Raw genomic sequence first — 97,019 nt, 5'->3', positions numbered from 1 at the left:
GCTCGTACTCGGCCGTACTCGCGCGGTCCGACAACGCGGCGAGGTGCCGTGCCAGGCGGCGCGGGCCCGCGAAGATCGCCCGGACAGGGCCTAGTGCTGTGGCCGGAAAGGTTCACCGGGTCGCGCCGCCCGGCACGGCACTAGCGGGCGAGGGTACGCAGGTGGGTGCGGATGACGCGGACGGCGTTCTCGGCGTCGTCCACGGTGACGGTGAACCGCTTGCCGTCGTCGAGCCTCAGTTCCAGGCCCTCGCCGCGCCGGACGATGATCGCGGTGCCCTTCTCGGGCCGCCAGCGGTGGCCCCAGCCGCCCCACTGCTGCGGGGTGATCCTGGGGAGGAACTCGGCGGAGGTGACCTGCGCCAGGCGGATCTTTCGGCGGGGCAGCCCGATGTGGCCGCAGCGCACCTCCAGGGCCTCGGCGTCGACGGTGACGGCGACGTACACGAAGGTGATGGTTCCGTAGAGGATGAGCAGCCCGGCCGCGAGGCAGCCGACCACGGCCATCAGCAGCGGGATGATGCCGGCGGTCCAGGCGCTGTCGACGGCGAGTTGGATGCCCAGCGCCAGACAGGCCGCACCGGCCGCTGCGAGCAGCCACTGCGCACGGTTCGAGGCCCGGCCCGTCCAGAGCGGACCCGGGGGGTGACCGGTCATGAGTAGCAGCGTACTCACGTTCCGCATGCCCGCCACCGCCTCTCGACCAGTCGGTGCAGCGCGGCTCACGCATCCGCGCCTGCCCGCTCTTGACCTGAACCAAACTTGAGGTTTTACGGTCGTCACATGACCACTCACGAGGCAGTACAGAGCACTCCCGAGCGCTACCGCACGGCGGTGGTGCCGCACATCATGGTGTCCGACGCGGCCGCCGCGATCACCTTCTACCAGCAGGCCTTCGGGGCGGTCGAGGAGTTCCGGCTCGCGGCTCCGGAGGGCGGGGTGCTCCACGCCGAGATCCGCGTCGGCGAGGCCGTGCTGATGCTCGGCGACACCTCCGAAGGCCCCTTCGTCGCACCCTCGGCCCTGGGCGGGACCTCGGTCGCGCTGCACGTGTTCGTGCCGGACGTGGACGCGCTCGCGCGGACGGCCGTGGCGGCCGGCGCGGAACTGATCCATGAGCCGGCGGACCAGTTCCACGGCGACCGGACCGCCATCCTCCGCGACCCGTTCGGCCACCTGTGGGTCTTCTTGACCCACCTGGAGGAGCTGTCGGAGGAGGAGCTGAAGCGCCGCTTCGCGGACACCCCTCAGTAACGACATCCCTTGGTGCGGACACCCCTTGGTCGGGGTGTGCCTTTCGGATGCGGCCGGGCCCCCTGGTGCCCGATCACCCGCCGCCTGGCTCAGGCGGCGGGCTCGGCGCCGCCGCTCGGCAGGAGGCCGACGAGGGCGTCGCGCAGCGCCGGGCGGCGGGCGGTCATGAGGCGGTGCAGGTTCCGCGAGCCGAAGGCCACGCGCTGGGCGCTGCGGCGGCGCTCGGCGTCGTAGGCGCGCAGGGCGGCCGGCAGCCGGGCCGGGCCGGCCTCCGCCACGGCGCGGGTCAGGGCCTCCGCGTCGAGCAGGGCGGTGCAGGCGCCCTGGCCGAGGTTGGGGGTCATGGCGTGGGCCGCGTCCCCGACCAGGGCGACCCGGCCGGCCGCGGTGAAGGAGGGGAGCGCCGGGTACAGGTGGCGCATCTCGTACCGGATCCAGGTGGCGGGGTCGGTCTCGGCCAGGACGCGCGGGATCGGGTCGTGCCACCCGGCGAAGGCGGCCCGCAGCTGTTCGGCGGGGCCACCGGGTCCGGCGGCGGTGACGGGTCCGGCGGCTTTGGCGGACCCCGCGGCTGTGGCGGACCCCGCGGCTGTGGCGGACCCCGCGGCTGTGGCGGATCCGGCGGCAGCGGTGCCCGCGGGGACGGTCGCGTACCAGTTGGTGCGTCCCGGCTCGATGGGCGTCATGCCGAAGAAGCGGCCGTCGCCCCAGGTCTCCCCGTACCGCCCGGTCTCGAATCCGGCGATGCCGATCCAGGCGACGGTGCCGACCTCGCACGGGCGGCTGCGCCCGCCGAAGTGCGCGGTGCGGACGGTGCTGTTGATGCCGTCGGCGCCGACGACGAGGTCGGCACCGAGGGCCGCCGGGTCGGTGAGGTGCTGCCCGTACGCGATCTCCACGCCACCGAGCCCGTCGAGTCCGGCCAGCAGGGCGTCCATCAAGTAGGGGCGCGATATCAGCAGTTCGGGACGGCCCGCCTTGCGCTCGATCCGTTCGAGCGGGAGCGCGGCCAACACCCTGCCGTCGGGGCGCCGGATCGAGGCCCCGCGGTACGGGACCGCACGCGCCCGGAGCGCGTCGCCGAGGCCGAGCCGGTCGAGCGCGGCCTGGGCGGTGGGGTGGATCCCGAAGGCCGTTCCGTAGCGTTCGAGCGTGGTGCGGCGTTCCAGGACGGTCACCTCCCAGCCCGCGCGGCGCAGGCCGACGGCGGTGGCCAGCCCGCCGACCCCCGCTCCGACGACGACGGCTGTGCCCCCGGCTCGTGCCCCCATGACGGACCCCTTCGCTCTCGTGACCACTCCGACCCACGACCACGACCACCACATCCGTGGTACTACACCTGTGGTACCACGGATGTGGTTAAGCTGGCAACGTGAATCAGGACCGGAGGGACCGGCTGCGGGACGCGGCCATCGGCGTACTGGCCGAATCGGGCGGGCGCGGGCTGACGCACCGGGCCGTCGACGCGGCCGCGGCCGTGCCCGCGGGCACGGCCAAGAACTACTTCCCCACCCGCGACGCGCTGTTGCGGGCCGTGGCCGAACGCTGCCTGGAGCAGTACCTGGCCATGGCCGCGGCCCTCGCGGGGGCCGGGCCCGGACCCGCCGGCGCCCGGGAGCTGGCGGCGCTCCTCGCCGGGATGCTGCGCGACGTGGCCGGGCCCGGGCGCCCGCGCGTACTGGCCTATCTGGAGCTCCAGACGGAGGCGGCGCGGCGGCCCTGGCTGGCCGATCTGCTGGACCCGATCGGCGCGGCGGACTTCGCCGCGTACGCGCACCTGCTGCGCTCCGCCGGGCTGCCGGCCGGACCGGAGCGGGTCCGCGCCCTCACCCTGGCCCTGCACGGCGCGCTCCTCCACCTGCTGGCCGGAGCCCCCGGCACGCTGGCCGCGGCCGGCCTCGACGACCTGGAGGCCTTCACCCGCGGCCTGTTGGCCGCCGTCCACCCCGGGGAGGCGCCGTGACCACACGGATCGACCGGGCCGTGGGCGCCGTGCTCGGCTCGGCGGCGGGCGACGCCCTGGGGGGCCCCTACGAGTTCGGGCCCGCCGGTCAGCTGACCGCGCGCGGGCAGGAGATGCGCGGGGGCGGCGGCTGGGACCCAGGCGAGGCCACCGACGACACGCAGATGGCGGTCCTGGTCGGCGAATCCCTGCTGGAGTGCGGCGGCCTCGAACTCCCCGACGTCTTCCGGCGGTTCCAGCGGTGGGCAGCCGGAGAGCCCAAGGACATCGGGCTCCAGACCGAGGACGTACTGACGAACGGCGCCGCCTGGGATCTGGCCGCCGCCCTGCACTTCCAGGTCAATACCCGGGCCGCGGGCAACGGTTCGCTGATGCGCGCCGCCACCTCGGCGGTGTACTTCGCCGCCGCCGGACGTGAGCGGACGATGGACGCGGCCCGGCGGATCGCCGCCCTGACGCACGGCGACCGGGCCGCCTGGGAGGGCACGGCCCTGCTGCACGAGCTCGTACGGGTGGCCCTGGACGGAGCCGATCCGCTGGCCGCCCTCCCCGGCGCGCTGGCCGCGGTGCATCCGGACCACCGCGAACGGTACGGCCGGGTCCTCGCCCCCGACTGGCACCCGGACCTGGCCACCGAGTTCAACGGGGCCGTCTGGCCGTGCCTGGGCTCGGCGGTGTGGGCGCTGCGGACGACCACCGGGTTCGCGGAGGCCGTGCGGGCCGCCGTGGACCTGGGCGGGGACACCGACACGGTGGCGGCGGTGACGGGAACACTGGCCGGGGCCCGGTACGGCCAGGGGGCGGTGCCGCGACACTGGACCGACCCGCTGCACGTGCCGCTGCCCGGCTTCGGGGACCAGGTCCTGGACGCGGACGACCTGCGCGAACTGGCTCAGCGGCTCGCGGCGGCCGGCGCCCGGGCCGCTTCCACTTCCGGATCCGGCTCCGGTTCCGGTCCCGGCTCTGGCACCGAGGCCGAGGTCGACGCCGACGCCGACGCCGCTTCAGGTTCCGGCTGACGCCCGGGGGCGAGCTCCAGACGGCGGCCCCGGAAGGCCGCGCGCAGCCGCCGGTCGTGGGTGACCAGGACCAGGGTGCCCTCGAAGCGGGCCAGGGCCGCCTCCAGTTCCTCCACCACGGCCGGGGCCAGGTGGTTGGTCGGCTCGTCCAGCAACAGCAGGTCGAGCGGCCCCGCCACCAGCCGGGCCAGCTCGAGCTTGCGGCGCTGGCCGGCCGAGAGGGCGCGTACCGGCTTGCCGAGATCGCCGGGTTCGAGCAGCCCGAGAGCGGCGACCCGGTCGGCGTACTCCTCGCCGAACACCTCGACAGTGTCGCGCCGTTCGCGGGCCCACAGGTCGTCCTGCCGCAGGATCCCCACCCGCGGTGAGGTGCGTACGAGGCCCTGGGCGGGCTCGTCGAGTTCACCGGCGAGAAGCCGCAACAGGGTTGACTTCCCCGCCCCGTTGGGACCGGTGACCAGGAGCCGCTCGCCCGGTTCGAGGCGCAGGGAGAGCGGCGCGAGGCGTCCCGGCACGGCGGCCGCGGCCAGCTCCACCACCGCGGCGGAGCCCGAGGTGAACCGCCCGGTGAAGGTGAGCGGGCGCGGCGGCGGCGGAACGGGGTGCTCGGTCAGCCGGTGCAGCCGCTCCCGGGCCGTGCGGATCCGGCCGGCCGCGCCGTGGGTGCGGGAACGGGCCCGGAAGGCGCCCGCCCCGCTGAAGCCGCGGGGCAGTTTCCGCGGGATCCCGGCGAACCGCGCGATGTTGGTGTCGGCGAGCCGCTCGGCGTCACGGACCTGCTCCAGCCACTCCTCGTACTCCCGCTCCCAGCGGGCCCGTTCGGCGGCCTTGGCGGTGCGGAAGCCGGCGTAGCCGTTGCCGTAGCGGCGTACCGTACGGCGGTCCCCGTCCACCTCCAGGATCGCGGTCGTGACCCGGTCGAGGAAGATCCGGTCGTGGGTGACGGCGACGACGGTGCCACGGTGGGTGCGCAGCCTCTCCTCCAGCCAGCCGACGGCTTTGTCGTCGAGGTCGTTGGTGGGTTCGTCGAGGAGCAGCAGTTCGGGTTCGGCGGCGAGGGTGGCCGCGAGGGCGAGCCGGGAGCGCTGCCCGCCGGACAGGGTGCCGAGGAGGCGGTCCGGGTCGAGCGGGGCGCGTTCGCCGAGGCGGCGCAGGGTGGTCGCGACCCGGCGTTCGGCGTCGGGGCCGCCGCGCGCCTCGTAGGCGGCGACGAGGTCCCCGTACGCGGCGAGTCCCTCGGGACCGGCCTCGCGCAGGCGGGCTTCGGCGTCCCGGATCCGGCGTTCCAGGGCGCGCAGACCGGCGAGCGCGAGGTCGATCGCCTCGCCGACGCGGGCGGTCGGCGGGAGGTCGAGGGTCTGGGCGAGGTGGCCGAGGCCGCCGGGCGCGGTGACGGTGATCTCGCCGTGGTCGGGGCGTTCCCGTCCGGCGAGGAGGCGGAGCAGGGTGGATTTTCCGCAGCCGTTGTCGCCGACGATTCCGACCCGCTCGCCGGGCCGGACCGTGAAGCTGACGCGGTCCAGGACGACACGGGTGTCGTAGCTCTTGGCCACCTCGGACAGGACGATCTGGCGGGAGGCGAGTGGAGCATGCAAGGGCGGTTCCTCAGGTCGGCAGAGATCGAAGCGAGACGATACGCTCCGTCTCGCGATCTCGACAGTAGCCGACCGGGATGAGTCCCGCAAGACGTTACGTCTCGCCAGTGGGGGTCAGGTGGGATCAGCGGTCAGACGGTCAGACTCAGACGGTCAGGTGCTACGCGACGACCGCGCCCTGTCCAGCGAGCAGTCGGCCCTCCGCATAGCCGAGGGCGGCGGCGGGGAGCTCCTCGTGCCGGCCGCTGCGCAGGACGGTCAGCGTGCCGGTGACGGGCAGGCCGGGCCCGGGCGCCGCGCCGATGCGGCGCAGCGCCTGTACGGCGACGGCCTCGGCGGACCCGTGGAACACGAGGTCCGCGCCCCCGGTCCGCGCGGCCAGGGCGGCGCGGATGGGGTCCTCGACCAGCTCGTAGTGCGTGCAGCCGAGCACCACGTCGGTGACGTCGGCGGGAGTCAGCGCGGCGGCCGCGGCCACGGCGGTGGCGACGGCGGTCTCGTCCGCGGCCTCCACGGCCTCGGCGAGGCCGGGGCAGGGCACCTCGGTGACCGGGACCCCGGCGGCGAAGTCACGGATCAGCCCGCGCTGGTAGGGACTGCCGGTGGTCGCGGGGGTGGCCCAGATGGCCACGCGGCCGCCGGCGGCCGCGGCGGGCTTGATCGCCGGGACGGTGCCGATGACCGGGATCGCGGGCTCCAGCTCGGCCCGCAGGGCCGGCAGGGCGTGCACGGTGGCGGTGTTGCAGGCCACGATCAGCGCGTCCGGCCGGTGCGGTGCGGCGGCCTTGGCGACGGCGAGCGCCCGCTCGGTCAGCGAAGCGGGGGTCCGCGGGCCCCACGGCATCCCGTCGGGGTCGGAGGAGAGGAGCAGATCGGCGTCCGGCCGCAGCCGCCGCATCGCGGCGGCCGCCGCGAGGAGGCCGATTCCGGAGTCCATGAGCGCGATCTTCACCCGGCCACCTTAGTCGAAGCCCCCGCCGAACCCGCCCGGCCCCCGCCCCCCGGCGGGTCCACGGGCCCCGCCGAAACCCCCACCCGCAGGCAGGCCCACGCCCCGGCAGACCCCACCACCCCGGCAACCCCACCGCGCCGCGCGCCCACGATCCGGACCGGACTCCCCCGCGGTACCCAGGCCCCGCCAGGACACCACCACCCACCGGCGGTGCGGCGGGACAGAGGCGGACGAAACCGCACCCAGGGCCCGGCCACCGCGTCCACGCACCGAAGCCGACGCCTCCACACCCGCCCGGCCAACCCGCCACACCCAGGACCCGGGTGAGCGGCCTCCTGGAGCCCGACCCCGCCCGCCAGTGCACTGCCACCCAGGCACCGTGGCCTCGTGCCGATGCCGGCAGCTGCCCGCACCCGCCCGGTCAACCCGGCGCGTCCAGGGCTCGGGTGACCGGCCTCCCGGGACCCGTCCCCGCCCGCCAGTGCACCGGCACCCGCCCGACTGAGCCGCACCCAGAGCCCGGGGCGCCATAGCCGCGCGCAGGTGCCCGCAGACACCGCGCACCCGCGGTCAACCCGCCGCACCCGGGACCCGGGTGAGTAGCCTCCTGGAGCCCGACCCCGCCCGGCAGGGCCGCACCCAGGGCCCCCGGGGCGCCATGGCTGCGCGTCGGCGCCGGCAGTCACCACGCACCCGCCCGGCCACCCCCGCACCCGGAACCCGGGCGAGCGGTCGCCCGGGGACCGCCCCTGCCCGCCAGGACACCGCCACCCACCCGACGAAGCCCCACCCAGGGCCCAAGCTCCGGTGGCCCCGCGCCGAAGCCGACACCCCCGCACACCCTGCCGGTCAACCCGCCGCAGCCGGGGCCCGGGTGAGCGGTCGCCCGGGGCGGCCCTGCCCGCCCGGCAAAGCCTCCCCGACGCGGGCCCGGGGCGCAGCCCGGCCTGGCCGGGCAAGGCACAGCCCGCACCGCACGGCTCCGCACCGCGCGGCTCCGCACATCCTCCCGACAGGGCCCGGTCCGGCGGGGTGCGCGACACGCGTCGTCGGGCCCGGCACACTGCCGCCATGGGCCCCCTCCTCGCCGCCTGTGCGGCCTACGCCTCCCTCGCCGCCTGGCTCTGGCTCACCCTCGCCCAGGGCATGTTCTGGCGCACCGACGTCCGCCTGCCGCCCCGTACCGCCCCGGCCCGCTGGCCGTCCGTCGCGATCGTCGTCCCCGCCCGGGACGAGGCCGCGGTGCTCCCGTACAGCCTGCCCTCCCTCCTCGCCCAGGACTATCCCGGCGAGGCGGAGGTGATCCTGGTCGACGACGGCAGTTCGGACGGCACCGGCGACCTGGCGCTGCGGCTGTCCCGCGAGCACCCCGGGCTGCCCCTGACCGTGGTCTCCCCCGGCGACCCCGGCCCCGGCTGGACCGGGAAGCTCTGGGCGCTGCGCCACGGCATCGCCCTCGCCCGCACCGCGCACGCCGACGAGCCCGACTACCTCCTCCTCACCGACGCCGACATCGCGCACGAGCCCGACAGCCTCCGCGAACTGGTGGCCGCCGCCACCTCCGCCGACCTCGACCTCGTCTCCCAGATGGCCCGGCTCCGCGCGGTCAGCCCGTGGGAACGGCTCGTCGTACCGGCCTTCGTCTACTTCTTCGCCCAGCTGTACCCCTTCCGCCGGATCAACCGCCCCCGCTCCCGCACGGCGGCGGCCGCCGGCGGCTGCGTCCTGCTGCGCACCGCGGCGGCCGTCCGGGCGGGCGTGCCCGATTCCATCCGCCAGGCCGTCATCGACGACGTCTCGCTCGCCCGCGCGGTCCAGCGCTCGGGCGGCCGGATCTGGCTGGGGCTGGCGGAGCGGGTGGACAGCGTGCGCCCGTACCCCGCGCTCGCGGACCTGTGGCGGATGGTCTCGCGCAGCGCGTACGCCCAACTGCGCCACCAGCCGCTCCTGCTGGCGGGGACGGTGGCCGGGCTGGTGCTGGTCTATCTCGTGCCCCCGGTGGCGCTCCTCGCAGGACTGGCGGCCGGCCGCCCGGACGTAGCCTGGGCCGGGGGGCTGGCCTGGCTGCTGATGGCCGGCACCTACCTGCCGATGGTGCGCCACTACCGGCAGCCCGCCGCGCTCGCGCCGCTGCTTCCGTTCACCGCCCTGCTGTACCTGCTGATGACGGTCGATTCGGCCGTCCAGCACTACCGGGGCCGCGGCGCGGCCTGGAAGGGCCGTACCTATGCCCGCCCCAGCGACGCCTGAAACGGTGAACTACTGCACGAAACAGCGTCATCCGAGGTCACCGCATTGTGACGCTGCGTCAGCAAGAAGTCGGTGCACCACGCAACCGATGAGTACGAGTACGAACAAGCTGGGGTGGAAGTGGCGAAATCGTGCACGTGAACGTCAAGTGAAAGCTGGGGTCCTGACCTGCGAATATGCAGGTCAGGGGGGTGTTGACGACACCTCGCTATGGACCCGGTGAAGTCGTGGGCTTAACTTAGGTCCCATGACCTCCCCCCGCTCCACTTATGGCGGCGGTTACTACTCCGCGCCCTCCTTCCCGGACACCCCCATCTACGACTCCCTCGTCGCCGAACGCGGCACTCCGCAGATCGCCCCGATCCGCGTCCCCGCCGCGTACGACTCCCCGAGTGCCGGGTATTCGAGCGGTGGGTACCTGCCGGCCCTCGCCTCGGCCATGCCCGCGCTGCCCCCGGCCATGCCGCAGCAGCAGGCCCCGGCGTACGGCTACCCGTACCAGCAGCAGGCCGCGCCGATGCCGCTGCAGCACGCGCCCGCGCCGTACATCCCGCAGCAGCAGCCGCTCGCGGCCCGTGCGGGATACGCGCCGCAGCCCCATCCGCAGCAGCCCCGTCCGGTGCCCGCGAGCACCGGGTACGAGGCCATGCGCCCGGCCGCTCCGCGTCCGATGCAGGCCCCGGCCCAGGTCCCGGCCGCCTCGTACGAGGACCCGTACGGCCGCCCGTACCAGGGGCGCGGCTACTGACGGATCCGCTGGGACCGACTGGGGAGGTCACGGGGGCGGCTGGCACTATGCCCCCATGGCGAACTTGTATGTCCGGGCGCTCCACGTGCATCCCGTCAAATCGGTAGCGGGAACCGCTCCCGACGAGGTGGCCGTGGAGCCCTGGGGCCTGTCCGGGGACCGGCGGTGGGCGCTGGTCGACGCCGGGGGCGCGGTCATCACGCAGCGCCAGCAGCCGCGCCTGGCACTGGCGGCGGCCCGGCCGACGGGGGACGGCGGGATCGCGGTGTCCGCGCCGGGCATGGCCGGACTGGTCGTGGAGGTGCCCGGGCCGGGGCCGCTGGAGCCGGTCCTGCTGTTCGGCAAGAAGGTCGAGACGGTGGCCGCGGCGAGCGCCGCGGCCGACTGGTTCAGTGACTACCTCGGGGTGCCGGCGCGGCTCGTGCACCTGGACGACCCGGCCGTGCGCCGGCCCGTGGACCCGGCCTACGCGCTGCCGGGCGAGACGGTGAGCCTGGCCGACGGCTATCCGCTGCTGCTCACCACCGACGCCTCGCTGGACGCGCTCAACTCGCTGATCGCGCAGGGGGACCACCCCGAGGAGGGGCCCGTGCCCATGAACCGGTTCCGGCCCAATGTGGTGGTCTCCGGCGCCGAGGCCTGGGCGGAGGACGGCTGGGGCCGCCTCGCGATCGGCGACGCCGTCTTCCGCGGCGCCCGCGAGTGCAGCCGGTGCATCGTCACCACCACCGACCAGAGCACCGCGCGGCGGGGCAAGGAGCCGCTGGCGACGCTCGCCCGGCACCGGCGGATCGGCAAGTCGCTGGCGTTCGGACGGCAGCTGGTGCCGGTGCGGCTGGGCACGGTGCGCGTGGGGGACGAAGTCCGCGTCCTGGGATGACTCACCCCGGACCGCCCTGCTGGAATGACACCTTCGAGGGTCTCTCGAGTACTGCTGGAACCAACGTGCACGACGCGGCCGTTGGATCATCCGAGACGGGTGCACACTCATGACGCGTCATGGGAGTGCACGCCGGGAAGGTGCGGGGACCACGCGCCGGACCGGATGACCACAGAGGCAGACGGGGGCGAGGGGGAGCCGGACCGTGCGGACAGCAATGGGTGTGTGGCGTTGGCGGCGCAATCCGCTGCGCCGACCGACCGATCTTTTCGAGGCGTGGGTGGCGTTCGCCGCTCTTGTGTGCGTCCTGGTGGTGGCCCCGGCCGTGGGCTGCCTGGCGGGACTTCAGGTGGACGGGACCTTGCAGCGGGCCGCGCGCGAGCAGCGGCAGGAGCGCTACCTCGTCCCGGCGACGGTGGTCCGCCAGGCCCCGGGGGCGGCCGGGGAGGCGTCCGCCGATCCTTCGGCGCGGCAGCAGGCCCCGCAGCGCACGCAGATCGTGGCCGCCTGGACCGCGCCCGACGGCAGCAGCCACGAGGGCACGGTGCCGGCCGCGGAGGAACCGCCGCGTCCGGGCGACCGGTTCCGGATATGGACCGACACCAACGGCCAGGTGGTGGGGCAGCCGCTCGACCCGGCCGCCGCCTCCCTCCACGCCGGGATGGCGGGCGCGGCCGCCGCGATCTGCGCGGCCGCGCTGGTGGAGACGGTCCGGCGGCTGGTCGTACGCCGGCTCATGCATCAGCGGTACATATGTCTGGACCGCGCGTGGGCGGCGGCCGGGCCGGACTGGGGCCGGGCGGGCGCGGGCAGCTGACCTGGCAACTCACCGGCCCCGCGCGCGCTACGGTGGGACGGCCAGATCAGTCGGCTTCGGGCGGCTCCGGTGGCTTCGACAGCGCGAGTACGAGGGTGGGGGCACGACAGCACCATGGCTCAGGGCACGGTCCAGGTGACGCACGGCGGGACGTCGCGGTGGCGGCGCCGCTCCGGTGAGTATCCGACGCTGACCGCCGCGCTGGCCGTCGCGGGCGACGGGGACGTCCTGTCGATCGCCCCCGGCACCTACCGGGAGAACCTGGTGCTGCATCATGCCGTCACCCTGCGCGGCCCCGAGGGCGGGCTCGGGTCGGTGCGCATCGCCCCGCTCGACGGGGTCCCGCTGACCGTGCGCGCCTCGGCCGTGGTGCAGGACCTGCACCTGGAGGGCCAGGACCGGGCGGCGCCCGCGCTGCTCGTCGAGGACGGCGCTCCGGAACTGACCGATCTGCGGGTGCACACCCGCTCGTCGGCCGGGATCGAGGTCCGCGGCAGCGGGGCCCGGCCCCTGGTGCGGCGGTGCACGGTGGAGAACCCGACCGGGGTCGGCATCGCCGTACTGGACGGCGGCGGCGGGGTGTTCGAGGAGTGCGAGGTGGTGGCCGCCGGGCAGGCCGGGGTCTCGGTCCGCGGCGGCGGGCACCCGCGGCTGGAGCGCTGCCGGGTCCACCACGCCACGGGCACGGGCATCGGCATCACCGGTGAGGGCTCAGGCCTGGAGGCGCTGGGCTGCGAGGTGTACGAGATCAAGGGCACCGGCGTGCAGGTCGCGGCGCGGGCCACGGCCCGGCTGACGGACTGCGCGGTGCACCGCACCTCGACGGACGGGGTCACCCTCGACACGGACGCGGTGCTGATGCTGGCGGGCTGCGACATCCACGACATCCCGGAGAACGCGGTGGATCTGCGCTCCCGTTCGGTGCTGACGCTCAGCCGCACCACGGTGCGCCGGTTCGGCCGCAACGGCCTGTCGGTGTGGGACCCGGGCACCCGGGTCGATGCCGACTCCTGCGAGATCCACGACAGTACGGGCGACTATCCGGCGGTGTGGATCAGCGACGGGGCCACCGCCTCGCTGAACTCCTGCCGGGTCCACGACGTGCCGGACGCGGTGTTCGTCCTGGACCGCGGTTCGCGGGCCGACGTGGTCGACAGCGACCTGTCCCAAGTGCGCAACACGGCCGTCTCGGTGAGCGACGGGGCCACCGCGCAGCTCGACGACTGCCGGATCCGGGAAGCGGCCACGGGCGCCTGGTTCCGCGACCACGGCAGCGGCGGCACCCTCGCCAACTGCACCATCGACGCCGTCCAGACCGGCGTGATCGTGACCAAGGGCGCCGATCCGTCCCTGGAGCGGTGCACGGTCACCTCCCCCGCCGAGGCCGGGTTCTACGTGTCGGCGGGCGGCCGCGGCACCTTCACCTCCTGCCGGGTCACGGGCAGTTCCGGTTTCGGCTTCCACGTGCTCGACGGCTGCCGCACCACGCTGACGCGCTGCCACACCGAGCGCTGTGCGCGCGGGGGCTACGAGTTCGCCGAGGACGGGCCCCTCGCGCAGGAGTGCACCAGCGACGAGTCCGGCCCGCGGCTGGCGGCCCAGGCGTCCTCGGGCGGCGCGTTCGCCGGGGCGCAGACGGCGATCCGTACGGTCACCGCGGCACAGGGCCCCGTACCTGGGGCGGCGGACATGCCCGCGCCGCGGCCCGCGGACCTGCCGGACGGCCCGGCGGCGGCAGGGGCCGCGCGCGGCTCGGGCGAGGTGCTGGGCCAGCTCGACGCACTGGTCGGCCTGGAGAGCGTGAAGCGCGAGGTGCGCGCGCTGACCGACATGATCGAGGTGGGCCGGCGCAGGCAGCAGGCGGGACTCAAGGCGGCCTCGGTGCGCCGCCACCTGGTCTTCACGGGCTCCCCCGGCACCGGCAAGACCACGGTCGCCCGGCTGTACGGGGAGATTCTCGCCTCCCTCGGGGTGCTGGAGCGCGGGCACCTGGTCGAGGTCTCCCGGGTGGACCTGGTCGGCGAGCACATCGGGTCCACGGCGATCCGCACGCAGGAGGCCTTCGAGCGGGCACGCGGCGGGGTGCTGTTCATCGACGAGGCGTACGCGCTGGCCCCGGAGGACTCGGGCCGGGACTTCGGGCGCGAGGCGATCGACACGCTGGTGAAGCTGATGGAGGACCACCGGGACGCCGTGGTGGTGATCGTCGCCGGGTACACGGCGGAGATGGACCGCTTCCTGACCGTCAACCCGGGTGTGGCCTCGCGTTTCTCCCGGACCATCACCTTCGGCGACTACGGGCCGCAGGAGTTGCTGCGGATCGTGGAGCAGCAGGCGGAGGAGCACGAGTACCGGCTCGGTGACGGCACGGCCGAGGCGCTGCTGGAGTACTTCACGGAGCTGCCCAAGGGCCCGGCCTTCGGTAACGGCCGCACCGCGCGCCAGACCTTCGAATCGATGGTCGAGCGGCACGCGGGACGGGTGGCGCAGCTGTCGGAGCCGGGCACGGACGAGCTCACCCTGCTGTTCCCGGCGGATCTGCCGGCGCTGCCCGCCCTGCCGGCTCCTTGCTGACGCCGACACCGACGCCGACGCCGAGCCGCTGACCCGGTACCTCCGGTACTCCCGGCATCCCCGGTACGCCGGCCCGTGCGGCCGCGTCCAACCGGGCGAGCAGGGCGTCGCGTTCGGCGGCGAAGGCGGGATCCGCCTGGTAATCGGAGTGGCCGAGGATCGGGGCGGGCAGCGGGTGGCGGGCGCTGCGCCCGTAGGCGACCGGGTCGGCCAGCGGGCCGCGGTCCACGCCCTCGGGGGTGCCGGGGAGCACCGGGCCGCCGATGGGGTCGGTGGCCCGCCACAGGTTGCGCCAGCAGTCGACCTCCCGATGGAGCACGGCGAGCGGCCCGGGGCCGAAGTGGGCGGGGAACCAGCGTCCGTAGAGCCGGCTGAGCGGGGAGCCGTAGGTGAGCAGGGCGACCCTGCGGCGGACGGGCGGCGGCAGTTGCCAGACGGCGGCCGCCGCGAGCACGCTTCCCTGGGAGTGGCCGGAGATCACCAGGCGGCCGCCGGTGCGGCCGGTCCAGCCGGTCATCCGCCAGGTCAGGTCGGGGACGGCCCGCTCGGCGTAGCAGGGCGGCGCGAAGGGGTGCGCGGCGCGCGGCCAGAAGGTGCCGACGTCCCACAGGATGCCGATGGTGCGGCGGGCCGCGGGGTCCCGGTAGGCGCGCCGGCCCCAGGCGACGAACAGGACGAACCCGAGGCCGATGAGCCAGGACCCGGCTTCCTGCGCGGCGCGGGCGGCGGCTTCCAGCAGCGGGTGGGCGCCGCGGGCGGCCTCCCCCGGGACCTGCCCGCTGAGCCATGCCCCGGCGAGGGCGCCCGTGCCGAGCAGCAGGGTGATCCCGGAGACGGCCCCTGCGAACCAGGGCGCGGAATCGGTGAGCGCGGCGGCGGCCCGGGCTCCGGCGATCCGCCGGCTGCGGGCCGCGTCCGGCCGCTCACCCGGGTACTCGGCGGCCACGCCCGCGGCCAGCCGGCGCCGGACGCGGGCGCCGCGCACCACGAACCAGACGGCGAGCAGGGCCAGTACGAGGAGCAGCGGGGGCAGTACGGCGGCCTGCCAGGACAGCAGCACGGGCGGCCCGGGCAGCGGGGCTCCGGCCATCCCGGGGGTGGCGCCCCCGTCGAGCCAGTCGGCGACGCGCTGGGCGACCCCGCCGGACATCACCCCGCCGAGCGCGCAGCCCAGCATGGCGATGGCGGGCCCGCCGAGGCCGCGCAGGGCGGCGGCCGGGTCGGGTGCCCGGCGGTGCAGGTGTGCCGCGACGGCGGCGAGGGCGAGCACGCCGAGGCCCTGGCCGAGCATGAGCGCGCCGAAGGCGAAGTCCCCGGGGAGCCGCCCGGCGGAGGTCCAGCCGGGGCGCGACCAGCCGGCGTACAGCAGGACGGCGACGAGGAGGCCGAGGGCGGCGCCGGGCAGCAGGGTGACGGCGGCCCGGTCGCGGTGGTGGTCGGCCCGGGCTTCGGTACGGCCGCGGCGGCAGACGACCCAGACCACCGCGAGGGCCCCGGCGGCGAGCAGCGCCTCCACCGTCCAGCCGAGGGCTTCGAGTACGGGGGCGCCGGCCCGGCGGTCGTAGCGGGCGGTGGGTACGGCGACGGCTGCGGCGACGGTGAGCAGCCCGGCGGCGGTGTGCGCGGCGCGCAGCCGGGCCACGAGCCTGCGCCCGTACCAGAATCCGGGGCGGCCGAGCGCGGGCACGCCGTCGCGGGCGCTGCCGGGAGCGGTGTCCGGGCCGGCGGCGAGGGGGCCGGTGGTGAGGGGGCCGGTGGTGAGGGGGCCGGTGGTGAGGGGGCCGGCGGTGACCGGATCGGTGGTGACCGGGTCGGCGGCGCCCGCGGGGGGCGGCTGGGATTCGTAGGCGTTCCAGGTGCGCTTCGACAGGTACCAGAGCAGTCCGGTCAGGGCCGCCGGGACGAGCGCGCCCAGCGCGAGGCGGCGGCCGGGCTGGGACCACCAGCCGCCGTCGGAGAGGAAGGAGAGCCAGGAGCGGGAGCCGGTGCAGCCGCCGGAGCCCGCGCACTGCCAGGCGACCAGGTCGAGCGCGACCTCGCAGGCGGCGCAGACCAGGAGCACGGTGAGGCTGAGGGCGAGGATCCGTACGAGCACCCCGTACGTGCGCACCGCGCGGCGGGCCGGGCGGGCGGCGGGCGTGGCCGGGCGGGCCCAGTGGGCGAGGTTGACGACCATGAAGGGCAGGAGCAGCAGCCACAGCGCGCGGGTGCCGTTGCCGGAGGTGAGCCGGGACCAGCAGTAGGCCTCGGGGACGGGCCGGCCGGCGTACCGCTCGGGGTGGGTCTCGGCGTCGGCGTCGTCGGTGCGGCGGAAGACGGCGGCGGTGGAGTCCCCGGTGACGCGGACGGTGCGGGGGTCGCCGAGCATCTCGCCGGGGGTGGCGCCGCCGACGCCGTGGACCAGGAGTTCGAGGGCGAGGGGCGGGGCCGGACGCCGGGGGGTGGCGTCTTCCGGGCTGCCCAGGGGGTCCGGGCTGTCCGGGGGCCTTCCGGCGCTGCGTTCGGTGCTCGGGCCGTACTCGGTGCTCGGGCTCTGCTCGATGCTCGGGCTCTGCTCGGTGTTCAGGCTCTGCTCAGTGTTCAGGCTGTGCTCGGGGCTGGGGCTGACTTCGGCGCTTGGGCTGTCTGGGGTGTCCGGCACGGCGGGCTCCGCTCGCGGGGCGGTTTCGGCGCGGTTCCAGCATCTCCCGCGACGGACGGCCGAACCAGTCCCCCGGGGCGAATTCAGCCTCCGGAGCGGACATCTGACGGTCAGCCAGTTAGGGTGGCCCGCATTCGCCTTCCGCACCTCACCCGAGGGGGTAAGCCATGGGTCGCCGACTCCGCCCGGTGGGGCTGGACTTCGCCGAGGACGCACCGGTCCGCCTGGTCTTCACTGCCGAGACGAAGGCGTCGCCCGAGGCCGTCTACCAGGCCTTGGCCGAGGAGGTCGAGGGCTGGCCGAGGTGGTTCAGGGCGGTCACCCTGGCCCGGCCCACCCACGGCGGCGCGGGCCGCGCGATCAAGCTGATGGGCGGGGTCCGCTTCCAGGAGACCATCATGGCGGCGGATCCCGAGCAGCGGTACGCCTACCGGGTCGACGAGACCAACGCCCCCGGGGTCCGCGCCCTGTTGGAGGAGTGGCGGCTGACGCCGGCCGGCTCGGGCACGCACGTGCGCTGGACCTTCGCCGCGGACGGGCCGACCCCTTTCCGGCTGGCCCTGACCGCCCTCCGCCCGGGCCTGGGCCACTCGTTCCGCACGGCGGTCCGCACGCTGGACGGGCGGCTGGCCGTACGGCGCCGGGCGGACCAGTAGCCGGGGCCGGTCCGCCCCGTAAGGCGGGACGGCCGGTCAGGCCGCGGGCTCGCGCCAGACCCCGGTCGTCAGGAGCGTGTCGAGGGTGGCGGCGTACGGGGCGATGTCGAGCCCCTGGGCCGCCAGCCACTCGTCGGAGTAGTACTTGTCGAGGTACCGGTCGCCCGGGTCGCACAGCAGGGTGACGACGCTGCCCTTGTGGCCCGCCGCCGCCATCTCCGAGACGATCTTCAGGGCGCTCCACAGGCCGGTGCCGGTCGAACCGCCCGCCTTGCGGCCGATGGCCTGTTCCAGCGCACGGCAGGCGGCGACGCTCGCCGCGTCCGGGACCTTCATCATCCGGTCGATGGCGCCCGGGACGAAGCTCGGCTCCATCCGGGGGCGGCCGATGCCCTCGATGCGCGAGCCGCAGTCGCTGCTCGCGTGCGGGTCGTGGTTGGTCCAGCCGTCGAAGAAGCAGGAGTTCTCCGGGTCCGGGACGCACAGGCGGGTGTCGTGCTGCATGTAGTGCACGTAGCGCGCGATGGTCGCGGAGGTGCCACCGGTGCCGGCGGTCGCCACGATCCAGGAGGGCTCGGGGTAACGCTCCAGGCGCAGCTGCTGATAAATCGATTCTGCGATGTTGTTGTTGCCGCGCCAGTCGGTGGCTCGCTCGGCGTAGGTGAACTGGTCCATGTAGTGGCCCCCGGTGCGGGCCGCGAGCTCCGCCGACTCCTCGTACATCTTCATCGGGTCGTCGACGAAGTGGCATTCGCCGCCGTGGAATTCGATGAGGCGACACTTCTCCGGGCTGGTCGTGCGCGGCATGACGGCGATGAACGGGACGCCGATCAGCTTGGCGAAGTACGCCTCGGAGACGGCGGTGGAACCGGAGGAGGCTTCGATGACCGGGCGGCCGGGGCGGACCCAGCCGTTGCAGAGGGCGTAGAGGAAGAGCGAGCGGGCGAGGCGGTGCTTGAGGGAGCCCGTCGGGTGCGTGGACTCGTCCTTGAGGTAGAGGTCGATGCCCCAGGCCTCGGGGAGAGGGAAACGCAGCAGGTGGGTGTCGGCGGAGCGGTTGGCGTCCGCCTGGACCTTGCGGACGGCCTCCTTGAGCCAGGCGCGGTAGTCCGCGTCGCTGCGGTCTACGTCGACGGTCGTGGCGGTGGTACCGGTCGTGGCAGCCGTGGCGGTCGGACGGGTCGTGCTCATGCGCCGTGCTCCTTAGGTATGTCTCTTCGCCCCCTGCTTTCGAAATGTACCTCCCTCACCTGCACAAACAGTCACTTTGGGTTCCTATGCGAAACGCTTTCGATCGCGTTCGGTTGCACTGCGGCGCACCGTAGGTGACCCTGGTGGAGCATTACCGAGGGTGCAGCACCCGTAACACTCATGTCGGGGAGTCGCAGCCGTGAACAGTCATTCCCGCAGGCACTGCGTCGTCGAACTGCAGGCCTTGCCGTCGCGGATAGGCCAGATCCGCAGAATCGTTTCTGCGCAATTGCGCCACTGGCAGCTCGATCCGCTCATAGACCGGGCGGCGCTCGGTGTGACGGAACTGCTCAGCAACGTCCACCGCCACGCGCAGCCGGACAAGACCTGCACGGTCGAGATCGAGCTCCGCCTCGGGCGGCTCACGGTCTCGGTCTTCGACAGCGATCCCCGGCTCCCCGTCCTGCGCGAGACGCAGCCCGGTTCGCTGGAGACCTGCGGACGCGGGCTCGCGCTCGTCGCGGCGGTCAGCGAGGCGTGGGGCGCGCGGCACCAGGCCGACGGTCCGGGCAAGGTGGTCTGGTTCTCGCTCCGGACCCATCCCGCGTCCTCGGCGCCGCCGCACCCGGTGTCGATCGGGTCCAAGCCCGTACGGGAGCCCGCGCGGGCGGTGCTCGTCGCCGTGGAGCCGGGAACCGCCGCGGCGGGCCTGCCGGTGGCCGCGACGATCGGTGCCAGGCCGGGGTAGGCCGCGGGACCCCTGCGGGCGTCCCGGCCGGCGGCGCCGCGGACCGGCCGGGACGCCCGCGGCCGGCGGCGCTGCGGACCGCCCCTGCCGCCCGGCCCGGCCCCCGGCGTCCGGCCGGCCCGGAGCCCGCCGGTGCGCGGCCGTACGAGGGGACCGGCCCGAGGTCGTGTCCGCTGCCTAGGCCGGCGCCCCCAGGGTCCCCAGCGGGTCGTCGAGCACCGGCTGCCAGGCCAGCTCCGCCGCGCCGACCAGGCTGTTGTGGTCAAGGGTGCACGGCAGGATCGGCACGCCCCCGCTGCGCCCCCACAGGCTCCGGTCCGCGACCACCGCGCGCAGCCGTTCCGGGTCGGCGTGCAGCAGTTCCCGGTGCAGACCGCCCAGGATGATCCGGTCCGGGTTCAGGATGTTCACCAGGCCCGCGAGGCCGAGCCCGAGACGGTCGATGAGCTCCTCGGCAGCTGCCCGTACCGCGGGCTGCGCGTACTCCTCGCGCAGCAGGTCGCGGGCCTGCTGGAGCAGCGACACCTCGGGGCCGGGCGTACGGCCCGCCGCGGTCAGGAAGGCCAGCGGGTCCGCCTCCACGTCCAGGCAGCCGCGGCTGCCGCAGTGGCAGGCGCGCCCCTCCGGGTTCACGGTGAGGTGGCCGACCTCCAGGGCCAGGCCCGAACTCCCGCTGTGCAGACGGCCGTCGAGCACCAGCGCCCCGCCGACGCCGCGGTGCCCGGTGGCCACGCACAGCAAGTGCTGGGCGCTGCGGCCGGCGCCGTGCCGGTGCTCGGCCAGCGCCGCGAGGTTGACGTCGTTCCCGGTCAGGGCGGGGCCGTCGATCCCGGCCGCCTTCACGCACTCGGCGAAGATCGCCCGTACGGGAGAACCGGCCGGCCAGGCCAGGTGCAGCGGGTTCAGCGCCGTGCCGTCCGGTTCGGCGACGGCCGAGGGCACTGCGAGCCCGGCGCCGACGCAGCGGCGCCCGGTCTGTTCGAGCAGCGCCGCACCCGCTTCCACCACCGCGCCGAGTACCTGCGCCGGGTCGGCGGAGACGGTGACCTTGCCGGGTGCGGTGGCCACGATCCGGCCGCCGAGACCGACCAGGGCGGCCCGGAAGCCGTCCGAGTGCACCTGGGCGGCCAGCGCCACCGGGCCGTTCTCGTCCACCGAGAGGCGGTGGGAGGGGCGGCCCTGGGTGCCGCCGCCCGCGCCGCCGGGCCGGGAGTCGACACGGATCAGCCCGAGCGCCTCCAGCTCGGCGGCGACGGCCCCGGCCGTGGCCCGGGTGACGCCGAGCTCGGCCGTCAGGACCGCCCGGGTCGGGGCGCGGCCGGTGTGGACGAGCTCCAGCGCCGGGCCGAGCGCGCCGCGGCCCCGTTCCAGTTTGGTCCTCGCGGAAGCAGTGGACACCGTGGTCACATCCCCCACCCGCGGCGGGGCCCCGTTGCCGTTCATGACAGCGATCCTCGCACGGCCGGAGGCGGCGGGGCGCCGCCGCTCAGCCGAGCCCGCCGACCCGGAGCGTGATGTTCAGCCGCCCGGTCAGCCCGAGCCCTTGGGGCGCCGTGCCCGGCAGGACCTTCGGCACCCCGTGATAGGCCAGTCGGCTCGAACCTCCGAAGACGAAGAGATCACCGCTGCGCAGCTCGACGTCACGGTACGGGCGGCCGCGCGAGACCGTGTTCCCGAAGCGGAAGACGCAGGCATCGCCCAGGCTCAGCGAGACGACCGGCGCCCCGGACTTCTCTTCGGCGTCGCGGTGCATGCCCATCCGGGAGTCGCCGCCGTAGAAGTTGATCAGCGCGATGTCGTACTCCGCCGTGCCCGGCGCCGGGGGTTCCCCGTAGGCGGCGGCCACCCCTTCGCGCCCCAGTTCCGCGAGCCAGAGCGGCATCGGCTTGACCGGTGCGCCGTCGCCGTCCACGGCGGTGCGGGCGTAGCCGTACGGGTACCAGTGCAGGCCGAGGCACACCTGCCGGGCGGTCATCGCCCCGCCGCCGGGGGTGCGTACGGTGCGCAGTCCGGCCGGCGGGCGTGCCCAGGCGCGGCAGGCCGCCAGCAACTCCCGCTGCCGGGCGGCCCCTAGCCAGTCGGGCACGTGCACGGCGCCCGGGGCGATCTCGGTCCGCTCGCGCGCGAAGAGTTCACCGTCCATCTCTCCATTGTCGCGGGCCGGCTGGCAGACTCCCCGCATGGAGATCAACGACTATGTGAAGACCTTGGAGCGGGAAGGCGGGCTGCTCGCGGATCTGGCCGAGCAGGCCGGACCGGACGCCCTGGTTCCCACCTGTCCCCAGTGGCGGATCGCCGACCTGCTGCGGCACACCGGCTCGGTGCACCGCTGGGCCGCGGCGTACGTCGGGGAGGCGCGGCTGGAGCCGGCCCCGTTCCCCGACGCGCCTGAGCTGGCCGGTGCGGAGCTGTTCGCCTGGTTCCGTGCGGGCCACGCCGAGCTGGTGCGCACCCTGCACGAGGCACCGGCCGATGTGCAGTGCTGGACCTTCCTCCCGACGGCCTCGCCCTCGCCGCTGGCCTTCTGGGCGCGGCGCCAGGCTCATGAGACCGCCGTGCACCGGATGGACGCGGAGTCGGCGCTGGGGGTGGTGTACGCGCCGGTGGAGCCCGGGTTCGCGGAGGACGGGGTGGACGAGCTGCTGACCGGCTTCCACGCCCGGCCGCGCAGCCGCGTGCGGACCCCGGAGCCCCGGGTGCTGCGGGTCCGGGCCGCCGACACCGGCGCCGTGTGGACCGTACACCTGTCGCCCGAGCCCGCCCGTACGGTACTGGGCGACGCGGACCCGGCGGACTGCGAAGTGACCGCCGAGGCGGCCTGGCTCTACGCGGCCCTGTGGAACCGGCTGCCGCTGGCGGGCCCGGCGGTGACCGGCGACCTGGCGCTGGCCCGGCTGTGGAGCGAGACGGCGGGGATCTGAGGGCGGGGACCGGCGGTGGGGGTCCGGCGGCTGGGGTGCGACGGCGGGGATCCCGCGGCGCGGATCTGACGGCAGGGATCCGGCGGCGCGGAACTGAAGGCAGGGATCCTGGCGGCAGGGGGTGCCTCACTGACCGGTCCGGGCCGTGGAACATCCCTGGGTGCCGCGTTCGGCGGGCCCTCGGTAGGGTCGGCTGTCTCACGATCGGGGGTAGTCGATGTCCTTCTCCACGGCCCGGAGCGCGGCGGTCCTCGCCGTCGCCCTGGCGGCGTTCACGGTGTCCTGCGACGCGGAGCCGGCCGCGCCGCCCGCCGCGTCCGCCTCCTCCGCCTCCTCCGCCTCCTCCGCCGCCTCCTCTCCTTCGGCCGGTACCGCGCCCTCGCCGACGGCCGCCCTGCCCGATCCCGAGAAACTGCCGCCGGAGAAGGTCCGGGACGCGTTCGCGGGGCTCCAGGCGACGCTGGACGATGCGTGCACCCCGGGCAACTGCGCGTACTTCCTGGGGCGGGTCTACGACGAGCTCCACCGCCTGGACCGCGCGATGAAGGCCGACGCCAAGGGGCCCGGCCACTTCCCGGAGCCGATCGACCTGATCGTCGAGCTCGACAAGCAGCTCGGCGGCGACCGCTCCTTCGAGAACCTGAAGAAGCACCAGACCGTGCTGATCGGCACTCGCGACAAGATCAACACCTGGATGCATGGCCACCCGGACGACTACCGCTGACCGGGCCCGGTCCGGTGCCTTCTCAGCCGAGGGTGGCGGCGTAGGTGGTCTGGGGGTGGTACTTCCATGCCGGGGCCGTGTTCCACGGGTTGGGCATGGCCGCGCCGGTCGCGTAGGCGTAGCCCGCCCCGCGGTCGAAGGCGGTGCGCAGGGTCGTGCGCATCGCCTCGTCGTCGGGGACGCCGTGGACCAGGTGCCAGAACGCCGTGCCGCTCGGGTCGAGTTCGGTTCCGGAGCGGTAGCCGGTGAGCTGGTTGAAGACGTTGCCGCCGAGCCAGCCGCCGGCGGTGTAGGCGGCGTAGGTGTCCTCGTAGGTGACGAAGATGTCGGCGGTCCGGCGGCCCGGCTCCAGGTAGCAGTCGGCGATGGCGGTGCCCGGGTTGTTGACGACCAGGTCGGGGGCGGCGGGGTCGGCGGCGTGCATGGTGTCCTGGACGTAGCGGCGCAGGTCCGCGTAGAGGTCGCGGGTGGCGTTGCCGGGGCCGCAGTCGCGGCTGACCACGTCGAAGAAGATGCCGTCGACGTGGAGGCGGCCGTCGGGTGTCTTGAGGTAGTTGTCGACGGAGGCCCTGACGGCGGCCGGGTCGCGGTTGCCGTGGTCGGTGTGGACGTAGCCGAGGACCTTGGTCTTCTCGCCGGTGGCGGTGGTGCCGCCGCGCAGGGCGTCGGCGCGGGCCTGCCAGGGGGCGTCGAACGGGGAGTCGCCGTTGCCGGGGTTGAGGACGACGACCGAGGCGGCCGGGCCGGTCGCCGTGAGGTCGCTCAGGACGCGGTCGTTGGCCCAGACGTAGGCGGGGACGCCGATCTCCAGCCCCCGCACGCCGGGTATCCGGGGGGTGGGGGGCGCGGTGGGGGCCGGGGCCGGGGCTATGCGTTCGCCCGGGGCCGTCGGCCGTGCGGGGCGTGGTGCGTCGGCGGCCCGCGCCGGTTCCTCGGAACGCGCCGACGCCGTGAGGGCGGGCGCCGGCGCGGCCAGTAAGGCGGTGACCAGGACGGCGTACAGGGCCTTCACGGCGCGGCGCATGAACGTTCCTTCGGCGGCGGCAGGTGGGCGACCCGAGGAACATTAGACGGGCGGCCGTTCGTTCAAGCCGGAACCGCTCGCATTGATATGAGGAACAGCCGTGCTATCCCCCGTCCCGGCGTGTGATCCTCCGTCGGGACCTGGGAGCTCCGTCCGCGAAGTGGCGACCGGAGGTCAGCCTCGGTGGGGTCGTCCGGTGTTGCGTGCGATGGCACGGCGGCGTCCACCCCGGTCGGCAGTTTCCTGGCCGTGTGCGGGTCGGCCTCGGGTGGGGGCCGCCTCCCCCGTGCGGGGGAGACGGCAGGACCGGGGACGGACGCCGGGCTGCGGAAGGGCGCCGGAGGATGGGGACAGCAGCAACTCCCGGGCTTCTCCGGTTCCCCGGGTGTCCCCGCCGAAAGGAACGACGACGATGAGCGTGACCGAGACTCTGCCCAAGGCCGGTGCCACGGCCGGCGCGCACTCCGTGGTGCGCATGCCGCAGGTGTCACGCGCCATCATGTGGGCGGCGTACGCGATCCCGCTCTGCGCACTGCCGTCGGGGCTGTGGCGCATCGCTCTCGTCTCGGGGTGGCCCGACTGGTACGCGGGCCACGCATGGCTGCCGGGCGAGCGGCCCTACGTCGTTTCGCTCTCGCTGATCGCGGAATGCCTGGCGCTGCTCACGCTCGGACTGGTCAAGCCGTCGGGCGAACGGCTCCCCGGCTGGGTCCCGTTCGCCGGCGGACGCACGCTGTCGGTCCGCGCCGTCGTCGTGCCCGCCTCGGTGGGCGCCTTCCTCGCCACGGCGCTGTCCGCCTACGCCACGCTCAACTACTTCTTCCACTTCGTCCCGCCGCTGAACGACAACGGCGAGGCGTTCCCCACGAGCGGACCGGGCGCCTGGGCGCTGTGGGCCTGTTACATCCCGATCCTGGCGTGGGGCCCGCTGCTCGCCGTGGTCACCCGCGCCTACTACCTGCGCCGGACCCGCGGAACGCGGTAGCCGCAGACGCCTGTGGTGCGCTGCGCAACGGGATCCGGCCAGGCGAATGCGTCCGCGGGCCGGGGCGCTTACGGACGGTCCGCGGCGGTGCCGTCGGGCTTCCGGCCGAAGGCGGCCGCGAGAACGGCGGGGAGATCCGCCTCGGGGAGTGCGGCACGCACCTCGGCCAGGACGTGGGGAAAGTCGTCGTCATCGATGACACCCATGTGTTCCTGACGCAGTCGGTGAATGACCTCGACGAGCTCGGGCCTCAGCCGCATCCAGTCGCGGGACACGCTGATCTCCTCATCGACCTGGTCCATGAACCAGCGCATGACCTCGTACGGGACTTCCAGGTGTCGCCCGCGCGGGGCGAAACACACCGTCGGCTCCCGTGCGGGGTCCTCGTCGGGGATGACCGCGGTCACCAGGTGCTCTTGCTCGGCAACGAGTTCAAGTTCCAAGTACCAGGCGTCATCGGGCAGGGAGTACATCGAGGTGATCGCGTAATGGCCGTCGGGGTGCGGGAAGGACATGACCGCATGCTGTCACGCCCGTCGGGGGCGAGCCCCTCCGAGGGTCCGGCGGCGGTCGGCCCACCGGCGCCCCCGGACGGGGTGCCTCGCCGGCGTCATACGGCGGGCAGCCCGACCGCGTGGGCCAGTTGACCGGCGGCGTGGGTGAAGAAGGCCGGGCGGTCCTCGACGACCCGGTCGAACTGGCCGAACAGCTCGAAGGAGACGAGGCCGACCAGCTGCGCCCAGGCGGCGACCAGCGCGGCCGTGACCTCCGGGGGGAGGCCTTCGGCGAAATCGGCGGTCATCCGGAGGGCTTCCGGGCGCAGTGCGGCGGGCAGGGGAGGCAGGGCCAGGCCGCGGCCCTCGTAGGCGGCGCGGAGGACGGCGATGAAGGCGTTGCCGACCCGGGAGGCGGGGCCGACGGTGTCCATGGGTGCGCTGTAGCCGGGAACGGGGGAACCGTAGATGAGGGCGTACTCGTGCGGGTGCTCCAGCGCCCAGTCCCGGACGGCCACGCAGACCGCGATCCAGCGGGCGCGGGGCTGGGCACCGGCGGCGAGGGCGCGGGCGTCGGCCTGCTCGGCGGCGGCGCCGACGCTGTCGTACGCGTCGATGATGAGTGCGGTGAGCAGCTCGTCGCGGCTGGGGAAGTAGCGGTAGAGCGCGGAGGAGACCATGCCCAGTTCGCGGGCGACGGCACGCAGGGAGAGTTTGGCGGCGCCCTCCGCCGCGAGCCTGCGGCGCGCCTCGTCCTTGATAGCGGCGGTGACCTCGATGCGGGCCCGTTCCCTGGCCCCTCGCACGGTGTTCATGCGCGTCAGTCTGCCACGCCTACGGAGCACTGCCCAAGAAACGGATCGCCGCTCTATTTCGAGAGCACTGCTCTTGCTTTGGTGCACTGATCCGTGCACACTGTTCTCAAGCGAGAGCAGTGCTCTCTCAGATTCTCGGGAAACCAGCTTCGGAGGCCACCATGAACGCGCCCACCCCGTACTACGTCCAGGCCAGCCCCTTCGGCGTCCGCTTCAACGCGCTCCTCGGGAAGCTGGCCCGGCTCGGCATCAGCCTGGCCGGCACGGCCGAGCTGTCGGTCCGCGGCCGCAAGTCCGGCGAGATGCAGCGGATCCCGGTCAACCCCCACTCGTACGAGGGATCCCAGTACCTCGTCTCGGCCCGCGGCCACTCCCAGTGGGTCCGCAACATGCGCGTCGCGGGTGGCGGTGAGCTGCGCGTGGGACGCAAGGTGCGCACCTTCACCGCCGTCGAGGTCACCGACCCGGTGCAGCAGGCCGCCATCCTGCGCGCCTACCTGGAGAAGTGGGGCTGGGAGGTCAACCGGTTCTTCCAGGGGGTCACGGCGAAGTCCTCCGACGCGGAGCTCCAGGCGGCCGCCGCCGACCACCCCGTCTTCCGGATCACGGTGGAGCGATGACCCCTCCCGGCCTCACGCCGGGAGGGACCCCGTCCACCCGTTCCTCGTCCGCCGCGTCCGACCCGTTCGACTCGGTCGACTCGTCCGCCGCGCTCTCAGGCCTCGCGGCGCCCGGCCCGGGCCGCCTGCCGGGCGTCCAGCACGTGCAGCGCCTTGCGGGCCAGCGGGTACGTACGCACCAGGTCGGCCAGTGTCGCCCCGCCGCGGGTGATCTGCACGAAGGCCAGCCACGCCGGACGCAGGCCGGTGATCGCCGCGTGCATCATCCCCGGCCGGCCCTCGAAGACCGTCAGCATCCGCTTGCCCACGGCCATCTCCACCCCCAGCCCCGCCTTGACGGCGAAGGCGTAGTTGAGCGCCTGGCGGCGCGCGTCCACCGCGTCCTGCGCCTCGGAGATCTTCACGGCCCACTCCCCCGCGAGCCGCCCGGAGCGCAGCGCGAAGGAGATGCCCTCGCGCGTCCACGGCTCCAGCAGTCCCGCCGCGTCGCCCGCGACGAGCACCCGCCCGCGCGAGAGCGGGGAATCGGGCTTGCGGCAGCGGGTCAGGTGCCCGGAGGAAACGGCCGGTTCGAAGCCGGCGAGGCCCAGCCGGGCGATGAAGTCGTCCAGGTAGCGCTTGGTCGCCGCGCCCTCGCCCTTCGCCGAGATGACCCCGACGGTCAGGGTGTCGCCCTTGGGGAAGACCCAGCCGTAACTGCCGGGCAGCGGGCCCCAGTCGATCAGCACCCGCCCCTTCCAGTCCTCCGCGACCGTAGCCGGAACCGGGATTTCCGCCTCCAGCCCGAGGTCCACCTGGTCCATCTGGACGCCGACGTGCGCGCCGATCCGGCTGGCGCTGCCGTCAGCGCCGACCACCGCGCGGGCCAGGACGGTCTCCCCGTCGGCGAGCACCACGGCGACGGTGCGCCGGTCGGGCACGGCCGCTCCGTGCTGCTCGACCCGGGCCACCGCCGTGCCGGTACGCACGGTCGCGCCGGCCTTCTCGGCCTCGGCGACCAGCCCGGCGTCGAACTCCGCCCGGTTGATGAGCCCGAAGAGCATCTGCTTCGAGCGCCGGGTCCGGGTCAGCTTGCCGTTCAGCGAGAAGCTGACCGCGTGGATGCGGTCCTTCAGGGGCAGCACGAAGCCCGGCGGGAGAGCGTCGCGCGAGGGGCCGATGATGCCGCCGCCGCAGGTCTTGTACCGGGGCAGTGCGGCCTTCTCCAGCAGTAGTACGCGCCGCCCGGCCTTCGCCGCCGCGTGGGCCGCCGAGGCACCGGCCGGCCCGGCCCCGACCACGACCACGTCCCACACCCCGCCGGTTTCCCCGGCCGTCCCGTCGCCCGCACCCTGCTCGGCCCGCCCTGCGTCTGCGCCTGCGTCGCGTCCGTCGTCGCTGCTGCTCACGATGTGCTGCTGCTCCTGATCACCCGTTGCTCCGATGCCGGGGAAATCCTACGCGCGAGTCCGCCTCGTCCTGCTGTGCGAGGATCGGGGCTGACTCCGCCGTACCCGGCATACGCGCACCACGCGGATGCGGGCGGCGTACACATACGACAACGTCGCACCCAAGAGGAGCGTGCCCATGTCCCAGAATCCGATCGCCGAGACCATCGCCTCGCTGATGCCCCGCGCCAAGCAGGAGCTGACCGAGCTGGTGGCTTTCCAGTCGGTCGCGGACTGGGCACAGTTCCCCAAGAGCGAGAGCGAAGCCGCGGCGAACTGGGTGGCCGACGCACTGCGCGTCGAGGGATTCCAGGACGTGGCGCTGCTCGACACCCCTGACGGCACCCAGTCGGTGTACGGCTTCCTGCCCGGCCCGGAGGGCGCGCCGACCGTGCTGCTCTACGCGCACTACGACGTGCAGCCGCCGCTGGACGACGCCGCCTGGATCTCCCCCGCGTTCGAGCTGACGGAGCGCGACGGCCGCTGGTACGGGCGCGGTTCGGCCGACTGCAAGGGCGGGTTCATCATGCACCTGCTGGCGCTGCGCGCGCTGAAGGCCAACGGCGGTGTGCCGGTGAGCGTGAAGGTGATCGTCGAGGGCTCCGAGGAGCAGGGCACCGGAGGTCTCCAGCAGTACGCGGAGGCGCACCCGGAGCTGCTGGCGGCCGACACCATCGTGATCGGCGACGCGGGCAACTTCCGTCTGGGCCTGCCGACGGTGACGGCCACCCTGCGCGGGATGACCCTGCTCAAGGTGAAGATCGACACACTGGGCGGCAACCTCCACTCCGGCATGTTCGGCGGCGTCGCCCCCGACGCGCTGGCCGCGCTGATCCGGGTGCTGGACTCGCTGCGCGCGGCGGACGGGTCCACGACGGTGGACGGGCTGGCCTCGGACGCGGTGTGGGAGGGCCTGCAGTACCCGGAGGAGGACTTCCGCGCCGACGCACGGGTGCTGGAGGGGGTCGAGCTGATCGGCGAGGGCACGGTCGCGGACCGGCTGTGGGCCCGCCCGGCGGTGACCGTGCTGGGCATCGACTGCCCGCCGGTGATAGGTGCCACCCCGTCCGTGCACGCGAGCGCCGGCGCGCTGATCAGCCTGCGCGTGCCGCCGGGCGTGGACACCGCGGAGGCCATCAAGCTGCTGGAGGCGCACCTGGTGGCGCACACCCCGTGGAAGGCTCGGCTGGAGCTCGAGGTCGTGGGCCAGGGCCAGCCCTTCCAGGCGGACACGGCCAGCCCGGCGTACGCGTCGATGGCGGCGGCCATGGAGGTGGCGTACCCCGGCCAGGAGATGCAGGTCAGCGGCATGGGCGGGTCGATCCCGCTGTGCAACACGCTGACGTCGCTGTACCCGGAGGCGGAGATGCTGCTCATCGGGCTGAGCGAGCCGGAGGCGCAGATCCACGCGGTGAACGAGAGCGTGTCCCCGGAGGAGCTGGAGCGCCTTTCGGTGGCGGAGGCCGTCTTCCTCGTCAACTACGCGGAATCCAAGCGCGGCTGACGCTCCGTCGGGCCGCGGTGTTCGCCCGGGGCGCATTGCGCCCCGGGCGTACTTCGCCGACGGTGAAGTCGCCGCCGCGGGGCGGGTGGCGGTGCGTAGGTTCACCGCATGGATCTTGTTGAAGTACTTCCGGACCGGCTGCACATGTTCCGCTTCCCGATCGGCCAGGCGTACCTCTGGCAGGACGGCGAGGCCCTCACCCTGGTCGACGCGGGCAACAGAGGGTCCGCCGCCGAGATCGAGGGGGCGATACGTTCCCTCGGGCTGCGCCCCGAGCGGCTGGAGCGGATCGTCCTGACGCACTGCCACGGCGACCACATCGGCGCGGCCGGTGAACTCGCCGCCCGCTGGGGTGCGCGGGTGCTGGCCCACCGGCTCGACGCACCCGTGATCCGGGGCGAGCGGCCGGTCCCCGAGCCGGTGTTGTGGGACTGGGAACTCCCACTGTGGGAGAAGACCCTCGGCCTGCCCGAGGCCCCGCCCACCCCGGTGGACCGGGAGCTGGAGGACGGCGAGGAACTGGGCTTCGGGGACGGGGCGTACGTGGTCCACGCGCCGGGCCACACGGACGGCAGCATCGGCATCCATCTCCCGCGCCACGGCGTGCTGTTCACGGGCGACTGCGTCGCCGCCGTCGGCCCGGTGATGCTCGGCGTCTTCAACGTGGACCACGGGCGGGCGCTGGAATCGTTCCACCGCCTCGCCGCGCTCGCCCCCTCGGTGGCCTGTTTCGGCCACGGCGACCCCCTCACGGTGGACACCGCGGCCGAACTCACCCGCGCTGCGGCCGGCACCCCGGCCTGATCGGCGAGACATCCCTGACACCCCCTACACCGGGCTGCCCGCCTCCAGGTACAGGGGCCGGCCGGCCTCGCGGGCGCGCAGGGCCCAGCGCAGGCGTTCGTAGCGGTGGCTCGGGAGGAGGGTGGCGGCCTCGGCCTCCGTGACGAAGCGCCAGGCGCGCAGTTCGGGGCCGGGGAGCCGGAGCCGGGCCGCCGCCGCGTCCGGGAGGCGGCCGCCGTCGAAGAGCAGGCGCAGTCCCCCGTAGCCGGGCGGCTGGGGGGCTTCCCAGTCGACCACCAGCAGGTCGGGGGTCCGGTCCAGGACGAGGCCCAGTTCCTCCTCGACCTCCCGTACGCCGGCCCGCGCGGGTGCCTCGCCCGCTTCGACGACCCCGCCCGGGAACTCCCAGTCCGGCTTGTACGTCGGATCCACCAGCAGCACCCGGTCCTGCTCGTCGAAGAGGAGGACCCCGGCCGCCACCGTCTCCCGCGTCGGCTCCGGGGTCTGCACGATGTCGCAGACCCCGGCCCGCTCGGTGCGGACGGCTTCGGCGATCCGCTCCGCCGTCTCGCGCACGGTCAGCTCGCCGTTGTCGATGACGTGCGCGTCGGCGGTGAGCCAGCCGAGCGCCTGCTGGTAGGCCGGGATGTGGTCGTAGGCCCACTGGCGCACCCGGAGGTCCACGTCCTCGGGCGCGCCCGGTTCCTCCCGTGTCGCGATCCGGTGCCGAAGGATCGTTTCCGCCGGGGCCAGCAGCACGTGCCGCACGGCTATCCGACGGGCCGCCAGCCCGCCGAAGATCTCGTCCCGGTACTCCTGCCTGAGCAGGGTCATCGGTACGACGAGCACCCCGCCGACCTCGGCGAGCAGCGCCGCCGCGGTGTCCACCACCAGGCGCCGCCAACTCGGCAGGTCCTGGTAGTCGCCGACCTCAGCGAGCCGTTTGCGCGGAAGCAGCACCCGCAGCGCGTCACCGATGAGCTCCGGGTCGAACAGGGTGCTGTCCGGAATGAGTCCGATCAGTTCGCGGGCCGTGCTGGTCTTCCCGGCGCTGAATGTGCCGTTGATCCAGAGAATCACGTCTACCCCTCTCCCCATGGCTCGTCCGGAGCCCCCAATGGCTTGCCCGCCCCACCCTGCCACGGAAACCCAACTATCAGCCGAGTGCTTATCCTCAAGGTCAGAGCCCGTGTCACGTTATCTCCGGAGGTTTCCCGCCGTGCCTCACAGCCGCCTCCCGTCCGAGCCCCGCTACGGCAACCGGCCGACCATGAAGGACGTGGCGGCCCGGGCCGGTGTCGGCCTGAAGACGGTGTCGCGGGTGGTCAACGGCGAGCCGGGGGTCACTCCCGAGACGGAGAAGCGGGTCCAGGAGGCCATCGAGGCCCTCGGGTTCCGCCGCAACGACAGCGCCCGCGTACTGCGCAAGGGCCGTACCGCCACCGTGGGCCTGGTCCTTGAGGATCTCGCCGACCCCTTCTACGGTCCGCTGAACCGGGCGGTGGAGGAAGTGGCTCGGGCGCACGGGGCGCTGCTCATCAACGGCTCCAGTGCCGAGGACCCGGACCGGGAGCGGGAGTTGGCGCTGGCGCTGTGCGCCCGACGGGTGGACGGGCTGATCGTGATCCCGGCCGGGGACGACCACCGTTACCTGGAGCCGGAGATGAGGGCGGGCGTGGCCACGGTGTTCGTGGACCGCCCGGCAGGCCGGATCGACGCGGACGTGGTGCTGTCGGACAGTTTCGGCGGCGCCCGCGACGGGGTAGCCCACCTGATCGCCGGCGGCCACCGCCGGATCGGCTTCATCGGCGACCACCCCCGCATCCACACGGCGACGGAGCGGCTGCGCGGCTACCGCGCGGCGATGGCGGACGCGGGCCTGCCGGTGGCCGGATCCTGGGTGTCCCTCGGCTCTACGGACCCCGGGCGGGTCTCGGCGGCGGCCGGGGAGATGCTGTCGGGCCCGGAGCCGGTCACGGCGGTCTTCGCGGGCAACAACCGGGTGACGGTCACGGTGGTACGGGTGCTGGCCGCGCGGGAGCGTCCGGTGGCCCTGGTGGGCTTCGACGACTTCGAGCTGGCGGACCTGCTGCGGCCGGGGGTCACGGTGGTCGCCCAGGACGCGGCCGCGCTGGGCCGGGTGGCCACGGACCGGCTCTTCCAGCGGCTCGCGGGAGCCGATCTCCCGCCTTCGCGGATCGAACTGCCGACGCGGCTGATCCCGCGCGGCTCGGGGGAGTTCCCGCCCGCGGGCTGATCCCCCGCTCCCCCTTAGGTCGTGTCGTCAAAGTCGCGTCTGGCCGGCGGGGTCCGGCACGCACGCTCGCCGCGTTGTCGTCGGTCACCGATGCTCCGCATCGACTCCCTCCTCCGCCTTGCGATCGCACGCACCAGACCCCACCAGCACCGCCCTACGGGCGGCCGACGCCACTTTGACGACACTCCCCAGGCCCGGCCGTCCGCTGCGCCAGACGGCCCACCTTCGGGTGCGCGCACGCCGCCCCTCTCACAGGCTGAATCCCGTCCCTCCGGTGCGCGTCCCACGCACGGCCGGGGGCGGCACGGGCCCCACATCACGCGGGGCCCGCCAGTACGAGAAGGGATCCCCCATGTTCAAGCCGGTGCTTCTCACCGGATCGGCGACGGTCCTGCTGGTCACCGCGTTCGCACCGCCGGCCGGAGCCGCCGCTCCGGCTCCCGCGCCTCCCGGACAGATCACGGTGGACGTCGCCACCGTCAACGGCTCGGGCTGCCGGCCCGGCAGCGCGGCCGTCGCCGTCGCACCGGACAACACGGCCTTCACCGTGACCTACAGCGAGTACATCGCCCAGGCCGGCGGCAACGTGCCCTCGGTCGAGGGCCGCAAGAACTGCCTGCTGTCCCTGGTCGTGAACGTCCCGCAGGGCTACACCTACGCGGTCAGCAAGGTCGATTACCGGGGCTTCGGCAGCCTCCAGCCGGGCGCAGTCGGCACGCAGAAGGCCAGCTACTACTTCCAGGGCATGAGCCAGACCGCCTACCGGACGCACCGGTTCCAGGGGGCGCTCGACGACAACTGGCAGGCGACCGACACGACGGGCATCGAGGCCCTGGTCTTCGCACCCTGCGGGGAGAAGCGGAACTTCAACATCAACACCGAGCTGCGCGCGGAGGTCGGGATCTCCGACGCCACGAGGACCAGCTTCATGGCGCTCGACTCGACGGACGGCAGCTTCAGCAGCCTGTACCACTTCACCTGGAAGGAGTGCCCGACGCCCTGACGCGGGCGCGCCGGACCGCCGGACCGCCGCAAGACCGTAGGGCGTACCCCCCGCCGCGTGGCGGGGCGTACGCCCTACGGGTGCGAGAGCGCGGACGCGCGGGGCCGGGCCCCGGCGGGTTACGCGGTGGCCGTCAGCGTGGCCGAGCGGCGCGGGATCGCGAAGGCGTCCAGCTCGGCGCGGGACAGACCGGTCAGGGCGGTGACCTCATCGGCGCCGACCGCGCCGCAGTCCAGGCCGCGGACCAGGTAGCCGGCCAGCGCCTTGGCGGTGGCGGGCTCGTCCATCACGTCGCCCTCGATCTTGGCGACGTACGCCTTCAGGCGCGCGGCGGCGGTTTCGAGGCCCTCGCGGTAGAAGGTGAAGACGGCCGCGTAGCGGGTCGGCAGGTGCGCCGGGTGCATGTCCCAGCCCTGGTAGTACGCGCGGGCCAGGGCACGGCGGGTCAGGCCGTAGTGGAGCTTCCAGGCCTCGTGGACGTGCTCGGTGGTGCCGATGGGCAGGACGTTGGTGGAGCCGTCGGAGACGCGTACGCCGGTGCCCGCGGCCGCGACCTGCATGATCGCCTTGGCGTGGTCGGCGGCGGGGTGGTCGCTCGACTGGTAGGCGGCGGAGACGCCGACGCAGGCGCTGTAGTCGAAGGTCCCGTAGTGCAGGCCGGTGGCACGGCCCTTCGAGGCCTCGATCATGCGGGCGACGGTGGCGGTGCCGTCGGAGGCCACGATGGACTGGCTGGTCTCGATCTGGATCTCGAAGCCGATCCGGCCGGGGCGCAGGCCCCGGGTCGTCTCGAAGGCCTCCAGCAGCTTGACGAAGGCGCTGACCTGCTCGGCGTACGTGACCTTGGGCAGGGTGAGGACGAGGCCCTCGGGCAGGCCCCCGTGCTCCAGCAGGCCGGAGAGGAAGATGTCGGTGGTGCGGATGCCGCGGTCGCGGACGTTGGACTCCATGCACTTCATGCGGATGCCCATGTACGGGGCGTTCGTGCCGTTGGAGAAGGCCTCCGAGACGAGGCGGGCGGCGCGGGCCGCGGTCTGGTCCTCCTCCTCGTCGGAGCGGACGCCGAAGCCGTCCTCGAAGTCGACGCGGAGGTCCTCGACGGGCTCGCTGGCCAGCTTGGCGCGGACGCGGTCGTAGACGGGTACCGCCAGTTCCTCGGAGATGCCGAGCACCTTGGCGAAGGTGGCGGCGTCCGGGGCGTGCTCGTCGAGGGCCGCGAGGGCCTGGTCGCCCCAGGAGCGGATGGTGTCGGCGGCGAAGACGTCACCGGGCACGTAGACCGTGTGGATGGGCTGGCGGGTGCCGGGGTCGCCCGGGTAGTGGCGCGCGAGTTCCGCGTCCACCGGCGCCAGGGAAGCGCTGATGCCCTCGCTGACCGCGCCTGCGAGGCTCGTCGCCACCTTCTCCTGCTGACCCATCGTGCACTCTCCTCTTTTCCGCTTCACGGAAGCTTAGATCCGCATTGCAGAATTTAGTCACGGGGTTCCGCTCAGTCAATGGTCCCCCCGCTCTCGGGGGCAAACGACTCGGGGCCGCGCGGTGAGAATCACCACACGGCCCCGGAGGCACAGAGATGCGCTGGTCAGGCCAGCCGGCGGATCCGCAGGACCCACCGGGAGGCGGACTAGCCCTTGCGCGCCTTGATCTCCTCGGTCAGCTGCGGGACGACCGCGAAGAGGTCGCCGACCACGCCGTAGTCGACCAGGTCGAAGATCGGGGCCTCGGCGTCCTTGTTGACGGCCACGATGGTCTTCGAGGTCTGCATGCCGGCCCGGTGCTGGATGGCGCCCGAGATGCCCGAGGCGATGTACAGCTGCGGGGAGACCGACTTGCCGGTCTGGCCGACCTGGTTGGAGTGCGGGTACCAGCCGGCGTCGACGGCGGCGCGGGAGGCGCCGACGGCGGCACCGAGGGAGTCCGCGAGCTCCTCGATGATGTGGAAGTTCTCGGCACCGTTGACGCCACGGCCACCGGAGACCACGATCGCGGCCTCGGTCAGCTCGGGGCGGCCGGTCGACTCGCGCGGGGTGCGGGAGACGACCTTGGTGCCGGTCGCCAGGGCGCCGAAGGTGACGGCGAGGGCCTCGACGGCACCCGCGGCCGGGGCGGCCTCGACCGGGGCCGAGTTCGGCTTGACGGTGATGACCGGGGTGCCCTTGGAGACACGGGACTTGGTGGTGAAGGACGCGGCGAAGACGGCCTGCGTCGCGACCGGGCCCTCGTCACCCGCCTCGATGTCGGTGGCGTCGGTGATGATGCCGGAGCCGATGCGCAGCGCCAGGCGGGCGGCGATCTCCTTGCCCTCAGCGGAGGAGGGGACGAGCACGGCGGCCGGGGAGACGGCCTCGTAGGCGGCCTGGAGCGCGTCCACCTTCGGTACGACGAGGTACTCGGTGAACTCGGGGGCGTCGGCGGTGAGGACCTTGACCGCGCCGTGCTCGGCGAGCACCGCGGCGGTGTCGGCCGCACCGGCGCCGAGGGCGACGGCGACGGGCTCGCCGATGCGGCGGGCCAGCGTCAGCAGCTCGAGGGTGGGCTTGCGGACGGCGCCGTCCACGTGGTCGACGTAGACGAGAACTTCAGCCATGGGACTGCTCTCCTGCGATTGCGAAGTGTCTGGGGGCTAAGAGGGGAACCGAAGTTCTTAGATGAACTTCTGGCTGGCCAGGAACTCGGCCAGCGCCTTGCCGCCCTCGCCCTCGTCCTTGACGATCGTGCCGGCGGTGCGGGCCGGGCGCTGCGCCGCGGAGTCGACCGCGGTCCAGGAGCCTTCCAGACCGACCTCGTCGGACTCGATCTCCAGCTCTTCCAGATCCCAGGACTGAACCGGCTTCTTCTTGGCGGCCATGATGCCCTTGAAGGACGGGTAGCGGGCCTCGCCCGACTGGTCCGTCACCGAGACGAGCGCGGGAAGGGAGGCCTCCAGCTGCTCGCTCGCGGTGTCGCCGTCGCGGCGGCCGGTCACGGTGCCGTCCTCGACCTTGACCTCGGAGAGCAGGGTGACCTGCGGGACGCCCAGGCGCTCGGCCAGGATCGCCGGGAGCACGCCCATGGTGCCGTCGGTCGAGGCCATGCCGGTGATGACCAGGTCGTAGCCGGCCTTCTCGATCGCCTTGGCGAGCACCAGCGACGTGCCCATGACGTCGGTGCCGTGAAGGTCGTCGTCCTCGACGTGGATGGCCTTGTCGGCGCCCATCGAGAGCGCCTTGCGCAGCGCGTCCTTGGCATCCTCGGGGCCCACCGTCAGGACGGTGATCTCCGCGTCGTCGGCCTCTTCGGCAATCTGCAGCGCCTGCTCGACGGCGTACTCGTCGAGCTCCGACAGCAGGCCGTCGACGTCGTCACGGTTGACGGTCAAGTCCTCGGTGAACTGCCGGTCGCCGGTGGCGTCGGGCACGTACTTCACACAGACAACGATCCTCAGGCTCACGCCGGCTCTCCTACCGCATCGTCTTTTCTGGTACCGCCTTGTGCAGGCAGCATAGGCGCCTTGTCGGGCGGATCCCGGTCGGGGCGGCCCGCGCTCCGAAGGGAATGTTACTCGTCAGTACACCGTGGGTCCCACCGAGGTGCAAGGCCGGTGAACTGTGACCTTGCCAACGCCGGACGAACCCGCCCCAGCAGGCACTATTCAGTCGCGCAACGCGTTGAAGCGCCCCTGGTGGTACAGCAGCGGCCGGCCCTCCCCCGCGGGGTCCCCCGCGACGGCCTCCCCGATGATCACCCGGTGCTCCCCCGCGGGCACCCGCGCCACCGCCCGGCACACCAGCCACGCCAGTACGCCGTCCAGCACCGGGACCCCGTACGGACCGGGGCTCCAGCCGGTGGCCGGCCCGAAGCGGTCGGCGCCGCTGCGGGCGAACAGGCCCGCCAGCTCCTGCTGGTGCTCCCCCAGTATGTGGACGCCGAGGTGGTCGGAGTCGCGGATCGCGGGCCAGCTGGAGGACCCGGTGCCGATGGTGAATGACAGCATCGGAGGGTCGGCGGAGACCGAGTTGAGCGAGGTGGCGGTGAAGCCCACCGGCCGGCCGCCGTCCTGGGCGGTGATCACCGCGACCCCGGCGGCATGCCGGCGGAACACGGAGCGCAGCAGTTCGGGCGTGCCGGGCCGGCCGGCGCTGGATCGGGAGTACTGGGCCGTCGGGGCCGTCATGAGGGTGCTTCCTTCTGCCACGGGGAACGCGGGCACTGGCGGGATCAGGGGTCGGGCCTTCAGCGACCCGGACAGCGCGCGCTCGCGTGTCGGACGAGGTCCACGTGGACCCGTCCGTAGAGCAGGAGTTCATACCGCATGCCGCCAGCCTGGCGATTTCCCGTGTACACAGTCAAGCGAGAAAGGGCAGATGTCAGGTGCGTCACGCTGCGTGCGGGTGTGCGCACGGGCGGACGCCCGTCACAGCGCGGCGCCCAGGGCGGCGATCACGTCCGCCTTGCGCGGCATCCCGGCGGCCCGCCGGACGATCCGGCCCGCCGCGTCCAGGACGAGCACCGTCGGAGTCTTCTCGATCCCCAGCGCCCGCACGAGGCCGAGGTGGCGCTCGGCGTCGATCTCGATGTGCGCGACCCCGTCCACCATCGCGGCGACCTCGGCGAGGATCCGCCGGGTGGCCCGGCAGGGCTGGCAGAAGGCGCTGGAGAACTGCACCAGGCTGGCCCGCTCGCCCGGCTCCGCGCCCAGCTCCGCGGCGCCCAGGCCCAGCTCGGCGGAGCCCAGCAGGACCCGCCCGTCTCCCTGTGCCGGCACCGGCGCTCCCGTCCGCGTCGTCATGTGGATCCCTCGTCCCCCGTACGTGTCCATCACCCGGTCGTCGCCGGGAGGTACCCCTGTTCGGAGCGCCGCGTGGTTGCCCCGCATTCCCTGCGTGACGAGAATCTCCCTGGGCGCGGGCGTCTGGGCTGGCCAGCAGCCCGCGTATGGGGCACGATCCCCATGGTCGCGTACCTACGCTTCCGTAACTTCCGGCCGGGAGCACCTCCCCAGGCAGAAAGCGGGGTCTCCCCAGCATGGCTGAGCTCGTCTACCCCCCGGTGATCGGCGCCGCGCACGGTCTGTTCCGTGCGCTGGACATCCGTATCGACATGAAGGGAACCGACAACATCCCGCGCACGGGCGGCGCGGTCCTGGTGTCGAACCACATCGGCTACCTCGACTTCATCTTCGCCGGGCTGACGGCGCGGCCGCAGAAGCGCCTGGTGCGTTTCATGGCGAAGGAGTCGGTGTTCCGGCACAAGGTGTCCGGCCCGCTGATGCGCGCCATGAAGCACATCCCGGTGGACCGCAAGCAAGGTGAGACGGCGTACCAGCACGCCCTGGACTCGCTGCGGGCCGGCGAGATCATCGGGGTGTTCCCGGAGGCCACGATCTCCCAGTCGTTCACGCTCAAGAGCTTCAAGTCGGGTGCGGCGCGGATGGCGCAGGAGGCCGGCGTCCCGCTGATCCCGGTGGCCGTGTGGGGCACCCAGCGGCTCTGGACCAAGGGCCGCCCCAAGAACCTCAAGCGCAGCCACATCCCGGTGACCATGCGGGTGGGCGAGCCCATGGAGGCCCCGGCGGACCAGTACGCGGGCGCCATCACGCGCCGCCTGCGCGAGCGCGTTCAGGAGCTGCTCGACGCGGCGCAGCGGGCCTACCCGGACAAGCCCAAGGGCGCCGAGGACTCCTGGTGGCTGCCGGCCCACCTGGGCGGTACCGCGCCCACGGCGGCCGAGGTGCGCGAGGCGGGCTGACCCGCCCGCACGGCAGCGGCCCGTGGCCCCTACGACCCTGCCGGGGTCGTACGGGGCCACGGGCCGTCCGCATGCCCTGGACCGGGCCGCCCTCAGTGGGGGTTCTGGGCGTGGGTCAGGGTCTCCCAGGCCTCGAAGTGGTTCTCGGTGCCCGCCGGACGCCGTTCCTCGGTGAGCCTGCGGGTGTTCTCCATGGTGACGCCGAGCCGGGTGTTCAGGGCGTTGTAGCCGACCTCGGTGGCCGGTCCGATGCCCTTGGCCACCGTCCCGCCGCACAGCCAGGAGGGCACGGCCGCGCCGAGCTCGTACTTGGCGTGGAAGCCCAGCGCGTGCCTGAACCGGTCCTTGAACTGCGGGTACAGGTCGCGGCCCTGGATCCGCGAGGTCTCGGCGACGTGCATCGTCGCCGCGATGCCCATGCCGGTGTGCCCGAAGTCCCGGCAGGTCTCCTGGGCGAGCCCGTCCACGAAGGTGCTCTGGCCGTGCCAGTACTCGACCAGCTCGCCACGCGTGTCGATGTCGGAGCGCGGCGGGTACGCGGGCTGCGCCCCGTCCGAGGCCAGGTAGAAGTAGGCGGGGACGCGGCCCAGGTAGACGGCCATCGCCTTGTCGTAGCTCGCGCGGTCGTCGAGGTGGACGGATATGCCGACGGCGGCGTCCATCATGATCAGTTCCCAGTTGCCGTTGCTGTTCGGCCTGCCGTTGATCACCTCGGGCAGGTACACGTCGCGCAGCATGGTCGCGAACCGGCCCTGGTTCGGCCAGCCTCCGGTGTACGTGTGCTTGATGATCTCGGCGGCGCGCGGCCAGGTCGAACCGGCCCAGCCGCTCTGCAGCGGGGCGTTGCTGTTGGTGTGGTCGGTGATCTTCGCGGACCAGGCGTCCATCAGCTCGATGGACTTCCTGGCGTACTTGGCGTCGCGGGTGACGGACCAGGCGAGGGCGTGGGTGTAGGCGGCGATCGCGTCCTCGCGTTCGTCGGTGCAGCCGATGTTGGGGTTCGAGTACGAGCCGCACTCGACGACGGCCCGGGGTTTGGCGGTGCGCGTCAGCGATCCGTACCGGCTGGCGAGCATGGCGTCGAAGGCGCCCTTCCAGGGCTGCTGCCCCGCCTGCACCTTGGTGCGTACGAAGTCCAGCTGGGCGCGGCTGTTGAGGACTCCGGGGTGGGCGAACTGGGCGGGGGCAGCGGCCTGCGGCAGCGGCGGCTGGGCCTGCGCGGGGGGTGTGGGGGTGAGGGAGACGGCCAGTGCGAGGGCGAGGGCGGCAAGCCCGGCGGGGACTCCGTAACGCATGAAGCGCCTTCCGGTCGGAGGTGGGGGGACTTCCTGCGGCCCGAAGATACTCATGCTCATGACAGCCTGACAACGTTATCCGGAAGGAAACTTTCCTGTCTTCCAGCGCCGGCCGGCGGCGGTGGCGGGGCTCACAGGGACGTCGGGAGCTTGCGCCACAGCTCCTGGCGGTCGGCGGATTCCTGGAGGGCCTTGAGCGCGGCCGGGTGCGGGGCGGCGTACAGCTCGGGGTAGTCGACCTCGCCGAGCTCCGGGCGTACGGGGAAGGCCAGTTGCTCGCGGTCGAGGCTGAACTGCGCGTCCACGCCCGGCTTGTTGCCCCGCGGGTCCTGGCGGGACCACCGCGTCCGGCCGGGCAGGCGCAGGGCGATCAGCCCGTGGACGACAGGATCCGATCCCCCGGGGCAAGCCCCGGCTCCGCTGGAGCAGCTGTCGCTGCACGAATGATCCTCGGTGAGCCGCTGGTAGCAGAGGGCCGCCGGGATGCCCTGGGCGCGCAGCAGGGCGGCCAGGGCGTGGGACTTGGCGTAGCAGATGCCGTTGCGGGTGGCGAGTACGTCGGAGGCGCGCCAGGTGACGCGCGGGTCGCCGGAGTCCGCCGAGTGCGGGACGGTGTCGCGCACGAACGCGAAGGCCACCTCGGCGTACGCGCGGGCGTCGGCGCCCGTGGCGGTCCACAGGGCGTCGGCGGTTTCGCGTACGAGCGGGTGGCCGTGGTCGATGACGTCGTCGGCCGCCAGATAGGCGGCGAGGTCGGGCTGCTCCTGGATCAGTTCCATGATCCAGGAGCATACCTATGCGACTTCACACATGACTATCGAATTATGGGAGAGCCGGGGCAGCCGTCCGGGCAGGACGGCCACGCCCTCAGCGCGCCAGTTCTTCCTTCAGCGCCTGGAGGAAGCCGTCCACGTCCTCTTCCCGGGTGTCGAAGGCGCACATCCAGCGGACGTCACCGGCCATCTCGTCCCAGAAGTAGAAGCGGTAGCGCTTCTGCAGCCGCCGCGACACCTCGTGCGGCAGCCGCGCGAACACCGCGTTGGCCTGCACCGGGTAGAGGATCTCCACCCCGTCGGTCTCGCGCACGCCCGCGGCCAGCCGCTGCGCCATGGCGTTGGCGTGCCGGGCGTTGCGCAGCCACAGGTCCTTGGCGAGCAGCGCCTCCAGCTGCACCGACACGAACCGCATCTTGGACGCGAGCTGCATCGACATCTTGCGGATGTGCTTCATCTGCCGGACCGCGTCCGGGTTGAGCACCACCACGGCCTCGCCGAACATCATGCCGTTCTTGGTGCCGCCGTACGACAGCACGTCCACGCCGACCGTGTTGGTGAAGGTCCGCATCGGCACGTCGAGCGAGGCCGCGGCGTTGGCTATGCGGGCCCCGTCCAGGTGGACCTTCATGCCCTTGCCGTGCGCGTGCTCGCAGATGGCCCGGATCTCGTCCGGGGTGTACACGGTGCCCAGCTCGGTGTTCTGGGTGATCGAGACGACCTGGGGCATCGCCCGGTGCTCGTCCTCCCAGCCCCAGGCCTGGCGGTCGATGAGCTCCGGGGTGAGCTTGCCGTCCGGGGTCGGGACGGTGAGCAGCTTCAGGCCCGCCATCCGCTCCGGCGCACCGCCCTCGTCGACGTTGATGTGCGCCGACTCGGCGCAGATCACGGCGCCCCAGCGGTCGGTCAGGGCCTGGAGGGCCGTGACGTTGGCGCCGGTTCCGTTGAAGACCGGGAAGGCCTGCGCGTACGGTCCGAAGTGGCTGCGGAAGACCCTTTGCAGGTGCTCGGTGTACTCGTCGTCGCCGTAGGCGACCTGGTGGCCGCCGTTGGCGAGCGCGACGGCCTCCAGGATCTCCGGATGCACCCCCGCGTAGTTGTCGCTCGCAAAACCGCGTACCGCCGGGTCGTGGTGGCGGCGCGCATCGGTTCTCACGGTTGCGGAGTGAGCCACAGACGCTTTCCGTTCACATCGGTGGCGGGCCGCTCCCAGACTCCGGCGATGGCCTCGGCCAGCTCCTTGACGTCGGTGAAGCCCGCGAACTTCGCATTGGGACGCTCGGCGCGCATCGCGTCGTGCACCAGTGCCTTGATGACCAGGATCGCAGCTGCGGCGCCCGGACCGTCATCGCCCCCCACCTTGCGGAAGGAGTCGGCGAGGGCCAGCGTCCAGGCCTCGGCCGCCGCCTTGCCCGCGTTGTACGCGGCGTTGTTGGCGACCGGCTTGTGCGCGCCGGACTGGCTCACCAGGACGTAGCGGCCGCGGTCGCTGCGCAGCAGGCTGTCGTGGAAGGCGAGGGACGTGTGCTGGACGGTGCGGATGAGGAGCTTCTCCAGGAAGTCCCAGTCCGCGAGGTCGGTGTCGGTGAAGGTGCTGCTTCCGCGCCAGCCGCCGACGAGGTGGACGAGGCCGTCCACGTGCCCGAACTCCTTCTCGGTCTGCTCGGCCCAGGCCTTGGTGGCGTCCAGGTCGAGCAGGTCCACGGTGTCACCGGTGATGGTGGCGCCGCCGTGGGCGTAGCGTGCCGCGTCCACGGCTTCCGCGAGCCGTGCCGGGTCGGCGTCGGAGGCCACGACCACCGCACCCGCCTCGGCGAGGCGGAGCAGGGTGGCGCGGCCGGCGGGCCCGCCCGCCCCGGCCACCGCGACCACCGCTCCCTGGAGCTTCCCGTTGCCGTTGCCGTTCCCGGAGCCGTTCATCTGTGCAGCCTCCTGAGGGCGAGTGCTCACGCGGCGACCCGCGCAGCGTTCTCGGCGTGTTCCGCGTTGCGGGCGGTGATGCCCTTCGTAGAGGCGATCACGCCCTTGAGCTTCTTGGCGAGGGCCTCATAGAACATGCTGAGCGGAAACTCGTCCGGAAGCACGTCGTCCACGAGCTTGCGCGGAGGCTGCGTCATGTCGAGCGCGTCGGGGCCCTTGGCCCACTTCGAGCCCGGGTGCGGGGCGAGGTAGGTGGAGACCAGCTCGTAGGCCTTGAACCAGTGGACGAGCTTCGGGCGGTCGATGCCGGCCCGGTAGAGGTCCTCGATCTCGCCGCACAGCTGGTTGGTGACCTGCGGGGCACGCATCCAGTCGATCTTCAGCTTGTTGTCCGTCCACCGCACGACGTCGTGCTTGTGGAGGTACGCGAAGAGGAGCTGGCCGCCGAGACCGTCGTAGTTGCGGTTACGGTCACCGGAGACGGGGAAGCGGAACATCCGGTCGAAGAGGACCGCGTACTGCACGTCGCGGCCGTGCTCGTTGCCCTCGGACTCGAGCTTCACCGCCTCCTTGAAGGCGGTGAGGTCGCAGCGCAGCTCCTCCAGTCCGTACATCCAGAACGGCTGGCGCTGCTTGATCATGAAGGGGTCGAACGGCAGGTCGCCGTGGCTGTGGGTGCGGTCGTGGACCATGTCCCACAGGACGAAGGCCTTCTCGCAGCGCCCCTGGTCCTGGACCATGGCGGCGATGTCCTCGGGCAGCTCGATGCCCAGGATGTCCACGGCGGCCTCGGTGACCTTGCGGTAGCGGGCGGCCTCGCGGTCGCAGAAGATGCCGCCCCAGGTGAAGCGCTCGGGGGCCTCGCGCACGGCGATGGTCTCCGGGAAGAGCACGGCGGAGTTGGTGTCGTAGCCCGGGGTGAAGTCCTCGAAGGTGATGCCGAGGAACAGCGGGTTGTCGTACCGGGTGCGCTCCAGCTCGGCGAGCCACTCGGGCCACACCATCCTGAGCGCGACGGCCTCCAGATTGCGGTCCGGGTTGCCGTTCTGCGTGTACATGGGGAAGACCACGAGGTGCTGGAGACCGTCGGCGCGCTCGGCGGCCGGCTGGAAGGCCAGCAGGGAGTCGAGGAAGTCCGGCACCTTGAAACCGTCCGCGGCCCACTTGCGCAGGTCGCCGACGAGGGCCTGGTGGTAGGCCGTGGCGTGCGGGATCAGCGGGGAGAGCGCCTGGACGGCGCTGACCACGCGCTCGACGCCGGCCTCGACGGTGGCCGGGGCGGGGGCGCCCTCCGCCTCGAAGTCGATGGAGCCGTCCTTGGCCTGCCAGGGGCGGATCTCCTCCACGGCGGCCTTGAGCTCGGGCCACGCCGGGTGGTCGACCACCCGCGCATCGGCGGCTATCGCGGTACCGCCGGGACCCGGCACAAGAGTTTCCGTCATGTCACTTCCTCCACAGGAGAACCTCACGTTAAGACAGCGTATGCACGCGAGGCTCTCCTGCTCAAGAGGTAAAGCGGGAAATTATCCTGCGTCACCCCCTCCTTCACCGAAAGTCTTCCCGTGCTTAAGGGTGGAATCGATGACTCCGCCCAGTCGCCGCATGGCCTCCCGGGCCTGCGGGAGGACGCCGGACAGCGCGAGGAAGCCGTGGAACATCCCGGGATGGCTGTCCAGGGTCGAGCCGATCCCGTTCGCGGCCAGCAGGCGGTGGTACGCCACCCCGTCGTCCCGCAGCGGATCGCACCCCGCGACCACCACGTGGGCGGGCGGCAGCCCGGCCGGGTCCGCGCGCAGCGGGGAGGCCAGCGGATGACCGGGGTCCGCCGGGCCGAGGTACTGCTCCCAGAACCAGCGCAGGTGCGCGGCGGTCAGGAAGTACCCCCGCGCGTTGGTCCGGTACGACGGGCTGTCCTGGGCGGCGTCCAGGGCCGGGTAGACGAGCACCTGGAGCGCGACGGCCGGTCCCCCGCGCTCCCGGGCCAGCAGCAGCGAGGCCACGGCCAGGTTGGCTCCGGCACTGTCCCCCGCCACGACCAGGGCGGCCGCATCGCCGCCCAGCTCGTCGAGGTGGCCGCCGGCCCAGCACAGGGCGGCGTACGCATCGAGGGCGGCCGCGGGGAACCGGGCCTCGGGGGCGCGCCGGTAGTCCACGGAGACGAGTACGGCGCCGGAGGCCCGGCAGAGCGCGCGGACGGTGGCGTCGTGGGTGTCGAGATCGCACAGCACCCAGCCCCCGCCGTGGCAGAACACCACGGTCGGGCGGGGCCCGGGCGACTGCTCCGGGTCGGGGTAGTAGACCCGGACGCCCAGCGGCGGCGCCCCGGGCGGGCCCGGGATCTCCCGGTCCTCGACCGAGCCGACGGGAGGCGGCCCGGCGGGTGACGCGGGCGCGGCGGCGAGGATCCGGCGGGCCTCGGCGGCGTCGGTGACGCTGCCGCCGACATCGGGGAAGGCGGCGGCGAGGGCATCCACGAAGGGCCGGGCGGCCGGGTCGAGACGGTCGGCGGGGTCGGCGGGGTCGCCCGGACCAAGAGGATCGGCGGGCTCGGCAGAGGAGAGGCAGTCGGCGGGACCGGTCATCGCCGCGGCCCCTCAGCCCTTCCGGCCGGATGCGACCGCGCCGGGCCCCTCGGTGAAGTGCGGGATGACCTTCTCGCCCCACTGCCGCAGGGTCTCCAGGCAGGCCTCCTGCTCCACGGTGCCCATCTGGATCAGGCACATGATCTCGTCGGCCCCCGCCTCCTTGAGCCGCTGCACGTAGGCGATGGCGTCATCGGCGCTGCCGTAGGCGTGGTCGGCGTGGAAGGTGGCCGTGGAGCTCGGCCGCACCGGGATGTCCTGCTCGTGCAGCCTCGCCACCACCTGCTCGGCGGCCCTGCGCATCTCCGCGGCCTCGTCGGCGCCCTCGACCACCGCCTCGTCCGGGATGCCGGCCCCGCCGTACCAGTGGCCGATGGACTGGGCGAAGAACCGCTGGCCCCGGATCCCGATCCGGCGGGCCTCCTCCGGGTCGTCGAGCACGATCGTCGGGCAGAGCACCGAGAAGTGGTCGTTGACGACGGAGGAGACGAACCGGCTGCCGTCCCTCCGGGCGACCGCGGCGTCGTACACCGAGCGCATCCGGGCTGTCGACTCCGGCCCGGCGAAGCCCATCACCAGGGCCCCGATCCCCAGCTCGGCGGCCTGCACCAGGGTCTCCTCCCGGCTGCACGCCAGGAACAGCGGTGGGTGCGGGGTCTGCGCGGGCCGCGGCAGGATCGGGTGGGGGTCGATGTCGATCAGCTCCCCGTGGTACTCCAGCTCCTCCTCCTGCCAGGCCTTGCCGATGATCCGCAGCGCCTCCTCGACCTCTGCCGTGGTGCGCTCCTTGTCCACCCCGCACAGCGAGGTCTCCTGCACGGTGCCTCCGCGGCCGGCCCCCAGGTCGAGCCGCCCTCCCGAGAGCAGGTCGAGCATGGCGGCCCGTTCGGCGACGCGCACCGGGTGGTTGAAGTTGAAGGGCATGCACACGACGCCGTGCCCGATGCGTATGGTGTTCGTCCTGGCCGCGACCCAGGTCAGGAAGATCTCAGGGGCGGACATGTGTGCGTACCACTTCAGCGAGTGGTGCTCCACGGCCCAGATCCGGTCGAATCCCATCCGCTCGGCGAGCACGGCCTGCTCGACGCAGTCGCGGATGACCTGGTGTTCCCGTTCCACCGTCGGGTCGGCGAGCTGAGCTTCGAAGATCACGGAGAATTTCACGGTGCCTCCACGGTTGCGTCCTGAGCCCCGGCTTACTTCAATTAGGAATATGACTAGTAGTCAGAAGCTAAAGAAGCAAGAGCTGCCGCCGACCGCGTGGGCCGTTCTCGGTCTGCTCTCCTTCCCCGGGGAGCGGACCGGTTACGAACTGAAGAAGTGGGCGGACTCCTCGCTCCGCTTCTTCTACTGGTCACCGGCGATCAGCCAGATCTACGCGGAACTGCGCCGTCTGGAGGAGCTCGGGTACGCCGCCTCCGCGCGCTCGGGACCGGAGGAGGCGCGGGCCAAGCGGCGGTACGCCATCACCGGCGCGGGCCGCGCGGCCCTGTCCGGCTGGGCCGCGGACGTCTCCGAGGCCGGGCCCCCGGTCCTCAAGCACGGGCTGCTGCTGCGGATCTGGCTGGGACACCTGGCCGACCCGGAGCGGCTGCGGGCGATGGTCGGCGAGCACCTGGAGCGGGCCCGGGTCGAGCTGGCCGCCGTACGGGAGGCGATGGCGCAGGCGGGCGACGTGACGGAATGGGCTTTCCCGGTCCTCGCCCTGCGCTGGAGCGAACGGCAGCACCTGGCCGAACTGGAGCTGGCGCAGGCCCTGCTGGCGGACCTGGCGGACCTCCCGGGACCGGCGGAGGCCGGACCGGAGACGGGACCGGAGGCCAACGTGGAGGCCGGACCGGAGGCCGGAGCAGGGGTCACGCCCGGTGCCGGGAACTCCGTCCGTCAAGCCGGCGGTGACGCGCCCACCCCCGGGTGACGCGGCAGGACCGTCGGGCGGGCTCCGGGCCCTGGCGGGATGCGGCCGTACGGCCCTCCGAGGGCACTGCACGGGCGGTCCCATCGCACCCGTGGCGCACTAGCATGCGTCCTCATCGCGCGCGGCCGGTCGGGACATCGCGACCGCGCGGAGAGCCGCCGTCGACGGAAGCGAGAGAACCTTGACTTTCCTCACCATCGGTCACCGCGGGGTCATGGGTGTCGAACCGGAGAACACCCTGCGGTCGTTCGTCCGCGCGGAACGCTCCGGCATGGACGTCATCGCACTGGATCTCCAGCTGAGCAAGGACGGCACCCTCGTCGTCCTGCACGACCCCGAGGTGGACCGGACCACCGACGGCTCGGGGGCCGTCGCCGATCTGACCCTGGCCGCCCTGCGCGAGCTCGACGCCGGTCAGGGCGAGCACGTGCCGCTCTTCGAGGAGGTGCTGGACGCGGTCCGGACCCCCTTGCAGGTGTGGGTGGCGGACCGCGCCGCCGCCGGGGTGCTCGCGGAGCTCGTCCTGCGCCGCGACCTGACCGCGCGGGTGGAGGTGGCCTCCGCGGACGAAGCGGTGCTCGCCGAGGCGGCCCGGCTGGTGCCGGGCCTGCGGACCACCCTGTACTGCACCACGCACGGCCCCGAGGTCGTGGACCGGGCGCTGGCCGCCGGGGCCGCCACGATCGCGCTGGACATCCGGCAGCTCACCCTGGAGACCGTGGAGGCGGCGCACGCCGCCGGGATCCGGGTGACCGGCTGGACGGTCAACACCCTGGATCAGCTGCGGCTCGCGCGGGCCCTCGGACTGGACGGTGCGGCCACCGACTTCCCCGAGATCCGCAGCACGGGCCGCTTCACGGCGTGACGGCGCGTTTCAGAGCGACTTGACGAGGAGCTCGAAGGCCAGGTCGGGACGGAGCGGTACCCCGAAGCGCTCGTCGCCGTACGGGAAGGGGCTCAGCTCGCCGGTGCGCCGGTAGCCGCGGCGCACGTAGTAGGCGATGAGCTCCTCCCGTACGTTCACCACCGTCATCCGCATCTCCTCGGCGCCCCAGACCTCGGCCGCGCGGCGCTCGGCCTCGGCCAGTATCTCCTTGCCGAGGCCGCCGCCCTGGAGTCCGGGGCGGACGGCGAACATCCCGAAGTAGACGTGGTCGCCGCGGTGTTCGAGCTGGCAGCAGGCGACGAGTGCACCAGCCCGCTCGACGACGAGCAGGGTGCTGTCCGGGGCGTCGACGATCTGGCGGACCCCGGCCTCGTCCGTACGCCGGCCCTCCAGGTAGTCCGCCTCCGTGGTCCATCCCGCGCGGCTGGCATCCCCTCGGTACGCCGACTCGACCAGGGCCACCAGCTCCGGTACGTCCGCCTCCACGGCACTGCGGAAGCTCAGGGGGGCGGGGCTGGGGGTCGACATGCGGGCTCCGTTCTGCGCGGTGGCATATGACATGCCTGGTACGGCAAGGAGAGCCTAACCCGGAGCGGCGTGCGGACCCCCGCGGGCGGGCATTGCTTCCCGTGACGCCGACGAACCGGGAGGTTCCGCCGTGCACGGTCCCGCCACGTCCCTTCCCGCCTCCGTCTCCGCCTGGCTGCTGGTCCTGCTGTGCGCGGCGAGCGGCGGCTACTGCCTGGTGCGGGCGGGCAGAGCCGGCCGGGGCGGGCGCGGCGCGGCGGCCGGCGAGGCGCTGATGGGCTTCGGCATGGCCGTGATGGCCGCGCCCACGGGACTCGGCGCGTGGGGGTCCCCGGTCCTGCTGGCCGTCTTCTGCGGGGCGGCGCTGCACGCCCTGTGGCTGCTGCGCGAGGGGGTGCACCACGCGCACCACCTCGTCGGTTCGCTGGCGATGGCCTACATGGCGCTGACGATGACGGTGCCGGCCGCGGCGGCCCCCACGACCGCCACCGGGTACGGAACCGGAGGCGGGCACGGCGCCGGACTGCCGCTCCTCACCGGCGCGCTGCTGCTCTACTTCGCCGGGTACGTCCTGCTGGGCGGGGCCCGGCTGGTGGCGGCGGGCGGTGGCACCCGGCCGCTCACCGGCCCGGACGCGAGTGACGCGCCCCTGAAGTCCGCCGAGCTGACCCGGGCCTGCCGACTGGCCATGGGGATAGGGATGTTGGCCATGCTGCTCACCCTGTGAAGGCGCCCGCGGACGTGTCCTGCGTCACCAATCCCCCAAGGCCATACCCGCAGGTAGCCCCGCGCTCATAGGCTGGCGGACATGATGGTCCCCGCCGTTCTCCTGCTGCTCGGCGCCCTGACCGCGGTGCTGGCCCCCCGTCTGCTGGCCCGGGCCGACTGGCCCGAGCGTGAACCCGTCGTCGCCCTGTGGGTGTGGCAGTGCGTCGTCGGCGCCGTGCTCCTGTGCCTCGGCCTGTCGATGCTGCTCAGCGCGGCGGCCGCATGGCTGGCGGTCCGGGACGGGCTCTTCGCCGTCGCCCCGCACGGGGTGGTCGACGCCTACGGGCTGGGCGCCGCCGGCGGGCCGTGGGCCGCTGCCACCGCGCTGCTCCTGGCGGGCGGCGCCCTGTGGACGGGCGCGAAGCTGACCGCGGAGGTGCTGCGGGCGCGGGCGCGCCGGCGGGCGCAGGGCACCGAGCTGCTGGTCCGGGCCCCGCTGATGCCCGGGGAGGACCCGGCCGCGGCGCGGCTCGTCGTACTGGAGGGGGCGCGGCCGGACGCCTGGTGGCTGCCCGGGACGGCCCCGCAGCTGGTGGTCACGACGGCCGCACTGGGCCGGCTCAAGGGGAGCCAGCTGGACGCCGTACTGGCCCACGAGCAGGGACACGCCGCGGCCCGCCACGACTGGCTGCTGAACTGCGCGCGGGCCCTGGCCGGGGGCTTCCCGCGGGTGCCGGTCTTCGCCGCGTTCGAGGCCGAGATGCACCGCCTCGTCGAGATGGCCGCCGACGACGTGGCCTCGCGGCGGTTCGGCCGACTGACGGTCGCGCTGGCCCTGGTCGGACTGAACGAGGACCGCGGGGTGTTCGGGCCCGGCCCCGCCCCGCACGCGCACGTCACGCTCCGGGTGCGGCGGCTCCTGTCGGCCGCGCCCCGGCTCTCGGCGGTCCGGCGGCTGCGGCTGACGGCGCTGGCCACGCTGGTCCCGGCGGTCCCGCTGCTGGTGGCCTTCGTACCGGGTCTGAGCGCCCTGGCGTAGGCAGGTCGTCAAAGTCCCGCCTGCGGACGGGACTTTGACGAACCCGCATAGGTAGCGCGTGGCCGCTGGCGCGCCCGCCCGGCCCCAGGGGGCCCGCTGCTGCGAGGATCAGCCGATGCGGAACGAACGACTTCGGTGGACGGGCGCCGGCTGCGCGCTGCTGGTGGCCGTGCTGACCGCGCTGGTGCTGGCGCAGTGGCGGCCGCTGCTCTCGTACGACGACCGGGTGACCGAGGACCTGCACGGCTACGCCGTCCTCCACCCGGGGGTCACGCAGCTCATGGGCGTGCTCAGCGACTGGGTGTGGGACCCCTGGACCATGCGGGTCCTGGCCGTCGTGGCCTGTGTCTGGCTGTGGTGGCGCGGAGACCGTGGGCGGGCGGTGCGGGTGGCGCTGGCCACGGTGATCGCCTCGGCGGTGCAGCAGGGGCTGAAGGCACTGGTGGGGCGGGAGCGCCCGGTGTGGACGGATCCGGTGGACTCGGCTCAGTACGCGGCCTATCCCTCCGGCCACGCCATGACGGCGACGGTGGTGTGCGGCATGCTGCTGTGGCTGCTCCCGCGCAGGCCGCCGGAGCGCCCAGCGGGGCAGGAGCGGAGGGCGTGGCCGGTGTGGACGGCTTGGGCGGCGTGGTCCCTGGCCGTGGTGTCGGCGCTCGGCGTCGGCTTCACCCGCGTCTACCTCGGCGTGCACTGGCCCTCCGACGTGCTCGCGGGCTGGCTGCTGGGCGTGGTCGTGGTGGTGTGCGCGACGACCTGGGGGGCCCGCGAAGGCCGGGACCGCGTACGTGTCAGGCTCGGGTCATGAACGCACCCATCCCCGGCGCCTGGTTGCGCGCCGGAATCAGCCGTGACGGTGGCCCGCTGCACGAGACGAGGCACGTCGTGTGGGTCCAGAGCGGCGAGTACTACGCCGACAGCCGCGGGTTCGCCGGAACCACCGTCTACGACGGCCGACAGGTCACCTTCCGCCACGAGGTCGGCAGTCCCGGCCATGACGTGGGAACGCTGCGCCGCGAGGGCGCCGACCTGATCGAGACCGGCGAGAATCCTGACGGCAGCACCTTCATGGAGGTCTGGACTCCGCTCGACGGCACCGACGACGACAGCGCGGCCGACGGGGGCACCGGCGAAGGCGCGCCGGAGGGCTCGTGGCGTGCCGGAGGGACCCAGACGGTCCGGGTGGGCCGTCACGTCGTCCACGTCGACAGCGCGGGAAACGGCGCCCACTTCGTCCTGCCCGACGGCCGTCCCTGAGTCCGAACGGCGCGATGTGGTGTGCCTGCTCTGGGCGATCCCCCGTGTCACCCAGAGCAGGCGACCCCGTGCGCTGAGTATATTGGCTCCGAGCCAGTCAACGCAGGAGTAAGCATGTCCCCGCGCAGCGCATCGGTCAATGAAGAATTGCGCAGACGTTCCCGGGAGCGGCTGCTCCAGGCCACGGTCGAGCTCGTCGCCGAGCGCGGCTACGAGGCCACGACCCTCGGCGACATCGCCGACCGGGCGGGCGCGGCGCGCGGCCTGATCTCGTACTACTTCCCGGGCAAACGGCAGTTGTTGCAATCGGCGGTGCACCGGCTGATGCACCTGACCCTCCAGGAAGCGCTGGAGCGCGAGCCGCGGCCCACCGGCGAATCCGAGGGCCGCGAGCTGCTCGCCCGGGCCATCGACTCGATCCTCGGGCTGACGCGGGACCACCCGCTGCTGATGCGGACGCACATGGCGGGCATCCTCACGGCGGAGGGCTTCGTGCAGTGCCCGGAGCAGCAGCGGCTGGCGGAGCTGCTGCGCCACACCGTCACCCGGTACGGCTCGCAGGACGTGGACACCGACTACCCGTTGCTGCGGGCGCTGCTGATGGGGGCGGTGGTGGCCGTGCTGCTGCCGGGGGCGCCGATGCCGCGGGCCCGGCTGCGGGCCGAACTGTTCCAGCGCTACGGGCTGGACTGGGAGCTCGGCGCCCCGCCGGACGGCTGCGGGCCGCCCGGCGGAACGATTCAGCTCTGACCCCGGGAGCCGCCTGCCCCGCTGGAGCCGGGTCAGGGACCACAGGGAACCGACGAACCACAGGGGTTGCAGGAACTATCGGTAGTCGGGCTGGGTCTGCACGTTGAGCCGGTCCATCCACACCCACTTGGCGCTGTCGGTGCGCCAGTCGTCCAGCCTCAGCACGTCGAGGCCCTTGGCGATGTCGTTCGAGTAGATGTGCCCGTTGTAGTAGTACGCCGACCAGGACCCGCCGAGTCCGAGCTTGTCCGTGGTGAGCGGGCCGCGCTCGAAGTAGCCGATCTCCTTGGGGCTGGCGGAGTCGGTGAAGTCCCAGACCGAGACGCCGCCCTGGTACCAGGCCTGGACCATGATGTCGCGGCCGCCGCCGACCGGGATCAGCGAGCCGTTGTGGGCCACGCAGTTCTCGGTGTCGGCCTGGTGGCGCGGGATCTTGAAGTAGCTGCGGAAGACGAGCTTGCGCTGGTCGCCGCGGCCGGTGACGTCGTAGATCCCGTCGGCGCCGCGGTTGGGCCCGGTGGCCTCGTTGCAGGTGGCGCCGCCACCGCCGCCGAGTTCGTCGGTGAACACCACCTTGTTCGCCCGCTCGTTGAAGGTGGCCGAGTGCCAGAACGCGAAGTTCACGTTGTCCTGCACCCGGTCGATGACCCTCGGCTGCTCGGGTTTGCTGATGTCGAAGAGGATGCCGTCACCCATGCAGGCGCCGGCGGCCAGGTTCTGGGACGGCAGCACGGTGATGTCGTGGCAGCCGGTGGTCTTCGAGACGCCCGGGTTGACCGGTCCGCCCGGGTTGCCGCCGTCCGGGAAGAGGATCGGGAAGGCGACGACCGCGGCCTGGGTCGGCTTCTTCTTCGGGACCTTCACGACCGAGATGCCGTCGTGCGGCGGCCGGCAGTCCGGGAAGGCCTCGTTCGGCGAGTAGGAGGCGACGTAGAGGTAGATGTCCCGATCGCCGTTCAGCAGCGTGTGGGTGTGCGAACCGCAGGCCGTCTCGACGGACTTGATGTACTTGGGGTTCTTCTTGTCCTTGATGTCGAAGATCTTGATGCCCTCCCACGAGGACTTCTCCGTCGCGGGCTGCGAGACGCTGTTGCAGGAGTCGTCGCTGCGCGAGGAGTCCGTGGAGAGGAAGAGCAGGTCGCCGTGGACGGATATGTCGTTCTGGCCGCCGGGGCAGAGCACCTGGCTGACGGTCTTCGGCGCCTTCGGATTGCCGATGTCGTAGATCGTGAAGCCGTCGTAGCTGCCCGCGTAGGCGTACTTCCCCTGGAAGGCCAGGTCGGAATTGGTGATTCCGGGGAAGGTGCTGGGGATGTTGGCCAGGGGTTTGATGTTGCGGCTGTGGACGATCTCGTCCTGGCCGGGGATGTCTCCGGGCGCGAGTTCCCGGCCCTCGGGGAGGCCGCCGCTCTGCTGGCTGCCGGTCCCGGGCGTCAAGTCGCCCGGGTCCGGGGAGGCGGCCGCGGGTCCGGCCGCGAGGAGCGCGGCGAGCAGGCCGGCCGCGGCGACGGCCGCTCCCAGACTCCTGTTCCGCACTCTTGTGGTGTGCAACGAGGTCACTGTGCCCTCCCATGGGAGTCCGATCGGTTCCGTTCGTCGTGGGAACGGAACCAGGACCCCGGCAGTATCGTCTTTCCATGGACATGGCAAAAGACCTCCGGGGCCGCAAGGCCTTACGGGCACGGCTCGGCCGATTCGCCGGGGCGGCCGTGGCCGCCGGCCTCCTGCTCGCCCTCACCGGCTGCCAGGAGGAGGGCCGGAGCGACGCGAAGACCGCGGCGCAGGACGGGCAGGCCTCGGTGATCGCCCCCGGCAGACCCGGAGAGAAGGCCCGTACCCTCTCCCCCGAACAGGCCGCCGGGCAGCGGCCCGACGACAGCCCCAACGCGGCCGACCACACCTACGTGCAGGGCATGATCGAGCACCACCGGCAGGCCCTGACCATGAGCGCACTGGCCCCGGACCGGGCCTCGGCGGACGGGGTCAAACGGCTTGCGGAGCGGATCGCGGCAGCGCAGAAGCCCGAAATCGGGGCGATGGAGGGATGGTTGTCCCGCTACCCGGCGCCCGCCGCGGGCTCCGGCGGGCACGACCACGGCGCGATGCCGGGCATGGCCACGGAACAGCAGCTGGGTGAGCTGGCGCAGGCCCGGGGCGGCGACTTCGACCGGCTGTTCCTGAAGCTGATGACCGCCCACCACGAGGGTGCGCTGAAGATGGCGGGCGAGGCGCTGGCCGACGGGAACAACGTGCTGGTCGAGGAAATGGCCAACGAGGTCGTCGCCACGCAGAGCGCCGAGATCCACCGGATGCGCGCGATGGGCTGACGGCCGGGGCACCTGGTGTCATGCTGAGACCACCTGCGGGAGGAGTTCCGCCGTGCTTCGTATCGCCGTCGTCGGATCGGGCCCCAGCGGGGTGTACGCCGCTCAGACGCTGACCCAGCAGCGCGAGGTGCCTGGCGTACGGGTGGACGTACTGGACCGGCTGCCGGCTCCGTACGGCCTCGTACGGTACGGGGTCGCCCCCGACCACGAGAAGATCAAATCGCTCCAGGGCAGCCTGCGCACCGTGCTGGAGGACGAGCGGATCCGCTTCCTCGGCCATGTCGAGGTCGGCGGGGAGCTGCTGCCCACCGAGCGGCTGCTGGAGCTGTACCACGCGGTGGTGTACTGCGTGGGGGCGGCGCGGGACCGGCTGCTGGGCATCCCCGGCGAGGAACTGGCCGGGGTGCACTCCGCCACGGCCTTCGTGTCCTGGTACAGCGGACACCCGGATGCCGCGGCCGAGGCCTTCGACCTGCCCGGGGTGGGTTCGGCGGTGGTGATCGGCGCGGGCAACGTGGCCGTGGACGTGACCCGGATCCTGGCGCGCGGCGTGCCGGAGCTGTCGCCGACCGACATGCCGCAGCCCGCGCTGGGCGCGCTCGCCGACAGCGGCCTGCGCACGGTCGCGATGGTCGCCCGACGCGGCCCGTCCCAGGGCAAGTTCACCACCAAGGAGCTGCGGGAACTGGGCACGCTGCCCTCGGTGGACGCCGTCGTGGACCCCGCCGAGCTGGCCCTGGACCCCGCGTACGCCGACCCGGGCACAGCGGCGGCGCTGCCCGCGGTGGCGCGCCGGAACCTGGAGGTGCTGCGCGGCTGGGCGGAGCAGGGGCCGGGAGACGGGCAGCGCCGCATCGCGCTGCGGTTCTACCTGCGCCCGGTGGAGGTGCTGGGCGGACCCGACGGCCGGGTCAGGGCGGTGCGCTTCGAGCGGACCCTGCCGGACGGCCTCGGCGGGGTCACCGGCACGGGCACGTACGAGGACCTCGACGCCCAGCTGGTGCTGCGCTCGGTGGGGTACAAGGGCGTCCCGCTGCCGGGCCTGCCCTTCGACCCGGCGAAGGGCACGGTCCCGCACGCGGCGGGCCGGGTGCTGCGCGCGGGCCGGGCCTCGGTCGGCGAGTACGTGGCGGGCTGGATCAAGCGCGGCCCGACGGGGGTGATCGGCACCAACCGGCCCTGCGCCAAGGAGACCGCCTCCTCGCTGCTCCAGGACGCGGGGGCGCTGGCCCGCCGCGAGCTCCCCGGCGACCCGCTGGACGCACTGCGGGCGGCGGGCCTGCGTCCGGTGCTGTGGCCGGGCTGGCTGGCCATCGAGTCGGCCGAGACGGACCTGGGCCGCTCCCTGGGCCGCCGCTCGGTGAAGATCCCGGACTGGCCGGGCCTCCTGGACGCGGCGGGCCCGGGCTAGCGCCGCCGGGGGCTCGGGTGGACCCCTGGAGACCTCCGGCTCCACCACGGGGAGTTCGCGACGCCGGCGCGCGAAACACGTCGGCCACGGGAGCCGCGAGAGCTACTGGCGCCCCAGGCGGGTCGCTTCGGACGCGGCTGCCGTGAGGACGGCGTCCAGGAGGCCCGGGAAGAGGGTTTCCAGGTCTGCGCGGCGCAGGGCGTTGAGCTTGGTGGTGCCGCGGTAGGTCTGGTGGACGACCCCGCTTTCGCGCAGGACGCGGAAGTGGTGGGTGGTCGTGGACTTGGTGACGGGCAGGTCGAAGTACGAGCAGGCCAGTTCCGAGGCGGAGGCGTCCAGGTCGCGGACGATGGAGAGCCGGAGGGGGTCGGAGAGCGCGTGCAGGACGCCCTCCAGGCGGATCTCGGCCGTCTCGGGGTGGTCGAGGGTGCGGGCCGTGTCCCGTTCGGTCATGTCCCTGCTCCGCTCGCTCGGCTTGCTCCGGGGGCCCCATCGTACGAGAACCGTCGTAGGACCTGTGCGGTGCGGCCCGGGGGGTCCGGGCCGCACCGGTTTCACCAGGCGCGGTGGTACTGGTCCGGCGTACGGGGCTGCACCCCCAGTTCGGCGGCCGCGCGGCGGGCCCAGTGCGGGTCGCGCAGCAGCTCCCGGCCCAGCAGGACCGCGTCGGCCTCGCCGTTGGCCAGGATCTTCTCGGCCTGCGCCGGCTCGGTGATCAGGCCGACCGCAGCCACCGGCAGCTCGGTCTCGGCCTTGACCCGGGCGGCGAAGGGGACCTGGTAGCCGGGGCCGAGCGGGATCGTGACGCCGGGGGCGAGACCGCCGGTCGAGACGTCGAGCAGGTCCACTCCGTGCTCCAGCAGCAGACCGGCCAGCCGTACCGTCTCGTCGGCGGTCCAGCCGTCCTCCTCCAGCCAGTCGGTTGCGGAGATCCGGAAGAAGAGCGGGAGTTCCTCCGGCCACACCGCCCGTACGGCGTCGACCACTTCGAGGGCGAAGCGGGTCCGGTTCTCGAAGGAGCCGCCGTAGGCGTCGGTGCGCCGGTTGCTCGACGGGGAGAGGAACTCTCCGATGAGGTAACCGTGGGCGCCGTGGATCTCGATGACCTCGTAGCCCGCGGCCAGGGCCCGCCCGGCGGCGGCCGCGAACCGGCCGGTGATCTCGTGGATCTCCTCGACCGTCAGCTCGTCCGGGACCGGGTGGCCCTCCCCGAAGGGCACGGCGCTCGGGGCGACCGTCTGCCAGCCGTGCGCCTCGGGCCCGACCGGCTGCCCGCCCCTCCAGGGGCGGTCGGTGGCGGCCTTGCGGCCGGCATGGCCGATCTGGATGCCCGGCACCGTCCCCTGGGCCTTGACGAAGGAGGTGATCCGGCGCAGGGCCTCGACCTGGGTGTCGTTCCAGATGCCGAGGTCGTAGGGGGAGATCCGGCCCTCCGGCGAGACGGCGGTGGCTTCCTGGAGGATCAGGCCGGTGCCGCCGACGGCGCGGGCGGCGTAGTGGGCGAAGTGCCAGTCGTGGGCCACGCCCGCGGCCGGGCCGGAGGGCTCGGCGCTGTACTGGCACATGGGGGCCATCCACACGCGGTTCGGGACCGTCACCGAGCGCAGGGTCCAGGGCGCGAACAGGGCGGTGAAGGCGGCGGGGGCAGCACTCATCAAGGTCTCCAGAGGTCACCGGCGCACCGGGGATCGGCGGCTAAGTACGAGATTCACCGTACTACGAAATCTCCCGTACTACGAGACCTCTCGTACAAGTGCGTCGAGCTCGGCGCGCAGCGCCCCCGCCAGGGCCCCCAGGTCCGGGACGGCACGGGCGTCGGCGACCAGGCCGTAGTGGACCGTCCCCTTGTACGTGGAGACCGCCACGGCCAGGGACTGCCCCCGGGCCAGCGGGGCGAGCGGGTAGACCTCGCGGACCCGGCTGCCGCCGAGGGTGAAGGTGAAGCCGGGCAGCGGGACGCTCGTGACCAGGATGTCGAAGAGCAGCCGCGCGGCCTGGGCCACGAGCGGGCCGCCGAGCCGGTGTCCGAGCGGGTGGACGTGGTCGGCGAGCAGGGCGACGGCCCCGGCGCCGCGGGCGGGCCCCGCGTCCTTGTTCCGGTCCATGTCGCTGCGCACGGAGCCCAGCCGGCGCAAGGGGTCGGGCTCGGCGAGCGGCAGCCGGAGCAGGTAGCCGGAGAGCCGGTTCCCGGCGCCGCCCGACGTCCCCGGGCCCCGGCGGCGGGACACCGGGATCAGCGCGCGCGGCCCGGCGCCCCGGGGCTCGGGGTCGCCGCGCCCGGCCAGCCAGCGCCGCAGCCCGCCCGCCACCAGGGCGATCAGCACGTCGTTGACGGTGCCGCCGACGGCCTTGCGGATCAGGTTGACCTCGTCCAGGTCCAGGGCGAGGCCCGCGACCGCGCGGGTTCCGGGCACGGCCGGGCCCCTCGTGAGGTCGGTGGTGAGGGCCGCGGGAACCCCGAGCGGCAGCCCGGCGCGGGCCACGGCCGCGCCGATCTCCAGGGCCTGGCCCATGTCCTGGACCCGGGCCGCCAGGGCTCCGGGGAGGCGGCGCAGGGCGGAGCGGGGCCGCTGCCCGGGCACCGGCCGCGCGGGGCCCCGTAGCGCCGGGCCCTCGTCGAAGAGGGCGGCCGCCAGGGCCAGGGCGCCCAGGCCGTCGGCGAGGGCGTGGTGGAACTTGAAGAGCACCGCGAAGGAGTCCGGGTCGGGTCCGGCCAGGACGTGCGCCTCCCACGGCGGCAGTTCGCGGTCCAGCGGCCGCGCCATCAGCGGCCCGGCCGCGGTGTGCGGGTCGTGGGCCCCGGTCCGTACGAGGAACACGTGCCGCGCCGGGTCGAAGCCGGGGTCGGGCGACCAGGCGGCCGCGCCGAAGGGCAGCAGCACGTCGTGGATCCGGCGGCGCAGGCCCGGCACGGCGGCGCAGCGGGCGGTGAGCAGCTCGGCGGCGTGCTCGGCGGCGCCGGGACCCCCGGCGGTGAAGACGGCGAGGGCGCCGAGGTGCATGGGGTGGGCGGCGGATTCGATCCGCCAGAAGGCGAGGTCGAGCGGGGACAGGTGCTCGGTGGCCACTGAGGTCCTCTCGCGTGCGGCGGTAGTGGCGTGAAGTCAACCGATTCCGAACACCTACATGCAAGCAGTAGCCATTTCCGACCTGTGAACGGTCGCTATCGATCAGCCACTCGGGGCACCGCGGCGCCCGCCGGGCCGCTGTCAGCGGGCGGGTGCAGACTGGCCGGAAGACATCGCATGCAACATCCGAACACCCGCTGAGGACGACGAAGTCCGGAGGTGCCGGCCATGGCCGACGTACTGCTGCTCGTAGGGACCCGCAAGGGACTGTTCACCGGCCGCCGCCGAGGGGACGGCCCCTGGGAGTTCGAGGGACCCCATTTCAACGCCCAGGCCGTCTACGCGGCCGCCGTCGACCGGCGGGGCCCCGTGCCCCGGCTGCTGGTGGGCGCGGACAGCCTGCACTGGGGGCCGTCCGTCTTCACCTCCGACGACCTGGGGGCGACCTGGCGGGAGCCCGCCGCCCCGGCGGTGAAGTTCCCCAAGGACACCGGCGCCTCGCTGGAGCGGGTCTGGCAGCTGCATCCGGCCGGGCCGGAGGCCCCGGACGTGGTGTACGCGGGGACGGAGCCGGCCGCGCTGTTCCGCTCGACCGACCGGGGCGAGTCCTTCGAGCTGGTCCGCCCGCTGTGGGAGCACCCGAGCCGCAAGAGCTGGGAGCCGGGCGGCGGCGGCGAGGGCCTGCACACGGTGATCACCGATCCCCGCGACCCCGACGCGGTGACGGTGGCGGTCTCCACCGCCGGGGTGTTCCGCAGCAAGGACGGCGGGGAGAGCTGGTCCCCGTCCAACGAAGGGGTCTCGGCGGTGTTCCTGCCGGATCCGCATCCGGAGTTCGGCCAGTGCGTGCACAAGATCGCCCAGGACGCCGCGGACACGGACCGGCTCTACCTGCAGAACCACTGGGGCGTCTACCGCAGCGACGACGCGGGGGCCAGGTGGACCGACATCGGCGGCGGCCTGCCCTCCGACTTCGGGTTCGCGGTGGCCGCCCATCCGCACCGGCCGGACACCGCCTACGTCTTCCCGCTCAATGCCGACTCCGACCGCGTCCCGGCCGAGCACCGGTGCCGGGTCTTCCGCACCCAGGACGCGGGGGCCACCTGGGAGCCCCTGTCACGCGGCCTTCCGGCCGGGGACCACTACGGGACGGTGCTGCGCGACGCGCTGTGCACGGACGACGCGGATCCGGCGGGGATCTACTTCGGCAACCGCAACGGCGAGCTGTACGCCAGCCATGACGACGGCGAGAACTGGCAGCTCCTGGCCGAGCACCTGCCGGACGTGCTGTGCGTACGGGCGGCGCAGCTGAGCGGGTAGGGAGAGGGGGGGGAAGCCGGGCAGGGAGCACGCGGGGCGGAAGCCGAGATCGGTCGAGGGCGCGGCGGATCGGCCAGTAGAGTGATCCACCGTGGCAGCACGACCGTTGAACGAGATCGTCGAGCCGGGCTGGGCCCGGGCTCTTGAGCCGGTGGCGGGGCAGATCGCCGCCATGGGCGACTTCCTGCGCGCCGAGATCGCGGCGGGGAGGACCTACGTACCCGCCGGGGCCAATGTGCTGCGCGCCTTCCAGCAGCCCTTCGACGAGGTCAAGGTGCTCATCGTCGGCCAGGACCCCTACCCCACCCCGGGGCACGCCGTGGGCCTGTCCTTCTCGGTGGCCCCCGAGGTGCAGCCGGTTCCGCCCAGCCTGGACAACATCTTCCTGGAACTGCACCGGGACCTGGCGACCGGCCGGCCGGCGAACGGCGACCTCACGCCGTGGACGCGGCAGGGCGTACTGCTGCTCAACCGCTCCCTGACCACCGCTCCCCGCCGGTCGAACGCGCACCAGGGCAAGGGCTGGGAAGCCGTCACCGACCAGGCCATCCGGGCCCTTGCCGCGCGCGGCAAGCCGCTGGTGTCCATCCTCTGGGGCCGGGCGGCCCGGAACCTGCGTCCGCTGCTCGGCGAACTGCCCGTGGTGGAGTCCTCCCACCCCTCCCCCAAGTCCGCCGATTACGGGTTCTTCGGCTCCAGGCCGTTCAGCCGGACCAACGCGCTGCTCGAGGGCCAGGGTGCACAGCCTGTGGACTGGCGCTTGCCGTCCGTCAGTTGACCTTTCTCACATTCACCGGATAAATACGGACAGATGCCATGCGAGCCAGCCCTGCCCGAACACCCGGTTCCGATAAGCCAGTAGCATGCGGCGCCATGAGCTCCCCCACTGGGCCCGCAAATGGCCTGCCCGTACGAATGCCGCGACCCCGCCAGACCGGACGGCACCGCCGGCCCGAGCCCGCGGTGGCGCCCGAGGGCGCGCCCGCGCTGGTGCTCGCCGTGCCCGGTGCCCCCTCGGCCGCCTCGCGGGGGCTCGCGGAAGAGATCATCAGCATCGGCCGTTCCGAACTGCCGGGCCTGGACGCCCGCATCGGCTACCTCGACGGTGACGACGCCTCCGAGTTCCCGTCCCTGTCCGGTGTGCTGACCGCCGTCGCGACCGAGCGTGCGGCGCGCGCGGAGTTCGCCCGCGCCGCCGGCCACGAGGTGCCCGCGCCGACCGGCCCGGACGCCGTGGTCGTGCCGCTGCTGGCCGGTCCGGACAGTGATCTGCTGCGCCGGGTCCGCCAGGCCCTGATGGACTCCTCGGCCGCCGCCGAGCTGGCCGACGTGCTCGGCCCGCACCCGCTGCTCGCCGAGGGCCTGCACGTGCGGCTGTCGGAGGCTGGCCTGGCCCGCGCCGACCGCGCCCGCCTCTTCACGGTGACCACCGCCGCCGACGGCATCGTCCTGGCCACCACCGGTGGCGAGGAGGCCGTCCAGGCCGCCGGGATCACCGGCATGCTGCTGGCCGCCCGCCTCGCCGTGCCCGTCCAGGCGGCCGCGCTCGACCAGGAGGGTTCGGTGGCCGCGGTCGCCGAGCAGCTGCGCCGCGAGGGTTCCACGCAGCTGGCGCTCGCCCCGTACCTGATCGGCCCGGAGGCCGCCGAGGGGCTGCTCGACACCGCCTGCAAGGAGGCCGACTGCGCCACCGCCGAGGTGCTCGGGGCCTACCCGGCGCTCGGCAAGCTGGCCGTCGCGCAGTACGCGGCCGTTCTGGGGATCACCCAGGGAGCCACCTCCCACTGACCCGCCCACGTCGTGCACGAGTGCCCCGCCGCCGGATCCCGGTGGCGGGGCACTCGTTCGTCAGCCGCCACCCGACCGGGCATGCGAGCAGGCAGGCAGTGGAGCGGGTCAGCCGAAGACCACGCAGGTCGCGGCGGGCACGGCCACCGAGCCCGTCCGGTGCGGCCGCCCGGTCAGCGGGTCCACCTCGAACCAGGTGACGTCCCCGGAGCGCTCGTTCGCCGCGTACAGCCGGCGCCCCGAGGGGTCGGCGACGAGATCGCGCGGCCAGCTGCCTCCGCAGTCCACGGTGCTGCTGAGCCGCGGCTTCTCGGCCCCGTCGGCGAGGGAGAAGGTGACGACGGTGTCGGCTCCGCGGACGGCGGCCCACAGGAAGCGTCCGTCGGGCGAGGCGACGACCGCCGAGGGATAGGCCCGTACGGCACCTGGAGGGCCCTCAGGGGCCATCGGGACCTCTGCGACCGGTTCCAGTCGCCCGGAGACAGGATCCCACCGGCAGACGGTCAGCTGCGGCTCCAGCTCGTGCAGGACGTAGGCCACCGCGACGTCCGGGTGGAAGACGAGGTGGCGCGGTCCGGTCCCGGCGCGCAGCGCGGTCTCGGAGTGCACCCGCAGCTCCCCGGTGGCCGGGTCCGGCGCGCACACCCGTACCGAGTCGGTGCCCAGGTCCACGCTCAGCACCCAGCGGCCGCTCGGATCCGGAAGCACCTGGTGGGCGTGCGGGCGCTCCTGGCGGTCCGCGTCGGGCCCCGAGCCCTGGTGTTCGAGGACGGACGCGGGCCCGCCGGGATGGCCGTCGACGGCGAGCGGGAGGCTGCTGACGCTGCCGGAGGTGTAGTTGGCGGTGAGCAACCGGCCGCCGGCCACGCTGAGATGGGTGGGGCCCGAGCCCTCGACGGGCACGGCCGGACCGAGGGCGGTGAGCCCGCCTGCGGTCGGCCGGAAGGCGCACACCGCGCCCCGCGCGGTCTCGCTGACCGCGTAGAGCACCCCGGTGTCGCGGGCGAACGCGAGGTACGAGGGGTCCGCGACGGTGTCGCAGGCCGCCAGCGGGGTCAGGGCTCCGGTCGCCGGATCCACGGCCGCGGTGGTGATGCCGCGGCCGCCCCCCGAGGTGAACGAGCCGATGTGGCACCGGTGTCCGCCGCCCCGGTCCGTCCTGTCCGCGCCGTCCACTGGGTGCCCCTCTCCGCCGTCCAGGATCCGTACGGAGCCGACCGTAACAGAAGGTCTAGACCAAATCCCGTCCTTGGGCGCGTTCCTGTGCGCCGGGGTGGTGGACGTAGGCCGTGCTGCTCGGCCGGTCCTCGTAGGTGCGGTGGAAGACCGGCGTCGCGGAACCGGAGATCGGGGGCACGATCCAGGACCAGTCGGCGCCCACCTCGCGCCCCTTGCGCTCCTCCCGCTCCAGGTGGGTCAGGAAGCGCCGGGACTCGGAGTGGTGGTCGGCGATGGTGACCCCGGCCCGGTCGAAGGAGTGCAGGACGGCCCGGTTGAGCTCCACCAGCGCGCGGTCCTTCCAGAGCGAGCGCTCCGTGGTGGTGTCCAGGCCGAGTCGGCGGGCGACCGCCGGCAGGAGGTTGTACCGGTCCGCGTCGGCGAGGTTGCGGGCGCCGATCTCGGTGCCCATGTACCAGCCGTTGAAGGGGGCGGCCGGGTAGTGGATCCCGCCGATCTCCAGGCACATGTTGGAGATGGCGGGTACGGCGTGCCAGCGCAGCCGCCAGTCGGCCCAGCCGTCGCCGCGGCCGTCGCCGTCGCCGTCGCCGTCGGGGTGCGTGATCGGCACCTCCAGCACGGCGTCCGCGGGGGTGTCGAACCAGCGGGGCTTGTCGTCGACCCCCTGGACCACCAGCGGGAGGAGGTCGAAGGGGGTGCCGGCGCCCCCGGTCCAGCCGAGCCGGAGCAGGGCCTCGGTGAGCGGGGCGTTGCGGGCGTCGCCGACGGTCACGGAGTGGTGGTCCCCGTAGCCCGCGTACCGGACGAGCTGCTCGCTCCAGATCAGCGGCCCGGGGCGGTCGGGAGCGTCGGGGGCGAAGACCGTGATCGTGGGCCGGACCCGGCCGCCGTTGGTCGCCTCGCGCAGGTGCTCGAAGCACTCGGCGGCGATCGCGTCCGCGTCGGTGAGCTCCCGGCGGTCGCGCACCCGCAGGGAGTTCCAGTACAGCCTGCCTATGCAGCGGTTGCTGTTGCGCCAGGCCACGCGGGCTCCGTGGACCAGTTCCTCGGGAGTGTGCCGGTAGGTGCCGGTGTCCGCGAGCTCGGCCCGTACGGCGGCGAGCCGGGCACGCGGATCACCGGCGTTCTTGTTCTCCCTGTGGAAGAGTCGGATGAACTCCTCGGCCGCTTCCCACACCTGAGCGGTGGTGGAGCGCTGTTGAAGTATTTCCATTCCGGGCGGTTACCCCCTGTCCGACCAGATCCACCCTGTACGTGCCGGATGAATGTGCAATGAACAATCACCCGTTGTACATGCCGCAGGTCAACGCCGTACGGCTCGGACGCCCGTAACACTCCTCCGAGTGATCTTCACTGATCGGCCCTGCGGGCGAGGCCCGCAGGGCGTACGATCCGGCGCAATTCCGGGAGTTGACCACGGGGACGGATCGGCGGCGGTTCCGCCGCGTGGCGGCTCAGTCGCAGGGCCGGCTCATGAAGAGCGCCTGCTCGCCGGCGGCGGGCGTGCCGCCGTAGAGGGCGGTGTCGAGTCCGCAGAAGGCGAATCCCATGCGCCGATAGGCGTGCACCGCAGGGGCGTTGACGCTGCTGACCTCCAACCAGAGGTGCTCGGCGCCGCGTTCGCGGGCGAACTCGGCCGCGCACTCCATCAGCGCACGGCCGATGCCGCGGCCCCGGTGGGCGGGCGAGACCTCGATGTCCTCGATCGTCAGGCGCCGGTTCCAGGGGGTGTAGCCCACGGCCGCGAAGCCGCACAGCTGTCCGCCGTCGAGGGCCACGTAGGTGCACGCGTCCCCGGCCGAGTCCGTGCCGCCGCCGAGGGCCTGTTCGTCGTGCTCCTCGGGCGGGAACACCTTGTGCACCGGCGGGTCCACCGGGACCTCGCGCAGGGTGAAGGCGGCATCGGTGACGGCCACCTCGAAGACGGTGTCGGTGGTGAAGGAGCTGTCCAGGGCCTCGATGGCGCCCGCGTCACCGGGGCGGGCGAGGCGGTAGACGATGCCGTCGGCGGATCCGTGTGCGGTGGTCATGGGATCCACCGTACGCAAAAAATCCCCCGGCCGAATTGGCTGCGCCAATTGACTACCGAGGGATCGGGATGCGTATATTTGTTGTTTCATATCTTGCGGAAACGCAGACATGAAGAAGCTACGAAGGACACCTTATCGCGGCGGGAGCGCAATTGTCAACCGAGGAATTCCGGAAAGAGCAGCAATTCGTCACCGACCTCTATCGGCGCCTCGACGATCTGCGTGACCAGGCCGAACGTGCGGTCGGCGGGGCATTGCGCGATGTCGGCAGCGGGTTCCAGGCCCGGCTGGAGCGCGATGTCATGGTTGCCGAGCAGTCCGGTCTGCTATCCGCCCTGAATGGAGGCGAGAACGGCCTCTGCTTCGGCCGGCTTGAGTTCTCCGACGGCCGCGACCACCACATCGGCCGCATCGGAATCCGCGCCGACGACACGGAACGCACCCCGCTGGTCCTGGACTGGCGCGCCGACGTGGCCCGGCCCTTCTACCTCGCCACCGGGCACACCCCCATGGGGCTGCGCCGCCGCCGGCACATCAGCAGCCGCGGCCGGGTGGTCACCGCCCTCCACGACGAGATCCTCGACCTGACCGACGCCGAGCGCACCGGGTACGAGGGCGCCGACGCGGACGCCGTGCTGCTCGCCGCGCTCGACGCCGCCCGGACCGGCCGCATGCACGACATCGTGCGCACCATCCAGGCCGAACAGGACCGGGTCATCCGCTCCACCCACCGCGGGGTGCTGGTCGTCGAGGGAGGTCCCGGGACCGGCAAGACGGCGGTCGCCCTGCACCGCGCCGCGTACCTGCTGTACGCCCACCGCGAGCTGCTCGCCAAGCGCGGGGTGCTGATCGTCGGTCCGGGCCCCGCCTTCCTGGGCTACATCGGCGGCGTGCTCCCGGCGCTCGGCGAGACCGGCGTCCTCCTCGCCACCCCGGGCGAGCTCTTCCCCGGCGTGCGCGCCACCGGCACCGACCGGCCGGGCGCCGCCGCGGTCAAGGGCCGGGCCTCGATGGCGGACGTGCTGGCGGCGGTCGTCGCCGACCGCCAACGGCTGCCCGACACGGTTCCGGCGGGCAGCGGCGAGGAGTACGACACGGTGCCCGAAGCCGCGCTGGAGATCGACCACGACGACTACGGGACCCTGCTGCTGGACCGCCCGATGGCGTACGAGGCGCGCGACCGGGCCCGGGCCACCGGGCTGCCGCACAACCAGGCGCGGCCCGTCTTCGCCTTCCGGATCATCGACGCCCTCACCGCGCAGCTCGCCGACCGGCTGGGCGCCGATCCGTACGGCGGCCCGAACCTGCTGGGCCCGGACGACGTCGCCCAGCTCGGCAAGGAGATCGCGACGAGCGCCGCGGTGCACGCCGCGATCGACGTCCTGTGGCCCTCGCTCACCCCGCAACGGCTGGTCGCCGACTTCCTGGCGGACCCCGCGCACCTGCCCGCCCACGAGGCGGAGCTGATCCGGCGCGCGCCCTCGGCCCGGCCCGCCTGGACCCCGGCCGACGTGCCGCTGCTGGACGAGGCGGCCGAGCTGCTCGGGGAGGACGACAGTGCCCGCCGGGCGGCCGAGGAGCGGGAGCGGGAGCGGCGGGTCGCCTACGCGCAGGGGGTGCTGGACCTGTCGGAGGGCTCGCAGTCCTACGAGTTCGAGGACGAGGAGAACGAGTTCCTCGCGGCCCACGACATCATCGACGCCGAACGGATGGCGGAGCGGCACGAGGAGGCCGACCACCGCAGCACGGCCGAACGGGCCGCGGCCGACCGCACCTGGGCCTTCGGGCACGTCATCGTGGACGAGGCGCAGGAACTCTCGGAGATGGCCTGGCGGCTGCTGATGCGGCGCTGCCCGACCCGCTCGATGACCCTGGTCGGCGATCCTGCGCAGACGGCCGACGAGGCGGGCTGCGGATCCTGGCGGCGGATCCTCGAACCGTACGTGGGCGACCGCTGGGAGCTGGTCCGGCTGGGGGTGAACTACCGCACGCCCGCCGAGGTCATGGAGGTGGCGGCGGCCGTCCTGCGCGCCCGCGACCCGGGCTTCGAGCCGCCGCGGTCGGTACGGTCCACCGGGGTGCGGCCCTGGGCCCGCGCGACGGGGGACCTGGCCCGGGCGGTCGGGGAGGCCGTGGAACGGGGGCTGCCGGCCGAGGGGCGGCTCGCGGTGATCGCCCCGCGCGCGCTGCACGGGCCGCTGGCCGCCGTACTGCCCGGGGTACGGGCGGACGAGGAGCCGGACCTGACCCGGGAGGTCGTCCTCCTGGACCCGCGGCAGGCCAAGGGGCTGGAGTTCGACACGGTGATCGTGGTGGAGCCGGCCGACCTCCAGCCGAGCGACCTGTACGTGGCGCTGACCCGCCCCACCCAGGTCCTCGGCGTGGTGCACACCCCGGACCGGCTGCCGGCCGGGACGACCGGCCTCTTCAGCCCCGCCGGAGCCGAACCGGCCCGGCGAGGCTGAAAGGGCCGGCGAGGCCAGAAGTCAGGCCCGGATCAGGGGGCTCCGGGGGTCGCTGTGCAGGGGCGTCGCCAGCTCGGCCAGCGCCCGCTCCAGGCCGTGGAGATGGGCGAGGGCCGGTTCGGTGGCGGGCGCGGGGCGGGCCTGCGCGCGGGAGGCGGCGGTCGCCTCGAGCTCCCGCTCCCCGGCGGTGAGGGCCTCCACGGCCGCCTCCACCCGCCAGCACGCGGCCGCGAGCCGGGCGTCGTGCGAGGCCGCCGGGTCGGCGGCGACCGCGACCAGCCCGCGCACCTCCCGGGCGCAGTCGTCCAGCAGCGCGATCACCTGGCGGGCGCGGGCCTTGCGGGCGCGGAAGGGGCTGAGCGGGTGCACCAGCGGTGCCAGCGCCATCCGGACCCGGGCGAGGAGCAGCTCCAGCTCCGCGGCGTGCGGGGTGGGGTCGGCCGACTCCGAGCCGGCCAGCCGCGACGCCGCCTCCCCGGTGGCGGCGTGCACGCAGCGCAGGGCGCGCTGGATCCAGGCCTCGTTGGTGGCGTGGGTGGTGACGGGCAGCACCAGCACCACGGCGAGGGCGGCGCCGAGGGCGCCGACGGCGGTCTCCTCGAAGCGCAGGAGCAGCAGCCCGGGGTGCAGCACGCCGAGGAGTCCGTAGAGCAGGCCGGCCATGACGGTGACGGCCAGCATCATCCAGCTGTACGAGACGGGGGCGGTGTAGAAGATCCCGAAGACGCATACGGCGACGAGTACGGCGGTGGGCGCGGCCGCGCCGTGCAGCGGCACGGCGATCAGCAGACCGGCGGCGATGCCGATGACGGTGCCGAGGACACGGCGGAAGCCCCGTACGAGGGTCTCCCCGCGGGAGGCGGTGTTCACGAAGATCCACCAGGCGGTTCCGACGGCCCAGTACCAGCGGTCCTCGGAGAGGGCCTGGCCGATGCCGAGCGCGAAGGCGCAGGCGGCGGTGGTCTGGAAGGCCTGCCTGGTGGTGGGCCGGGCCAGCCCCGTACCCGGCAGCGCGGGCGCGGCGGCCGGCGGCGGGGTGCGCCGCTCGATGGGCCAGAGCACGAACCGCACGGCCCCGGCGGCGAGGAGCGCCAGGCCGACGGCGGCGTAGAGCTCGGGCAGCTGCCCGGGCACGGCGTGCAGGAACTGGGTGACGAAGAAGTGCATGAAGCCGAAGATCCCGAGGGCGTGCCCGCGCGGCCCCCAGCGCCGGGCGTAGACCCCGGCGAAGACGACGGCGAGGAAGGCCGCGTCGCGGGCGAGCGGCACCCCGTGGAGGGTCGTGGCCAGCGCGAGGACGGGGAATCCGGCGAGGGGCAGCAGGGCCGTGGTGACCCGCTGGGCACGCACGGTCGAGTCGGTCACGGTGAAGAGGGCCAGCAGGGCCGCCAGTCCCCCGGTGATGGAGGCGGTCAGCGACAGACCGCACAGCTCGGCGGTGGCCACGGCGAGGGCGACGCCGAGCACCGCGCGCAGTGAGTTCCTGAGCCTCAGACGCCCCGGATCCGGAGCCACGAACATCCTCTTCACGGCGGTGTGCCGCCCCCCTTGCAGTGGTGCGCGCCGGCCCGGCGGCCGCCCGGGGGTGGTGGGCGGCGGACGGGCACGGCGAAGGCGCCGCGGTCCGGATCCGGCCTCGTTGCCGTCCGGCGCTGCGCAGCGCCATAAGTACTTGGATATGCCACAGAAAAGCATCCGAAGGCCCACTGGCTCAACCCAGCCTCCGATGACTGGGCCATTGGCCCAGGAAAATGGCGTGATCTTCGGCCACCGGCGGGCCAACGGACCACTATCTCGCGGAGGGGTTCTCCGTCGGCACGCACAGGACGGGAACGGGTGAGAGGTGCAGCAGCTTGTGCGGGGTGGACCCGAGCAGGGCTCCGCGGATCGGGCTGTCCCCCCAGCTGCCGACGATGATGACCCGCGCGTGGTGGCGTTCGGCGGCCGCGAGGAGGGCCTGGGCCGGCTTCTCGTCGCGCACCTCGACCGTCGAGGGCACCCCCGCCTCGTCGGCGGCCCGGACGGCGCGCGCGAGGGCGCTCTGCCCGGCCTGGCGGACGGCCTCGCGGTGGGCCCGGTACTCCTCCCCCGTGACGCCGGGGGCGGCAGCGCCGTAGACGAGGACGAGCGGCTCTCCGAAGGCGCTGGCGACCTCCAGCGCCACCTCCAGGGCCCGTTCCGCGCCGGGCGATTCGTCGTACCCGAGGACGACGGACATCGGGGTCTCCTCTCACGGCGGCCAGCGGGCTTCGGGGCTGGACTTCAGGACTGGGGTTCAGGGCTGGGCCTCAGGACTGGGCTTCATAGCGGGGCATCAGGCCTCGGCAGTGGGGCGGGGCCTCAGGCTTCGCCTCCGGGCGCCTTCTTCGTGCCGTGGACGAGGTCCGGATCCGCCACGCCGCGCCGCTCCTGCCAGTACGTACCGTCCTTCAGCCGCCAGAAGCACATCACGAGCAGGCCGACGACGCCGATGGCGATCCCGATGACGAGCGGCGGGCCGAGGCCGAACCAGGAGACGCCGCTGGCCGAGTTCTCCGGGTTCGACATGTCCCCGACGGACTCCACCAGCAGCCAGGTCAGCAGGGCCGCGCCGACCACCGGGCCGACCCCGATGAGCAGGAAGTTGTGCAGGCTTTCCAGGAGGTGGCGGCGGTAGTAGATGGCGCAGGCCAGGCCGGTGAGCGCGTAATAGAAGGCGATCAGCAGGGAGAGGGCGGTCAGCGAGTCGAGGAGCGCGTTCTCGCTGATCTGGTTGACGACGAGGTACCAGGCGATGGCGATGCCGGCCACCCACCACGTGCTCACGTCCGGGGTCCGGAACCGCGGGTGGATGTGCGCGAGGCCGGGCGGCAGGGCGTGGCGGCGGGCCATCGACAGGGCGGTGCGGGAGGCGGGGATGATCGTGGTCTGGGTGGAGGCGAGCGCGGAGGTGCAGACCGCGAGGAGGACGACCCAGTCCCAACCGCCCATCACCTCGTGGGCGAGTACCGCGAAGATCGCCTCCTCCTCGCCCGCGTTCTCGGCGAGGAAGGCGGTGCCCGCGTAGCCGACGACGGCGAAGCCGACGGACAGGTAGGTCACCAGGAGCACCACGGTGGACCAGACGCCCGCCTTGCCGGGCGCGGTGGCGGAGTTCTCGACCTCCTCGGTGAGGTTGACCGCGGACTCCCAGCCCCAGTAGATGAACACGCCGAGCAGCAGTCCGCCGGTGAGCGCGGCGCCACCGGCGCCGAAGGGGTTGAGCCAGGCGACCGACGGCTCGATCGAGTCGAGGGTGCTGGTGCCGGCGTAGATCCGGTAGATCGCGACGACCGCGAAGGCCAGCAGGAAGAAGACCTGGGCCAGGATGAGGATGTCCTGGAGGTGGGCCGAGAGCTCGGTGCCGATGACGCAGATCGCGGTCATGACCAGGATCACGGCGACGGTCAGGGTCTGGCGGATCAGGTCGTTGGCGGCCCAGCTGTCGAGGCCCGCGGCGAGGAGGCCGAAGTGGACGGCTACGTCGGCCAGCGAACCGATGACCAGGACGCCGGTCAGGGCGATCGCCCAGCCGCCGAGCCAGCCCGCCCAGGGGCCCATGGCCCGGGTGACCCACGAGAAGGTCGTGCCGCAGTCCTGGTCGACCTTGTTGAGGTAGTAGAAGGCAGCGGCGATCAGCAGCATCGGGACGAAGGAGGCCAGCATCACGCCCGGGGCGTAGATCCCGGCCAGGGCCACGATCGGCCCGAGGACTGCCGCCAGGGAGTAGGCGGGCGAGGTGGAGTTCAGGCCGATGACGAGGGCGTCGAGGAAGCCGATCGCATTCGCCTTGAGTCCCGTGCCGTCCGTGGTGTCGAGCTCCGGGCCGCCGCCACCAGCCGTGCCGTCGTGGGCCATGTACGAATCGTCACGCACCCGCTGCCGCCGCGCGAGGCGGAGCGGCCGCACGTGGGGCAGGAACTCGGGGCGTCAGGGCATCGAGGCCTCAGGGGCTGATGTTCCAGCCCGCGATCACCGGAAGGCCGTGCTCCGTGGACAGCACGCTGACCGTGCCCGTCCGCAGGAGGAACAGACGGCCCTCCTCGGGACCGAGCCGCAGGTAGCGGGCGGTGAGGACGCGCAGGAAGTGGCCGTGGGCCACCAGCACCACGGCGCCCCCGTCCGCGGCGAGCACCGGGGCGACGCGGGCCAGCGCCCGGTCGGCCCGGGCAGCCACCTGGGCGGCGCTCTCACCGGGGTGCGCCGCGTCGCCCGGCGGGACGCCGTGAGCCCACAGGGACCAGTCCGGACGGGTCCGCCGGATCTCCGCTGTCGTGACGCCCTCGTAGCCGCCGTAGTCCCATTCGAGGAGGTCGGGGTCCGGGAGGCCGCCGGTGAGTCCGGCGAGTTCGGCCGTGGCGACGGCCCGGCGCAGCGGGCTGGTGAGCACCAGGGCCGGATGCCGGTTCTGGAAGTACGGGGCCAGCGAGAGGGCCTCTTCCACGCCGCGCGCCGTCAGCGGCACGTCCGTGCGCCCGGTGTGCCGTCCGTCCGCACTCCATGCCGTCTCGCCGTGCCTCACCAGCAGCAGGTCACTCACCCCCGGAGCCTACGTCCTGCGGCATGTCGGCGACGGAGGGCCGCAGGGGCGTGTCACTGTCGGGCGTCATGAAGGACGCACAGCCGACACGGCCGTCGCTGGCCGCCCTGATGATCGTCCTCACGGCGGTCACGGGACTGGTCGAGGCGGTGAGCCTGCTCGCGCTGGGTCCGGTGTTCACCGCGATGCAGACGGGCAACGTGCTCTTCCTGGCGTTCGGGGTCGCGCGGGAGGGGAACCTCCCGGCGCTGCCCTCCGCCGTCTCGCTGCTGGCCTTCGTCCTCGGGGCGGTGGGCGGAGCCCGGCTGGAGTCGGTGGCGGAGGCGCGCGGGTGGCGCTGGATGGGCATCGGCCTGTACGCGGAGGCCGCACTGGTCGTCGCGGCGGCGGCCACCGGCTGGGACCTGGTGCCCCGGTACGGCGGTCCGACCGCCCGGCACATGGTGGTCACCGCGCTGCTGGCGACGGCCATGGGCTTCCGCAACGTGACGAGCATGCGGGTCGATCTGCCCGGTGTGCCGACCACCCTGGTCACCCGGTCGATGACCGCGCTGGTGGGCGGTTCGGCACTCGGACGGGACGCCGCCTTCGGGTACGGGACGTCGGGCTGGGTGCGCCGGGGCCTGGCGGTGCTGGCGATGTTCGCGGGCGGACTGGCGGGGGCGCTGCTGGTACGGGCCGGCTGGACGGTGGGCGAACTGCTGCTGCCGGCCGCGGTGGTGGTGTCGTCGGCGGCCCTGGCGCACCGCAGGCTGCCGCGGCTGCACACCGCGTAGGCGGATCCCGCGGCTACCGGCCACGCCCTACGGGCCGGCGGGCACCGGACGGCCAGGTCGCCGGGGCGCCTCACGGGTCACCGTGAGCCGGGGCCCGGAGCCGCCCGACGCGGATTCGATGCGGAAACGGTGCGGAAACGGTGCGAGTTGGCTGGCCCGGTCCGTGGTGGCGAGGCTCGGTCCATGGACGACGAGGAACGCGTCGCGGCCGGATTCGCGGCGGGCGAGGAGCACTGCGCGGAGGCCGTCTACCGGCGCTGGCGGCCGCTGGTGCACTCCCTCGCACGGCGTTCGCTGGGCGACGAGCGCGAGGCCGAGGACGTGACCCAGCAGGTCTTCCTGGCCGCCTGGCGCGGCCGGCGCGGCTACCGGCCGGGGCCGGGCGGCCTCGGGGCCTGGCTCACGGGCATCACCCGGCACAAGGTGGCCGACGCCCTGGAGGCGCGCACCCGGCGGACCCGCGCAGCCGCCGCGGCCGTGCGCGCCTTCGACGACCCCGCCCGGAATCCGGGGGCCCGAGCGCATCCGCAGGCGGAGCCGGAACGGGTCGTGGACCGGGTCCTGGTTTTGGGGGAGCTGGCCCGACTGCCGTCCGCGCAGCGGCGCGTGGTGTGCCTGGCCTTCTACGGGGACCTGACCCAGACCCAGATCGCGGCCCGCACCGGGCTGCCGCTGGGCACCGTCAAGAGCCATATGCGGCGGGCCCTGCTGGTGCTCCGCCGCTCGCTGGAAGCCCGCCGGCCGGATGCCCGCCCGCTGCCAGCTCCGCGATGACGTCGAGTCCCGAGCGCAGCCCGAACAACCGCCCGGTACGCGGGTCCGCGGCGGCCGCGCCCCAGCCGGGCCCGGCCAGCAGCAGCGCCGAGCGCCCGCGTGCACCGCGCAGGCCCCATTCGATGCCGGCCACCGCCCGGGCCAGCGCCGGGTCGGCGGTCGTCCGGGACTGCGACCACAGCACGACCGCCCGCGGCCCGGTACGGCGTACGGCGTCGCGCAGCGCCTCGGCGGGCAGGGCCGCGCCGAACATCCGTACCGGCAGGCCCCGTTCCCCGAGGGCCGCGGCCAGCGCCTCGATGGGCAGGCTGTGCTGCTCGCCGGGCACGCACGCCAGGAGCACGGGCGGGGTGCGCGGCGGCCCCGGCACGGGCCGGATCCGGTGCATGGCCCCGGAGACGTGCCAGGAAAGCAGGTGTTCCACTTCCACGTAACGCTCCCCCGCCGAGGCCCATTTGCGGCCCACCGCGTGCAGGGTCGGCGCGATGATCTCCTCCCACGCGGTGACCAGGCCGAGTTCCGCGAGGGCTGCCTCCAGCAGCTCCTGCACGGCGGACGCGTCCAGTCGTACGGCGGCCCGCGCGAGCCCCCTGCTTTCCGGACGGACCTCCCCGAGGGGCAGGGCTCCCTGCCCGCCGGGCCCGCCCCGCGGCTGCCGGGCCGGGCCCGAGGGGGCCGCGCCCCGTGCGGCCCGGGCGGCCTCGGCGGGCGGTACGCCGCGTGCGGTGAGCCGGCACATCAGCTCGAGCCGGGCGACGTCCTGCGGGGTCCAGCGGCGGTGACGGCCACCCTCGCGGCGGGCCGGGCCGATGGCGTACCGGCGTTCCCAGGAGCGCAGCGTGGTCGGCGAGACCCCCAGGTGCCGGGCCACGGCGCCGGTGGACAGCGCGGCGGCGGGAAGGTCCTGCGGCAGTGGGGGCCGCGGCTCGGGGTGCACGCGATCACCCTAGGGGTGTCTCGCCGCTGTGCGGCGCTCATCCGCGGGCAGGTCCCCGCCGGAACCGGCGCTCATCCGCCGGCCGGTTCCCGCCCGGAAAAGGCGCTCATCCGCCGGCCCGTCCGCGGCGGAACCGCTCCTGCCCGTCGGCGAGTTCCACCAGCGGGCCGGGGTAGTCGTAGCGGGCGCGCTCCGGCGCGGGCAGCCGCCACGGCGCGTGCACCGCGGGCGCGGGCAGTCCGGCGAGCTCGGGCACCCAGCGGTGCACGTAGCAGCCGTCGGGGTCGTGGCGGAGGCCCTGGCGGACGGGGTTGAGCACGCGGTTCGGGCGGGTGTCGGTGCCGGAGCCGGCCACCCACTGCCAGTTGAGCTGGTTGTTGGCAAGGTCGCCGTCCACCAGGAGTTCGAGGAAGTGGCGGGCCCCCGTCCGCCAGTCCACGTACAGGGTCTTGGTCAGGAAGCTGGCGGCCAGCAGCCGGCTCCGGTTGTGCATCCAGCCCTCGTGGCGCAGCTGGCGCATCGCCGCGTCGACCACCGGGTATCCGGTCCGGCCCGCCTTCCAGGCCTCGGTCTCCTCCTCGGCGGCGGCACCGGTGCGCCAGCGGTCCCCGCGGCCGCGGTAGTCCTCGACGGCGGCCCGCGGGCGGGCGGCGAGCACCTGGTGGTGGAAGTCGCGCCAGCACAGCTGCCGGACGAAGGCCTCGGCCCCGGCGCCGCCGGCAGCCCGGGCGCGGTGGACGGCCTCGGCGGGCGAGAGGGTGCCGAAGTGCAGGTGCGGGGAGAGCCGGGAGGTGGCGTCGCCGGCCAGGTCGTCGTGGGTGGCCTCGTAGCGCGTGATGCCGGTGCGCAGCCAGTTCGTCAGGAGGCGCCGGGCCTCGGTCTCGCCGCCGCGGGCGAGGCCCGGGGAGACCCCGGTGACGGCGCTGCGCGAGGGCAGCGGCTCGGAGCCGATGCCCTCGGGGACGCGGACGGCGCGGGGGGCAGCGGCGGGTGCACGCGCGGGCAGCTCGGTCCAGCGGCGGAAGTAGGGGGTGAAGACGGCGAAGTGGTCGGAGCCGGCCGGGGTGACCGTCCCGGGGGCCTGGACGGTGACCACCGCGTCGTGCACGTACAGCCTGCGGCCGTCGGCTTCGAGGGCGGCGCGCAGCCGTTCCTCCCGGGCGTGGGCGTAGGCGCTCACCCCGGCGGCCATGTGCACCTCGTCGGCGTCGGCCTCCCGTACGAGGGCGCACACCTCGGGGACGGCGTCGCCGGAGCGGATCACGAGCCGGCCGCCGCGGTCGCGGAGTCCGGCGTCGAGGCCGGCCAGGCAGTCGGCGAGGAAGGCCTGCCGGTTGGGCGGGGCGAAGCCCGCGGCGGCGACGGCGCGGTCCCGGACGAAGAGGGGGACCACCTGGTCGCAGGAGGAGAGGGCCGCGCGCAGGGGCGGATGGTCGTGCAGGCGCAGGTCGGAGGTGTAGAGGACCACCGCGACGTTCATGGGTTCTCGCTCCGCGTTCGAGGCCGGGGGCCGGGGGCCGGTGGGCTGTCGTCGGGTACTTCCGCGTACGGGGCCCCGGCGGATGCGGTGCCGCCTCCGGCAGGGTCGACGGGTGCGCCCTGCCGGACGGACGGCGGACGGGCGGGCGGGCGGGCGGCTCAGCGCGCGTCCGAGTCCGGATGTTCGGCGGCGCGGGCGATGTTGCGGGCCATGCCGCCGAAGACGACGGCGTGGAAGGGGGACACGCTCCACCAGTACAGGTGGCCGAGCAGCCCGTGGGGGTGGAAGAGCGCCCGCTGCCGGTACAGGGCACGGGCCGGCCCCGCGGCGGTGGACCCCGCGGGAGCCGGGCCGGGAGCCTTGCCGGGGGCCGGCGCGTGCGGGTCGGGGGCGGGGTCGCGGTCCCGGTCGCGGTCGCCGTCCCGGTCACGGTCGGGATCCGGGTCGCGGTCGCCGTGCCGGTCGCCGTCGGGATCCGGATCGCGGTCCGGGCCCGGGTCCACGTACATCTCCAGCCAGGCCAGGCCCGGCAGCCGCATCTCGGCGCGCAGGCGCAGCAGGCGGCCCGGTTGGATCTCCTCCACCCGCCAGAAGTCGAGGGAGTCCCCCACCCGCAGCCGGGCCGCGTCGCGCCGGCCCCGGCGGATGCCTGCCCCGCCGACCAGCCGGTCCAGCCAGCCGCGTACCGCCCAGGCCAGCGGGAAGGAGTACCAGCCGTTCTCGCCGCCGATGCCCTCCACCACGCGCCAGAGCGCAGCGGGCGAGGCGTCGACGGCCCGCTCGCGCCGGTCGGTGTAGAGGCTGCCGCCCGCCCAGTCCGGGTCGGTGGGCAGGGGGTCGCTGGGCGCGCCCGGCAGCGAGGCCGAGGACCAGCGGGTGGTCACGTCGGCCTCGCGCACCCGCCGCAGGGCCAGGGCGAGGGCCTCGTCGAAGCCGATCGGGGCGCCCGGCGGGTCGGGGACGTAGCGCGCGATGTCGTGCTCCGCGCAGACCACCTCGTGCCGCAGGGATTCGGCGAGGGGCCGCGCCAGTGCCCGCGGTACGGGGGTGACCAGGCCGATCCAGTGGCTCGACAGTCCGGGCGTCAGCATCGGGACGCGCAGGATGAGCCGGTGGGGCAGCTCCGCGACGGCGGCGTAGCGGCGCATCATCTCCTCGTAGGTGACCACGTCCGGCCCGCCGATGTCGAAGGCGCGGTCGACGTCCGGTGGCAGGGTGGCGCAGCCGACGAGGTAGCGCAGGACGTCGCGGACGGCGATGGGCTGGCAGCGGGTGGAGACCCAGCTGGGGGTGACCATGACGGGCAGCCGCTCGGTGAGGTAGCGCAGCATCTCGAAGGAGGCGGAGCCGGAGCCGATGATGACGGCGGCGCGCAGCACGGCGGCCGGCACGGCTCCGGCGAGGAAGATCTCGCCGACCTCGGCGCGGGAGCGCAGGTGCGGGGAGAGAGCGCGGGCGGGGATGCCCGCGGGGGTGAGACCGCCGAGGTAGACGATGCGGCGGACCCCGGCCGCGTGGGCCTGCTCGGCGAACAGGCGGGCCGCGGCGCGGTCGCGTTCCTCGAATCCGGAGCCCGCGTCGAGGGCGTGGACCAGGTAGTACGCGACGTCGATGCCGTGCAGTGCAGAGGCCACGGAGCGCGCGTCGGTGACGTCGCCGCGGACCACCTCGGCCTGTCCGGCCCAGGCGTGGTCCCGCAGTTTCTCCGGGGTCCGGGCCATGCAGCGGACGCGGTGCCCGGCGTCGAGGAGTTCGGGCACCAGACGGCCTCCGATGTATCCGGTGGCCCCGGTGACCAGGCAGTTCAGGCCCGTCATGGCTGTCTCCGCTCCTCGTCCTCGCTCAGTGGCCCCCTACGGGGTTCCCGTGGGGCGGTGCGACGGATGCGGCCCGTCGCGCCGGCCCCCGTACCCACCCCACCTCACTCCACCCCACCTCACTCCACCCCACCACGATCCGGATGAACTGGGCCATTGGTACAGTCGCGGCATGGCGGTGGACGAGCTCGACACCAGAATCCTGCGCCTGCTGATCGAGCAGCCGCGCACCAGCGTGCGCGAGTACGCCCGGCTCCTCGGTGTCGCGCGCGGCACCCTGCAGGCCCGGCTGGACCGGCTGGAGCGCACCGGGGTGATCACCGGGACCGGGCCCGTGCTGTCCCCCGCCGCGCTCGGGCACCCGGTGCTGGCCTTCGTGCACATCGAGGTCACCCAGGGGCACCTGGACGAGGTGGGTGACGCGCTGGCGGCCGTGCCCGAGATCATCGAGGCCTTTTCGATCACCGGCGGCGGGGACCTGCTGACGCGCGTGGCGGCCCGGGACAACGCCCATCTGGAGGACGTGATCCAACGGCTGATCCAGCTCCCGGGCGTGGTCCGCACCCGCACCGAGGTCGCCCTGCGCGAGCGGGTCGCCCACCGGCTGCTGCCCCTGGTCGAGTCCGTGGGACGGGCAGCCCGCAAAACCTGACAAGATGCTCGGGTCAGACAGAACCGGCAGGACGGGCGTAGCGGATGATTTCCGTCATATTCGATCTCGACGGCACTCTCGTGGACAGCGAGCCCAACTACTACGAGTCCGGGCGTCGCACCCTGGAGCGGCACGGAGTCCCCGATTTCAGCTGGGAGCAGCACTCCCGCTTCATCGGCATCGGAACCCTGGAGACGCTGGAGATCCTCAAGGACCGGCACGGGATCCAGGCGCCGGTGGAGCAGCTGCTCGCCGAGCAGAACGCGGCCTACCTGGAGCTGGCCCGCACCGAGACCGAGACCTTCCCCGAGATGCGGAAGTTCGTCGAGCGGCTCTACGCCGAAGGGGTGGCGATGGCCGTGGCCTCCGGCTCCTCGCGCGAGGCGATCGACGCCGTCCTGGCCGGAACCGGTCTGGACGCCCTGCTGACCACGGTGGTGTCCGCCGAGGAGGTCGCGCACGGCAAGCCCGCCCCGGACGTGTTCCTGGAAGCCGCCCGGCGGCTGGGCGCCCGGCCCGCCGACTGCGTGGTCGTCGAGGACGCCGCGCCGGGGGCGCTGGCCGCACGGGCCGCCGGGATGGACTGCGTGGCCGTCCCCTACGTGGCGCGCACGGCGCACGACGCCGCCTTCGCGGACGCCGGGCTGCTCTTCCCGGACGGGCAGCGGGAGTTCAGTGCGGACGTGGCGTACGACTGGCTGGTCGCACGCCGGGCGGGCTGACATCCCTGGGCCCCGCCGGCCGGGGCCGGCCCGACCGCCCTGCGAACTGCCTCGCGAACTGCCTCTCGGCCGGGCTTCCCGCTCCTAGCCTCGGTCCGGGAACAGCGGCGGGCACCGCCGCTCCGCACGAGGAGAGGCCTTGATGAATCCGAAGAAGAACAAGCTGGCGGCCGGTGGCGCCGCGGTCGTGATGGCCGCGGGGCTCGCGATCGGTGCGGTCGGGGTGGCCAACGCGGCCCCGTCCGCCCCCGAGCGCATCACCTCCGTGGAGCAGCTGCACGAGAGCCTCGCGCAGGCGGTGGAGCAGGAGCAGGCCGTCGGGCTCCAGGGCACGATCGGCGGCCCCGTGGGCCGCGCGGTGCTCGAGTCGCACGACGCGATCGACGGCTGACGGGCGGGGTGAGCACCGTGGGAAGCGAGCAGTCAGCAGGGGTGCCGGCAGGGGTGCCGGCAGGGGTGCCGGCGGTCGTGTCGGCAGGGGTGTCGGCCGGTGCACCGGCAGGCGCGTCGGCCGGTGCACCGCCCGTCACGTGGTGCCCGAGCGGCGAGGCCCGGGCCCCCGAGTCGGTCGTCCTCGGGGTCCGCTCGGGCGAGGGCGGCCGGGTGGCCTACCTCGCCGAGCCGGTACCGGCGTCCGAGGTGCTCGGCTCCCTCCCCGAGGGGATCGCGCCGACGCGGGTCCTGCGCTTCGCCTCGCACTGCGTCTCCGCCTGCGTCAACCGGAGGGGCGACGACTGCGCCCTGGTGGAGAGGGTCCTGACCCTGCCGCCCCCGGCGGACGCCCGCGCGGTCCCACGGTGCCACCTGCGCGCCAAGTGCCAGTGGTGGCAGCAGACGGGCGTGGACGCCTGCCACCGCTGCCCGGCCGTCACCACGGCCACCTTCCAGGAGGACGAACTGGCCACCCTGGTCGCCGATCCGGCCACCACCCCCGAGCAGCTGGCGGCCTGGATCGCCGCGTCGGACTGACCGCACGGGGACAGGGCGGACCGGGCCGAGGAGGGCGGGGAAGATCCCGCGCACTCCGCGAGTTAGTAGAACCGTGAACGAAATGGTGCGGGACGCGGCGGAGGTCGACGTAGTGGTGATCGGCGCCGGGCAGGCGGGCCTGTCCAGCGCCTACCACCTGGCGCGGGCGGGGCTGGACCACGTGGTCCTGGACCACGCGCCCCGCCCGGGCGGCGCCTGGCAGTTCCGCTGGCCTTCGCTCACCTACGGCAAGGTCCACGGGATGCACGCGCTGCCCGGCATGGAGCTCACCGGAGCCGACCCGCTGCGGCCGTCGTCCGAGGTGATCTCCGCGTACTTCGACGCGTACGAGCGGCGCTTCGGCCTGCACGTACGACGCCCCGTGGACGTCACGGCCGTACACGCCGGGGCCGACGGGGCCCACGGGCGGCTGCAGGTGGAGTCCTCGGCCGGTACGTGGTTCCCGCGCGCCCTGATCAACGCCACCGGGACCTGGGACCGCCCGTTCTGGCCGCGCTACCCGGGCCAGGAGACCTTCCGCGGGCGCCAGCTGCACACCGCGAACTACCCGGGGCCCGAGGAGTTCACCGGCGCCCGGGTGATCGTGGTGGGCGGCGGCACCTCCGCGGTACAGCACCTGCTGGAGATCTCCGAGGTGGCGGCGGAGACCACCTGGGTGACCCGGCGGCCCCCGGTCTTCCGCGACGGGAGCTTCGGCGAGGCCGAGGGGCGGGCCGCGGTGGCCCTGGTTGACGAGCGGGTGCGCCGGGGGCTGCCGCCGCAGAGCGTGGTCAGCGTGACCGGACTGCCGCTGAACGAGGCCGTCAGGGCCGGGCTCGCCTCCGGGGTACTGGACCGCCGGCCCGTGTTCGACCGGATCACGCCCACCGGAGCGGCCTGGGCGGACGGCCGCCGGGTGGACGCGGACGTCATCCTGTGGGCCACCGGCTTCCGCGCGGCCGTCGACCACCTGGCCCCGCTGCGCCTGCGCGAGCCGGGCGGCGGCATCCGCGTCGAGGGCACCAGGGCCGTGCGCGACGAGCGGATCCACCTGGTGGGCTACGGGCCTTCGGCGTCGACCATCGGCGCCAACCGCGCGGGCGGCGCCGCTGTCCGCGAGATCCGCCGGCTCGTGTCCCGGGAACGGGCCGCGGCCCTGGCGACCTGACCCGCCGCCGCCTCAGCCCGTGGGGGGCAGCCCCTCATCTCCCGGCGGCTGCGCCCTGACCTGCCGGGGAGCCCGCTTCGGCGCGGATCCGGTTGAAGTCCGCCACGTGCTGCTTGTGTTCCTCGTACGTCGTCGAGAAGCGGGTGTCCCCCGGTTTCACGGTGACGAAGAACAGCCAGTCGCCGGGCGTCGGAGCCACCGCGGCTCCCATCGCCCCCAGCCCGGGGCTCTCGATCGGCGTGGGCGGTAGTCCCTGGCGTTCGTACGAGTTGAAGGGGCTGTCGATGCGGGTGTCGGCGAGGGTGGTGTCCACCGTGCTGCGGTTCAGCGCGTAGTGGAGGGTGGAGTCCATCTGGAGCGGCATCGACTTCGCCAGCCGGTTGTGCACCACGCGTGCGATCTTGGCCATGTCGGCGGGCCGGTCGGCCTCTGCTTGGACGACGCTGGCGAGGGTGGCCGTCTGATACGGGGTCATCCCGTGGGCCTTGGCACCGTCCGTGACGGCCCTGGTGGCCAGTTTCTGGTTCGCCGTCCGCACCATGTCCGTGAGGAGGGTGGCCGGAGTGCTCTTCGAACTCACCGGGTACGCCGCTGGGAAGAGGTACCCCTCCGGGTTGCCCTTGGCCTCGGCGGGCAGATCCAGTGCGGCGGTGGCAGCGGCGGCCTTGGCGGAACCCGCCGGGAGCTTCAGTTCGCGGTCGATCGCGGCATAGACCTGTGGGGCCCGCCAGCCCTCACGGATCACCAACTGGCGTGGTTTCTCGGGGTCTTCGCCACCCCGCAGCAGCGATATCAGGACGATTGCGCCGAGCCCGAGGAGCGTGCCGAAGAAGAGCGCCAGCCGGCCCCGGCGGGTCAGCCGGGAACGGCGCTGCGGCGGCCGGTACTCATGACGCATGCGGGAACGCTAACCCGCGAAGCGCGACATTTCCGGCACCCGACTCGTGCGCCCGCCATACGGTCACACATTCATCGGAGCCAATTGGGTCCCCGGCTCCGGCGCCTGCACCGGCTCGGCTCCCGGCACCGTCTTCACCCCTACCATCGCCTCCGTCTGCTCCTCCGTCTGCGCCTCCGGAGGCAGTGCGGCGTCCCGGTCGCGGCGTACGAGGTCCGCGTACCGGCCGTCCGCCTTCAGCAGTTCCTCGTGCGTCCCGCGCTCGGCTATCCGCCCGGCGTCCAGGACCACGATCTGGTCGGCGTCGCGGACGGTGGAGAGGCGGTGCGCGATGGTGATGGTGGTACGGCCCGCGGACAGGTTGTCGATGGCCTGCTGGACGGCGTGCTCGGTGCGGGTGTCGAGGGCGCTGGTGGCCTCGTCCAGGATCAGCACCGGCGGGTCCCGCAGGATGGTGCGGGCGATCGCGAGGCGCTGCTTCTCCCCGCCGGAGAACCGGTAACCGCGCTCGCCGACCAGGGTGTCGTACCCGTCGGGGAGCGACGCGATGTGGTCGTGGATCTGGGCCGCGCGAGCCGCCTCGGTTATCTCCTCGTCGGTGGCGTCGGGCTTGGCGAAGCGCAGGTTGTCCGCGACCGAGGCGTGGAAGAGGTAGGTCTCCTGGGAGACCACGCCTATGGAGCGGGCCAGCGAGTCGAAGTCGAGGTCGCGCACGTCCACCCCGTCGAGGGCGACCCGTCCGCCCGTCACGTCGTAGAGCCGGGGCACCAGGTAGCTGAGCGTGCTCTTGCCGGAGCCGGTCGCACCGACCACGGCGAGGGAGCCTCCGGCCGGGACCGTGATGTCGATGCCCGTCAGGGTCGGCCCGTGCTTGGCGTCGTAGGCGAAGTCCACGCCCTCGAGCCGGACCTCCCCCCGGGCGCGTTCCAGGCGCACCGCGTCCTCGCGCTCGGTGATGTCCACCGGCAGGTCAAGGTACTCGAAGATGCGGGCGAACAGGGCGAGCGAGGTCTGTATCTGCACACCGGTCGACAGCAGGCTCACGGCGGGCCGGAAGAGGCCCTGCTGGAGGGTGACGAAGGCGACGAGGGTGCCGACGGAGAGGGAGGGCGCGCCGGACTGCAGGGCTATGCCGGCGGCCCAGTAGATGAGCGCGGGCATGGCGGCCATCACTATGCCGATGGTGGACATCCGCCAGCGCCCGGCCATGCTGGAGCGCACTTCGAGGCCGACGAGCTTCTCGGACTCCTCGGAGAAGGCCGAGGTCAGCGAGTCGGAGCGACCCATGGTGCGGCCCAGCAGGATGCCGCTCACCGACAGGGACTCGGTGACCGTGGCGGCCATGGCGGCCATCTGCTTCTGCCGTTGGAGGGTGATCTTCTTGCGCTCGCTGCCGACCCGGCGGCTGATCCACACGAACACGGGGAGCAGGAGCAGCGAGACGAGGGTGAGCCGCCAGTCGAGCGCAAGCATGGCGACGACGGTGGCGATGACGGCCGTGAGGTTGGAGACCAGCGAGGTCGCGGTGGAGGTGACGGTGGCCTGCATGCCGCCGATGTCATTGGCGATGCGGGACTGCACCTCGCCGGTGCGGGTCCGGGTGAAGAAGGCCAGCGGCATCCGCTGGAGCTGGGCGTAGACGGCGGTGCGCAGGTCGTGCATGACGCGCTGGCCGACGGTGGTGGAGATCAGCGTCTGGAGCACGCCGAAGACGCTGGTGACGACGGCCGTGAGGATCATGCCGAGCGCGAGCAGGCTGAGCAGTCCGGTGCGGCCCTGCGGGATCGCGACGTCGAGTATCTCCTTGAGCAGGAACGGCGAGGCGACGCCGACCAGCGAGGAGGCACCGACGAGCAGGCCGACGACGGCGAGGCGGCCGCGGTACGGCCGGAAGAGGCCGACGATGCGGCGCAGCTCGCGCGGCCGCTCCGCCGGGCCCGGGCGGGTGGGGTCGAGTGATTCTTTCGATGGGGTCCACTTCGGTTCTTCGGGGCGCATGGGCCTCCTTCTGACGAGACTCGCATGAGCATAGCTCATTGTTACCTATGCTCACAATGAATCTGGTCCTGATACTGTTTCCCAGTATGAGGACCACTTCCGAGACCGACACCACAGACGGCGTTCTCGCGGAGCAGCTGCTGCGCCTGACCCGACGGCTCCACCGCATCCAGAAGCGCCATCTGGAGCCGCTCGGCATCACTCCGGCCCAGTCCCGGCTGCTGCGTCTGGTCTCGCACTTCGACGGCGGGGAGCCCCCCCGAATGGCGGACCTCGCCGCCCGCCTCGAAGTGGTGCCCCGCGCCGTGACCACCCTCGTGGACGGCCTGGAGGCGGCCGAGTGCGTACGGCGCGCGCCCGACCCCGCGAACCGGCGCGTCATAAGGATCGAGCTCACCGAGACCGGCCGCGCCACGCTGCGCCGTCTGCGCAACGCGCGCACCGACGCGGCAGAGGAGATCCTGGCTCCATTGACCGCCGACCAGCGCGAGGTGCTCGGCGGCCTGCTGAACGCTCTGACGGACGCCCCCGCGGAGCGGCACTGCTGAGAAGGCCACGCGCTGGCCGCGAGTAGGCGAGGGGTCCCACATGCCGCTGCTGGAACCGGACCCGGGGGCCCTGCGCCCGCGCGGCACCGGCGCCCCCGCCCCCGACCGGGTTCCCGAGCACCGGTCCGCCGGCACCCCCGAGCCGCTGCGCACCGAGCTCTCCGAGCTGCTGGGCGCCGAGAAGGTGCTGTGGAAGGTCTCGGACCTCGTCCGCTACGCGTCCGACGCCTCGCCCTACCGCTTCGTGCCGCAGGTCGTCGTGGTCGCCGAGGACATCGACGACATCTCCGCGGTGCTCTCGTACGCCCACGGCAAGCAGCGCGACGTCGTCTTCCGCGCCGCCGGGACCTCGCTCAACGGCCAGGCCCAGGGTGAGGACATCCTCGTCGACGTACGCCGCCACTGGGCCGGCGTCGAGGTGCTCGACGAGGGCCACCTCGCCCGCATCCGGCCCGGCACCACCGTCGTGCGGGCCAATGCCGCCCTCGCCCGCCACGGCCGGATCCTCGGCCCCGACCCGGCCAGCGCCATCGCCTGCACCCTCGGCGGGGTCGTCGCGAACAACGCCTCCGGCATGACGGCCGGGACCACGCGGAACTCGTACCGCACGCTCTCCTCCCTCACCCTCGTCCTGCCCGGCGGGACCGTCGTGGACACGGCCGACCCGCTGGCCGACGAGGAGCTGGCGCGCGCCGAACCGGCGCTGTGCCACGGGCTGATGGACATCAAGCGGGAGATCGAGGCCGACCCTGAGCTCGTCGCCCGCATCCGAGCCAAGTACGAGATCAAGAACACCACCGGCTACCGGCTCGACGCCTACCTGGACGGGAACACCCCCGTCGAGATCCTGCGCGGGCTGATGGTCGGATCGGAAGGCACCCTCGGCTTCATCGCCGAGGTCGTCTTCGACACCCTCCCGCTGGACCGGGAGCTGACCTCGGCCCTGCTCTTCTTCCCGTCCCTGACCGCCGCGGCGGCGGCCGTACCGCGGTTCAACGAGGCGGGCGCGATGGCCGTCGAGCTGATGGACGGCAACACCCTGCGGGCCTCGGTCAGCGTGGCGGGCGTCCCCGCCGACTGGGCGGACCTGCCCAGGGAAACGGCGGCGCTGCTGGTGGAGTTCCGCGCTCCGGACGAGGCGGGCCGGACGGTGTACGAGCGCCGGGCGGCCGAGGCCCTCGCCGGACTCGACCTGGTCGCGCCGGTGGCCTCCGTCACCAACACCTTCACCCGGGACGCCCGCACCATCGCCGGCTACTGGAAGGCCCGCAAGGCCTTCGTCACCGCGGTCGGCGGCGCCCGCGCCCCCGGCACCACCCTGATCACCGAGGACTTCGCGGTACCGCCCTCCCGGCTGGCCGAGGCCTGCGAGGCGCTCCTCGAACTCCAGGCGCGGCACGGTTTCGACGCCGCCGTCGCCGGTCACGCGGCCCACGGCAACCTGCACTTCCTGCTCGCCTTCGACGCCTCCCGGCCCGCCGACGTCGAGCGGTACGCGGCCTTCATGGACGCGTTCTGCCGGCTCACCGTGGAGCGCTTCGACGGCTCCCTGAAGGCCGAGCACTCCACCGGCCGCAACATCGCCCCTTACCTGGAACTGGAGTGGGGACCCAGGGCCACCGAGCTGATGTGGCGCACGAAGCGGACCCTCGACCCGGCCGGGGTGCTCGCCCCGCGCGTCCTCCTCGACCGCGACCCGCGGGCCCATCTGCGCGGCCTGAAGACCATCCCGCGGGTGGAGGCGGTGGCCGACCCGTGCATCGAGTGCGGTTTCTGCGAGCCGACGTGCCCCAGCGGGGACCTGACGACCACTCCGCGCCAGCGCATCGTGCTGCGCCGCGAGATGACCCGCCAGCAGCCGGGTTCACCGGTGCTGGACGCGCTGCTCGGTGCCTACGGCTACGACGCCGTGGACACCTGCGCGGGCGACTCCACCTGCAAGCTCGCCTGCCCGGTCGGCATCGACACCGGCGCCCTGATGAAGGACTTCCGCCACCGGCGGCACGGCCCGCGCGAGGAGCGCGCCGCCGCACTGGCCGCGCGGCGGTTCCGGACCGTCGAGGCCGCCGCCCGGCTGGCCGTGGCCGCCGCCGACAAGGTGCCCGGCCGGGTCGGGGACCGGCTGCTGGAGGCGGCCACGGGCGCCGCGCGCAAGGCCGTACGCCCGGACCTGGTGCCGCGGTGGCTGCCGCAGATCCCGGCCGCCGCCGCGCGCAGGCTGCCCGCCACCGGGCGGGTGGGCGCCGCGGCCGTGTACTACCCGGCCTGCGTCAACCGGATCTTCGGCGGCCCGGAAGGCCGGCCCGGGCCCTCCCTCCCGGAGGCCGTGGTGGCCGTGTCCGAGCGGGCCGGCCTTCCGGTGTGGATCCCCCGCGACGTGACCGGCACCTGCTGCGCGACGATCTGGCACTCCAAGGGCTACGAGGAGGGCACCCGGCTGATGGCCAACCGCATCGTCGAGGCCGCCTGGGGCTGGACCGCCGGCGGGCGGCTGCCGCTGGTGGCCGACGCCTCCTCGTGCACGCTCGGCCTCGCGCACGAGGTGGTCCCGTACCTGACGCGGGACAACCGGGAGCTCCACGCGGAGCTGCGGATCGTCGACTCGGTCGTGTGGGCGGCGCGGGAGCTGCTGCCGCGCCTGGAGATCCGGCGCACCGTCGGTTCGGCGGTGCTCCATCCCACCTGCTCCATGCGTCACTTGGGCGACGAGGCGGAGCTGCGCACCGTCGCCGAGGCGTGTGCCCGGGAGGTGGTGGTCCCGCAGGACGCGGGCTGCTGCGCCTTCGCGGGCGACCGCGGCATGCTGCACCCCGAGCTGACGGCGTCGGCGACGGCCCGCGAGGCCGCGGAGGTGACGGCGCGGTCCTTCGACGCTCACCTGTCGGCCAACCGGATGTGCGAGGTGGGCATGGACCGGGCCACAGGGCGCGGGTACTACTCCGTACTGCTCGAACTGGAGCGCGCCACGCGTCCCTGACGGGGCACCTGACCCGGGGCCCTGAGCTGGGCCGACTCCCTGCGCCGCGGCAGCAGAACTCTTCGCGACGGCCCGCTGCGGGCGGAAAACCAATTGCCGTGACCGGTTCCGGAAGACGAACCTTGCTCTGTTCGGCCACTCGACGATTCATGGGGCGTCATGCAGATCAGCGATCTTCCGTATCCGGACCCCGGGGTACCGGACGCCCGTTCCGGGCCCCGATTCCTGGTCTGGCTGGGCAGGGGGCAGATCGGCGGGCAGCTCAAGGCCCTGGCCTGGGGGCTGGTGCACTTCTCCGGTGTCGCCGGGCTGCCGTACGCGGTGGGTCTGGGCGTCGAAGCGGTCGTAGACCGCGACTCCACCGGGCTGCTGCTGGTCGGCGGTCTGCTCCTGCTGCTCGGCGTCGCCATCGCCGTCGGCGACGCGATGCTCCACCGGACCGCCGTCACCAACTGGATCACCGCCTCGGCGCGCGTCCAGCAGCTGCTGGCGCGCAAGACCGCCGAACTGGGCTCCGCGCTGACCCGCCGGGTCGCCGCGGGCGAAGTGGTCGCCGTCTCCACCGGTGACGTGGAGAAGATCGGCTGGTTCGTCGAGGCGGTCTCCCGCTTCCTCGCCGCCGTCTTCGCCGTGGTCCTGGTCTGCGTCGGCCTGCTGTTCTACGCGCCCGAGCTGGGCATGGTCGTGGCGGTCGGCGTACCGGTGGTCGCGCTGGCCGCGCTGCCGCTGCTGCCCCGCGCGACCCAACGCGCCGACATCCAGCGGGACAAGGCGGGCAAGGCCACCGAGCTGGCCTCCGACACCGTCGCCGGCCTACGCGTACTGCGCGGCATCGGCGGCGAGGAGCTGTTCCTCAGCCGCTACCGCGAGGCCTCCCAGGAGGTCCGCGAGGCCGCCGTGCGCAGCGCCCGGATGTGGGCGCTGATCTCCGCGGTCCAGGTGCTCCTGCCGGGCGCGCTGATGATCACGGTGGTCTGGTACGGCGCCGGGCTCGTCCTGGACGGGCGCATCGAGGTGGGTGAACTCGTCGCGGCCTTCAGCGCGGTGGCCACGATGCTCTACCCGCTGCGGCACTTCGAGGAGATCGCCATGGCGTACTCCTTCTCGCGTCCCTCCGCCAAGCGGGCCGCCCGGGTGCTCTCCCTGACCCGCACCGACGCCGCCGGTGAGCGGCCGGTGGCCGCGGGGACGGCGCAGGCTCCCGCTCCGGGCGGGGACCTGTACGACCCGCAGACCGGGCTGCTGGCCCCAGCAGGCCGGTTCACCGCCGTCGTGTGCGGGGATCCGGACCTGGCCGGGCGGCTCGCGGAGCGCCTGGGCGGCCATCCCATGGACGACGCCGCCGCGGCCGCGGACGAGCCCTCGGTGCTCCTCGGCGGGGTCGCGCTGGACGAGCTCGCGCTGGACACCGCGCGCACGCTGGTCCTCGTACAGGACAAGGAACCGGTGCTGCTGTCCGGCACGCTGCGCGAGCTGTTCGACGTGCCCGCCTCCGGGGCCGTGGAGGCGGGGGCGGCGCTGGACGCGGCCCAGTGCCGGGACGTCCTCGACGCGCTGCTGCAGTCCGCGCCGGACGGGGTCGGCGACCCGATGGACGCGCGGATCACCGAGCGCGGACGGTCCCTGTCGGGCGGTCAGCGCCAACGGCTGGCGCTGGCACGGTCCCTGGTCACCGACCCGGAGGTGCTGGTGCTGGACGAGCCGACCTCGGCGGTCGACTCGCACACCGAGGCCCGGATCGCGGAGGGTGTCGCGGCCCTGCGCGCCGGACGCACCACGGTGGTGATGGCCTCCTCGCCGCTGCTGCTGGACCGTGCCGACCGGGTCGTCCTCATCCACGAGGGCGCGGTGGCCGCGATCGGCGCGCACCGGGAACTCATGCGCGACGAACCGCTCTACCGCGCGGTCGTCACCCGCGAGACGGACGACGAGCAGCGGCTCGCCCGGCTGGAACTGACCCGGCTCGAAGAAGAACTCACAGAGATCGAGGAATCCGCATGATCGGCGTGGCGCCACCGGAGCACGATCCGGCGGCCCCCGAGGCGGCCGCCACCCTGCCCGTGGGCACGTCGGCGACCGTACGGGGTTATGTTCGCGGCCTGTTCCGGCGGCACCGGCGGGCCTTCCTGGCGCTGGTGGCGGTCAACGCGGTCGCGGTGATCGCCTCCATGGTCGGCCCGTACCTGCTCGGCCGGGTCGTGGACGACCTCGCGTCGGGGGTGCGCGAGCTCCATCTGGGGCGCGTGGCGCTGCTGTTCGCGCTGGCGCTCGTCGTGCAGACGCTGTTCGTCCGGCTGGTGCGGCTGCGCGGCGCGATGCTCGGCGAGGAGATGCTGGCCGATCTGCGCGAGGACTTCCTGGTGCGGTCGGTGGCGCTGCCGCCGGGCGTCCTGGAGCGCGCCGGTACCGGTGACCTGTTGTCGCGGATCACCACCGACATCGACCGGCTGGCCAACGCGATGCGCGAGGCCGTGCCGCAGCTGGCCATCGGCGTGGTGTGGGTGGGGCTGCTGTTCGGCGCGCTCGCGGTCACCGCGCCGCCGCTGGCGCTGGCCGCGCTGGTGGCCCTGCCGGTGCTGGTCATCGGCTGCCGCTGGTACTTCCGGCGGGCGCCGTCGGCGTACCGCTCGGAGGCGGCCGGATACGCGGCGGTCGCGGCCGCGCTCACCGAGACGGTGGACGCGGGGCGCACGGTCGAGGCGCACCGCCTCGGGCGGGACCGGATCGCGCTGTCGGAGCGCCGGATCAAGGAGTGGACGGCGTGGGAGCGGTACACGCTGTTCCTGCGGACGGTCCTCTTCCCGGTCATCAACGTCACGTACATCACGATCCTCGGCTCCGTGCTGCTGATCGGCGGGTACTGCGTGATCCAGGGCTGGATGTCGGTGGGGCAGATGACGACGGGTGCGCTGCTGGCACAGATGATGGTCGATCCGATCGGCCTGATCCTGCGCTGGTACGACGAACTCCAGATCGCCCAGGTCTCGCTGGGCCGCCTGGTGGGCGTACGGGAGATCGAACCGGACGCGGGCGACGCGAAGGTCGTGCCCGAGGGCCGGGACGTGCGCGCGCGGGAGGTCCACTTCGGCTACCGGGAGGGCGTGGACGTGCTGCACCAGGTGTCGATGTCCGTGCCGCCGGGCACCCGGATGGCGCTGGTCGGCCCGTCGGGCGCGGGCAAGTCCACCCTGGGCCGGCTGCTGGCGGGCATCTACGCGCCCCGGACCGGCGAGGTCACCCTGGGCGGGGCGCGGCTGTCCCACATGCCCGCGGAGCGGGTGCGCGAGCACGTGGCACTGGTCAACCAGGAGCACCACGTGTTCGTGGGCTCCCTGCGGGACAACCTGCGGCTGGCCAGGACGGGCGCCGGGGACACGGAGCTCTGGGCGGCGCTGGGCGCGGTGGACGCGGACGGCTGGGCCCGGGCACTGGAGGCCGGTCTGGACACCGCGGTCGGCTCCGGCGGCGCCGCGCTGACCCCGGCGCAGGCCCAGCAGGTCGCGCTGGCCCGGCTGGTGCTCGCGGACCCGCACACGCTGGTGCTGGACGAGGCCACCTCGCTGCTGGATCCGCGCGCCGCACGGCACTTGGAGCGTTCGCTGGCCCGGGTGCTGGACGGCCGCACGGTCATCGCGATCGCCCACCGGCTGCACACCGCGCACGACGCGGACGTGATCGCGGTGGTCGAGGGCGGCCGGATCAGCGAACTCGGTTCCCACGACGACCTGGTCGCTGCGGACGGCGCGTACGCGGCCCTGTGGCGCTCCTGGCACGGCTGACGCCGGAGCGGCGGGCCCGTGAGGGCCGCAGCCACGAGAGGGGAGGGCTGCGGCGGAGTGCCTTCGTGGGAGAGGCTCATCCGTCCGCAGTGGGTGATCAGGACAAAAAAAAGAGTGCCCTCTCCGGGGCACTCTTAACTTATAGCGCACAGGGGGGCTTGCCGCAAGGCCCTGGTGGTGTCGCAGAATCGTCCACCTAAGCCACCTGCGGAAACGGGAGTTTCACGAAGTGCCTTCGCTGACCACCAGTGCGTTCGACCTTCCCAACCACCTCTCCCCCAAGGCCGACCCGAGGCTGATCGACCGCGACGAGCAGCACTTCGCGGCCATCGCCGAGAGCCTCGAAGAGGCGATCGCCGAAGTGTCCGACCGCTTCGACGCCGCGCGCAGGGCGCCCGGCGGCGTCGGCCGGGAAGCGATGGACCGGGACGTGGAGATCCACCGGCTGACCGGCCGCCTGCGCTCCCTGCGCCGCTTCGGTCTGGACCTGTGTCTCGGACACGTCGTCAGCTCGGACGACGCCGAGCCCCTCTACATCGGACGGCTCGGCCTCACCGACAGCACGGGACGCAGGCTGCTGCTCGACTGGCGCTCGCCCGCGGCCGAGCCGTTCTTCGCGGCGACCCACGCCAATCCGATGGGGCTGGCGAGCCGCCGCAGGTACCGCTGGACCCGCGGCCGGATCAGCGACTACTGGGACGAGGTGTTCACCTCGGACGGGCTCGAAGGGCACGCCGCGCTCGACGACCAGTCCGCCTTCATCGCCAGCCTGGGCGGCAACCGGTCGTCCAGGATGCGCGACGTGCTCGGCACCATCCAGGCCGATCAGGACGCCATCATCCGGGCCGGCTCGCGCGGCGCCCTCGTCGTCGACGGCGGTCCGGGTACGGGCAAGACCGTCGTCGCCCTGCACCGCACCGCCCACCTCCTCTACTCCGATCCCCGCCTCGGTCACCGTCGGGGCGGCGTGCTGTTCGTCGGCCCGCACCGGCCCTACCTGGACTACGTCGCCGACGTCCTTCCCAGCCTCGGCGAGGAGGGCGTGCAGACCTGCACCCTGCGGGACCTCGTCGACGAGGGAGCCGGCGCGGCGATCGAGAGCGACCCGGACGTGGCCCGTCTGAAGTCTTCCGCGGACATGGTGAAGGCGATCGAGCCTGCCATCCGCATCTACGAAGAGCCGCCCGCCAAGGGAATGACGGTCGAGACCCACTGGTCGGACATCTGGCTGAGCCCCGACGACTGGGCCGCGGCGTTCGAAGCACCGGAGCCCGGTACTCCGCACAACGAGGCGCGCGAGCAGATCTGGGAGGAGCTGCTCACGATCCTGATGGACAAGCAGGACGACGACGAGGTCCCGCCCGACCTGTTCCGGAGGTCGCTGCAGCAGAACAGGGAGCTGGTCAGCACCCTCAACCGGGCGTGGCCGATGCTCGAAGCGACCGACCTCGTCGGAGACCTGTGGTCGGTGCCCGCCTACCTGCGCAAGTGCGCTCCCTGGCTCGGCCCCGACGAGGTGCGCAAGCTCCAGCGCGAGGACCCGCAGGCCTGGACGGTGTCCGACCTGCCGCTCCTGGACGCGGCTCGGCAGCGGCTCGGCGACCCGGAGGCGTCACTGCGCAAGCGCCGGCGTGACGCCTCCGTCGCCGCCGAACGCGAGCGCATGGCCAACGTCATCGACAGCGTGATCGCGGCCGACGCCGACGGAGAAGGTGCGGTGACGATGCTGCGTGGAAAGGACCTGCAGGACAGCCTGATCGACGAGACGGCTCTGCCCGGTACCGACCGGGACCTGCTCGCCGGCCCGTTCGCGCACATCGTCGTGGACGAGGCCCAGGAACTGAGCGACGCGGAGTGGCAGATGCTGCTGGTCCGCTGCCCGTCCCGCAGTTTCACGATCGTCGGGGACCGAGCCCAGGCCAGGCACGGGTTCACGGAGTCGTGGCAGGAGCGGCTCGAGCGGGTCGGGCTCGACCGGATCGAGCTGGCCTCCCTCAGCATCAACTACCGCACGCCGGAGGAGGTCATGGCGGAAGCCGAGCCGGTCATCCGGGCCGCGCTCCCGGACGCCAATGTGCCGACCTCCATCCGCAGCAGCGGCATCCCCGTCGTACACGGATCCGTCTCGGACCTGGACTCAGTCCTCGACACCTGGCTCGCGGCACACGCCGAAGGGGTCGCCTGCGTCATCGGCGATCCCGCCTTCCGGGCGACGTCCCGCGTCCGGTCGCTGACCCCGGGGCTGTCGAAGGGGCTGGAGTTCGACCTCGTCGTCCTCATCGACCCGGATGCGTTCGGCGAGGGCGTCGAAGGAGCGGTCGACCGCTACGTCGCCATGACCCGCGCGACCAAGCAGCTCGTCGTCCTCACGAGCTCCTGACGCCGGCCGGGTGACCGCGTCCGCCCTGGGCTCAGACGAAGCCCAGGGCGGACGCGCCGCCGAAGCCTCCGAGGAGGAGGAACACCGGCATGAGGACCTTGAGCTCCACCCAGCTGCCCGCGCGGAAGCGCATCATCTTGGGCGGGCCGATCGGGTACCAGCGCTTGCCCGCGATCGGGAGGGGCCACAGGATCGGGCAGCCGGAGACGGTCAGGGCGTCGCCGATGTCGTGGACCAGGGCGCCGAGGAGGATCGGCAGGCCGAGCCAGAGGTACTCCTGGCCGGGCCCGGTGAACAGCCAGCCCGCGCCGTTGCCGGGCTGGTCCAGTACGCCCGCCAGGATCCAGGCGCTGGTCGCGCCCAGCAGCCAGACCAGGATGTCGCTGGACATCCGGGCGGCCCGCCACAGCAGGCCTTCCACGGCCAGCACCAGGTGGACGAAGAGCAGGGCGAGGACGCCCCAGCGGTCGGCGGTCACGGCGATGGCCGAGGCCCCGCCGCCGATCAGCACGGCCCACAGCCAGGTGTGCGTCAGGGTGCGGTGGCCGCCGGTGCGGCGGGCGTCCTTCTTGGAGCGGGTGGCCTTGTAGACCGCGTACGAGATCTTGTCGACGACCTCGCACAGGCCCCGGGACAGGGGGCCGAAGGCGCGCGAGATCGTCGCCGACTTGTGGTCCAGGTCGGGGGCGAGGGCCGCCCCGGCGCAGATCAGCGCGCCGACGACGAGGACCGGCCACGGCATGGGGTGTCCGGCGGCCGCGGTCGCCGCGCCCACCCCCAGCCAGGCCGCTGCCCCGGACAGTGAGTGAGCCGGACCCATCATGGTCGTTCCCCGCCCCGGTGGTGTGGTGGTCGGGCCCGGTCGACGGTTTCGTCCGGGCCGCATCGACGGCACAGCGTACCGTCGGTGATCTTCGTCCCGACGGCCGGTTCCCGCATCCGGGGGGAAGCCAGGCAAGATGGGGGGTGTGACCCTCATTGATCAGCTCCCGCCGAACGCCGACCCCGACGCCCTCTTCGAGGCTTTCTCCTCGTGGGCGGAGGACCAGGGCATCACCCTGTACCCGGCTCAGGAGGAGGCGCTGATCGAGGTCGTCTCCGGGGCGAACGTGATCCTTTCCACCCCCACCGGCTCCGGCAAGAGCCTGGTCGCCGCGGGCGCCCACTTCACCGCCCTGGCCCAGGACAAGGTCACCTTCTACACCGCACCCATCAAGGCGCTGGTCTCGGAGAAGTTCTTCGACCTCTGCAAGCTCTTCGGCACCGAGAACGTCGGCATGCTGACCGGCGACGCCTCGGTGAACGCGGACGCCCCCGTGATCTGCTGCACCGCCGAGGTGCTGGCCTCCATCGCCCTGCGCGACGGCAAGCACGCCGACATCGGCCAGGTCGTGATGGACGAGTTCCACTTCTACGCCGAGCCGGACCGCGGCTGGGCCTGGCAGATCCCGCTGCTGGAGCTGCCGCAGGCACAGTTCGTCCTGATGTCGGCGACCCTCGGCGACATGAAGCGGTTCGAGGAGGACCTGACCCGGCGGACCGGCCGGCCGACCTCCGTGGTCCGCTCCGCCACCCGGCCCGTCCCGCTCTCGTACGAGTACGTGACCACGCCGATCACGGACACCATCACGGAGCTGCTGGAGACGAGGCAGGCTCCCGTCTACATCGTGCACTTCACGCAGGCCCAGGCGGTCGAGCGGGCGCAGTCGCTCATGAGCATCAACATGTGCACGCGCGAGGAGAAGGACAAGATCGCCGAGCTCATCGGCAA

General features: G+C 73.4%; 87 protein-coding genes and 1 pseudogene (1 of these 88 only partly in view). 45 read left to right on the top strand and 43 right to left on the bottom strand.

Going from position 1 to position 97,019, the window contains the following annotated elements; genetic code table 11:
• Nucleotides 1–140: 140 nt before the first annotated feature.
• Nucleotides 141–656, bottom strand: a complete 516-nt coding sequence (locus AB0D94_RS15470; protein WP_362051386.1) for a hypothetical protein — start codon at nt 654–656, stop codon at nt 141–143.
• A gap of 126 nt (nt 657–782) precedes the next feature.
• Between AB0D94_RS15470 and AB0D94_RS15465 the strand changes: the two genes are divergently transcribed.
• Complete coding sequence (locus AB0D94_RS15465) at nt 783–1,253, top strand: VOC family protein (RefSeq protein WP_362051384.1); 471 nt, start codon at nt 783–785, stop codon at nt 1,251–1,253.
• Nucleotides 1,254–1,342: 89 nt separating this feature from the next.
• Here the strand turns inward: AB0D94_RS15465 and AB0D94_RS15460 are convergent, their stop codons facing one another.
• Nucleotides 1,343–2,524 (bottom strand): NAD(P)/FAD-dependent oxidoreductase, encoded by a 1,182-nt coding sequence (locus AB0D94_RS15460; protein WP_362051382.1) that lies wholly within the window; start codon nt 2,522–2,524, stop codon nt 1,343–1,345.
• 101 nt (nt 2,525–2,625) lie between these two features.
• On the opposite strand from AB0D94_RS15460, the gene AB0D94_RS15455 reads away from it, so the two are divergent.
• The gene (locus AB0D94_RS15455; protein ID WP_362051380.1) at nt 2,626–3,216 is read left to right on the top strand and encodes a TetR/AcrR family transcriptional regulator; all 591 of its coding nucleotides are present in this window, start codon (nt 2,626–2,628) and stop codon (nt 3,214–3,216) included.
• Nucleotides 3,213–4,121, top strand: a pseudogene (locus AB0D94_RS15450) (ADP-ribosylglycohydrolase family protein); the annotation flags it as partial. The gene AB0D94_RS15455 and the pseudogene AB0D94_RS15450, both read left to right, overlap by 4 nt.
• On the opposite strand, the gene AB0D94_RS15445 reads toward AB0D94_RS15450, so the two are convergent.
• On the bottom strand, nt 4,109–5,803 hold the full coding sequence (locus AB0D94_RS15445) for an ATP-binding cassette domain-containing protein (protein WP_362051402.1): 1,695 nt from the start codon (nt 5,801–5,803) through the stop codon (nt 4,109–4,111). The pseudogene AB0D94_RS15450 and the gene AB0D94_RS15445 sit on opposite strands and share 13 nt — an antisense overlap.
• A 187-nt stretch (nt 5,804–5,990) precedes the next feature.
• Nucleotides 5,991–6,782, bottom strand: a complete 792-nt coding sequence (locus tag AB0D94_RS15440) for an aspartate/glutamate racemase family protein (protein ID WP_362051378.1) — start codon at nt 6,780–6,782, stop codon at nt 5,991–5,993.
• 1,071 nt (nt 6,783–7,853) lie between these two features.
• Between AB0D94_RS15440 and AB0D94_RS15435 the strand changes: the two genes are divergently transcribed.
• The 5 genes from AB0D94_RS15435 (at nt 7,854) to AB0D94_RS15415 (ending at nt 14,051) form a co-directional block, all read left to right on the top strand.
• Nucleotides 7,854–9,032, top strand: coding sequence for a glycosyltransferase (locus AB0D94_RS15435; RefSeq protein WP_362051376.1), 1,179 nt, complete (start codon nt 7,854–7,856; stop codon nt 9,030–9,032).
• 247 nt (nt 9,033–9,279) lie between these two features.
• Complete coding sequence (locus AB0D94_RS15430) at nt 9,280–9,780, top strand: DUF6643 family protein (protein WP_362051374.1); 501 nt, start codon at nt 9,280–9,282, stop codon at nt 9,778–9,780.
• A 55-nt stretch (nt 9,781–9,835) separates the two neighbouring features.
• Nucleotides 9,836–10,660, top strand: a complete 825-nt coding sequence (locus AB0D94_RS15425; protein ID WP_362051372.1) for an MOSC N-terminal beta barrel domain-containing protein — start codon at nt 9,836–9,838, stop codon at nt 10,658–10,660.
• Nucleotides 10,661–10,865: 205 nt separating this feature from the next.
• Nucleotides 10,866–11,477 (top strand): hypothetical protein, encoded by a 612-nt coding sequence (locus AB0D94_RS15420; protein WP_362051370.1) that lies wholly within the window; start codon nt 10,866–10,868, stop codon nt 11,475–11,477.
• 114 nt (nt 11,478–11,591) lie between these two features.
• Nucleotides 11,592–14,051 (top strand): right-handed parallel beta-helix repeat-containing protein, encoded by a 2,460-nt coding sequence (locus AB0D94_RS15415; RefSeq protein WP_362051367.1) that lies wholly within the window; start codon nt 11,592–11,594, stop codon nt 14,049–14,051.
• Here AB0D94_RS15415 and AB0D94_RS15410 read toward each other — a convergent pair.
• Nucleotides 13,993–16,419 (bottom strand): hypothetical protein, encoded by a 2,427-nt coding sequence (locus tag AB0D94_RS15410; protein ID WP_362051401.1) that lies wholly within the window; start codon nt 16,417–16,419, stop codon nt 13,993–13,995. The two genes, AB0D94_RS15415 and AB0D94_RS15410, sit on opposite strands and share 59 nt — an antisense overlap.
• 440 nt (nt 16,420–16,859) lie before the next feature.
• On the opposite strand from AB0D94_RS15410, the gene AB0D94_RS15405 reads away from it, so the two are divergent.
• Nucleotides 16,860–17,348 carry an SRPBCC family protein gene (locus tag AB0D94_RS15405; RefSeq protein ID WP_362051364.1) on the top strand — a complete coding sequence of 163 codons (489 nt, stop codon included), beginning with the start codon at nt 16,860–16,862 and terminating at the stop codon, nt 17,346–17,348.
• A gap of 36 nt (nt 17,349–17,384) precedes the next feature.
• Here AB0D94_RS15405 and AB0D94_RS15400 read toward each other — a convergent pair whose 3' ends face one another.
• Nucleotides 17,385–18,539 carry a PLP-dependent cysteine synthase family protein gene (locus AB0D94_RS15400; protein WP_362051361.1) on the bottom strand — a complete coding sequence of 385 codons (1,155 nt, stop codon included), beginning with the start codon at nt 18,537–18,539 and terminating at the stop codon, nt 17,385–17,387.
• Between the two features lie 199 nt (nt 18,540–18,738).
• Here AB0D94_RS15400 and AB0D94_RS15395 point away from each other — a divergent pair, with 199 nt between their 5' ends.
• On the top strand, nt 18,739–19,287 hold the full coding sequence (locus tag AB0D94_RS15395) for an ATP-binding protein (protein ID WP_362051359.1): 549 nt from the start codon (nt 18,739–18,741) through the stop codon (nt 19,285–19,287).
• 177 nt (nt 19,288–19,464) lie between these two features.
• On the opposite strand, the gene AB0D94_RS15390 is transcribed toward AB0D94_RS15395, so the two are convergent.
• Nucleotides 19,465–20,730: an ROK family protein gene (locus AB0D94_RS15390; RefSeq protein ID WP_362051357.1), complete on the bottom strand. Its 1,266-nt coding sequence runs from the start codon at nt 20,728–20,730 to the stop codon at nt 19,465–19,467.
• A gap of 43 nt (nt 20,731–20,773) precedes the next feature.
• Nucleotides 20,774–21,430, bottom strand: coding sequence for an alpha-ketoglutarate-dependent dioxygenase AlkB (locus tag AB0D94_RS15385; protein WP_362051355.1), 657 nt, complete (start codon nt 21,428–21,430; stop codon nt 20,774–20,776).
• Nucleotides 21,431–21,467: 37 nt separating this feature from the next.
• On the opposite strand from AB0D94_RS15385, the gene AB0D94_RS15380 reads away from it, so the two are divergent.
• The gene (locus AB0D94_RS15380; RefSeq protein WP_362051353.1) at nt 21,468–22,208 is read left to right on the top strand and encodes a maleylpyruvate isomerase family mycothiol-dependent enzyme; all 741 of its coding nucleotides are present in this window, start codon (nt 21,468–21,470) and stop codon (nt 22,206–22,208) included.
• Between the two features lie 217 nt (nt 22,209–22,425).
• Nucleotides 22,426–22,932, top strand: coding sequence for a hypothetical protein (locus AB0D94_RS15375; protein ID WP_362051351.1), 507 nt, complete (start codon nt 22,426–22,428; stop codon nt 22,930–22,932).
• A gap of 22 nt (nt 22,933–22,954) precedes the next feature.
• Here the strand turns inward: AB0D94_RS15375 and AB0D94_RS15370 are convergent, their stop codons facing one another.
• Entirely contained in the window at nt 22,955–23,956 is a 1,002-nt protein-coding gene (locus AB0D94_RS15370) for a spherulation-specific family 4 protein (RefSeq protein WP_362051349.1), read from the bottom strand.
• Nucleotides 23,957–24,368: 412 nt separating this feature from the next.
• Here AB0D94_RS15370 and AB0D94_RS15365 point away from each other — a divergent pair, with 412 nt between their 5' ends.
• Nucleotides 24,369–24,941 carry a hypothetical protein gene (locus tag AB0D94_RS15365; protein ID WP_362051347.1) on the top strand — a complete coding sequence of 191 codons (573 nt, stop codon included), beginning with the start codon at nt 24,369–24,371 and terminating at the stop codon, nt 24,939–24,941.
• Between the two features lie 68 nt (nt 24,942–25,009).
• Here the strand turns inward: AB0D94_RS15365 and AB0D94_RS15360 are convergent, their stop codons facing one another.
• Both AB0D94_RS15360 and AB0D94_RS15355 read right to left on the bottom strand, forming a co-directional pair.
• Nucleotides 25,010–25,456: a hypothetical protein gene (locus AB0D94_RS15360; RefSeq protein WP_362051344.1), complete on the bottom strand. Its 447-nt coding sequence runs from the start codon at nt 25,454–25,456 to the stop codon at nt 25,010–25,012.
• 95 nt (nt 25,457–25,551) lie between these two features.
• Nucleotides 25,552–26,250 carry a TetR/AcrR family transcriptional regulator gene (locus tag AB0D94_RS15355; protein WP_362051342.1) on the bottom strand — a complete coding sequence of 233 codons (699 nt, stop codon included), beginning with the start codon at nt 26,248–26,250 and terminating at the stop codon, nt 25,552–25,554.
• A gap of 161 nt (nt 26,251–26,411) precedes the next feature.
• Here AB0D94_RS15355 and AB0D94_RS15350 point away from each other — a divergent pair, with 161 nt between their 5' ends.
• The gene (locus tag AB0D94_RS15350; RefSeq protein ID WP_362051340.1) at nt 26,412–26,870 is read left to right on the top strand and encodes a nitroreductase/quinone reductase family protein; all 459 of its coding nucleotides are present in this window, start codon (nt 26,412–26,414) and stop codon (nt 26,868–26,870) included.
• 95 nt (nt 26,871–26,965) lie between these two features.
• Here AB0D94_RS15350 and AB0D94_RS15345 read toward each other — a convergent pair whose 3' ends face one another.
• The gene (locus tag AB0D94_RS15345) at nt 26,966–28,165 is read right to left on the bottom strand and encodes a geranylgeranyl reductase family protein (RefSeq protein WP_362051399.1); all 1,200 of its coding nucleotides are present in this window, start codon (nt 28,163–28,165) and stop codon (nt 26,966–26,968) included.
• A 271-nt stretch (nt 28,166–28,436) separates the two neighbouring features.
• Between AB0D94_RS15345 and AB0D94_RS15340 the strand changes: the two genes are divergently transcribed.
• A complete protein-coding gene (locus AB0D94_RS15340; protein WP_362051338.1) occupies nt 28,437–29,801 on the top strand; it encodes a dipeptidase in 1,365 nt (454 codons plus the stop codon).
• A gap of 108 nt (nt 29,802–29,909) precedes the next feature.
• The gene (locus AB0D94_RS15335) at nt 29,910–30,605 is read left to right on the top strand and encodes an MBL fold metallo-hydrolase (protein WP_362051336.1); all 696 of its coding nucleotides are present in this window, start codon (nt 29,910–29,912) and stop codon (nt 30,603–30,605) included.
• 24 nt (nt 30,606–30,629) lie between these two features.
• On the opposite strand, the gene AB0D94_RS15330 is transcribed toward AB0D94_RS15335, so the two are convergent.
• Nucleotides 30,630–31,682: an NUDIX domain-containing protein gene (locus AB0D94_RS15330; protein WP_362051334.1), complete on the bottom strand. Its 1,053-nt coding sequence runs from the start codon at nt 31,680–31,682 to the stop codon at nt 30,630–30,632.
• A 172-nt stretch (nt 31,683–31,854) separates the two neighbouring features.
• Between AB0D94_RS15330 and AB0D94_RS15325 the strand changes: the two genes are divergently transcribed.
• Complete coding sequence (locus AB0D94_RS15325; RefSeq protein WP_362051397.1) at nt 31,855–32,841, top strand: LacI family DNA-binding transcriptional regulator; 987 nt, start codon at nt 31,855–31,857, stop codon at nt 32,839–32,841.
• A 352-nt stretch (nt 32,842–33,193) separates the two neighbouring features.
• Entirely contained in the window at nt 33,194–33,844 is a 651-nt protein-coding gene (locus AB0D94_RS15320; protein ID WP_362051332.1) for a DUF4360 domain-containing protein, read from the top strand.
• A gap of 119 nt (nt 33,845–33,963) precedes the next feature.
• Here AB0D94_RS15320 and AB0D94_RS15315 read toward each other — a convergent pair whose 3' ends face one another.
• The 5 genes from AB0D94_RS15315 to AB0D94_RS15295 form a co-directional block, all read right to left on the bottom strand.
• Complete coding sequence (locus AB0D94_RS15315) at nt 33,964–35,262, bottom strand: aldolase (RefSeq protein ID WP_362051330.1); 1,299 nt, start codon at nt 35,260–35,262, stop codon at nt 33,964–33,966.
• 206 nt (nt 35,263–35,468) lie between these two features.
• The gene (locus AB0D94_RS15310) at nt 35,469–36,431 is read right to left on the bottom strand and encodes an electron transfer flavoprotein subunit alpha/FixB family protein (RefSeq protein WP_362051328.1); all 963 of its coding nucleotides are present in this window, start codon (nt 36,429–36,431) and stop codon (nt 35,469–35,471) included.
• Between the two features lie 57 nt (nt 36,432–36,488).
• The gene (locus AB0D94_RS15305; RefSeq protein WP_362051326.1) at nt 36,489–37,274 is read right to left on the bottom strand and encodes an electron transfer flavoprotein subunit beta/FixA family protein; all 786 of its coding nucleotides are present in this window, start codon (nt 37,272–37,274) and stop codon (nt 36,489–36,491) included.
• Nucleotides 37,275–37,475: 201 nt separating this feature from the next.
• Nucleotides 37,476–37,997, bottom strand: coding sequence for a flavin reductase family protein (locus AB0D94_RS15300; RefSeq protein WP_362051324.1), 522 nt, complete (start codon nt 37,995–37,997; stop codon nt 37,476–37,478).
• 240 nt (nt 37,998–38,237) lie between these two features.
• Nucleotides 38,238–38,561 carry a thioredoxin family protein gene (locus tag AB0D94_RS15295; RefSeq protein ID WP_362051394.1) on the bottom strand — a complete coding sequence of 108 codons (324 nt, stop codon included), beginning with the start codon at nt 38,559–38,561 and terminating at the stop codon, nt 38,238–38,240.
• 287 nt (nt 38,562–38,848) lie between these two features.
• Here AB0D94_RS15295 and AB0D94_RS15290 point away from each other — a divergent pair, with 287 nt between their 5' ends.
• Entirely contained in the window at nt 38,849–39,571 is a 723-nt protein-coding gene (locus tag AB0D94_RS15290; RefSeq protein WP_362051322.1) for a lysophospholipid acyltransferase family protein, read from the top strand.
• 92 nt (nt 39,572–39,663) lie between these two features.
• On the opposite strand, the gene AB0D94_RS15285 is transcribed toward AB0D94_RS15290, so the two are convergent.
• The 7 genes from AB0D94_RS15285 to AB0D94_RS15255 form a co-directional block, all read right to left on the bottom strand.
• Nucleotides 39,664–40,866, bottom strand: coding sequence for an alginate lyase family protein (locus tag AB0D94_RS15285; protein WP_362051320.1), 1,203 nt, complete (start codon nt 40,864–40,866; stop codon nt 39,664–39,666).
• 131 nt (nt 40,867–40,997) lie between these two features.
• A complete protein-coding gene (locus AB0D94_RS15280; protein WP_362051318.1) occupies nt 40,998–41,645 on the bottom strand; it encodes a transglutaminase family protein in 648 nt (215 codons plus the stop codon).
• An 88-nt stretch (nt 41,646–41,733) separates the two neighbouring features.
• On the bottom strand, nt 41,734–42,795 hold the full coding sequence (locus AB0D94_RS15275) for a low specificity L-threonine aldolase (RefSeq protein WP_362051316.1): 1,062 nt from the start codon (nt 42,793–42,795) through the stop codon (nt 41,734–41,736).
• Complete coding sequence (locus tag AB0D94_RS15270) at nt 42,792–43,559, bottom strand: SDR family NAD(P)-dependent oxidoreductase (protein WP_362051314.1); 768 nt, start codon at nt 43,557–43,559, stop codon at nt 42,792–42,794. Before AB0D94_RS15270 ends, AB0D94_RS15275 begins: the two co-directional genes overlap by 4 nt.
• Nucleotides 43,560–43,585: 26 nt before the next feature.
• Nucleotides 43,586–45,001 carry a DUF6421 family protein gene (locus AB0D94_RS15265; RefSeq protein WP_362051312.1) on the bottom strand — a complete coding sequence of 472 codons (1,416 nt, stop codon included), beginning with the start codon at nt 44,999–45,001 and terminating at the stop codon, nt 43,586–43,588.
• Between the two features lie 81 nt (nt 45,002–45,082).
• Entirely contained in the window at nt 45,083–46,141 is a 1,059-nt protein-coding gene (locus AB0D94_RS15260) for an alpha/beta hydrolase (protein ID WP_362051310.1), read from the bottom strand.
• Between the two features lie 12 nt (nt 46,142–46,153).
• Entirely contained in the window at nt 46,154–47,305 is a 1,152-nt protein-coding gene (locus AB0D94_RS15255) for an LLM class flavin-dependent oxidoreductase (protein ID WP_362051308.1), read from the bottom strand.
• A gap of 49 nt (nt 47,306–47,354) precedes the next feature.
• Here AB0D94_RS15255 and AB0D94_RS15250 point away from each other — a divergent pair, with 49 nt between their 5' ends.
• On the top strand, nt 47,355–48,059 hold the full coding sequence (locus AB0D94_RS15250; protein WP_362051306.1) for a PadR family transcriptional regulator: 705 nt from the start codon (nt 47,355–47,357) through the stop codon (nt 48,057–48,059).
• A 181-nt stretch (nt 48,060–48,240) separates the two neighbouring features.
• Nucleotides 48,241–48,924 (top strand): glycerophosphodiester phosphodiesterase family protein, encoded by a 684-nt coding sequence (locus AB0D94_RS15245; RefSeq protein ID WP_362051304.1) that lies wholly within the window; start codon nt 48,241–48,243, stop codon nt 48,922–48,924.
• A 9-nt stretch (nt 48,925–48,933) separates the two neighbouring features.
• On the opposite strand, the gene AB0D94_RS15240 is transcribed toward AB0D94_RS15245, so the two are convergent.
• Nucleotides 48,934–49,473, bottom strand: coding sequence for a GNAT family N-acetyltransferase (locus AB0D94_RS15240; RefSeq protein WP_362051302.1), 540 nt, complete (start codon nt 49,471–49,473; stop codon nt 48,934–48,936).
• 130 nt (nt 49,474–49,603) lie between these two features.
• Between AB0D94_RS15240 and AB0D94_RS15235 the strand changes: the two genes are divergently transcribed.
• The 5 genes from AB0D94_RS15235 (at nt 49,604) to AB0D94_RS15215 (ending at nt 53,227) form a co-directional block, all read left to right on the top strand.
• Nucleotides 49,604–50,200, top strand: a complete 597-nt coding sequence (locus tag AB0D94_RS15235; protein WP_362051300.1) for a DUF5134 domain-containing protein — start codon at nt 49,604–49,606, stop codon at nt 50,198–50,200.
• Between the two features lie 81 nt (nt 50,201–50,281).
• Nucleotides 50,282–51,220 carry a M56 family metallopeptidase gene (locus tag AB0D94_RS15230; RefSeq protein ID WP_362051298.1) on the top strand — a complete coding sequence of 313 codons (939 nt, stop codon included), beginning with the start codon at nt 50,282–50,284 and terminating at the stop codon, nt 51,218–51,220.
• Nucleotides 51,221–51,335: 115 nt separating this feature from the next.
• Entirely contained in the window at nt 51,336–52,028 is a 693-nt protein-coding gene (locus tag AB0D94_RS15225) for a phosphatase PAP2 family protein (RefSeq protein WP_362051296.1), read from the top strand.
• Nucleotides 52,025–52,477, top strand: coding sequence for a hypothetical protein (locus tag AB0D94_RS15220; protein WP_362051294.1), 453 nt, complete (start codon nt 52,025–52,027; stop codon nt 52,475–52,477). The genes AB0D94_RS15225 and AB0D94_RS15220 overlap by 4 nt, the downstream gene beginning before the upstream one ends.
• 114 nt (nt 52,478–52,591) lie before the next feature.
• Nucleotides 52,592–53,227, top strand: coding sequence for a helix-turn-helix domain-containing protein (locus AB0D94_RS15215; protein WP_362051292.1), 636 nt, complete (start codon nt 52,592–52,594; stop codon nt 53,225–53,227).
• Nucleotides 53,228–53,302: 75 nt separating this feature from the next.
• Here AB0D94_RS15215 and AB0D94_RS15210 read toward each other — a convergent pair whose 3' ends face one another.
• Complete coding sequence (locus tag AB0D94_RS15210; protein ID WP_362051290.1) at nt 53,303–54,787, bottom strand: hypothetical protein; 1,485 nt, start codon at nt 54,785–54,787, stop codon at nt 53,303–53,305.
• A gap of 83 nt (nt 54,788–54,870) precedes the next feature.
• Here AB0D94_RS15210 and AB0D94_RS15205 point away from each other — a divergent pair, with 83 nt between their 5' ends.
• Both AB0D94_RS15205 and AB0D94_RS15200 read left to right on the top strand, forming a co-directional pair.
• The gene (locus tag AB0D94_RS15205) at nt 54,871–55,554 is read left to right on the top strand and encodes a DUF305 domain-containing protein (RefSeq protein WP_362051392.1); all 684 of its coding nucleotides are present in this window, start codon (nt 54,871–54,873) and stop codon (nt 55,552–55,554) included.
• A gap of 52 nt (nt 55,555–55,606) precedes the next feature.
• Complete coding sequence (locus AB0D94_RS15200) at nt 55,607–56,965, top strand: FAD-dependent oxidoreductase (RefSeq protein WP_362051288.1); 1,359 nt, start codon at nt 55,607–55,609, stop codon at nt 56,963–56,965.
• Between the two features lie 102 nt (nt 56,966–57,067).
• Here AB0D94_RS15200 and AB0D94_RS15195 read toward each other — a convergent pair whose 3' ends face one another.
• The 3 genes from AB0D94_RS15195 to AB0D94_RS15185 form a co-directional block, all read right to left on the bottom strand.
• Nucleotides 57,068–57,418 carry a helix-turn-helix transcriptional regulator gene (locus AB0D94_RS15195; protein WP_362051286.1) on the bottom strand — a complete coding sequence of 117 codons (351 nt, stop codon included), beginning with the start codon at nt 57,416–57,418 and terminating at the stop codon, nt 57,068–57,070.
• Between the two features lie 101 nt (nt 57,419–57,519).
• On the bottom strand, nt 57,520–58,620 hold the full coding sequence (locus AB0D94_RS15190) for an NADH:flavin oxidoreductase/NADH oxidase (RefSeq protein ID WP_362051284.1): 1,101 nt from the start codon (nt 58,618–58,620) through the stop codon (nt 57,520–57,522).
• 78 nt (nt 58,621–58,698) lie between these two features.
• Nucleotides 58,699–60,033: a wax ester/triacylglycerol synthase family O-acyltransferase gene (locus AB0D94_RS15185; RefSeq protein ID WP_362051282.1), complete on the bottom strand. Its 1,335-nt coding sequence runs from the start codon at nt 60,031–60,033 to the stop codon at nt 58,699–58,701.
• A gap of 228 nt (nt 60,034–60,261) precedes the next feature.
• On the opposite strand from AB0D94_RS15185, the gene AB0D94_RS15180 reads away from it, so the two are divergent.
• The 3 genes from AB0D94_RS15180 to AB0D94_RS15170 all read left to right on the top strand — a co-directional run bounded on the left by AB0D94_RS15180 (nt 60,262) and on the right by AB0D94_RS15170 (nt 63,141).
• Complete coding sequence (locus AB0D94_RS15180) at nt 60,262–61,353, top strand: exo-alpha-sialidase (protein WP_362051280.1); 1,092 nt, start codon at nt 60,262–60,264, stop codon at nt 61,351–61,353.
• A gap of 91 nt (nt 61,354–61,444) precedes the next feature.
• Nucleotides 61,445–62,131, top strand: coding sequence for a uracil-DNA glycosylase (locus AB0D94_RS15175; protein ID WP_362051278.1), 687 nt, complete (start codon nt 61,445–61,447; stop codon nt 62,129–62,131).
• Nucleotides 62,132–62,226: 95 nt separating this feature from the next.
• Nucleotides 62,227–63,141 carry a hypothetical protein gene (locus AB0D94_RS15170; RefSeq protein ID WP_362051276.1) on the top strand — a complete coding sequence of 305 codons (915 nt, stop codon included), beginning with the start codon at nt 62,227–62,229 and terminating at the stop codon, nt 63,139–63,141.
• A gap of 108 nt (nt 63,142–63,249) precedes the next feature.
• Here AB0D94_RS15170 and AB0D94_RS15165 read toward each other — a convergent pair whose 3' ends face one another.
• The 3 genes from AB0D94_RS15165 to AB0D94_RS15155 form a co-directional block, all read right to left on the bottom strand.
• Nucleotides 63,250–64,317, bottom strand: coding sequence for a lactonase family protein (locus tag AB0D94_RS15165; protein WP_362051274.1), 1,068 nt, complete (start codon nt 64,315–64,317; stop codon nt 63,250–63,252).
• A 55-nt stretch (nt 64,318–64,372) separates the two neighbouring features.
• Nucleotides 64,373–65,533, bottom strand: a complete 1,161-nt coding sequence (locus tag AB0D94_RS15160) for a nitric oxide synthase oxygenase (RefSeq protein ID WP_362051272.1) — start codon at nt 65,531–65,533, stop codon at nt 64,373–64,375.
• A 241-nt stretch (nt 65,534–65,774) separates the two neighbouring features.
• The gene (locus tag AB0D94_RS15155) at nt 65,775–66,350 is read right to left on the bottom strand and encodes a GNAT family N-acetyltransferase (protein WP_362051270.1); all 576 of its coding nucleotides are present in this window, start codon (nt 66,348–66,350) and stop codon (nt 65,775–65,777) included.
• Between the two features lie 152 nt (nt 66,351–66,502).
• Here AB0D94_RS15155 and AB0D94_RS15150 point away from each other — a divergent pair, with 152 nt between their 5' ends.
• Nucleotides 66,503–68,815 carry a helicase gene (locus tag AB0D94_RS15150; protein ID WP_362051268.1) on the top strand — a complete coding sequence of 771 codons (2,313 nt, stop codon included), beginning with the start codon at nt 66,503–66,505 and terminating at the stop codon, nt 68,813–68,815.
• Between the two features lie 21 nt (nt 68,816–68,836).
• Here AB0D94_RS15150 and AB0D94_RS15145 read toward each other — a convergent pair whose 3' ends face one another.
• The 4 genes from AB0D94_RS15145 to AB0D94_RS15130 all read right to left on the bottom strand — a co-directional run bounded on the left by AB0D94_RS15145 (nt 68,837) and on the right by AB0D94_RS15130 (nt 73,373).
• Nucleotides 68,837–70,336, bottom strand: coding sequence for an FUSC family protein (locus tag AB0D94_RS15145; protein ID WP_362051390.1), 1,500 nt, complete (start codon nt 70,334–70,336; stop codon nt 68,837–68,839).
• 268 nt (nt 70,337–70,604) lie between these two features.
• Nucleotides 70,605–71,033, bottom strand: a complete 429-nt coding sequence (locus tag AB0D94_RS15140; protein WP_362051266.1) for a universal stress protein — start codon at nt 71,031–71,033, stop codon at nt 70,605–70,607.
• Nucleotides 71,034–71,155: 122 nt separating this feature from the next.
• Nucleotides 71,156–72,691, bottom strand: a complete 1,536-nt coding sequence (locus tag AB0D94_RS15135; protein WP_362051264.1) for an APC family permease — start codon at nt 72,689–72,691, stop codon at nt 71,156–71,158.
• Between the two features lie 88 nt (nt 72,692–72,779).
• Nucleotides 72,780–73,373 carry a histidine phosphatase family protein gene (locus AB0D94_RS15130; RefSeq protein WP_362051262.1) on the bottom strand — a complete coding sequence of 198 codons (594 nt, stop codon included), beginning with the start codon at nt 73,371–73,373 and terminating at the stop codon, nt 72,780–72,782.
• A 68-nt stretch (nt 73,374–73,441) separates the two neighbouring features.
• Here AB0D94_RS15130 and AB0D94_RS15125 point away from each other — a divergent pair, with 68 nt between their 5' ends.
• The gene (locus AB0D94_RS15125; protein ID WP_362051260.1) at nt 73,442–74,149 is read left to right on the top strand and encodes a YoaK family protein; all 708 of its coding nucleotides are present in this window, start codon (nt 73,442–73,444) and stop codon (nt 74,147–74,149) included.
• 183 nt (nt 74,150–74,332) lie between these two features.
• Nucleotides 74,333–74,923, top strand: a complete 591-nt coding sequence (locus AB0D94_RS15120) for a sigma-70 family RNA polymerase sigma factor (RefSeq protein WP_362051258.1) — start codon at nt 74,333–74,335, stop codon at nt 74,921–74,923.
• On the opposite strand, the gene AB0D94_RS15115 is transcribed toward AB0D94_RS15120, so the two are convergent.
• From AB0D94_RS15115 to AB0D94_RS15105, 3 genes are all read right to left on the bottom strand, one after another.
• Nucleotides 74,832–75,860, bottom strand: coding sequence for a MerR family transcriptional regulator (locus tag AB0D94_RS15115; RefSeq protein ID WP_362051256.1), 1,029 nt, complete (start codon nt 75,858–75,860; stop codon nt 74,832–74,834). The genes AB0D94_RS15120 and AB0D94_RS15115 overlap by 92 nt on opposite strands.
• Before the next feature lie 106 nt (nt 75,861–75,966).
• Nucleotides 75,967–77,340: a deoxyribodipyrimidine photo-lyase gene (locus tag AB0D94_RS15110; protein WP_362051254.1), complete on the bottom strand. Its 1,374-nt coding sequence runs from the start codon at nt 77,338–77,340 to the stop codon at nt 75,967–75,969.
• A gap of 158 nt (nt 77,341–77,498) precedes the next feature.
• Entirely contained in the window at nt 77,499–79,157 is a 1,659-nt protein-coding gene (locus AB0D94_RS15105; RefSeq protein ID WP_362051252.1) for an SDR family oxidoreductase, read from the bottom strand.
• A gap of 172 nt (nt 79,158–79,329) precedes the next feature.
• Here AB0D94_RS15105 and AB0D94_RS15100 point away from each other — a divergent pair, with 172 nt between their 5' ends.
• The 5 genes from AB0D94_RS15100 to AB0D94_RS15080 all read left to right on the top strand — a co-directional run bounded on the left by AB0D94_RS15100 (nt 79,330) and on the right by AB0D94_RS15080 (nt 82,668).
• Nucleotides 79,330–79,809 (top strand): Lrp/AsnC family transcriptional regulator, encoded by a 480-nt coding sequence (locus AB0D94_RS15100; protein ID WP_031141728.1) that lies wholly within the window; start codon nt 79,330–79,332, stop codon nt 79,807–79,809.
• Between the two features lie 44 nt (nt 79,810–79,853).
• Entirely contained in the window at nt 79,854–80,531 is a 678-nt protein-coding gene (locus AB0D94_RS15095) for an HAD-IA family hydrolase (protein WP_362051250.1), read from the top strand.
• A 142-nt stretch (nt 80,532–80,673) separates the two neighbouring features.
• Nucleotides 80,674–80,922 carry a hypothetical protein gene (locus AB0D94_RS15090; RefSeq protein ID WP_266938358.1) on the top strand — a complete coding sequence of 83 codons (249 nt, stop codon included), beginning with the start codon at nt 80,674–80,676 and terminating at the stop codon, nt 80,920–80,922.
• A 77-nt stretch (nt 80,923–80,999) separates the two neighbouring features.
• Nucleotides 81,000–81,500, top strand: coding sequence for a hypothetical protein (locus AB0D94_RS15085; protein WP_362051247.1), 501 nt, complete (start codon nt 81,000–81,002; stop codon nt 81,498–81,500).
• Between the two features lie 73 nt (nt 81,501–81,573).
• On the top strand, nt 81,574–82,668 hold the full coding sequence (locus AB0D94_RS15080; RefSeq protein ID WP_362051245.1) for an FAD-dependent oxidoreductase: 1,095 nt from the start codon (nt 81,574–81,576) through the stop codon (nt 82,666–82,668).
• Between the two features lie 34 nt (nt 82,669–82,702).
• Here AB0D94_RS15080 and mltG read toward each other — a convergent pair whose 3' ends face one another.
• Together mltG and AB0D94_RS15070 are read right to left on the bottom strand one after the other, a co-directional pair.
• On the bottom strand, nt 82,703–83,566 hold the full coding sequence (gene mltG / locus AB0D94_RS15075) for an endolytic transglycosylase MltG (protein ID WP_362051243.1): 864 nt from the start codon (nt 83,564–83,566) through the stop codon (nt 82,703–82,705).
• 63 nt (nt 83,567–83,629) lie between these two features.
• Complete coding sequence (locus AB0D94_RS15070; RefSeq protein WP_362051241.1) at nt 83,630–85,564, bottom strand: ABC transporter ATP-binding protein; 1,935 nt, start codon at nt 85,562–85,564, stop codon at nt 83,630–83,632.
• An 86-nt stretch (nt 85,565–85,650) separates the two neighbouring features.
• Here AB0D94_RS15070 and AB0D94_RS15065 point away from each other — a divergent pair, with 86 nt between their 5' ends.
• The 5 genes from AB0D94_RS15065 to helR all read left to right on the top strand — a co-directional run bounded on the left by AB0D94_RS15065 (nt 85,651) and on the right by helR (nt 95,248).
• Nucleotides 85,651–86,112, top strand: a complete 462-nt coding sequence (locus AB0D94_RS15065) for a MarR family transcriptional regulator (protein WP_362051239.1) — start codon at nt 85,651–85,653, stop codon at nt 86,110–86,112.
• 40 nt (nt 86,113–86,152) lie between these two features.
• Complete coding sequence (locus tag AB0D94_RS15060; RefSeq protein ID WP_362051237.1) at nt 86,153–89,089, top strand: FAD-binding and (Fe-S)-binding domain-containing protein; 2,937 nt, start codon at nt 86,153–86,155, stop codon at nt 89,087–89,089.
• 159 nt (nt 89,090–89,248) lie between these two features.
• Nucleotides 89,249–91,090: an ABC transporter ATP-binding protein gene (locus tag AB0D94_RS15055; RefSeq protein ID WP_362051235.1), complete on the top strand. Its 1,842-nt coding sequence runs from the start codon at nt 89,249–89,251 to the stop codon at nt 91,088–91,090.
• Nucleotides 91,087–92,868, top strand: coding sequence for an ABC transporter ATP-binding protein (locus AB0D94_RS15050; protein WP_362051233.1), 1,782 nt, complete (start codon nt 91,087–91,089; stop codon nt 92,866–92,868). Before AB0D94_RS15055 ends, AB0D94_RS15050 begins: the two co-directional genes overlap by 4 nt.
• A 229-nt stretch (nt 92,869–93,097) precedes the next feature.
• Nucleotides 93,098–95,248, top strand: coding sequence for an RNA polymerase recycling motor ATPase HelR (gene helR / locus AB0D94_RS15045; RefSeq protein ID WP_362051232.1), 2,151 nt, complete (start codon nt 93,098–93,100; stop codon nt 95,246–95,248).
• 31 nt (nt 95,249–95,279) lie between these two features.
• Here helR and AB0D94_RS15040 read toward each other — a convergent pair whose 3' ends face one another.
• Nucleotides 95,280–96,071, bottom strand: a complete 792-nt coding sequence (locus tag AB0D94_RS15040) for a metal-dependent hydrolase (protein WP_362051230.1) — start codon at nt 96,069–96,071, stop codon at nt 95,280–95,282.
• Between the two features lie 145 nt (nt 96,072–96,216).
• On the opposite strand from AB0D94_RS15040, the gene AB0D94_RS15035 reads away from it, so the two are divergent.
• A protein-coding gene (locus tag AB0D94_RS15035) for a DUF3516 domain-containing protein (protein WP_362051228.1) crosses the window boundary here: on the top strand, nt 96,217–97,019 show its 5' end (the start). The gene runs 1,720 nt beyond the window's last position; the window shows 803 of its 2,523 coding nt (coding positions 1–803); the start codon lies at nt 96,217–96,219; its stop codon lies off the right edge, out of view.

It is taken from the genome of Streptomyces sp. NPDC048255 (assembly GCF_040652415.1).
Classification (GTDB): Bacteria; Actinomycetota; Actinomycetes; order Streptomycetales; family Streptomycetaceae; genus Streptomyces.
Note: the sequence above shows the minus strand (reverse complement) of the source record. Positions and strands in the feature narration are given on the sequence as shown.

Excerpts from the sequence above, each read along its gene's own strand:
- AB0D94_RS15285 (WP_362051320.1), bottom strand. The coding sequence starts at position 40,866 with ATGCGTTACGGAGTCCCCGCCGGGCTTGCCGCCCTCGCCCTCGCACTG.
- AB0D94_RS15265 (WP_362051312.1), bottom strand. The coding sequence starts at position 45,001 with ATGACGGAAACTCTTGTGCCGGGTCCCGGCGGTACCGCGATAGCCGCC.
- AB0D94_RS15330 (WP_362051334.1), bottom strand. The coding sequence starts at position 31,682 with ATGGGGAGAGGGGTAGACGTGATTCTCTGGATCAACGGCACATTCAGC.
- AB0D94_RS15315 (WP_362051330.1), bottom strand. The coding sequence starts at position 35,262 with ATGGGTCAGCAGGAGAAGGTGGCGACGAGCCTCGCAGGCGCGGTCAGC.
- AB0D94_RS15335 (WP_362051336.1), top strand. The coding sequence starts at position 29,910 with ATGGATCTTGTTGAAGTACTTCCGGACCGGCTGCACATGTTCCGCTTC.
- AB0D94_RS15410 (WP_362051401.1), bottom strand. The coding sequence starts at position 16,419 with ATGCTCGGCGACCCCCGCACCGTCCGCGTCACCGGGGACTCCACCGCC.
- AB0D94_RS15465 (WP_362051384.1), top strand. The coding sequence starts at position 783 with ATGACCACTCACGAGGCAGTACAGAGCACTCCCGAGCGCTACCGCACG.
- AB0D94_RS15400 (WP_362051361.1), bottom strand. The coding sequence starts at position 18,539 with ATGAGCACGACCCGTCCGACCGCCACGGCTGCCACGACCGGTACCACC.
- AB0D94_RS15435 (WP_362051376.1), top strand. The coding sequence starts at position 7,854 with ATGGGCCCCCTCCTCGCCGCCTGTGCGGCCTACGCCTCCCTCGCCGCC.
- AB0D94_RS15310 (WP_362051328.1), bottom strand. The coding sequence starts at position 36,431 with ATGGCTGAAGTTCTCGTCTACGTCGACCACGTGGACGGCGCCGTCCGC.
- AB0D94_RS15125 (WP_362051260.1), top strand. The coding sequence starts at position 73,442 with ATGAAGGACGCACAGCCGACACGGCCGTCGCTGGCCGCCCTGATGATC.
- AB0D94_RS15220 (WP_362051294.1), top strand. The coding sequence starts at position 52,025 with ATGAACGCACCCATCCCCGGCGCCTGGTTGCGCGCCGGAATCAGCCGT.
- AB0D94_RS15180 (WP_362051280.1), top strand. The coding sequence starts at position 60,262 with ATGGCCGACGTACTGCTGCTCGTAGGGACCCGCAAGGGACTGTTCACC.
- AB0D94_RS15120 (WP_362051258.1), top strand. The coding sequence starts at position 74,333 with ATGGACGACGAGGAACGCGTCGCGGCCGGATTCGCGGCGGGCGAGGAG.
- AB0D94_RS15375 (WP_362051351.1), top strand. The coding sequence starts at position 22,426 with ATGTCCTTCTCCACGGCCCGGAGCGCGGCGGTCCTCGCCGTCGCCCTG.
- AB0D94_RS15215 (WP_362051292.1), top strand. The coding sequence starts at position 52,592 with ATGTCCCCGCGCAGCGCATCGGTCAATGAAGAATTGCGCAGACGTTCC.
- AB0D94_RS15320 (WP_362051332.1), top strand. The coding sequence starts at position 33,194 with ATGTTCAAGCCGGTGCTTCTCACCGGATCGGCGACGGTCCTGCTGGTC.
- AB0D94_RS15390 (WP_362051357.1), bottom strand. The coding sequence starts at position 20,730 with ATGAACGGCAACGGGGCCCCGCCGCGGGTGGGGGATGTGACCACGGTG.
- AB0D94_RS15140 (WP_362051266.1), bottom strand. The coding sequence starts at position 71,033 with ATGTCCGTCGTCCTCGGGTACGACGAATCGCCCGGCGCGGAACGGGCC.
- AB0D94_RS15355 (WP_362051342.1), bottom strand. The coding sequence starts at position 26,250 with ATGAACACCGTGCGAGGGGCCAGGGAACGGGCCCGCATCGAGGTCACC.
- AB0D94_RS15050 (WP_362051233.1), top strand. The coding sequence starts at position 91,087 with ATGATCGGCGTGGCGCCACCGGAGCACGATCCGGCGGCCCCCGAGGCG.
- AB0D94_RS15290 (WP_362051322.1), top strand. The coding sequence starts at position 38,849 with ATGGCTGAGCTCGTCTACCCCCCGGTGATCGGCGCCGCGCACGGTCTG.
- AB0D94_RS15380 (WP_362051353.1), top strand. The coding sequence starts at position 21,468 with ATGGAGATCAACGACTATGTGAAGACCTTGGAGCGGGAAGGCGGGCTG.
- AB0D94_RS15260 (WP_362051310.1), bottom strand. The coding sequence starts at position 46,141 with ATGACCGGTCCCGCCGACTGCCTCTCCTCTGCCGAGCCCGCCGATCCT.
- AB0D94_RS15365 (WP_362051347.1), top strand. The coding sequence starts at position 24,369 with ATGAGCGTGACCGAGACTCTGCCCAAGGCCGGTGCCACGGCCGGCGCG.
- AB0D94_RS15100 (WP_031141728.1), top strand. The coding sequence starts at position 79,330 with ATGGCGGTGGACGAGCTCGACACCAGAATCCTGCGCCTGCTGATCGAG.
- AB0D94_RS15425 (WP_362051372.1), top strand. The coding sequence starts at position 9,836 with ATGGCGAACTTGTATGTCCGGGCGCTCCACGTGCATCCCGTCAAATCG.
- AB0D94_RS15325 (WP_362051397.1), top strand. The coding sequence starts at position 31,855 with ATGAAGGACGTGGCGGCCCGGGCCGGTGTCGGCCTGAAGACGGTGTCG.
- AB0D94_RS15270 (WP_362051314.1), bottom strand. The coding sequence starts at position 43,559 with ATGAACGGCTCCGGGAACGGCAACGGCAACGGGAAGCTCCAGGGAGCG.
- AB0D94_RS15190 (WP_362051284.1), bottom strand. The coding sequence starts at position 58,620 with ATGAGTGCTGCCCCCGCCGCCTTCACCGCCCTGTTCGCGCCCTGGACC.
- mltG (WP_362051243.1), bottom strand. The coding sequence starts at position 83,566 with ATGCGTCATGAGTACCGGCCGCCGCAGCGCCGTTCCCGGCTGACCCGC.
- AB0D94_RS15230 (WP_362051298.1), top strand. The coding sequence starts at position 50,282 with ATGATGGTCCCCGCCGTTCTCCTGCTGCTCGGCGCCCTGACCGCGGTG.
- AB0D94_RS15090 (WP_266938358.1), top strand. The coding sequence starts at position 80,674 with ATGAATCCGAAGAAGAACAAGCTGGCGGCCGGTGGCGCCGCGGTCGTG.
- AB0D94_RS15405 (WP_362051364.1), top strand. The coding sequence starts at position 16,860 with ATGGGTCGCCGACTCCGCCCGGTGGGGCTGGACTTCGCCGAGGACGCA.
- AB0D94_RS15135 (WP_362051264.1), bottom strand. The coding sequence starts at position 72,691 with ATGGCCCACGACGGCACGGCTGGTGGCGGCGGCCCGGAGCTCGACACC.
- AB0D94_RS15095 (WP_362051250.1), top strand. The coding sequence starts at position 79,854 with ATGATTTCCGTCATATTCGATCTCGACGGCACTCTCGTGGACAGCGAG.
- AB0D94_RS15205 (WP_362051392.1), top strand. The coding sequence starts at position 54,871 with ATGGCAAAAGACCTCCGGGGCCGCAAGGCCTTACGGGCACGGCTCGGC.
- AB0D94_RS15280 (WP_362051318.1), bottom strand. The coding sequence starts at position 41,645 with ATGGAACTGATCCAGGAGCAGCCCGACCTCGCCGCCTATCTGGCGGCC.
- AB0D94_RS15160 (WP_362051272.1), bottom strand. The coding sequence starts at position 65,533 with ATGGAAATACTTCAACAGCGCTCCACCACCGCTCAGGTGTGGGAAGCG.
- AB0D94_RS15460 (WP_362051382.1), bottom strand. The coding sequence starts at position 2,524 with ATGGGGGCACGAGCCGGGGGCACAGCCGTCGTCGTCGGAGCGGGGGTC.
- AB0D94_RS15370 (WP_362051349.1), bottom strand. The coding sequence starts at position 23,956 with ATGCGCCGCGCCGTGAAGGCCCTGTACGCCGTCCTGGTCACCGCCTTA.
- AB0D94_RS15170 (WP_362051276.1), top strand. The coding sequence starts at position 62,227 with ATGAGCTCCCCCACTGGGCCCGCAAATGGCCTGCCCGTACGAATGCCG.
- AB0D94_RS15155 (WP_362051270.1), bottom strand. The coding sequence starts at position 66,350 with ATGACCACCGCACACGGATCCGCCGACGGCATCGTCTACCGCCTCGCC.
- AB0D94_RS15240 (WP_362051302.1), bottom strand. The coding sequence starts at position 49,473 with ATGTCGACCCCCAGCCCCGCCCCCCTGAGCTTCCGCAGTGCCGTGGAG.
- AB0D94_RS15430 (WP_362051374.1), top strand. The coding sequence starts at position 9,280 with ATGACCTCCCCCCGCTCCACTTATGGCGGCGGTTACTACTCCGCGCCC.
- AB0D94_RS15070 (WP_362051241.1), bottom strand. The coding sequence starts at position 85,564 with ATGCGCCCCGAAGAACCGAAGTGGACCCCATCGAAAGAATCACTCGAC.
- AB0D94_RS15060 (WP_362051237.1), top strand. The coding sequence starts at position 86,153 with ATGCCGCTGCTGGAACCGGACCCGGGGGCCCTGCGCCCGCGCGGCACC.
- AB0D94_RS15110 (WP_362051254.1), bottom strand. The coding sequence starts at position 77,340 with ATGAACGTCGCGGTGGTCCTCTACACCTCCGACCTGCGCCTGCACGAC.
- AB0D94_RS15145 (WP_362051390.1), bottom strand. The coding sequence starts at position 70,336 with ATGTTCGTGGCTCCGGATCCGGGGCGTCTGAGGCTCAGGAACTCACTG.
- AB0D94_RS15360 (WP_362051344.1), bottom strand. The coding sequence starts at position 25,456 with ATGTCCTTCCCGCACCCCGACGGCCATTACGCGATCACCTCGATGTAC.
- AB0D94_RS15340 (WP_362051338.1), top strand. The coding sequence starts at position 28,437 with ATGTCCCAGAATCCGATCGCCGAGACCATCGCCTCGCTGATGCCCCGC.
- AB0D94_RS15225 (WP_362051296.1), top strand. The coding sequence starts at position 51,336 with ATGCGGAACGAACGACTTCGGTGGACGGGCGCCGGCTGCGCGCTGCTG.
- AB0D94_RS15040 (WP_362051230.1), bottom strand. The coding sequence starts at position 96,071 with ATGATGGGTCCGGCTCACTCACTGTCCGGGGCAGCGGCCTGGCTGGGG.
- AB0D94_RS15065 (WP_362051239.1), top strand. The coding sequence starts at position 85,651 with ATGAGGACCACTTCCGAGACCGACACCACAGACGGCGTTCTCGCGGAG.
- AB0D94_RS15470 (WP_362051386.1), bottom strand. The coding sequence starts at position 656 with ATGACCGGTCACCCCCCGGGTCCGCTCTGGACGGGCCGGGCCTCGAAC.
- AB0D94_RS15350 (WP_362051340.1), top strand. The coding sequence starts at position 26,412 with ATGAACGCGCCCACCCCGTACTACGTCCAGGCCAGCCCCTTCGGCGTC.
- AB0D94_RS15300 (WP_362051324.1), bottom strand. The coding sequence starts at position 37,997 with ATGACGGCCCCGACGGCCCAGTACTCCCGATCCAGCGCCGGCCGGCCC.
- AB0D94_RS15415 (WP_362051367.1), top strand. The coding sequence starts at position 11,592 with ATGGCTCAGGGCACGGTCCAGGTGACGCACGGCGGGACGTCGCGGTGG.
- AB0D94_RS15250 (WP_362051306.1), top strand. The coding sequence starts at position 47,355 with ATGACTAGTAGTCAGAAGCTAAAGAAGCAAGAGCTGCCGCCGACCGCG.
- AB0D94_RS15385 (WP_362051355.1), bottom strand. The coding sequence starts at position 21,430 with ATGGACGGTGAACTCTTCGCGCGCGAGCGGACCGAGATCGCCCCGGGC.
- AB0D94_RS15055 (WP_362051235.1), top strand. The coding sequence starts at position 89,249 with ATGCAGATCAGCGATCTTCCGTATCCGGACCCCGGGGTACCGGACGCC.
- AB0D94_RS15105 (WP_362051252.1), bottom strand. The coding sequence starts at position 79,157 with ATGACGGGCCTGAACTGCCTGGTCACCGGGGCCACCGGATACATCGGA.
- AB0D94_RS15195 (WP_362051286.1), bottom strand. The coding sequence starts at position 57,418 with ATGACCGAACGGGACACGGCCCGCACCCTCGACCACCCCGAGACGGCC.